This window comes from Microbulbifer variabilis, assembly GCF_056232115.1.
Genome location: NZ_CP174325.1, coordinates 486,201 through 601,543 on the forward strand (window position 1 = coordinate 486,201; position 115,343 = coordinate 601,543).

At 48.9% G+C, this 115,343-nt stretch carries 98 protein-coding genes (1 of these 98 only partly in view); 42 read left to right on the forward strand and 56 right to left on the reverse strand.

Annotation, left to right across the window (positions count from 1 at the left end; all coding sequences use genetic code 11):
- On the reverse strand, positions 1–1,802 hold the 5' portion of the coding sequence (locus ACJJI7_RS02125) for a TonB-dependent receptor (protein WP_444901056.1). Its footprint begins 784 nt before the window's first position; 1,802 of the gene's 2,586 nt are visible here — the first part of the coding sequence; the start codon lies at positions 1,800–1,802; its stop codon lies beyond the left edge, outside the window.
- Between the two features lie 253 nt (positions 1,803–2,055).
- Here ACJJI7_RS02125 and ACJJI7_RS02130 point away from each other — a divergent pair, with 253 nt between their 5' ends.
- The 6 genes from ACJJI7_RS02130 to ACJJI7_RS02155 all read left to right on the forward strand — a co-directional run bounded on the left by ACJJI7_RS02130 (position 2,056) and on the right by ACJJI7_RS02155 (position 8,749).
- Positions 2,056–3,399: a DUF5690 family protein gene (locus tag ACJJI7_RS02130; protein ID WP_020412498.1), complete on the forward strand. Its 1,344-nt coding sequence runs from the start codon at positions 2,056–2,058 to the stop codon at positions 3,397–3,399.
- Between the two features lie 19 nt (positions 3,400–3,418).
- A complete protein-coding gene (locus ACJJI7_RS02135) occupies positions 3,419–4,603 on the forward strand; it encodes a TIGR03364 family FAD-dependent oxidoreductase (protein ID WP_020412497.1) in 1,185 nt (394 codons plus the stop codon).
- On the forward strand, positions 4,593–5,147 hold the full coding sequence (locus ACJJI7_RS02140) for an HD domain-containing protein (protein WP_444901055.1): 555 nt from the start codon (positions 4,593–4,595) through the stop codon (positions 5,145–5,147). Before ACJJI7_RS02135 ends, ACJJI7_RS02140 begins: the two co-directional genes overlap by 11 nt.
- A gap of 49 nt (positions 5,148–5,196) precedes the next feature.
- On the forward strand, positions 5,197–6,006 hold the full coding sequence (phnX, locus tag ACJJI7_RS02145; protein WP_444901054.1) for a phosphonoacetaldehyde hydrolase: 810 nt from the start codon (positions 5,197–5,199) through the stop codon (positions 6,004–6,006).
- Positions 6,007–6,086: 80 nt separating this feature from the next.
- The gene (locus ACJJI7_RS02150) at positions 6,087–6,788 is read left to right on the forward strand and encodes a UTRA domain-containing protein (protein ID WP_444901053.1); all 702 of its coding nucleotides are present in this window, start codon (positions 6,087–6,089) and stop codon (positions 6,786–6,788) included.
- A gap of 200 nt (positions 6,789–6,988) precedes the next feature.
- Positions 6,989–8,749: a hemopexin repeat-containing protein gene (locus tag ACJJI7_RS02155; protein ID WP_444901052.1), complete on the forward strand. Its 1,761-nt coding sequence runs from the start codon at positions 6,989–6,991 to the stop codon at positions 8,747–8,749.
- A 4-nt stretch (positions 8,750–8,753) separates the two neighbouring features.
- On the opposite strand, the gene ACJJI7_RS02160 is transcribed toward ACJJI7_RS02155, so the two are convergent.
- The 5 genes from ACJJI7_RS02160 to ACJJI7_RS02180 form a co-directional block, all read right to left on the reverse strand.
- Positions 8,754–9,494: an SDR family NAD(P)-dependent oxidoreductase gene (locus tag ACJJI7_RS02160; RefSeq protein ID WP_444901051.1), complete on the reverse strand. Its 741-nt coding sequence runs from the start codon at positions 9,492–9,494 to the stop codon at positions 8,754–8,756.
- A gap of 32 nt (positions 9,495–9,526) precedes the next feature.
- Positions 9,527–11,584, reverse strand: coding sequence for an aminotransferase class I/II-fold pyridoxal phosphate-dependent enzyme (locus ACJJI7_RS02165; RefSeq protein WP_353375987.1), 2,058 nt, complete (start codon positions 11,582–11,584; stop codon positions 9,527–9,529).
- A gap of 234 nt (positions 11,585–11,818) precedes the next feature.
- Entirely contained in the window at positions 11,819–12,223 is a 405-nt protein-coding gene (locus ACJJI7_RS02170) for an NUDIX hydrolase (RefSeq protein WP_020412490.1), read from the reverse strand.
- A 28-nt stretch (positions 12,224–12,251) separates the two neighbouring features.
- The gene (locus tag ACJJI7_RS02175) at positions 12,252–13,355 is read right to left on the reverse strand and encodes a phospholipase A (protein ID WP_444901050.1); all 1,104 of its coding nucleotides are present in this window, start codon (positions 13,353–13,355) and stop codon (positions 12,252–12,254) included.
- Between the two features lie 309 nt (positions 13,356–13,664).
- The gene (locus ACJJI7_RS02180; RefSeq protein WP_020412488.1) at positions 13,665–14,390 is read right to left on the reverse strand and encodes a hypothetical protein; all 726 of its coding nucleotides are present in this window, start codon (positions 14,388–14,390) and stop codon (positions 13,665–13,667) included.
- A 619-nt stretch (positions 14,391–15,009) separates the two neighbouring features.
- On the opposite strand from ACJJI7_RS02180, the gene ACJJI7_RS02185 reads away from it, so the two are divergent.
- Positions 15,010–15,948 (forward strand): hypothetical protein, encoded by a 939-nt coding sequence (locus ACJJI7_RS02185; protein WP_444901049.1) that lies wholly within the window; start codon positions 15,010–15,012, stop codon positions 15,946–15,948.
- Between the two features lie 103 nt (positions 15,949–16,051).
- On the opposite strand, the gene ACJJI7_RS02190 is transcribed toward ACJJI7_RS02185, so the two are convergent.
- The 4 genes from ACJJI7_RS02190 to ACJJI7_RS02205 are packed head-to-tail and all read right to left on the reverse strand — an operon-like array spanning position 16,052 to position 22,065.
- Complete coding sequence (locus ACJJI7_RS02190; protein ID WP_282952562.1) at positions 16,052–17,365, reverse strand: lysine N(6)-hydroxylase/L-ornithine N(5)-oxygenase family protein; 1,314 nt, start codon at positions 17,363–17,365, stop codon at positions 16,052–16,054.
- A gap of 2 nt (positions 17,366–17,367) precedes the next feature.
- Complete coding sequence (locus tag ACJJI7_RS02195; RefSeq protein WP_444901048.1) at positions 17,368–19,188, reverse strand: IucA/IucC family protein; 1,821 nt, start codon at positions 19,186–19,188, stop codon at positions 17,368–17,370.
- A complete protein-coding gene (locus tag ACJJI7_RS02200; protein ID WP_020412484.1) occupies positions 19,185–20,165 on the reverse strand; it encodes a GNAT family N-acetyltransferase in 981 nt (326 codons plus the stop codon). Before ACJJI7_RS02200 ends, ACJJI7_RS02195 begins: the two co-directional genes overlap by 4 nt.
- Positions 20,166–20,199: 34 nt before the next feature.
- Positions 20,200–22,065, reverse strand: a complete 1,866-nt coding sequence (locus tag ACJJI7_RS02205; RefSeq protein WP_020412483.1) for an IucA/IucC family protein — start codon at positions 22,063–22,065, stop codon at positions 20,200–20,202.
- Between the two features lie 173 nt (positions 22,066–22,238).
- Between ACJJI7_RS02205 and ACJJI7_RS02210 the strand changes: the two genes are divergently transcribed.
- Positions 22,239–23,438 carry an MFS transporter gene (locus tag ACJJI7_RS02210; protein ID WP_353375980.1) on the forward strand — a complete coding sequence of 400 codons (1,200 nt, stop codon included), beginning with the start codon at positions 22,239–22,241 and terminating at the stop codon, positions 23,436–23,438.
- Between the two features lie 109 nt (positions 23,439–23,547).
- Here the strand turns inward: ACJJI7_RS02210 and ACJJI7_RS02215 are convergent, their stop codons facing one another.
- Entirely contained in the window at positions 23,548–24,057 is a 510-nt protein-coding gene (locus tag ACJJI7_RS02215; protein WP_444901047.1) for a GNAT family N-acetyltransferase, read from the reverse strand.
- A gap of 184 nt (positions 24,058–24,241) precedes the next feature.
- A complete protein-coding gene (locus ACJJI7_RS02220; RefSeq protein WP_353375979.1) occupies positions 24,242–24,457 on the reverse strand; it encodes a hypothetical protein in 216 nt (71 codons plus the stop codon).
- A 158-nt stretch (positions 24,458–24,615) separates the two neighbouring features.
- Between ACJJI7_RS02220 and can the strand changes: the two genes are divergently transcribed.
- The 4 genes from can (at position 24,616) to ACJJI7_RS02240 (ending at position 28,530) form a co-directional block, all read left to right on the forward strand.
- A complete protein-coding gene (gene can, locus ACJJI7_RS02225) occupies positions 24,616–25,272 on the forward strand; it encodes a carbonate dehydratase (RefSeq protein ID WP_020412479.1) in 657 nt (218 codons plus the stop codon).
- Between the two features lie 99 nt (positions 25,273–25,371).
- Positions 25,372–26,994, forward strand: a complete 1,623-nt coding sequence (locus ACJJI7_RS02230; protein WP_444901046.1) for an FAD-dependent oxidoreductase — start codon at positions 25,372–25,374, stop codon at positions 26,992–26,994.
- A gap of 99 nt (positions 26,995–27,093) precedes the next feature.
- A complete protein-coding gene (locus ACJJI7_RS02235; RefSeq protein WP_020412477.1) occupies positions 27,094–27,606 on the forward strand; it encodes a flavin reductase family protein in 513 nt (170 codons plus the stop codon).
- 192 nt (positions 27,607–27,798) lie between these two features.
- A complete protein-coding gene (locus ACJJI7_RS02240; protein ID WP_444901045.1) occupies positions 27,799–28,530 on the forward strand; it encodes a glycerophosphodiester phosphodiesterase in 732 nt (243 codons plus the stop codon).
- Between the two features lie 139 nt (positions 28,531–28,669).
- Here ACJJI7_RS02240 and ACJJI7_RS02245 read toward each other — a convergent pair whose 3' ends face one another.
- Positions 28,670–31,291, reverse strand: a complete 2,622-nt coding sequence (locus tag ACJJI7_RS02245; RefSeq protein WP_282952553.1) for a TonB-dependent receptor plug domain-containing protein — start codon at positions 31,289–31,291, stop codon at positions 28,670–28,672.
- 382 nt (positions 31,292–31,673) lie between these two features.
- Positions 31,674–33,236: a M28 family peptidase gene (locus tag ACJJI7_RS02250; protein WP_444901044.1), complete on the reverse strand. Its 1,563-nt coding sequence runs from the start codon at positions 33,234–33,236 to the stop codon at positions 31,674–31,676.
- Between the two features lie 908 nt (positions 33,237–34,144).
- Here ACJJI7_RS02250 and ACJJI7_RS02255 point away from each other — a divergent pair.
- A complete protein-coding gene (locus ACJJI7_RS02255; RefSeq protein ID WP_020412473.1) occupies positions 34,145–34,768 on the forward strand; it encodes a DUF2799 domain-containing protein in 624 nt (207 codons plus the stop codon).
- Positions 34,769–34,800: 32 nt separating this feature from the next.
- On the opposite strand, the gene ACJJI7_RS02260 is transcribed toward ACJJI7_RS02255, so the two are convergent.
- Together ACJJI7_RS02260 and arfB are read right to left on the reverse strand one after the other, a co-directional pair.
- Positions 34,801–35,409: an HD domain-containing protein gene (locus ACJJI7_RS02260; RefSeq protein WP_282952551.1), complete on the reverse strand. Its 609-nt coding sequence runs from the start codon at positions 35,407–35,409 to the stop codon at positions 34,801–34,803.
- A 114-nt stretch (positions 35,410–35,523) separates the two neighbouring features.
- Positions 35,524–35,937 carry an alternative ribosome rescue aminoacyl-tRNA hydrolase ArfB gene (arfB, locus tag ACJJI7_RS02265; protein ID WP_020412471.1) on the reverse strand — a complete coding sequence of 138 codons (414 nt, stop codon included), beginning with the start codon at positions 35,935–35,937 and terminating at the stop codon, positions 35,524–35,526.
- A 448-nt stretch (positions 35,938–36,385) separates the two neighbouring features.
- On the opposite strand from arfB, the gene ACJJI7_RS02270 reads away from it, so the two are divergent.
- The 3 genes from ACJJI7_RS02270 (at position 36,386) to ACJJI7_RS02280 (ending at position 39,874) form a co-directional block, all read left to right on the forward strand.
- Positions 36,386–38,725 carry an autotransporter outer membrane beta-barrel domain-containing protein gene (locus ACJJI7_RS02270; RefSeq protein WP_444901043.1) on the forward strand — a complete coding sequence of 780 codons (2,340 nt, stop codon included), beginning with the start codon at positions 36,386–36,388 and terminating at the stop codon, positions 38,723–38,725.
- Positions 38,726–38,877: 152 nt separating this feature from the next.
- Complete coding sequence (locus ACJJI7_RS02275) at positions 38,878–39,405, forward strand: GNAT family N-acetyltransferase (RefSeq protein ID WP_444901042.1); 528 nt, start codon at positions 38,878–38,880, stop codon at positions 39,403–39,405.
- Positions 39,406–39,583: 178 nt separating this feature from the next.
- A complete protein-coding gene (locus ACJJI7_RS02280) occupies positions 39,584–39,874 on the forward strand; it encodes a DUF1540 domain-containing protein (protein WP_020412468.1) in 291 nt (96 codons plus the stop codon).
- A gap of 102 nt (positions 39,875–39,976) precedes the next feature.
- On the opposite strand, the gene ACJJI7_RS02285 is transcribed toward ACJJI7_RS02280, so the two are convergent.
- The 14 genes from ACJJI7_RS02285 to ACJJI7_RS02350 all read right to left on the reverse strand — a co-directional run bounded on the left by ACJJI7_RS02285 (position 39,977) and on the right by ACJJI7_RS02350 (position 54,876).
- On the reverse strand, positions 39,977–41,692 hold the full coding sequence (locus tag ACJJI7_RS02285) for an AMP-binding protein (protein ID WP_353375977.1): 1,716 nt from the start codon (positions 41,690–41,692) through the stop codon (positions 39,977–39,979).
- Positions 41,693–42,559: 867 nt separating this feature from the next.
- The gene (gene lipA, locus ACJJI7_RS02290) at positions 42,560–43,543 is read right to left on the reverse strand and encodes a lipoyl synthase (protein WP_020412466.1); all 984 of its coding nucleotides are present in this window, start codon (positions 43,541–43,543) and stop codon (positions 42,560–42,562) included.
- Positions 43,536–44,240, reverse strand: coding sequence for a lipoyl(octanoyl) transferase LipB (gene lipB, locus ACJJI7_RS02295; protein ID WP_353375976.1), 705 nt, complete (start codon positions 44,238–44,240; stop codon positions 43,536–43,538). Before lipB ends, lipA begins: the two co-directional genes overlap by 8 nt.
- Entirely contained in the window at positions 44,240–44,521 is a 282-nt protein-coding gene (locus ACJJI7_RS02300) for an HP0495 family protein (protein WP_282952549.1), read from the reverse strand. Before ACJJI7_RS02300 ends, lipB begins: the two co-directional genes overlap by 1 nt.
- A gap of 178 nt (positions 44,522–44,699) precedes the next feature.
- Complete coding sequence (locus ACJJI7_RS02305; RefSeq protein WP_020412463.1) at positions 44,700–45,845, reverse strand: D-alanyl-D-alanine carboxypeptidase family protein; 1,146 nt, start codon at positions 45,843–45,845, stop codon at positions 44,700–44,702.
- A gap of 248 nt (positions 45,846–46,093) precedes the next feature.
- A complete protein-coding gene (locus tag ACJJI7_RS02310) occupies positions 46,094–46,960 on the reverse strand; it encodes a septal ring lytic transglycosylase RlpA family protein (protein ID WP_020412462.1) in 867 nt (288 codons plus the stop codon).
- A gap of 152 nt (positions 46,961–47,112) precedes the next feature.
- Complete coding sequence (gene mltB, locus ACJJI7_RS02315) at positions 47,113–48,123, reverse strand: lytic murein transglycosylase B (RefSeq protein WP_020412461.1); 1,011 nt, start codon at positions 48,121–48,123, stop codon at positions 47,113–47,115.
- Positions 48,124–48,167: 44 nt separating this feature from the next.
- Positions 48,168–49,313, reverse strand: coding sequence for a rod shape-determining protein RodA (gene rodA, locus ACJJI7_RS02320; protein ID WP_020412460.1), 1,146 nt, complete (start codon positions 49,311–49,313; stop codon positions 48,168–48,170).
- Entirely contained in the window at positions 49,306–51,198 is a 1,893-nt protein-coding gene (gene mrdA, locus ACJJI7_RS02325) for a penicillin-binding protein 2 (protein ID WP_026304987.1), read from the reverse strand. Before mrdA ends, rodA begins: the two co-directional genes overlap by 8 nt.
- Before the next feature lie 121 nt (positions 51,199–51,319).
- Entirely contained in the window at positions 51,320–51,796 is a 477-nt protein-coding gene (gene rlmH, locus ACJJI7_RS02330; protein WP_026304986.1) for a 23S rRNA (pseudouridine(1915)-N(3))-methyltransferase RlmH, read from the reverse strand.
- A 5-nt stretch (positions 51,797–51,801) separates the two neighbouring features.
- Positions 51,802–52,179, reverse strand: a complete 378-nt coding sequence (gene rsfS / locus ACJJI7_RS02335; RefSeq protein ID WP_020412457.1) for a ribosome silencing factor — start codon at positions 52,177–52,179, stop codon at positions 51,802–51,804.
- Positions 52,179–52,865, reverse strand: coding sequence for a nicotinate-nucleotide adenylyltransferase (nadD, locus tag ACJJI7_RS02340; RefSeq protein WP_444901041.1), 687 nt, complete (start codon positions 52,863–52,865; stop codon positions 52,179–52,181). The genes rsfS and nadD overlap by 1 nt, the downstream gene beginning before the upstream one ends.
- Positions 52,866–52,902: 37 nt before the next feature.
- Positions 52,903–54,132, reverse strand: a complete 1,230-nt coding sequence (locus ACJJI7_RS02345; RefSeq protein ID WP_475717128.1) for a glutamate-5-semialdehyde dehydrogenase — start codon at positions 54,130–54,132, stop codon at positions 52,903–52,905.
- Between the two features lie 156 nt (positions 54,133–54,288).
- Complete coding sequence (locus tag ACJJI7_RS02350; protein WP_245556667.1) at positions 54,289–54,876, reverse strand: LON peptidase substrate-binding domain-containing protein; 588 nt, start codon at positions 54,874–54,876, stop codon at positions 54,289–54,291.
- Positions 54,877–55,058: 182 nt separating this feature from the next.
- Here ACJJI7_RS02350 and ACJJI7_RS02355 point away from each other — a divergent pair, with 182 nt between their 5' ends.
- Complete coding sequence (locus ACJJI7_RS02355) at positions 55,059–55,340, forward strand: peptidylprolyl isomerase (RefSeq protein ID WP_020412453.1); 282 nt, start codon at positions 55,059–55,061, stop codon at positions 55,338–55,340.
- 74 nt (positions 55,341–55,414) lie between these two features.
- Here the strand turns inward: ACJJI7_RS02355 and ACJJI7_RS02360 are convergent, their stop codons facing one another.
- The 4 genes from ACJJI7_RS02360 to mpl all read right to left on the reverse strand — a co-directional run bounded on the left by ACJJI7_RS02360 (position 55,415) and on the right by mpl (position 60,476).
- Entirely contained in the window at positions 55,415–57,994 is a 2,580-nt protein-coding gene (locus ACJJI7_RS02360) for an efflux RND transporter permease subunit (RefSeq protein WP_444901039.1), read from the reverse strand.
- 118 nt (positions 57,995–58,112) lie between these two features.
- Positions 58,113–58,388 carry an Rdx family protein gene (locus ACJJI7_RS02365; RefSeq protein ID WP_026304984.1) on the reverse strand — a complete coding sequence of 92 codons (276 nt, stop codon included), beginning with the start codon at positions 58,386–58,388 and terminating at the stop codon, positions 58,113–58,115.
- A 20-nt stretch (positions 58,389–58,408) separates the two neighbouring features.
- Complete coding sequence (locus ACJJI7_RS02370; RefSeq protein WP_051089485.1) at positions 58,409–58,990, reverse strand: flavin prenyltransferase UbiX; 582 nt, start codon at positions 58,988–58,990, stop codon at positions 58,409–58,411.
- A gap of 97 nt (positions 58,991–59,087) precedes the next feature.
- Positions 59,088–60,476: a UDP-N-acetylmuramate:L-alanyl-gamma-D-glutamyl-meso-diaminopimelate ligase gene (gene mpl / locus ACJJI7_RS02375; protein ID WP_026304983.1), complete on the reverse strand. Its 1,389-nt coding sequence runs from the start codon at positions 60,474–60,476 to the stop codon at positions 59,088–59,090.
- A gap of 289 nt (positions 60,477–60,765) precedes the next feature.
- Between mpl and ACJJI7_RS02380 the strand changes: the two genes are divergently transcribed.
- On the forward strand, positions 60,766–62,028 hold the full coding sequence (locus tag ACJJI7_RS02380) for a 6-phosphofructokinase (RefSeq protein ID WP_020412448.1): 1,263 nt from the start codon (positions 60,766–60,768) through the stop codon (positions 62,026–62,028).
- Positions 62,029–62,105: 77 nt separating this feature from the next.
- Here ACJJI7_RS02380 and ACJJI7_RS02385 read toward each other — a convergent pair whose 3' ends face one another.
- The 3 genes from ACJJI7_RS02385 to ACJJI7_RS02395 all read right to left on the reverse strand — a co-directional run bounded on the left by ACJJI7_RS02385 (position 62,106) and on the right by ACJJI7_RS02395 (position 66,000).
- On the reverse strand, positions 62,106–62,471 hold the full coding sequence (locus ACJJI7_RS02385; RefSeq protein ID WP_020412447.1) for a VOC family protein: 366 nt from the start codon (positions 62,469–62,471) through the stop codon (positions 62,106–62,108).
- A gap of 35 nt (positions 62,472–62,506) precedes the next feature.
- Complete coding sequence (locus ACJJI7_RS02390) at positions 62,507–62,881, reverse strand: hypothetical protein (RefSeq protein WP_020412446.1); 375 nt, start codon at positions 62,879–62,881, stop codon at positions 62,507–62,509.
- Between the two features lie 275 nt (positions 62,882–63,156).
- The gene (locus ACJJI7_RS02395; protein ID WP_444901038.1) at positions 63,157–66,000 is read right to left on the reverse strand and encodes an ExeM/NucH family extracellular endonuclease; all 2,844 of its coding nucleotides are present in this window, start codon (positions 65,998–66,000) and stop codon (positions 63,157–63,159) included.
- 258 nt (positions 66,001–66,258) lie between these two features.
- Between ACJJI7_RS02395 and ACJJI7_RS02400 the strand changes: the two genes are divergently transcribed.
- Entirely contained in the window at positions 66,259–66,720 is a 462-nt protein-coding gene (locus tag ACJJI7_RS02400; RefSeq protein WP_444901037.1) for a MarR family winged helix-turn-helix transcriptional regulator, read from the forward strand.
- Positions 66,717–67,682: a S41 family peptidase gene (locus ACJJI7_RS02405; protein ID WP_444901036.1), complete on the forward strand. Its 966-nt coding sequence runs from the start codon at positions 66,717–66,719 to the stop codon at positions 67,680–67,682. The genes ACJJI7_RS02400 and ACJJI7_RS02405 overlap by 4 nt, the downstream gene beginning before the upstream one ends.
- Before the next feature lie 443 nt (positions 67,683–68,125).
- Here ACJJI7_RS02405 and ACJJI7_RS02410 read toward each other — a convergent pair whose 3' ends face one another.
- Positions 68,126–69,118, reverse strand: a complete 993-nt coding sequence (locus ACJJI7_RS02410; protein WP_444901035.1) for a right-handed parallel beta-helix repeat-containing protein — start codon at positions 69,116–69,118, stop codon at positions 68,126–68,128.
- A 402-nt stretch (positions 69,119–69,520) separates the two neighbouring features.
- Complete coding sequence (locus ACJJI7_RS02415) at positions 69,521–70,132, reverse strand: pyridoxamine 5'-phosphate oxidase family protein (protein WP_444901034.1); 612 nt, start codon at positions 70,130–70,132, stop codon at positions 69,521–69,523.
- Positions 70,133–70,236: 104 nt separating this feature from the next.
- On the opposite strand from ACJJI7_RS02415, the gene pdxR (ACJJI7_RS02420) reads away from it, so the two are divergent.
- Entirely contained in the window at positions 70,237–71,688 is a 1,452-nt protein-coding gene (gene pdxR, locus ACJJI7_RS02420) for a MocR-like pyridoxine biosynthesis transcription factor PdxR (RefSeq protein WP_444901033.1), read from the forward strand.
- Positions 71,689–71,931: 243 nt separating this feature from the next.
- Entirely contained in the window at positions 71,932–73,344 is a 1,413-nt protein-coding gene (locus tag ACJJI7_RS02425; RefSeq protein ID WP_444901032.1) for a hypothetical protein, read from the forward strand.
- 837 nt (positions 73,345–74,181) lie between these two features.
- Here the strand turns inward: ACJJI7_RS02425 and ACJJI7_RS02430 are convergent.
- Positions 74,182–76,596 (reverse strand): ricin-type beta-trefoil lectin domain protein, encoded by a 2,415-nt coding sequence (locus ACJJI7_RS02430; protein ID WP_444901031.1) that lies wholly within the window; start codon positions 76,594–76,596, stop codon positions 74,182–74,184.
- 274 nt (positions 76,597–76,870) lie between these two features.
- Between ACJJI7_RS02430 and pdxR (ACJJI7_RS02435) the strand changes: the two genes are divergently transcribed.
- The 4 genes from pdxR (ACJJI7_RS02435) to pdxR (ACJJI7_RS02450) all read left to right on the forward strand — a co-directional run bounded on the left by pdxR (ACJJI7_RS02435) (position 76,871) and on the right by pdxR (ACJJI7_RS02450) (position 83,877).
- Entirely contained in the window at positions 76,871–78,337 is a 1,467-nt protein-coding gene (pdxR, locus tag ACJJI7_RS02435) for a MocR-like pyridoxine biosynthesis transcription factor PdxR (protein WP_444901030.1), read from the forward strand.
- Between the two features lie 161 nt (positions 78,338–78,498).
- The gene (gene pdxR / locus ACJJI7_RS02440; RefSeq protein WP_444901029.1) at positions 78,499–79,977 is read left to right on the forward strand and encodes a MocR-like pyridoxine biosynthesis transcription factor PdxR; all 1,479 of its coding nucleotides are present in this window, start codon (positions 78,499–78,501) and stop codon (positions 79,975–79,977) included.
- 859 nt (positions 79,978–80,836) lie between these two features.
- On the forward strand, positions 80,837–82,285 hold the full coding sequence (gene pdxR / locus ACJJI7_RS02445; RefSeq protein ID WP_444901028.1) for a MocR-like pyridoxine biosynthesis transcription factor PdxR: 1,449 nt from the start codon (positions 80,837–80,839) through the stop codon (positions 82,283–82,285).
- A gap of 116 nt (positions 82,286–82,401) precedes the next feature.
- Positions 82,402–83,877 (forward strand): MocR-like pyridoxine biosynthesis transcription factor PdxR, encoded by a 1,476-nt coding sequence (gene pdxR, locus ACJJI7_RS02450; RefSeq protein WP_444901027.1) that lies wholly within the window; start codon positions 82,402–82,404, stop codon positions 83,875–83,877.
- Between the two features lie 23 nt (positions 83,878–83,900).
- Here the strand turns inward: pdxR (ACJJI7_RS02450) and ACJJI7_RS02455 are convergent, their stop codons facing one another.
- From ACJJI7_RS02455 to ACJJI7_RS02485, 7 genes are all read right to left on the reverse strand, one after another.
- Positions 83,901–84,920 carry an alpha/beta fold hydrolase gene (locus tag ACJJI7_RS02455; RefSeq protein WP_444901026.1) on the reverse strand — a complete coding sequence of 340 codons (1,020 nt, stop codon included), beginning with the start codon at positions 84,918–84,920 and terminating at the stop codon, positions 83,901–83,903.
- Between the two features lie 132 nt (positions 84,921–85,052).
- Positions 85,053–85,649 (reverse strand): peptide-methionine (S)-S-oxide reductase MsrA, encoded by a 597-nt coding sequence (gene msrA, locus ACJJI7_RS02460; protein WP_444887072.1) that lies wholly within the window; start codon positions 85,647–85,649, stop codon positions 85,053–85,055.
- A gap of 63 nt (positions 85,650–85,712) precedes the next feature.
- Positions 85,713–86,897 carry an iron-containing alcohol dehydrogenase gene (locus ACJJI7_RS02465; protein WP_444901025.1) on the reverse strand — a complete coding sequence of 395 codons (1,185 nt, stop codon included), beginning with the start codon at positions 86,895–86,897 and terminating at the stop codon, positions 85,713–85,715.
- Between the two features lie 57 nt (positions 86,898–86,954).
- Complete coding sequence (locus ACJJI7_RS02470; protein WP_020412434.1) at positions 86,955–87,410, reverse strand: hypothetical protein; 456 nt, start codon at positions 87,408–87,410, stop codon at positions 86,955–86,957.
- Positions 87,411–87,460: 50 nt separating this feature from the next.
- Entirely contained in the window at positions 87,461–87,922 is a 462-nt protein-coding gene (locus tag ACJJI7_RS02475) for a hypothetical protein (protein ID WP_353375962.1), read from the reverse strand.
- 30 nt (positions 87,923–87,952) lie between these two features.
- Positions 87,953–89,335, reverse strand: coding sequence for an aldehyde dehydrogenase family protein (locus ACJJI7_RS02480; RefSeq protein ID WP_444901024.1), 1,383 nt, complete (start codon positions 89,333–89,335; stop codon positions 87,953–87,955).
- A 120-nt stretch (positions 89,336–89,455) separates the two neighbouring features.
- Entirely contained in the window at positions 89,456–90,829 is a 1,374-nt protein-coding gene (locus tag ACJJI7_RS02485) for a glutamine synthetase family protein (protein WP_444901023.1), read from the reverse strand.
- A 162-nt stretch (positions 90,830–90,991) separates the two neighbouring features.
- On the opposite strand from ACJJI7_RS02485, the gene ppa reads away from it, so the two are divergent.
- A complete protein-coding gene (gene ppa, locus ACJJI7_RS02490) occupies positions 90,992–91,528 on the forward strand; it encodes an inorganic diphosphatase (RefSeq protein ID WP_020412430.1) in 537 nt (178 codons plus the stop codon).
- Positions 91,529–91,625: 97 nt separating this feature from the next.
- Here the strand turns inward: ppa and ACJJI7_RS02495 are convergent, their stop codons facing one another.
- The 3 genes from ACJJI7_RS02495 to ACJJI7_RS02505 all read right to left on the reverse strand — a co-directional run bounded on the left by ACJJI7_RS02495 (position 91,626) and on the right by ACJJI7_RS02505 (position 93,819).
- Positions 91,626–92,132, reverse strand: coding sequence for a hypothetical protein (locus ACJJI7_RS02495; protein ID WP_444901022.1), 507 nt, complete (start codon positions 92,130–92,132; stop codon positions 91,626–91,628).
- A 15-nt stretch (positions 92,133–92,147) separates the two neighbouring features.
- Positions 92,148–92,972, reverse strand: coding sequence for a serine O-acetyltransferase (cysE, locus tag ACJJI7_RS02500; protein WP_444901021.1), 825 nt, complete (start codon positions 92,970–92,972; stop codon positions 92,148–92,150).
- A 130-nt stretch (positions 92,973–93,102) separates the two neighbouring features.
- Positions 93,103–93,819, reverse strand: a complete 717-nt coding sequence (locus ACJJI7_RS02505; RefSeq protein WP_157533404.1) for a M15 family metallopeptidase — start codon at positions 93,817–93,819, stop codon at positions 93,103–93,105.
- Between the two features lie 245 nt (positions 93,820–94,064).
- Between ACJJI7_RS02505 and ACJJI7_RS02510 the strand changes: the two genes are divergently transcribed.
- From ACJJI7_RS02510 to ACJJI7_RS02525, 4 genes are all read left to right on the forward strand, one after another.
- A complete protein-coding gene (locus ACJJI7_RS02510) occupies positions 94,065–94,349 on the forward strand; it encodes a TfoX/Sxy family protein (RefSeq protein ID WP_020412426.1) in 285 nt (94 codons plus the stop codon).
- A 157-nt stretch (positions 94,350–94,506) separates the two neighbouring features.
- A complete protein-coding gene (gene htpX, locus ACJJI7_RS02515) occupies positions 94,507–95,391 on the forward strand; it encodes a protease HtpX (RefSeq protein WP_020412425.1) in 885 nt (294 codons plus the stop codon).
- A gap of 188 nt (positions 95,392–95,579) precedes the next feature.
- Positions 95,580–96,635, forward strand: a complete 1,056-nt coding sequence (locus tag ACJJI7_RS02520) for a S1C family serine protease (protein WP_020412424.1) — start codon at positions 95,580–95,582, stop codon at positions 96,633–96,635.
- A 28-nt stretch (positions 96,636–96,663) separates the two neighbouring features.
- Positions 96,664–97,008 carry a Rieske (2Fe-2S) protein gene (locus ACJJI7_RS02525; protein WP_020412423.1) on the forward strand — a complete coding sequence of 115 codons (345 nt, stop codon included), beginning with the start codon at positions 96,664–96,666 and terminating at the stop codon, positions 97,006–97,008.
- Between the two features lie 48 nt (positions 97,009–97,056).
- On the opposite strand, the gene sfsA is transcribed toward ACJJI7_RS02525, so the two are convergent.
- Positions 97,057–97,755 carry a DNA/RNA nuclease SfsA gene (sfsA, locus tag ACJJI7_RS02530; protein ID WP_444901020.1) on the reverse strand — a complete coding sequence of 233 codons (699 nt, stop codon included), beginning with the start codon at positions 97,753–97,755 and terminating at the stop codon, positions 97,057–97,059.
- Positions 97,756–98,009: 254 nt separating this feature from the next.
- On the opposite strand from sfsA, the gene dksA reads away from it, so the two are divergent.
- The 5 genes from dksA to ACJJI7_RS02555 all read left to right on the forward strand — a co-directional run bounded on the left by dksA (position 98,010) and on the right by ACJJI7_RS02555 (position 104,191).
- Positions 98,010–98,447, forward strand: coding sequence for an RNA polymerase-binding protein DksA (gene dksA / locus ACJJI7_RS02535; RefSeq protein WP_020412421.1), 438 nt, complete (start codon positions 98,010–98,012; stop codon positions 98,445–98,447).
- Between the two features lie 80 nt (positions 98,448–98,527).
- Complete coding sequence (gluQRS, locus tag ACJJI7_RS02540; protein ID WP_020412420.1) at positions 98,528–99,400, forward strand: tRNA glutamyl-Q(34) synthetase GluQRS; 873 nt, start codon at positions 98,528–98,530, stop codon at positions 99,398–99,400.
- Between the two features lie 145 nt (positions 99,401–99,545).
- Positions 99,546–99,722, forward strand: coding sequence for a hypothetical protein (locus tag ACJJI7_RS02545; protein WP_169337099.1), 177 nt, complete (start codon positions 99,546–99,548; stop codon positions 99,720–99,722).
- Positions 99,712–102,672: an ATP-binding protein gene (locus tag ACJJI7_RS02550; protein ID WP_020412418.1), complete on the forward strand. Its 2,961-nt coding sequence runs from the start codon at positions 99,712–99,714 to the stop codon at positions 102,670–102,672. Before ACJJI7_RS02545 ends, ACJJI7_RS02550 begins: the two co-directional genes overlap by 11 nt.
- 127 nt (positions 102,673–102,799) lie before the next feature.
- Positions 102,800–104,191 carry a sigma-54-dependent transcriptional regulator gene (locus tag ACJJI7_RS02555; RefSeq protein ID WP_444901019.1) on the forward strand — a complete coding sequence of 464 codons (1,392 nt, stop codon included), beginning with the start codon at positions 102,800–102,802 and terminating at the stop codon, positions 104,189–104,191.
- A 16-nt stretch (positions 104,192–104,207) separates the two neighbouring features.
- On the opposite strand, the gene ACJJI7_RS02560 is transcribed toward ACJJI7_RS02555, so the two are convergent.
- Complete coding sequence (locus ACJJI7_RS02560) at positions 104,208–104,396, reverse strand: hypothetical protein (RefSeq protein WP_444901018.1); 189 nt, start codon at positions 104,394–104,396, stop codon at positions 104,208–104,210.
- Between the two features lie 645 nt (positions 104,397–105,041).
- Between ACJJI7_RS02560 and pcnB the strand changes: the two genes are divergently transcribed.
- From pcnB to ACJJI7_RS02590, 6 genes are all read left to right on the forward strand, one after another.
- Positions 105,042–106,421: a polynucleotide adenylyltransferase PcnB gene (gene pcnB, locus ACJJI7_RS02565; protein WP_282952528.1), complete on the forward strand. Its 1,380-nt coding sequence runs from the start codon at positions 105,042–105,044 to the stop codon at positions 106,419–106,421.
- Positions 106,421–106,897, forward strand: coding sequence for a 2-amino-4-hydroxy-6-hydroxymethyldihydropteridine diphosphokinase (gene folK / locus ACJJI7_RS02570; RefSeq protein ID WP_444901017.1), 477 nt, complete (start codon positions 106,421–106,423; stop codon positions 106,895–106,897). The genes pcnB and folK overlap by 1 nt, the downstream gene beginning before the upstream one ends.
- A 108-nt stretch (positions 106,898–107,005) precedes the next feature.
- Positions 107,006–107,692 carry a deoxynucleoside kinase gene (locus ACJJI7_RS02575; RefSeq protein ID WP_444901016.1) on the forward strand — a complete coding sequence of 229 codons (687 nt, stop codon included), beginning with the start codon at positions 107,006–107,008 and terminating at the stop codon, positions 107,690–107,692.
- Positions 107,693–107,697: 5 nt separating this feature from the next.
- Positions 107,698–108,510 (forward strand): 3-methyl-2-oxobutanoate hydroxymethyltransferase, encoded by an 813-nt coding sequence (gene panB / locus ACJJI7_RS02580; RefSeq protein WP_020412412.1) that lies wholly within the window; start codon positions 107,698–107,700, stop codon positions 108,508–108,510.
- Between the two features lie 80 nt (positions 108,511–108,590).
- Positions 108,591–109,382, forward strand: coding sequence for an acyl-CoA thioesterase (locus tag ACJJI7_RS02585; protein ID WP_282952527.1), 792 nt, complete (start codon positions 108,591–108,593; stop codon positions 109,380–109,382).
- A gap of 294 nt (positions 109,383–109,676) precedes the next feature.
- On the forward strand, positions 109,677–110,714 hold the full coding sequence (locus ACJJI7_RS02590; RefSeq protein WP_444901015.1) for an endonuclease/exonuclease/phosphatase family protein: 1,038 nt from the start codon (positions 109,677–109,679) through the stop codon (positions 110,712–110,714).
- 40 nt (positions 110,715–110,754) lie between these two features.
- Here ACJJI7_RS02590 and ACJJI7_RS02595 read toward each other — a convergent pair whose 3' ends face one another.
- From ACJJI7_RS02595 to pnp, 4 genes are all read right to left on the reverse strand, one after another.
- Complete coding sequence (locus ACJJI7_RS02595; protein WP_026304979.1) at positions 110,755–111,723, reverse strand: zinc transporter ZntB; 969 nt, start codon at positions 111,721–111,723, stop codon at positions 110,755–110,757.
- A gap of 120 nt (positions 111,724–111,843) precedes the next feature.
- Positions 111,844–112,254 (reverse strand): GFA family protein, encoded by a 411-nt coding sequence (locus tag ACJJI7_RS02600; RefSeq protein WP_353375955.1) that lies wholly within the window; start codon positions 112,252–112,254, stop codon positions 111,844–111,846.
- Entirely contained in the window at positions 112,247–112,897 is a 651-nt protein-coding gene (locus ACJJI7_RS02605; protein ID WP_353375954.1) for a hypothetical protein, read from the reverse strand. The genes ACJJI7_RS02600 and ACJJI7_RS02605 overlap by 8 nt, the downstream gene beginning before the upstream one ends.
- A 130-nt stretch (positions 112,898–113,027) precedes the next feature.
- Positions 113,028–115,151, reverse strand: coding sequence for a polyribonucleotide nucleotidyltransferase (pnp, locus tag ACJJI7_RS02610; protein ID WP_020412407.1), 2,124 nt, complete (start codon positions 115,149–115,151; stop codon positions 113,028–113,030).
- Positions 115,152–115,343 lie beyond the last annotated feature (192 nt).

A 115,343-nucleotide genomic window follows, 5' to 3' on the forward strand; every position in this document is an offset into this window, starting at 1 on the left:
AGATGTGCCGATGGCAAAATGGATAAATACTCTTTATCACCATTAAACGGCACCAAATAGCCTTTATTAGCTTCATCGTTAACAAATACCTGGCTTTCCACCTTCGTTTGTGTCTGAGTGAGTCGTAATCCCATTACAAGAATGGCTCTATCTGAAAGCTCATAATTACCCATGCCATAAGCCGATAGGTGCCTCTCTGTTAGCTCAAAATTTCGCCCAAGAGCCCCTCCATTTTCAACTAGAGCTGATTCTTCGGGAATCAAATTGAATTTATCCCGGTTTTGGTTCCAAAAATTCTCCAATTGAGACATTGAAGCAACCTGAGAGAATTGGGAGTCATAGTTGATATCCAACTCTGATAGGAAATCATTTCTGCCAGGCTGATCAGACAAGGTAAAGTCAGAGAGAACTGGGGCAGGCCCATAGTTTTCCTCATCCCAAATGTAAAATGCATCGGAGAATTCAGACACCCGTTCCTTGTCCCGATATTTCATACCGAACTTTAACTCCAGCTCACTGGAAAACTGGGAAGAAAAGTCAAAAGTGGCTACCACTTTATCCTTTTCGTTGACATACACTTTATATAGTTCAACCCAAGATAGGCTGGACTGGGTTGGGTCCATTACAAAACCATCCGGGAGGTGAGTGGGTATATTTTCTGCTGGGTCAGTACCACCATCGATTTGGTTGTAAGCCAGCCCATCATCATCCAGACCAACATAACCTACTTCCGTTTGATCAAAACGCATTACAAAATAAGAGCGATCATCTTTATTGGGTGTATTCCCATAGCGGAATTCATTATCATAGCTGGCTAAATTCCAATTCAGCTGCTTATCATCACCAAAAAAGTGCTCTCCACCAACTTCAACACCTTGCATACGTGTTATCAAAGTATTGTGGATATGCTGAAGTTCCATTCTATCTTTATCGAACCGCAACCTGTGCTTGTAATGTGTCTCCTCATCTTCTAATGTCCCATACAAACCACGAGCAAAAATCTTACCTCCTTCTTCCAATCGGTATTCAGTAGCAAGGTTTAACCCCAGGGTATCTCTGGTTCCGGTATAATCCCGCAGTTCCAATCGATATATTCCCTCCCCTTTACGGCGAGGCTCGTAGTTATCTGTTGCCCAATCCCTGCTCCAACCAGTTACATTGGCCAAAAATCCCCATTTACCACCTTCACTTCTATCCCCATAAAGAATGCTCATGGATTTAATATCACCGTCGGCTTTATCCGCATAGCCACCAGATAGGGATATATCCAAAGTGCGTTCTTCAGGGGCTGTACGAGTCACAAAATTAACATTGCCGCCAATAGAGTCACCTTCCTGATCCGCGGTAACAGCCTTAGAGACCTCAATACGTTCAATCAGCTCCGATGGAAAGAAATCAAACGCCGTAGCCCTGCTGGTAGTTTCCTCTTCTGCAGATGGCAAACGATGACCATTAAGGCTAGAAGAACTCCATTGGGACGGGAGGCCACGCACAGCGACAAACCGTCCTTCCCCCTGGTCACGCTCGATAGATACGCCTGCGACTCTTTGAACTGCCTCTGCGGCGTTACGATCCGGTAACTTTCCTATACCATCTGCCGATACCACATTAACAATCCGGTTGGATTCCCTCTGTAACTCCAGGGAACGTAACTCTGTCTCAAACATTCGTCCAAGCACAACAATCTCTTCTATTTCGCTATCATCCTGGACACTCTGCTTACTACTTTCTTGTGCATGAGCGTAATTTACTTGTCCCACCAGCAGAGTAATCGTTGCAGGCAATAATTTGACATAAATCATTTTACTTCCCCTGTATCAATCAAAAAATGATTGGCAAATTTTTATCGACACAAATTAACTTGCTCGATCATCAACATAAATCTGGACTAGACCAGAATCCTAAATTGCCGCTATGACGTTTGTATAACAGGTGTGTGAATATTCCCTGCGAATATATAAATGAAAAATTTTTACCATCTGGAATGGTTATTGAACTTAAAAAAGACTGTCACAAAAACGCAATCATAAGCACCTAAAATCTGGTCTAGACCAAATGGCAGCTATCGATAAAATGGAAAAAACCAGTAAAAAACAGGAATCTGATTCCAGTGAAGATTTCAACAGTGAGCTTTTCTTGCTACTCTTTTCCGGAGTTGCTGCATTCTTCACTTATTTTTGTATGTATGCTTTCCGCAAGCCCTTTGCAGCAGCATCTTACGCCAACATTTCCGGCTGGGATTTCACTCTAGACTTTAAAACCGCACTTATAATTTCCCAAGTACTGGGTTATGCGTTTTCAAAAATTATCGGGATTAAGGTTGTCTCAGAGTTACGGCCATTGCAGCGGGGAAGAATACTGGTAATTCTAATTCTTTTCAGTCATCTGGCCTTGATAGCATTCGCATTGATCCCCGCTCCTTATAATGTTGTCATGCTTTTTTTTAATGGTCTCCCACTTGGAATGGTGTGGGGACTAGTATTCAGCTATTTAGAGGGGCGTCGTCTTACTGAAGCACTAGGCGCCATTTTATGTGTTAGCTTAATCATCTCTTCAGGAGCCGTAAAAGCAGTAGCCGCATATCTAATGCTGGAATGGAAAGTGCCGGAAATCTGGATGCCTGCAACCGTGGGCTTATTATTTCTACCTGCACTGATTCTATCTACATTTACACTCAGTAGAATTCCCCAACCCAATCAAGCAGACATCCGTGCACGAAAACAAAGAGTACCAATGACGAATGAAATGCGTTGGACTTTCGTCAATGAAACGAATCTGGGATTGTTGGCTTTAATCATCGCTTATGTATTCCTAACGGCATTTCGTGACTTCTCTGATAATTTCGCTGCAGAGCTTTGGCAAGCTTTGGGTCATGGTCAAGCACCCCAGATCTTCCTTACCAGCACTCTACCCGTGGCACTGATAGTTTTAGCATCCCTGGCGCTACTTATTTTTGTACGTAACAACTATCGCGCATTGCAGCTAAACCAGCTATTAGTCGCGGCTGGGGGAGCAATCTGCATAACTTCAACTCTCGCATTTGAGTTAGATATTGTATCCGGGGCTGCCTGGATGATTGGGATCAATATCGGGCTCTATATAGGCTATGTTCCATTTAACTGTTTATTATTTGAACGTCTGGTCGCCTGCACCAAGAGCCTAGGTAACGCAGGATTTGTGATTTATCTGGCAGATAGTGCGGGTTATATCGGCAGCATTAGTGTCATGCTCTATAAGACTTTCGCGCAACCAAACCTAAACTGGTTACAGTTTACTCAGCAACTTTCCTATGCTACTGGTATTGCATGTATTTTGTTAATGCTGCTCTCACTTCTTTTCTTTCGCCGCTTGCACCGTAATTCTTCTTCACGGTTGAGGCTTATTACTTCTCCAGTGTAAAAAAGGCTATAGAGCAGTTATGAAATTTGATATTGCCATTGTCGGTGCCGGGATATTAGGCAGTTTTGCTGCTTACCATGCACTAAAATCCGGAAAAAAAGTGCTGTTAATTGAAGCCAGCACTAAGCCTCACGGAGCCACGGTACGCAATTTTGGCCAAGTAGTACCATCTGGTATGAATCTAAAACTATGGCGAAATCTGGGGCGACGATCGCTGGAACTTTATGGCGAGTTGGCGACAATAATGCCGGACGCACTCTGGCAGCATGGCTCTCTCTACGTGGCTTCTTCTTTAGAAGAGGCCAATCTACTAGAGGAAATGCATGAGATTAATCGTGAGACTAACTACGTTTCCAGGCTTCTTACCTCGACGCAGTGTCACAAGCAAATTAATTTACTAAAGCAGAGTTACTGCCATGGTGGCCTCTACTATCCACAGGAAATGAGTGCCGAAAGCTCCCTGCTAATGAAGTATTTTTGGAAACTACTTGAAGACACGAAAAATTTACATTTTAAAAAGGCATCTCCGGTAATAGCCGTAGAGGAAGTCAAAAATGGGGTCCAGCTTCGCTGCTCAACAGGTGAGTCTTTTATTTCAGAACAGGTAATGATTTGTTGTGGCCATCAACTTAGTCATTTATTTCCGCACTTATTACAAACAGAACAACTACGGCTTAGTAAATTGCAGATGTTGCGCACCCAACAAATCAAGGGAGTCAAAATACCAGGGAACCTGCTTACAGGTCTGACAATACGCCGCTATGAAGCATTTAAAAGTTGCCCTAATTATAAAAATCTACCGAAGCCCCATATTGATCCAAGCTATGGAAAATTTGGTATCCACCTTCTGTTTCGACAATCTGCCGATGGCAGCATCATCATTGGCGATTCTCATGAGTACTTCACTGCCCAGGACTCAGGCACTTTGAACTATGAAATATGTCAGGAAATCAACTCACTGATGGTAGCTGAAGCCAAGCGTATTCTTAATCTACCCCATTTAAATGTTGCCAGGATTTGGAATGGCTATTACAGCCAGGAAAGTAGCCAAGGCGTATTCCTAAAATCCGCAACAGAAAATATTCATTTAATAACCGGTATTGGAGGAAAAGGTATGACAACCGGACCAGCATTAATGGAACGGGTAGTGAAGGGTATTTTGGACAAGATCCCTCTAGATGAGTGCTTAATCGATGAGAGCTAATGTTGTCGATAAAATTAAACAGTTATTTTTGCAGTACGGGAATTTAACACTTGGAGAAAAATGCACGCAGCTACAGCATGCTACCCAGTGTGCCACCTTGGCGGAACTCTCTGGTATCTCCGATGAAATGACTGTTGCAGCGTTTCTTCATGATATCGGCCATCTCCACGCTATAAAGGAAAAAATACCCGGTACGGATACTGAAGGCTACAGTGCACATGACCTAATAGGTGCAGATTTACTCGAAAGGTGGGGTTTTTCCAATACAGTCACGAAGCCTATCGCCCTACATGTTCAAGCTAAAAAATTTTTAATGAGTACAGATAACATTTATGAGACACGGCTATCCGCAGCAAGCCACAAAACCCTAAAAAAACAAGGCAAAATAATGACAGATAAAGAAAAAGATAATTTTCTTAATACCCCCTTCGCCGAGGATGCTCTGCGTCTGCGCGAGTGGGATGATTCAGGAAAAGTGCCTGGTTTAGCCGTAGCTCCTTTGGATCACTGGCTAAAGATCTGCTCAAAGGTACTTAGTCGATAGATATTTTGCCGCTCAACTCCCTTATCAATTACCAAAAAGGAGATAATCCATGGAACCACTGCAACTTAAAGCTGCTATCCTCGACTGGGCCGGAACCTTAGTAGATTTTGGCTCCCGCGCCCCTTTACAAGCGTTTATGCAAATTTTTGCTGAGGCTGGAGTTACGGTCAGTGAAGAGCAAACCCGTATTCCAATGGGTACAGAGAAGAAAGAACATATCCGCCAGATGCTACAACAAAATTCCATTCAAACTGCCTGGCACGCGGTTCATGGGCGCCCATCCCAGGAATCTGATATAGACGGACTATATCGCCGTCTGGCCCCGATACAGATTCAGGAGATCGATAAGCACAGCCAAATAATACCCGGAGCCGACAAACTATTTGTCCGCTTACGTGAGCGTAATATACGTATTGGTAGCACCACTGGTTACAGTCGTATAATGATTGAGGGCATGCTGGCAAAAGCTCAACAACAAGGCCTAGCACCCGACTGTGTTATTGCAGCAGATGAAGCTGTGGGCGCAAGACCAGGACCCGCAGCTGCATTAAAGAACGTCATTGAAATGGAAATCCCTTCTGTCAGCCAATGTGTCAAGATCGATGATACCGCCGCAGGCATTCATGAGGGGCGCAATGCCGGCATGTGGACAGTTGCAGTGGTACTTTCAGGCAATGCTTCGGGATTATCTCTGGGAAGTTGGCAAGCACTCTCGGAGGAGGAAAAAAGAAATCACAGTATTGGCGCTTTTCAAAAACTTGAGAATTGCGGCGCTCATTATTTGATAGACGATATCAATAAGCTTGAACCCGTACTGGTCGATATCAATCGCCGACTGGCTCTTGGACAACGCCCCTGATAGGCTATCAAACTTCAGGAATACCAGTTTGGTAGCCCAGGCTTAAGACCGAGTTTTAGATCAAACCCAAGAGAAATACTGTGTCCTCCAGTTACGTAGAAATTAAATCACATATCCAACTGTTGATCGGTAATGGTCGCCTGGCCGCCAATCACAAGCTGCCCGCTGAGCGCGAGCTGGCGGAGCAGCTGCAAGTCACACGTATTACTTTACGAGATGGTTTAAACCGTCTTGAAGGTGAGGGAATGGTGTACCGACAAAATCGCAGGGGTTGGTTTGTTGCACCAGATCGATTTGTGATGAACCCGACACAAAAGGTAAATTTCAACTCCATGGCCCGACAACAGGGTTTTAGAGCAACCACCAAAGTACTTGGGGTCCGTAAGCTGACCGTAAGACACGATATTTATTCCGCCTTTAACGCCACTAAAAGTACCAGGTACTTTGAAATCCGAAGAGTCCGCTACCTGGACCAAAGGCCAGTCATGGTAGAAGAGAGTTATCTCTCTTCAGAGTGTTTTCCTGAATTATCTGACTTCGATTTATCCGGATCCATTACCGAAATATTGCAAGATAATTATAGGGTAAATATCACTCACGAGCGCTGTAATATTCAGGTTGCGAACCTGGAGTTGCAATATGCAGAGCCATTGGGTATACACGCTGGTGCTCCAGGCCTGAGAATCTTAAGACTTCGCTATGATTCTGCTGAATATCTGATTGATTACAATATTGAATACTGGCTACCCCACGCCATAGAAATGGAAGTAGCCACTAGATAGTACTTATTTTTTACCGCACCTAAAAAATTCCTTGCTCTTTAATTTTAATGAGGGAGATTGGTTAGTTGTTAGCTTTTAAATAGCTGTCTTTTCTTTGCAGTATCGCTGTAAAAATCCCTTCATTGGGATTTAATAGCTATCGTCTATTCTATCATTACTGGTCTAGACCAGAAAACCATTGAAAATACGGGATATTCGATATGAAGACACTTATCTCCTGCCTGTTGTTAATTTCGTTTGTTTCCAGTAACCAATTCGTTTTTGCCCAGAATAATAAAAAGGTACTTCTAATTGGCGTTGATGGGCTGCAGTACGAAAAGCTCAAGGATATAGACACCCCCAATTATGATCGATTAATTCTACACAGGGCTTATACCGGTGGTATCAGTGGCTCTCAAAGTCAACAGGACACTAAAAGTGGCCCCGGCTGGTCCACTATCCTTACAGGAGTTTGGGTTGACAAGCACCTAGTCACGTCCAATGACTCAGGCCTGGCAAATGCAGAATTCCCCAGTTTGTTCAAACGGATAAAGGAGGCTGATAATAGCCTTTGGGTGGGCAGCATATCCCATTGGAGCCCTATAAATACCAACTTTTTTACTACCGACCTGGCACAGGCTAACCTGGTTTTAAGTGGCCTCTCCGATGCGGATGTCACCACACGCGGCGTGCAGGAAATATCCTCAGGTCATGTGGATTTCCTTTTCCTGCACCTGGATGACCCCGATGGTGTCGGCCACAGCTCCTGTTTTGGCAATCACTATAACGAAAGCATTCGCACAAGTGACACTCAGCTGGGCGCTCTGTTAGATGCCGTAGATACACGTATTGCAAAAGGTGAAGAATGGTTAGTGCTTGTAACTACAGACCACGGCCGTGATTCTCGCGGCTGCGGGCATGGGGCACAAACTGCCAGCGAGAAAACAATTTTTATTGGCAGTAATTTGCCGTTAAATGCTGAGCACAGCGAGTTTATTGGAGATATCCACAATGGAGATTTCAAGGGAATTTATGGCCATGCTGCCCAAACCTCCATTGCACCAACGGTGTTGCGTTTTATGGATATTGAGCTGCAAACGAATTGGAAGCTGGATGGTAACCCACTGATTGGCAGCCCTGGAATACGTAAAATGATGGCTGCTGACAATAAGACAATTAAATGGTATTCCACAGATGGCGGACCCGTGGAGATTCACCAGAATGACCAGTTCATTGATGTCGTCGACGCTAGCTCACAAAGCTGGACCGACTATACAGAAGCACAGGGAGTCCTGGACTATGTATTCGTACATAAAGATACCCCAGTTGCTTTGCGTAAATCGGCCCTGGAAATTACTGCTGGTCTGGACTGGAGCAGTGCACGTGCTTACTATTTTCGCGGTGACGATCAATATGTACGCTACAATAAAACCCTGGACAAAGCCTCTAGCGGTTATCCGCGCACGACCAATAACAGTACATGGCCTGGCTTGGGCGACTATGCCCACCTGATTGTTGCTGCATTTAAAGCCAACAGTGACAAAGGCTATTTCTTCTTAAATGACGGGCGTTACCTGCGCTATGACCTCAATGAAGATCGGGTCGATTCCGGCTATCCCAAATTGGTGGACAACAATACTTGGCCTGGTTTGGCTACCTACGCGACAAAAATTCGCGCTGTCCTGAAATGGCCTAATAGCAAAGTTTATTTCTTTCTCAAAGACGGGAATTATTTACGCTATGACCTGGAAGAAGACCAACTTGACAGCGGCTACCCCCAACCTATCAATGACAGCAATTGGCCAGGACTCGGTCCTTATGCTACGGAGATTACCGCAGCCCACCAATGGAACACATTTCGTGCATATTTTTTCCTCAAAAACCAGCGCTATATACGCTACTCCATCACATCTGATCAAGCATACAGTGGGTATCCGAGAACAACAGATAATGAAACCTGGCCAGGCTTGATGACCCCCTGATTCACTACCAGGGCAAACGGCTACCATCCCAAAAAAACAGATTACCACTATCGGCGGGCGCCAGTTGTTGTAGTACATCCACAATACGCCCGGCACTCAGTGCCGGGCTGTATAATTTTCCCGGCGCCAGATTACCCTGGAAGGGTTTGGAAAGTGCTGTATCCGTAGTGCCCGGATGAATGGCCACCACACAACTGTTTTCCAATCGGCGCCCCCATTCAATAGACAGGTTTTTTACCAACATATTGAGTGACGCCTTGCTGATACGATAGCTATACCAGCCCCCCAACTCATTATCGCCGATACTACCCACCTTGGCAGACAGGGATACCCACAGCAGCGGCCGCTTGCGTTGTAATTTTCTATCCAGCGCCTGGGCCAGGTGCATATGAGTGAGGAGATTGATACGCATAGACTGTATCAACCAATCATCCTCACATTGCGCTAGAGATTTTTCCGGGCCATGAAATTCATCGTGCAACAATCCACAACAGTTAATTACCCAGTCAGGCGGAGAGGAAAATTCAGAAAGGAAGGTCTCGACAGCCCTGGTAGAGTGCTCGTCCGCGAGAGAGACTGTCAGGTGACGACGCTCGCCGGCGTGTCCAGGTACCCGATCTACTGTACCACGGCTCAAAGTCACCAAAGTAATATCGGGATAGCGCCGAACAATTTCGGCGCCGATCGCGCGAGCCAAACCGCCCGAGGCACCCGCCAGTAATACCATCCTTGGTTGATCAAACATACCGGCCTCCATGCCGGATAGCTCGTGTGGCTTTATTTTGCCTTTTTGCCGCCGGACTTTTTGTCTTTGTTTTCTGATATCTCAGCGACTTCCTTGACTACACGCAGCATAGGTTCATCTGAGCGGAAAATCAGGCCGTGAATCTCCGTAGTATTCTGCCCCTGCAACAACTGCTGCAAGTACTGCACTATCTGCTCAGAAATCTCCTGGCCAGGTACCAGAACAGGGATGCCCGGCGGATAAGGCACTATCTCATCGGCGCTGGTGCGACCGATAAGATTCTGTGTAGCGTCCACCCCATTGTCCATCAACGGCAACTCTTCCGTATCGGCAAAGTAGGCATCCGCCGGCAGACAGGTGAAGCGGGTAAACTCAGGCAGGCGGCGCGGAGTACCGACATGAATACGCTTGTGAGTATTCCCCGCCAGCTGCTTCAGTGCATGAATCAAGCGCAACAATTTACTCTCAGTACTGCCCAGGGTTACCAGTACTGTGATGGTATTGTAGGTGGTCTTTTCCACTTGAATACCGTATTGATCAAACAGCTTGATCTGCATCTCATTGCCCGAATAGCCGCTGCGGGAAATATCGATGGTTACCTTGGTGGGGTCCAGGCCGATATTGTCACCTGCTAGAGGCTCAGCAATCAGGTCATCGCGGGTGAGGGCTCGGAATACTCCGGTTTCATTGACTGCACGGCGAAGGGTTTCCACCATCTGCAGACACTGCTTGAGACGCCCATATCCCTCCATCGCCATCTGCTTACGGGCAACATCGAGGCTGGCAATCATGGCGTATTGCGGGCTGGTAGACGCATGCATGTTCAGGTTTTCGCGGAAGCGGAATTCGTCGAAGTCCGGGTCCTGCACATGAATCATGCTGGCCTGGGAGAAAGCCGACAACATCTTATGGGTACTCTGGGTCACATAGTCGGCGCCACACTCAAGCGCGGTCGGGCGCAGCTCTGGGTGGAAGAAACCGTGGGCAAACCAGGCCTCATCGACCAGCACCTTGACACCGCGCTCATGGGCGTAATCGATAATAGGTTTCAAATCGTAGCGCAGACCATCGTAGGTACAGGAAGTGATAACCAATAAGCGCGCATCGCTATGTTCATCAAGCGCCGCCTCGATATCCGAGCGCTTCACCGGGCCATAAATGCCGAATTCAGGGTGCAGTACCGACTTCAGATAAACCGGCTCACAGCGATTCATCACTATCGCATGGTGAACCGATTTGTGGCAGGCCTGGTCGACAATAATCTTGCCGCCGCCACCGAGTATCTGCTGAATCACGACCTTGTTGGCAGTGGAGGTGCCATTGGTCAGGAAAAAGGTATGGCGCGAACCAAACGCCTGGGCGGCAAGATCCTGTGCTTCCTGAATTACCGAGTGCGGTTCCAGCAGGCTGTCGAGTATCTGTACGGAAACAGACAAATCCGTATTGAATACATGCTCGCCCATAAAGCGGTAAAAGTCCCCAACCCAGGGGCTGTTGCGCAGGCTGTCACCACCGGAGTGACCAGGAGTATGCCAAGCGTCACGTGCGGAGAATACATATTCCTTCAGGGTATCGGCAAAAGGCGTGGAGGCGCGGCGGGCAATAAACGCCTGTACCAGGCGGAACATATGGTTGAAATTGCCCTCTCGGCGATCAAACAGCTCGTCAAAGCGGCGACGCAGGTTGGCGAGGGATTCTGCCCCCGCCTCACCAATTGGCGAGGTAGCACCGGCAACATCACTGTGGGCCACCAGGAAGATATTGAGTTGAGAGCGCAGAGCATGGATGCGGTCGGCCAACTGGTCGGCCTCTTGCAGGCCTTTAGCATCATTGCCACCATCCACTATAACCGCTTGTAAGCGATCTTCATCGCGCCCCAGGCGCTCTACATCTGCGGGGGCTACCGCTTCAAAGTGCAGTCCGAAAGGATTTTCATGGCGAGCGGCGGTGCTGTTCAGGGCACTGATCCAGTCCCCCGCCAATTTGCTGTCTGCACTCACCAGAGCGATATGACATTCCAGCTTCTGCGCGCTGTCATTCAGGTTGCCCAATTCAGGCATTTTCAATTCCAAGCCCATATTCTTATCCATCAGCATAGCCCGCAACTTGTTGCAGGCTGCCGCCTTAATTATTTAACTATTTGATTTTATTAACTTTTCTTAAGTCCTCCAGCTATGGCGGAGGATCTGGAATTTCGCGGCTAAAAAGCCAGGGGGCAAATATTAATGGAGCAGGCGCGGGATTTCCGCGACAGGGAAGCATTTGGCGAAATTCGCCAAATGCATGGTGACCGACCAGATCTATTGCCAAGGAAAAGTGGAAAGTTAGAACTTTGCGCTGCGCACACTGCCATCGAACTCCAGGCAGTCCCTGACTCTCTGCCGCTGTACCTCGGAAAGCTGATCCAGAGGGAAATACGCCATTTCAGAGTGCTCGTTTGACAGGGTGATATGCCTCCTGTCGGTAAAGCGGGCCCGAAAGATAAAAACGTGGGAGTTATAGACCTTGTGGTAATAAATACCACTCAGATAATCAATATCTACATCCCGCCCCAACTCCTCGCGACACTCCCGTCGCAGGGCTTCGTGGACTGTTTCACCTGGGTCCAGAGCCCCACCGGGCAGCCCCCAGCTACGATTGGCGTAGGTTGCCAGCAGCTGCAGGACTTCGCCCACTTCATTGGTAATCACCGCATGCGCACTGAGGCGGTAGCTGTCTTCGAACCCCATCGATCCCGTCCCTGGCCGTTAGAGGCTGTTAGAACCCCTGAGCCAGAGTGAAACCAAAGCCCAGGGTCTGTACAGACTCATCGTAGTCGATCAGGCTCTCACCATAGCCATTGAAATAACGGATATAACCATCCACCCGCTTTCCCAGTGGGAATCCCCAGGTCAGCTCAACAGCGCCACGATTATCTGAGCGCAAATTGTTGCGCACCATAATCGCGATAGAGTGGTCACCATCCCGGTAGCGCCCACCCAATTCAAAATGACCGAGGTAGTGCTCAATATCCGGATTGTCATCATCCTCTCGCGCCTCCGGAATCCTATACCAGGGCTTAAGACCTATAGAAAAGTTATCCCGCTCAAAGATAAAGTTGGCATAAATTCGATTCCAACTGCGTGAGTAGGGCTCACTGCGTCCATTTGATTGATGATTAAAGGCAATCTGATTGGCCACGTTATGCCAGCCGAACAGGCTCCAGTCGTTGAGCCAGGTCAGGATTAACTCTGGCTCATGATTGGTCTCTCGGAATGGCGCCGAATCATCCGAGTTATAAGCCTGCCAAAAGCTGCGATTGGTGTAAGCCACACTCATGAAAGAGGCACTACCGAGAAAGCCACGCCACACCGGTACCTGCACCGAGAGCTGGAACTGTACCTCGATATTATCCAGGTCGCGGTCCTCGTAATCGGTCACCCCCCCTGTCTCCGGGGAGGGATTGTAGGTGAAAGGCAAAATATAATTTGCCTTATGGGAGGCCAGGGTGAAAGGGTTACTGGCTGCATCTCGAATTGCCTGGGCCCGCCCTCCCAGCAGTACCTGATCGGTGGGAAGCTCCTCTGCATATTCCTCAACTACCGGATCTACCTCAAAGTAATCTTCCTCAATGCCCAACTGGGCACGCACTCTCTCGGCACAGAGTAGGCGTATTTCCCGTAGGGTGGTATCGGCAGAAGAGATAAGTAGCTGTTCTTGCAGGCACTGTTCATGCTCATGCTGCTGATCCAGCTCCTTAATCTCTACTTGGCGCTCCTCACCAATACTGGCCATGGCAGTATTCAATGGAAACTGGGCAACCACAAGCAGAGAGGCAAAAAGTCTAACTCTATTGCGAGTGACGAATCTTAAAAAGGACAAAAGGCGCTCCCCCATTGGCACGCAGTAAAAGTGACGCAAGCTTACACTGGAGAACTGAAAAAATCCTGCCGCATTAGTTCCCGGATGCAAGTATAAAATCAGTATATTTTCCGATTTATTAATAACGGAAAGGAAATGTTAGGTCAGAAAATACCGGTAAAATAAGGAGTTGGGAGATGAATCAATATTAAGCACAGAAATAGGGCAAAAAGTTTACTCGGATACTTTATATGGATAGTCGCTATTCAAGCGACTGATAAAGCCATTCCATTCACCGCATGTTTCGGCAAACTCAGTCGGCGAAATTGCTTAACAAACCAGACTGGTCAGACATGGAGACCACTCGAGGTCTCTTAGGCGAACCTGCCATAGGCGACCCGTACTGGATGGCCAGTCGTAACCGACCAATAGACTGCGACTATCAACGTAGCAGTGCGCATCCCGCTCGGCTTCATCGCCCTGATAAATATAACCGCAAATATCTGGCCCCATATCCTGTGCACGCTGGCTGGCCAGATCTCCGGCCATAGTCCTAGCGCTGCGATGGCTGACCCTCGGTGACAGTAATTTCCCCCGCTGGGAAGGATCAACAATATCCGGAGAAACCACTTCCAAACCATCCTTGTGTTGTACAAGTGTCTTTAAGAGGGGCCCCATAAACACGCGCATCAGAGGAAACAACAGCCGAGACTCGCCCAGCAATTGGGCCTGCTGGGGGCCGTTAGGACCCTCCCAGGAAGCTTCAATCTCATCCCCTAAGCGAGGCGCATACCCCTGAGGACTGCTTAGACGATAATGAGCACTTACCTCATCCACCTCGTCGCGCCAGTGGACATGGCACTCACTTACCAGGCCGGCACAAAGTAGCGCTGAAACCTCTATTCCATAGCCCTGTTCACCTACCAGGCGTCGACTCACCAGGGTACGACGCCCCTCTGAATCGTGGCCCAATTGCCAGCTGTCCCGCACAGGCATTTCACGCCCGTCACAGCTGTAGTGATATCGACCTTGCGCAAGAGTAGAGTTCAAACGCATTGCAGATTTCCTCCCTGCTTACTGCAAGCACCAGACTGATAGTTCAGTACCCAAAAAGTATTGCACATGGAAGATTGACCACGAAGATTTTAGCGCCTGCTTGTGAGGGTTTCATCCTCTATAAAATAATAGCCCAGCGACCAAATATAAATTGGGCGACGTAATAACAAATAGTGAAACACCCACCTATAGGCTCCATAAGACAGTAAAACTGTATTCACAAGTGAAAACCGCAATTAATTTTAAGGGTAAAATTCACAACTCATGAATATCTTCAGGTTAACTGTGCATTACTATCACCTCTTTCTAACCCCCTTAAAAAACGGATAAGTATTCTGCATATAATTACAAAGCCTGAATAAGTAACTCCCTCCCTTTTCACTTCTTGTCCAATTCCGATTAATACAGGCCATTACAAACTGATCTCAATCGAATATTTGCAATGTAAATGTATTATTATGCTTTCATCGTTCCAAGAGAGCAGTCAAATAATATTTGGCATATCTAAATGCAACGCCAGAATTAATTGACGAAGTAGAAAGCAAAATAAGTTAGCTTAACGCTCAGCAATGTTATTAGAAATAAGACAAATTGTTTTGATTATAAGTGAGTTACTTCTATGCCAACTTTCGCCTATCAATCCATTAACTCAAACGCGAGTACCAATCATGGGGTCAGTGCCTCCAACAGCCAGCATTTCACCCGTATGACTCACAACCATCAAGCCGCCAACCAGGATCGCTGGCACCTAATTATGCCAACGGCTGACGGTTTGGACCCTCATGTTCCAATTCACGGCCCAGCTCAGCTGGTCGCACAAGCACCACACGGCTATATGGCTAAAGGCCAGCACAACAATGCACAATTTCTCAGTATGATTGAAGGTAAAGCTCGTCAGACTCACCAGCACCTGTATCGCTCACTGGGTCAGACCTGTGATCTTTTAGTGTATGGAGAAATGGACGGAGCCAATAGCGAATGGAGTTCCATGCAGCAACATGCTGGGGGGTTGGTGGGGTCGAGTTCTACAGGAAAGGCCTGTAACAGCTTCAGTGTTCACGCAGCCAATACCACTCAACATCAGATTCTCGGCTCTGGCATGGGCTGGATTGCAATCAGGAGCGGGAATGTGAATGCCGTGTTCGTGCATGTACCTAACAGTATTGCCAAGAAGGAAAGCGAATCAGTCATTTTCTATCGCAATATTAATAACCTTCTAATTCAGCAGGGTTATGGCGCTATTGACCTTGTTATGGGCGACACTAACCAGGGAAATGACAGTTTCACCCCCTGCGCACTTAGTGTGGCAACAGGCACACTATTTCGCGATGCACATACAGAGGACGAAGTAAATCCTTTTGATTCCTACCAGCGCAGTTTTGCTGGTACCAACAGCACGGCCAGTAAAAAATATGACGTTGCCGCATACAATACCAAGACCATTCGAGTAATCAAGGTGGACTATATCTCGCAGAGCACCCCGGTTAGCGTCAACGGTTCCGACATGGCAGCCGCGGTAACCGATCATATGGGAATTTTTATTGACGTTGCCAAGTGATAGTCAGAATAGATACCACAACGGGGAAAGAAAACTAAAACCAGGCTTATGATCGAATCTACCCTGCATTAAAAGATAGATTCGATCAAAAAAACTCTATAAATTAAGCAACCGCAATCTGCTGGGCTTCAGGGGTAATCCACTTCATCAAATTGCCTGCTTGCTGATTGTCATACACCGCTTTGCCATGTAAGTCATTAACTACTTGTGCAGCTCGCCAGGCGGAAAGACTTAATTGCGGTTCCGCAATACCATGACTGGTACGGCCAGTGCCGAGGAAGTATAGGCGACGCTCACTATCATCCCCATTAAGCTTTGTTGCAAATGCATCATCAAGCAACAGGCGCCCTTCTGCATCCCTAGGAATGCGCTCCTGTAGAGGAGCTAAACAGGCCGGAAGAGCCTCTCGTAAACCTGTGCACAAAATAACGATATCCGCATTTATCCACTCATTACCATCTGCATCACCCAGTAAGTGATTCTGTAATTGTAACTGGTAATCACCGCGACAGGACATATTCACTAATTCACGATTGGGCATCAATGTCACTCGTTCGGAATCCTTCTCCAGATGCACGAGACGATAAAACAGCTGATATAGCTCTTTGAGCGTGTCTGGAGAAATCCCATCGGATGCCAGTTTCTGTTCGGCAACAACCTCTTCACGGCGATGAGGGCTCAGCTGGCGGAATACCTCAACATATTCTGGGGTAAACCAATCATTTGTAAACGGTGTTTCATCCAGGGGCAGATAATTGCTGCGACGGGATACCCAAGTTACCTGCTGCGGGCGCCCCCAGTGTTTGCCAAGAAGATTTATTACCACTTCAGCACCAGTCTGACCACCACCAATCACGGCAACACGCTTGCCACTTACATCGGGGTTGCGCAAAGCTATTTCCAACGCATGGAAACAATTTTCAGAAAGGAATGGTCGGCTACACTCCGGGATATTTGGCTTTTTACCAGCCGCAACGCACAGATTCTTAGCAAGTATCTGTTCACGACCATTGGGCCCATGTACGTCCAGCTCAAAATAATCACCATTATCCACCACACTCTGAACACGGCTACTCATTTGGATACAATCCAGACGACGTGCAGCCCAAGCCAGGTAATCGGCAAATTCCCGGCGCATCACGGTACGTTGTTCTGCATGGAGAAAATCATAAAAGCGCTTGTTTTCCACTAAATATGCCAAAAAACTATAGGGGTTTGTAGGGTCAACCGGTGTTACCAGATCTTTTAAATAGGAAGTCTGCATCATGGCGCCCGGTAACATCAAACCCGGGTGCCAGGAAAATTCCGCTTTAGCGTCGAAGAAACGATGGCTCAGGAATTTATCCTGCATTAAAGCGGCAACAGCCAGGTTAAAAGGACCGGCCCCGATACCGGCAAGATCTAGGAAATTACTCATGATTAGGCCTCTAAAGCGGAAGCGGTTTCTGGTTGTGATTTGGGTTGTTGGGACTCTTGCTCAGCGAGCCAAAGAGGGTTGTGCAGGTCACCACCGACGATGGGGACCGGGCGCTCAGCGCTGTCATCATAGCCCTGCCGCAAGCGCACACGATTAATACAAACACGCTCGATGTGAGGGCGGAATAAATTAAACAGCTGGAAACGTTTCGCCATGTGAGCACTGTGCTGTTGCGCAGATTCCTGATAACGGCGCAGTACCCGAGCCAAAATTGCGTAGAATTCCAGCTCTTCCAATCCGATCTCTATCATTAATTGAGCGGACAGGTATCGCAATACTGTTACGAAGTGACCAGTGAACAGATCGTGAATAATGTAATTGGGTGGTAGCTGGTCGAGTGCTTGCACCGCTGCTTCCGGTAAATCTGCACGCTCAGGAAACTCCCCTTCGGCGAGACGCAGATCCCCTTGAAAATCCTTCAAGAGGACACGCACCACTTTATTATTACGCAACACCAACGTCAGGTTTTGCGAATGAGCCACCAAGCCTATGCCATAGCAACTCAGTAAATGATAAAGAGGCACTACCGTCGCCTCGAACAAATGCTCAAGCCATGCATGAGCAGAGAGACCGGAAGCTTTTATCAGAGCCACAGCTACAGATTTACCGCTGGCATCTCTCTGCAGCAAGGCAGCCATTAAAAGATGGCGCTCTCCCTCTGCACATAGTCCAGCTGGACTCTGCCGCCAGGTGGCCCCGAGCAACTCCTTGTAGCGATAAGGAGTTCCATCAATTAACTCATGATGAAAGTGCGGTACGTGCAACCCCGCCACTTCCTGTAAAACTCCTGTGCCACGAGATTGTAATTCGCCATCGCGTTCACAAAGCTGCTGCATCCATTCGGATAGCCCTGGACCGCAGCGCATAAATTTACCCGGAATTCCGCGGTAACAAGAAGTATTTAAAACCGTCAGTGGTAACTTTACATGCAGGGCTCGAGGGCGATCCAGATTCGACAGGGTACGCAGTGATACTTGTGGCAAGTACTGGTCACCAAATTCTCCAAGTAATACTAAATCGCCACGAAAAATCTGTTGTGCATAGTGTTGGCGAATATGATGTTGCCACTGCCAAGGGTGCACTGGTAGTGGCAAAAATGCTTGCCAATCGATACCCTGTTTGCGGCACACTTCAGACAGCTGCTTCAGTTGTATTTCATTAAGGCTCTCTGCCAATAAATCTGGCCAGTCCCAGGAATCATTATTTCCACTAACAACCAGCTCCCGCCGGACCGCAAGCCATAATAATCGAACACCCTGGGAAGCCTCTGTACCATAAGCATTAAACTCTTGTGCCCCCCAACCGATACGCCCTTTATTCACCATCGCTTTAGGATGACCATCCAGCAGGCATTGCAACTGTTCATCAGGCAATTTTGCCAGAGCTTGGGCATTTAATTTTTCGCGTTTTTGTAATAGAGCAACATCGGCAACCAGAGTGTTGGCAAGTTCTTGTAATAGATTACCCAGAGTACTGGACGAGGCCTCCAAATCCTGAGCGGCATCAATAAAAAATTGTGCCGCATCATCGGCTGGCTTCACTTCTGTATCCCGTATACGTTCAATGTCACATGGATCTATTAATAGCCAATCCCAGATGGTCAACTTGCCCTTGAAGCGATAAACAACCCCTGAGGAGAGGTGTACAGAATATCGACCATCTGTTTCTACTACAGCACTGAGCGCCTGCTCATAGCAAAGCTCAGCCAGTGACTTTACCAATAGAACTGTATTTGCCAGCTTCCAGTGTTTGTCCCCGCTCATACTCCCCCCATGCTCCGAAAAAAATCTTTCCGCTTACACATCACCAACGCGGCGCGTTTGTGCGGAAAATCAAACTCTTTAATTTTTTTCCAGCTAAAAGTTCCGTTGATATATTTAAGCAACGCACGGTTATCCGCCCGTGGTTCTCCAACCAAATTTTCAGTCCGTGTATCATCAAGGAACATAAAATGGGAAATACCATTAAACCAGGCATAGGCAAAACGCTTGCCTAAATAACGCAGGTCACCAACCAGCATATGTGCACCACGATCGAATGGCTGGCAATCGTAGTAGGGCGCAATACGATCTTCGAGGGCCCAATAAACTTCAAAATAGGCGAAGGGTTCATCGTCAAAACAAGCGATCAAAGGGTATTTATGAGGATCCTCAATAACAGTATCGATAAACTGCCGCTGCTTGTCTGCATCACCCTCCTCTTCCCAAAATTGGGCTACACGTCTCTGGTTCATCCAGCCGGTAAAGCGCTCCAAATCTTTCTGAGGGTCTAAGTGGCGCAAGCTAAAATCCATTCCCAGGGAGTGGAAATAACGTCGATAGACTTCCCCTTTTGGTGGTACCGCACGGAGTGGATGGCGAACTCCCTGCTCATTCTTCACCCACTGCAGAGGAAATTTTCCAGCGTTATTTCCACAATACCAAAGCTCCGCACGCTGATAAAAACCACTGCGGGAAACCCGGCTTGCCACTGTATCTGTTTCAACGATATCTATGTTTTGTAATGCCGGGTTCAGTGCAAAGAGCCAATCAAACCATAGGTCTAATTCCACGAGCTGCGCATTACCGTGTGTTAAAATAATTCGTGCGCAATCCCGCCCTGGAATGTATTCAATTTGGAAGTAATCTTTCCCATTAAATTGACAACAATATCCACCAGGAGCAATTTGCCAAGAGCGTCCATCAGGAAGCTGACCATGCTCCTCCAGGGACTGTTCAGGCACAGCTGTTAAACTGGTCATAAATCTATCCTTGCAGTTTTTTTACACATATTAATCAGGCTTCTTCAGCTGTAAGCTCTACTGCCGATATCAGGGGATTCGCCATCTTGTGATAGATAGAAAGCGGGTCTTCGGTCGTGGTCTCATTCATCCCGATAACCGCACATTGGAAATTGCCCTTGGCCCAGATCTCAGGTGAATTGAGCAGGTACTCCAGGCAACTACTATCTCTTCGCTGACCTTCATGTAGCAATAGAAGGCGTTGACGCAACTGACGCAATAATTCCCGCTCAGTGATTAAGCCCGCAGCGGAAAGGGCGCAAATCAAACCGAAACAACTATTGACGATGAGATAGTAAACAAACAGTCGATTCGCCATTTGCTCATCAATTACATTTTCACTACCCTGCGCCAAATTGGGCAGATAAGGTTTAAGAAGTTGCTCCCCCAAACGGCTATAACCACTGCCCTGGCAATCTCTGAAATAACCAGCAACAGGCAGGGGACCTTCAAACGACAGGATCAAGTTTTGCTGGTGGGCACCAAACAAAATTCCGAAATCGGCCTGGGCAATCAATAAAGGTTCTATTACTGCATCGAGGAAGGCGTTAAACCAGCGTTTAGTGGCTGCCTCAATAGAAATACTCTCCTCATCGGCAAGACACTGAACTAATTGCGCGGCTCTGCAAGGAGATCCGTCTGGGTGATCCTGTGTCAAAGTAGCCAACAAGCAAGTATTTTCTGCTGATTCACCAAGGAAAGGATTTTCCCGGAACATAACCAGGCTTTCTATAATTTGCTTACCATCAATGTCGGCAAGCATCAGGTAGGCTGGCTCTGCCAATACCTGAAATCTCGGATAGCGGTTGGCAAATTCCTGTCCTACCGGTGTACCCCTTACCTTCAGCACTTCAAGTCCGCGAACCATTTCTTTCGGCTGCAGGGTGCGCACGGAGTTGGTTAACCGCAAACTGAGAGAGAATTTAAGCATATATGGGCTATTGCCACTGTAAATTGCGCGCAGAGAGGAAGTTGCTCGCCAGGATTCACTACCCTCACCCAGCTCTACAATTTTTCCAGCCTCAAGTAATTCCACAACACTCTGGACTTCACACAATTTTCGCCACTGCCAAGGATGTGCGGGAAAAGCGACAAACCCTTCGGGCGCTACGGGGCCACCATCTACTCCACGCACCAAGTCGGCGAACTGTACTTCACTAATTTCAGCGCCACTGGCCCCCTGCAAAAATTGAGGATCAACCCCCAGCCATACCAGGGCAAAGCGATTATTAAATTCCGGTGCGTAGCACTCGGCATCTTTATCGGTAAATGGGTCTCGGCTTTTCGGGGTTGGATGTATGGAGTGGCCACATAAAAGCGCCTGTTCCGCCTCGGCAAAACTGAGGGGTAAGGAAAATAACTTTTCTGTATCGGCACTACGTGCAACCAGTGCCTGGGTCATATTTTTTACACTGGACGCAACTCGGCGAGTAAATTGCGTTCGGGATTCCACAGTGGCGCCAGGAAAAAATGAGAAGTCCTGGGCGACCAACTCTGCAGCCTCGGCCATCTCAATCACCTTGCTGCTCCCATCATTCGCTCGCCATACCATGGGCAGAGCGAACTGGTGCCTACCACACTCACTGTGATAGGAAATGTTCAACCAAAGTTCGGCGCTAGATGCCGGCAGGGGAATACTTACTGCTGGAAGACCGATTCCATCCGGAAGTTGTTCACCCTCCTGCATGTGCCATGTGCCGCAACCCGTTTCTCTCAACAGCGCATTAAAGAAACAATTGGCTGACATTCGTTCAGCAAATGCATTGACCGGGCTGTATTGATCAGTCATAAATATCTCTTGAGTACCAACCATGCCAACAGTGCGGTCATACTGAACCGAACCGGGTTGGGGATCGTTCATAAATGGGGTTCTTAACTGAGAAAATACTAAATGCGAATGATTTGTATTTAGAAAATCATGCAGGTAAAATTTCCGTTATTCAAGCTTTTTCTTGAAAAAATGATTCGGATGAGAATTTCTGCACAGAAGCGGGCGTCCGTTTAGCTGTTTTCATTTAATCCGCGGAGTACCCAATGCGGCGATCCCCTCACCAGAAAAAAATCCACTGGATAGTAGCCAGCCAGGGAGCAGCTCAGGTCGTGCTGCTTACCCAAATCCCACTGATCGTTGAGCGTTGCGGCTTAAGTTTGGCCAGTATCGGTGGCCTTGTGGCACTGGGTACTCTATGCCTGATGGTGGCCGGGCCACTATGGGGGGAACTCGGGGATAGGATTGGTCGCAAGCCTGTATTGCTCGCGGGACTGACTGGCGCCCTATTCGCTCAGTGCCTCTTTGTGGCACTGCTAATTGCACTGGCACAGGGGCTTATCAGCGAAGGTAGCGCATTGTTTGCTCTGGCGATTAGCCGGATCATTTACGGGTTAAATGCCGCCGCTATTTACCCATGCTGCCAAGCCTGGGCCGTTGAATTGGGGGAACCAGAAAAACGTTTGTCGATACTCTCAGGTTTAAGTGCGGCAGCGAACCTGGGGCGAGGGCTTGGGCCGCTACTGGCCTTACCCGCGCTGCTGGCAGGCGACTTGTGGCCCATGGCTTGGCTTGTTCTGCTACCTCTCACAGCTCTGTATTTGACCCTGAGCCTACCCCCCACCACAAATAAATCCCAACCTAGTTCCGGTGAGAAAGCAGCCTTGCCGCCGGGATCGCTGGCTTTATTTGCCACAGCATTACTCGGCACAGTCAGCGTCGGCCAGCTTCAGGTAATAATGGGGCCCGCGCTTAAAGATTTATACGGCCTGAGCGCCTTGGGAGCCTCCTCTGCTACCGCTGTGTTGTTGGCTACTGTGGCAATCTGCGGTTTTCTGGTTCAAGTGGGGTTAGTGCGCAGGCTCAAAGCACCACAGTTGAGCTTTATGCTGGGGGTCACATCGCTGTGCACTGGTAGTATTTTTCTCTCCTCCACCCTGGGGAGCCTTCTCGCAGTTTTTGGGTTACTTGCCTTTGTTGTCGGTATTGCTTTCCTGGTGCCGGGTTACAGCGCACTATTAAGTCAATCCCGGCAACGTGGAGGCAGGCTCTTTGGACTTTTAGCTCTAATGCACACCGGTGGATATACCATTGGGTTCGCGCTGGGAGGCTGGCTATATGAGGAGCACCCCCAACAACCTCTTTTAGGGATGCTCCTCAGTGTGGGGCTGATTGCTGTGTGCGCGTTATTCGCACTTTTTCGTGCTAAAAAAGGAAAAGAAAAGCAAGCGAGTTTGGAGGTCTAGCCCATGATTTATCTTCAATAACACAACCAGCGCAAAATCAGTTCGGGCCTTATTGCCGCAGAGGCCTGAAAAGGAGGTAGGGGTTGATAGTAATACCAGCCCCAAAATGCTAAAGGTATCTTTGCCAGAACTCTGCCTGACCGAACTCCTCATCTAACGTATAAGGTTTAAACCCCAACTTACGGTAGGCATTCTTGGCCGCGAGGTTTTTCTCTAGAACTTCCATTGTTAGCTTGCAGCATCCTCTTTTTTTTGCCTCTCTCACTACAAACTCCATCATAGCGGCACACACTCCGTAGCCTCGAGCCTGCTCGCTGACAATAACATCGTGAATATTGATTAGGGGCTGGCAAGAAAAAGTGGAAAAACCAGTAAAGCAATTAATCAGGCCTAACGCTTTTTCATTGCTGTAGGCCAATACTGTAAAAGCTCCTGGAAACTCCGCCAGCTTGGGCAGCAGTTGATTGCGGCACTGTTCAGGCAGGGGTTCTCCTCCCCCAAAGGGGTGGCGGGAATACTCATCCATCAAAGCGAGAATATCTGCACCGTTGCGACTGTCTCTATAATCCGCCATCGCAACTCGCACGGATGCCTTTTCCTCAGATTTTACAAACTCCATTAATACTACTCTTTCAGCTCTCTGCGCAAAATTACACTTTACGCCATACCTTTAATATTCCCATAATAAAAACAGATTTTTAATAGTTTGGCGACTTGGTAAGTTTTCCACGGCTATTGACCAGCTCAAGTTCTGATGGCACTTGATAACACCTATAGCTTAAAAATGCGTTATCAAACTTCTTCTAGCAAGACTCCTCCTCAATCTCCTTAATACTGAAGCCCTCAGGAACAGGTTCCCGCTCGATCTCACCTCCATCAGTATGGCGGGATAAGGCGTTGCGTAGGCGGGCACGTCTAGCCTGTAACTGGCGCATTCTCAATCGGTGGCGATCCATAAATCCGGAACGCAGCGAGGAACCTCTCCGCCTGCCGGGTCCAGAACTTTTTTTTCTTGCCATTATTTATTCTCCCTTTTTCGACCTGGATCTAGAACACTTAGACCAAGCTCAAGATATTGGTCATAATCTAGGTTAGACCAACACCCCTTGGCCCGCGCGAACAAAGCCGCTATCCTGCAACCATAATGTCCACCTGGTCACATTAGGATACAACTGCATTGCACCCGCTTAATCATCTACTGAAAAATAACCAGCAATGGTCCGAGGCTACCCGTGAGGAAAATCCGGACTTCTTTCTCAAGCTATCGAAACAACAAACCCCAGAATATTTATGGATAGGCTGTGCTGACAGCCGCGTACCCGCAAATGAAATTGTGGGTTTATTACCTGGGGAGTTGTTTGTACATCGTAATGTCGCCAACGTGGTGGTGCATACAGACCTCAACTGCCTGTCAGTGTTGCAGTACGCGGTAGAAATCTTAAAGGTGAAGCATATTATTGTGTGCGGTCACTATGGCTGCGGTGGAGTCCAAGCCGCACTGCACAATGAGCAACTCGGCCTGATCGACAATTGGCTGCGCCATATCCAGGATGTACGCGACAAGCATCACACCCTGATTGACCTTTTCCAGCAACAACAGCGCACAGACCTATTGTGTGAGCTCAATGTACTGGAGCAGGTAATCCATATCTGCCAGACCACCATAGTGAGAGATGCTTGGCGCGTAGGGCAGCAACTCTCCGTTAACGGGTGGGTTTATGGCCTGGAAGATGGCCTGGTACACGATCTCGGCGTCTCTATCAGCCACCCGGGGGAAATTGCCGACACCTACCAAAACGCTCTAGCCAAAATAGCCAAACGCAATAACGAATAGCAGCACTCCCTGCCGAACTCCCTTATATTTGCTCCTATAAAAAATTTCAGCCCCGGTGTCCTTCCATAGCCGGGGCCCAGGCTCGAGCAGGGAAGCGTTATGTCTGAATATCGCGTATGGGAATGCCAAAACTGTGGCTGGATCTATGATGAAGCTAAGGGCTGGCCCGAGGACAACATAGCGCCAGGCACACGCTGGGAGGAGATACCTGAAGACTGGTGCTGCCCGGAATGCGGTGCCAGCAAAAGCCAGTTTGCAATGCGCGAAGTCTCTACAGGTATCACCCGCCCTAGTAACATTTCACCATCAACATCTACAGCCACCTACCGTATCTGGGAGTGCATGGTATGTGGCTGGGTATACGATGAATCCAGGGGTTGTCCTGAAGAGGGAATCACCGCCGGTACCCGCTGGGAGGATATTCCTGAAGACTGGAGCTGCCCCCAATGCGGGGTCAGTAAAGAAGAATTTGACATGGTGTTGGTCTCCTCTGTATCAGTGGAGACCAGCTCAGCAAAACCAATCACGAATACGGGAGAGCCTCTGGTAATCCTCGGCACAGGGCTTGCCGGATATAATTTGGCGCGGGAATTTCGCAAGCTGGACAACCACACTCCCATGCTGATGATTACTGCAGATGATGGCGCCTTCTACTCCAAGCCCCTTCTATCTGCCTCCCTATCTCACGGCAAAACCGCCCAGCAACTGAGCCAAATAAGCGCTGAGGAGATGGCCAGAGAACTAGATGCGGAAATTCTTGTGCACACCCGGGTTTCCGAAATCAACCCAAAAGACAAAACACTTACTCTCCACCAGGAGACTGGCGAGCATATATCAGAAATACACTATGACCGGCTGGTATTAGCCACCGGTGCCTGCTGCCCTCCTATTCCCCACATCGAAGGTGACGCCCAATCACACTTGTTCCGTATCAATAACCTGGGAGATTATCATCGTTTCCGCACAGCCCTGGTGGGCCATAGGCGGGTGATTCTTATCGGTGCTGGGCTAATCGGATGCGAATTTGCTAACGACTTGGTGCAGGCTGGCTTTGCCGTAGAGGTAGTAGAACCACTTAACTGGCCTCTTGGGAGACTGCTGCCGGAACAAGCTGGACGTGACCTGCAGAGGGCATTGGAAAAGCACGGGGTACGCTTCCACTTTGGCTCATCTGTTCAAGCCCTCAAGCGTACTTCCGGGGGGCTGGAAGCCCAACTCGTTAACGGCGAAACAATTCAGGGGGATATCGCCCTGGCGGCACTGGGCTTGAAGGCAAATATAAGATTGGCAGAAACCGCTGGACTCGCGGTCGAACGCGGTATTAGCGTCAGTCGACACCTTCAGACCAGTAATAAATATATCTTTGCACTCGGTGATTGTGCCGAGGTGGACGGCCACCAACTTTTTTTTGTGGCACCTCTCATAGCCTGTGCCCGCGCCTTGGCAAAAACCTTGAGCGGCGAAGCGACTCCCGTGAACTACGGCGCCATTCCGGTTGCAGTAAAAACCACCTTGCACCCCACCACTGTGTGCCCTCCCCAACCCAATACTGAAGGCCGCTGGCAAGTTTTCGAAGACTCTGAAGGTGTGCGTGCCGAGTATCGTGATCCGTCAGGCAAGCTACGTGGTTTTGCTCTGACCGGCTCCTCAATCTCAGCGCGTGACCGCCTCTGTGAAGAATGCGTGCCAATCATGGACGGCCCTCCACACACAAACCATTAACCGAGCTTCTTTCGCTAGTATTGGGGGCAAAGCGCGCAATAAGTACGCTTTTGCCGTAAAATGGTCGGCTAGCACAGATTTTGTACAAGCAAGCTCCGTATGACGACAGAAAGAAGCCCCATCATCACCCCATCTACCCAACAAAGCCGCCTTTTGCGCGATACCTTGGGTCAATTCGCCACAGGTGTCACCGTCATCACTACCCAGGATATTAACGGCCAACCTGCTGGAATGACCGCAAACAGCTTTAATTCTGTCTCCCTGGATCCAGCGTTGGTACTCTGGAGCATTGACAAGCAATCTCTTGGCTATGAAGCATTTACCACTCGCGAACACTTTGCAGTGCATGTTTTACGTGCAGACCAGCAGCATGTCTCCAACCTGTTTGCTGGCCGCGGGGCCGACAAGTTCGGCCAGGTACACTGGTATGAAGGACCAAATGGCATTCCCCGTCTGGACGAGTGCGCAGCTTACTTCCACTGCCGCCGTGTGCAGTGTATCGAAGGTGGCGATCACACCATCCTTTTGGGCGAAGTTTTGGAGTTTTCCGCCCCCGGCGGCGAACCATTGGTTTTTCATCGCGGCCGCTATCGCGCCTTGGCTGGCGATTAATTATCTGTTTGCTTTTAGTTATCAAGGCACTTTCTGGAGGGCTACTTTGGCCTCTTTTCATACCTTGGCGCTATAAAAAAAATTTTTTTATACTTACAGGTCAATAGACTCGATAAACTTTGGTGGCGGCATAACCCCCTCGTAATAATTTAGTGGCAGGCTCTCAAAATTTACTGATTGGACTCAAAGGTAATGACTCCAGGCACTCTCTTCTGCTTTGCACACCGCGGTTACCAGCGGCGAGCCAGCGAGAATACCTTGCAGGCTATTGGCCACGCACTGGAAATGGCAGTCGGGGGTATTGAAATTGATATCTGGAATGTGGGTGGCCAACTTCTAGTAAAGCACGATCGGCGCCTGGGACGCCTAATCCCGGGCAGTGAGCTAATTACTGAGATGCGCCCAGAGGATTTGAGAGAAAGACCCCTCCCTTGTGGCAATACTATTCCATCACTTCAGGAAGTACTGGAACTGGTCGGCGGCAGCGCACAATTAAATATTGAAATTAAAGGCCCCAATTGCGCTTACTTACTGGCAAAGGAAATACGGCGTTTTGTCACTGAAAAAGGCACTACATTCGATCAATATATTATTTCCTCATTTGATCACAGACAGCTGTATGAATGCCTGCGCCTATTACCCGAAGTACGCCGTGGGGTGTTAATTAGTGGAGTGCCCCTTGATTTAGCTGCCTGTACCGCGCCATTACAAGCATATTCGCTACACACCAACCTGGATTTTATTAGTGCCGATTTACTGGCTGATGCCGGACAGCGGGGACTCAAAAACTATGTCTTTACTGTTAATAACCCTAATGACCTGGCAATGCTGGCCGCACTAGGCGTAGACGGGGTTTTCACCGATGAACCGCAGATAGTACTGGATTTCAACACACGAGTTCTCGCCAGCAGCGCACTTTGCTAACAGAATATTTGGTATGTCGTTCATGTAATACCATACAAATAAACCCGGCAAAAGTGCCGGGTTTATTTCTTTCAATGGCCTCTTACGACGTATAGCTCTTAACAAAATAAAGTAGCCAAAGACTATTTACTTCCACTGTTTAGAACTCTGCACTAGCACGTAAATACCAGAAGCCGCCGTTGAAACCAAAAGGCGAGGTCAATGCCTGGTCTACGCCCAGAAACTGCAGGGTTCCATCCTGTTCGTCATCAGGCTGTACATCAAAGATATTCTCACCACCGATGGCAATTTTGTAATTCTCATAGAGCGTGAAGGTTGCCTCCAGGTCCACCAGTATCTCGCTGCCATAGCTATAGGTATCCGAAGCATCACCCGGCCCAAACAGCCCCCCTGTTGACTCCCAGCTGCTATAACGATTCAGACGTAAATAACCGCTGAATATATCTCCGGTATCAAAATCCAACGTTAGTGTGGTGCGATCACTGGGCACCTGGTTTTCCAGGTCAAAAACCCTGGAGGCATTGATGGTGTTTTCTGCAACATTACTCACTTCCTGCTGGTTATGATTATGGCGTAAATCTACCACTAACAAATTGCCAGCCACCTCAAAATCACTGGTAACTGCCAAGTCGATACCCGAAATTTCAGAGTCATAAGCGTTGACAAAATAGTTCGCATTACTACCACTCAGAAGTGCCGCATTTTCAACTCCCGCACTCTGAAGGAGTTCAACTTCCGCATCACCAATCGCATTGTTGCGCAAGGCCAGCCGATCCTCGATATCGATGTTGTAGTAATCGACAGTAACGCTGGTGTTATCGAACGGTGAAAAAACCGCCCCCAAGGTAAAGCTGGTGGATTCCTCTGGACTTAACTCTGCAGCGCCCAATGCCATAGCAACCGGGTGACTCACCGGGTATGTTCCATTCGGAATCAGATTACCGCTGGAATCAGCAGTTGTCGTGACATTCAGGGTGTTTACCTGTCCGGGAGTAGGCGCGCGGAAACCAGTATTTACAGTACCCCTTAGGGCGAAACGCTCATTGATGTCATAGCGGGCTGAGATCTTCCAGTCAGAGGTAGACCCAAACTCATCATATTCTTCAAGGCGTAGTGCCGTACCTAGCGTCAGTGCATCAGTTACGTCCGCTTCAAGGTCAATATAGGCGGCAATACTCTCACTACTGTAACTGCCGACAGCCTCAGTGGGGAAACCCTGAAATCCATCCGAGCCGACGCCAAAATGGGCCGCAGTCGGGCCCACTTCAGTGGAAGCAGAATCACCTGCGCCAATTGAATAGGTTTCCTCTCTCCACTCAGCACCAAAGGCTACGTTAAGCGGCGAATCTAAAAAAGCCAAATCCACAGGTTTCACAAAATCCGCATTAAGGCTGGACTCTTCCTGGGTAAGAGTGCCCGGCTTGAAACTGGTGGGCGACAATAAACCGAGGCTAGGGTTTATAGAATCTTTCAGTACATATTCCACCTCATTCTCCGCAACCCGCGCGCGCAGGTCCCAGGTCAGTCCATTTTGCATTTCGCCTCGAGCACCTACCACGGCGGAAATATCATGAATTTCTGCACCGAACTGGGGGTTATAGCCGCCAGGGAACTGGGTGTAGATGGGGTTGCGCAACACATATCCACTGGGGCTGGAATTATCGGCTACCAAATAATCGGATGGGTTTAACCCCTGGCCGATAATGTAATCAATCAACGACTGTGGTGCCGGATCTGGCAAATAGTCGACACTTCCAGGGTCATTAGGATCACTGGGCATATCCACCTGTAAAGTACCGCGAGCGGTAAATTGATGTTCCGGGTCAAGTACTGGGCCACGATAGAAGAAGTCTGAAATAGTTTCGTTGGTTGAGTAACCAAAATTTCCGTACAGCTCGACATCATCATTAATATCCAGGCCGCTGTTTACAAAAAATTTCAATGTCTCCACATCTGGATCACCCCAGCGCTGGCCAAGCCCGTCGAGCGGCACCAGGTCCTCTCCAACCACAGATCCGACAAACTCGGCATCAGGACGAGCGACGCCGCGCCAGGTTTTATCGGCCTTGGAATATTCCACAGTGCCATTGACAAAGCCCTTATCCCAGAGATTAAAGCCTGCATTGGCCGCCAAGCTGTTACGAGCCCCATCTCCTTCAAAATACTCACCAGTTTGTGCAGAAAAGCCGAAACCTTCTGCATCATCCTTTAAGATAATATTCACTACTCCGGCAATAGCGTCAGAGCCATATTGGGCCGAGGCGCCATCACGCAGTACTTCTATCCTTTCTATGGCCATAGATGGCAGCGTAGAAAAATCCACAGCCTGAGCACCTTGGTTAACCGTTCCCAGCGGAGCAAGTTGTAAGTTTACAAGGGCTGAACGGTGTCTACGTGTACCGTTAACCAGCACCAGTGTCTGGTCCGGAGATAAGTTGCGCAGGGTCACCGGACGAATAAATGCTGTTCCATCCGCAATTGGGAAACGCTGGGTATTAAAGGAAGGGGCAATTTTTGCCAGAGACTCTGTCAGATCGAAACTGGCCTGATCAGCCAGTTTATCACCACCGACCACATCGACTGGGGACAGAGTTTCTGTGGGAGAGACACCCTCCTTGCGTGTACCGGTAGTAATCACCTCTTCCATCGCCCGGTCATCGACAGCCGGGGGCTGCTCGCTTTGCTCCTGGGCTAAGACGCCTGGAGCCGTAAGTGCGACAGCGATTGCCAGCGACAAAGGTCTTAGCAAATAGGTTTGCATGTTGCCCGTCCTCTCTTTTCATTATTAATTTGGACAGCACACCACTGGATAACCTTGAATAGTGATGAGCAGTATTATTCTTGCGCGCACTGAGACCTACAGAGCACTTTTTTGCTATGGGAATATATCAGCCTACCCTTATCTCTGAAAATTTTCGCGTCAGTGCTAAAAGTCTCTCAATTTTTGACATTTTCCCTCGCCTGATTAGACAACAGTTACTCTGGAAACCAAAACTCATGGCGTTTAAATTTATTTATGTTAATAGTTGACACACCTGACTAATGGTCATTGCTGCCAGGTGTGTCAAATTTTCAATTTTCCAGTAAATATTATTGATAGGATTCACATACCCAGAGAAGAAACACTCCCAGGCCACTCGCCATTATTGCGGGGTATGGGTTACATTCAATTCAAAACTGGACGTTTGACGACTATAGCCTCGAACCATGATGTAAGCTTCGCTATCACCATTTGGCACCTGTAAAGTACAGTTCTCATCAGAGCCATTTTCGTAGGGCCTGCAATCGTAATAACGCCAGGTGGGTGCAGCCCCAAAACGCACATATAAATCGGCATCATTTGTTCCCGTCATATCCGCAACAAAATTTGTGCCAGGCGTCACACTGAATGCCCCGTAGTGCTCCTCACCACCTCGCGACACGTTGCCCGAGAAGCTTTGGGTCTGCTCTTGGCCTGGATCGGGGTCGGGGTCAGGATCTGGATCGGGGTCAGGGCCAGGATCATTGCCAATGTACCCCTTGGCCAGTTCCGCCACATAGGCTGCCGCCAGTTTGCCAAATTTCACGGCATGATTGGCATCTCCACCACTATTAGCAAGAGTGTCATTTACAGTGTGGATATATGGGTTAGAACCATTAAAAGTCGCCTCAAAAGGGAAGGAAACCGCATACCCTTGATCGTGCCAGGAAGCGTGATCAGAACAAGCATAACCACAGTTAGTAGTGCCGACACTGAGGCCACCCTGATAGGTTTGCACCAGATCTTTAAGGAATGTGTTCTGGGCACCATTGGTGTAATCACCGATAATATAAATATCGCTATTCGAACCATAGTAATTGGTCATATCCAGCTGTAGCACACCAATCACGTTCTTATTCTGGTTCTTGTAATCTGTAGCTATATCATCGGAACCACGCAGCCCAACTTCTTCAGCCGCATACCCCATAAATGCCAGAGTTTTTGCCGGCTTATAGTCCGAAACTACTATTGCATTAATCACATCGGTCAAAGTTGCAATACCCGAGGCATCATCATCGGCACCCGGTGCTCGTGTACCCTCCCCGGTGCCAAACCCTACTGTTGAATCCAGGTGGGCCCCCAAAACCACTATCTCATCGGGATCTGTCTGTCCCTGAATAGTGAGAATAACTGAGGGCTGGGCCCAGCTGTGATTGTAAAGTTGCGCTGAAGCATCACTTCTTGAGCTGGTTAGATCCTGCCACTTATCCCGAATCCATTCGGCAGCATCCACCCCGGTTGTCGTTGTGTAATAGCGGTTGGTAAAGCTCGACAGGGTTTCAATAGTCGAGCGAATATTTGCCTCTGAGATTTTTCCTTGTAATGCACTGACCACATCCGCATTATCAATCGTATAACTGGCAACACTCTCTACCGTACTCACTAGCGGTGAAAGCTGCGCAGCCTGCGCCTCCTCCAGTGATTCATGTACCATAAAGCCACCACAGCGATTGTGGCTATTATGCATAATGGTAGAAATATCGGATAAATTACCCTCATCTACCTTTAATATCGTTATATCATTGTGCTCTCCTTGTGCAACCAGCGGCTGTTTTGACATTAATGCACTATTTTTTTTCAGGGTTTGATAGCCATCACTACCAATGGTTATCCACAACTCCTGCGCCAAGGCTATACCAGGCACTGCCAGGAACCCTATTAGCGATGTACGAATCATTTTTTTCATTATCTTCTCCACATTGATTTAGCCCCCTGCGCAAATCGGCAAAACCCAAGAAAACACAGACGGGCACCGTACACCCATGCAAAAATCTTGCACAAACAGCAATGCCGAAAACCAACAACATTCAAATAACATACAAATTATTGAATTTGGAGACGCAACCTGACTTAAAAGGAAATACTACAGGTCATCCAGATTTATTTTTATTATTCAAATTTTGAAAACGCGGAGGAGCCAAGTAAAACCAACTCGAATAGCTGGCAACTAAAACCGTAACACATACAAACAAATACTGAAATAATTTAGCAGTAATCACCAAAAAATAAATCATAAATTTTAAGAAAGATAAAAGACAAAAAAAATAAGAATATAAAAAATCCACTAATAGCAATTTGAACTAGGCATATCTCATAAAAAAATATCATGAAATCTTTGCTGTAAAAAAAGATACTCAATAAGCGAAAAGTAAAACTTCTTCGAATATAACGAGATTGGCAAATTAAATGGGGACTTATTGTGACCTACTACTTTGAGACGAGGCATTCAATAGAGAGAAGTAAATTTAACGACTATTGAAATTGCATAAGCAACTCTTCTGCTACATTCCATTACCTGACAGTGAAGATGCACTCAAAGCATATTGACACTTATTAATTCCAGGACAATCGGCAACACCAATACGGACAATGGACTAACTCCGTAACAACCAACTTGAATAAACCCCTGACGCTACATCTCCGCTTGAAACCTGGAAGAACGATATAGGCGAGCTACCGCTCTACCCCACTCTTCTACTGAGACCACCAAGCCCACCATCAAAATAATCTGCCAGAGGTTTTCTTCATATCTTCAGCCTACAGTCAGGTTCCAGTCAGTAAGCTCTATTAACAACCAGACAACAGGAAGCAACTGTGCAGTTAAGATATGGAATCCTTCTCGCCTCCCTCTCACTTCTGATTACGGGCTGCGCCACAATGAGTAAAGATGAGTGCCAAATGGCGGATTGGCAAGCAGTAGGCTTTGAGGACGGTGCAGCGGGCAAGGATTTAGGGTATATGGGCCGGCGTCGTGAAGCCTGCGCGAAACATGGTGTACAGCTTAATACCGGTGCCTATCGCAGTGGTCGCGATGAGGGGTTAGGGCTATTTTGCACAGAGCTGCGTGGCTTTGCCGAGGGGCGCTCTGGAGAAAACTACAATGGGGTATGCCCAGCTGACTTGGAAGGCTTGTTCCTGCGCGGTTACGAGGCCGGCCAGGATATATTCGTAGCGCACAACGCAGTAAAAGAGCTCGAAGCAACAATTCACGACCTGGAATTGGAGCGTGAGCACATCCTTGATGACATTACGGAGATGAGCGCTCTTATTGTGCTTGATGAAACCAGTCGGGATGAAAGGGTTATCTTGTTAGCAGATATTGCCCGACTAAAAATACGCCACACTGAGCTGGGGATTGAAATTAATGACCTGCTTTTTGCCTTAGGCCAGCGTCAAGCAGAGTACCAGGATGTTCTTGCAAGCTCACCTTACCACTAATAACTTGGTAATTTTCATTAGTGAAAGGCGTCTTATTTTAGGAAGCCTTTCTCTACTGCACTGTCGAGTTTCCCCTTTATTACTCCCCATAGCTCTTTACTACCCGCACCAATTCGGCTATTTAGGGAAAATACTTGGCTTTTACTTATTTCATATTCCTTCCACGTGTGCCCCTCATTATGGCAGTTTTGTAATAGTGGTGGCACCCTATCAATCGCCCGAGCAAACCGGGACTCTGCTGTTTCACCAGCCTCAAATTCTTGCCACAAATGCAGACACTCTGCCTTTAGGCCATCTGGCAACTTAGCCAATAAGCGTTCGATCCCCTGTTTCTCATTGGCTTTTTGCTTATCAGTCTCAGCAAAATAAATAATCTTATCGTCAGCATCTATTTCGCCCAGGTCATGGATCAGTAACATTTTGATAACTCGATCTATATCAACCTCCTCATTGGCATAGTCTTTTAACGCCAGCGCAGCTAGACAAACATGCCAGCTATGTTCAGCTGAATTTTCACGACGATTGATTCCGACCGGCCGAGTTTGACGCAAAACACTTTTCAATTTTTCCACCTCTATCAAGAAATCAAGAATCTGCTCAATCTCTCTCATAAAATTCCTTTGTTTATATTTCTTATTCAAATGGCTATTTAGCGAAAAAACAGGTATTAAATTCAATTCAAAATAATCAATTCTATAGCCATGCAGTATTAATTTTGCACACAATCAACGATGAATAAACTTTGACAAGTGAACTTATTCTTTGATCTTTCCTCGCATCGCCTTTACCTGAGAGCGTCGATTTTTGCTTTGCAGCCTTCTCTCTTTTGCTCCGCGACTGGGCTTGGTAGGAATACGCCGCTTTGGAACTTCAGCAGCCTGCTCAATTAGCTGTTGCAACCGAGAGAGGGCATCCTCTCGGTTTTTTTCCTGGGTACGGAAAGTCTGGGCCTTGATTACTACAATGCCATCAGAGGAGATCCGCCTATCTCTTATTTGCAGAAGCCGCTGTTTAATATTCTCTGGCAGCGAGGATTCATAGATATTAAAGCGCAAATGAATAGCACTGGATACCTTGTTAACATTTTGACCTCCCGCGCCCTGTGAACGCACAGCACTCAATTGAATTTCATCCTGAGGTATCTGGATTCGTCGCCGGGTGCCCAACATTTCACCTTTAAGTTCAATTCAAACACATCAGCAAGTGATAAGTCCTTGCATACCTGTGCATTTTAAGCTAACTCCTGGCGATAGAAAAAATACAAGTACAATACAAGTGTACCTATTTACCTCCTTAGGACTCTTCACGCAAATAAAGTGCAATGTGGAGAACGAGGTGAGTAATTTTAAAGTTAGGATGTATTTACCAAAAAAAAATCATCCAGTACTATTGCGCCACTTTTGTAGAGTGTCTCTCAAGGCCACTTCATCCCTAAAGTGACCAAGCAGCCAGCCTCTTTGCCCGTGACTTATTTTATTGTCTGGGTCAAATCCGCTAGTATTGCCACGCTTCCTTGAGGTACAGGAACAAAAAAAATAAAGACGCACACCGTTGTTTCCTCTGGATTCCTCCCGATGTTTCCTCTGGGTGTGCGATTACCGCGACTAGGAGAAAACCATGCCCAACGTCAAGCGCAGCCTCGCGGCCGCTATTGCACTTGCGACCATGACCAGCGCCTCTGCTTTTGCAGAGGAATCAGCTTTCAGCCAGGTTATTGCCTTTGGTGACAGTCTGACCGACGTAGGCAACTACGACGTATTTACCAATGGTGGTGATGCTAACGATATTGCCATCAACATCCTCTCTCAAAATCTGGGGCTGGGGCCTGTGACTGCTTCCTGCTCTGGAATGCAATCTCCTTTCTGCCTACCAGCTGTTGATCCAACATTGAGCCCTGCGGAACTTGAAGACTCAGTTTCAATGCAAGTTACCAGCGGTGCGCTTAATGCCGGTAGTGTTTGGGCTGTAGGTGGCCACAAAGCTGCTGATGTATTAATGAATGTGATTGGCACCGAGAACTATTTAGCTTTCCTTGAAGCCAATGGATTGCAAGATAGCCCAGCCCGACACAACGTCCTCAGTGCGCTGATGCCTCATGTCGGAGCTGATGGCCGTCCAGCCTACCCAGATTCTGAGCTTTTGGGCCTACTGCTTCTAAAGCAGGAAGAAGCTAAGCAACTGGCAATTAAAGCGAAAACTGCACAATTACAAGGTGACTTGGCCGCTGCAGTTGATCTTGGAAAGCAAGCGGAAGCAGCCAAAAATGAAGCCGGGCAAGCATTACAAGCGATTGTTGCCTCCACCGGTACCTCTGGAAACCCACACCCATTAGGCCGTGGTTACCTGGAAACCACCTCTGGAACAGCTGATGCCAATGCCCTCTACTGGGTCAATGGCGGCGGCAATGATCTGCTTAGTGGTTTTAGTAGTTTCGCTGCCGGTGAGATGAGCATTGAAGAAGCTACCGCTGAAATCGGTATAGCTTCCGCCATGCTGGCAACTGCAGCCGGGGCCCTGTCTGGTGCAGGCGCCAACTATATTCTGGTATCCAATGTACCCGATATCAGTAAGACACCTGCTGTTTATGCAAAGATTACCGCTGATTTAAATACTGCTGTAGAAGCAGGCCTCATGACTCAGGAACAGGCTGATGCAAAGCTGGAATCTTCTTTACAGCAAGCCAGCGCAGCCTCCGAAGCCTTTAACGCCAGCCTGCTAGCACAAGCCAAAGATATTGATGGCGTGCTGATGGTCGATCAGGCCGGCTTGCTCAAGGTGGCACTGGAAAACGCCGGCCAGCTGGGCCTTTCCGCTGAGTTCGACCAAAGCCAGTACTGTTACGACGGTAGCGGTGGTGAATGTATTGAGCACCCGGTTTACGGAATCAGCCAGGATACTGCTGACGCCTCCAAACTGATATTCAACGATACAGTACACCCGACGCAAGTTGGTCAGCAGGTACTCGCCGACTACTACACCGCTATCGTTAACGCGGCCCAGGTTGCCGGTCAGTTGCCTGATATCGGTGCCCAGGCGGCCCGCACTCACACCAACAGCCTGGATGAAAACCTGGCCGGTGTTCGTTATAGCCAAGCCCAAACTGGCGTGTTTGTGGGCAGCGTCTTCGGTGACATTGATTACGATAACGGTTTTGCCGCAGATATGAGCGGAAATAGCAATGCTAACCTGATCGGAATGACCTACGCCCTGCGCGACAATCTCGAACTAGGTTTGGCAGTGAGCCGCTCCGATATTGATGTGGACAACGCCCGCTCCGATATCGAGTCCTCTTCCACTAACTACAGCCTGTTCGGCCGCTTCCACCACGATATCTTCTTCGTAGAAGGTAGCGCCACCCTGACGGACGTGGACTTCGACCAGGTGAACCGCGCCCTGGCTCTTGGCAATAGCTTCTCCTCAGAACTGGAAGGAGATACTTCCGGAGAAAACACCACCCTGAGTTTAACTGCAGGTGCCAATCTGTTCAGTTACTCTAGCTTCCAGTTCGGCCCCTTTGTTGGTTTAACTCGTGCAACTATGGAAGTGGATGGCTATACCGAAGACGCGATTGAGGGCTTCACCTATAGCGACTTGAATGGCAACGAGTTTGACCCGCTGGGTATGAACTATGGAGACCAGGAACGTCGTTACACCACCATGCGTTTTGGCGCCTTTGCCAATAAGAGCTGGAATACCGTTAACGCCTACGCCCAGCTCTGGTATGAAGATACTCGTGGTACCGACGAAGACACTCTGGAAGTTGGTGTTAAGTCCATGGCGGGCAATATGAATGCCATGCCCAGCTACTCTAGCGTAGATCAGGGCCTGTTCGACGACGGTATGGGCCTGATCGCCGGTATTCGCTGGCAAGCCGCTGAGTCTATTGCACTGAGCGCGAATGTGACTTCTCGCCCAACGGCAGAGTCGGCTTCCGTCAACGTAACCTACCGCTTCTAGTCCTGCGATAGCCTTTATGTTTATGTGCCTCCCAACTGGGAGGCACACTCTTCTCTCCACGCCCTTCTTCGAAACAGCCAGACTCAACTCTCGCCAACTGCTGACTGCCAAGGCAAAATAAGCGTTCAACTCAATATAACTGTGCGCCCTGAATGTTCCAAATTAAAACGCCCAATCTGGTTTTACTCGAGCTAGGAAATGATGATGCAGAGCTGATGCTCAACCTGCTCAACGACTCCGACTTTTTACAGAATATTGGTGATCGAGGTGTGCGTAACCTTGAGCAGGCTCGCCAATATATCGAGAACGGCCCCGTGCCTATGTACCGACAGCATGGTTTTGGCCTTTATAAAGTGGAGCTCAAAGATGGAACTGCAATTGGCATCTGTGGCCTGATCAGGCGTAATGGTCTAGATGATGTGGATATCGGCTTCGCTTTCCTGCCGCAGTACCGGGGCAAAGGCTATGCCCTGGAGGCCTCACAGGCCATAATGCTCCACGGCCAAAAAGCCTTAGGCCTGTTGCGTATTGTCGCAATCACTCGACCAGATAATACGCCCTCAATAAAGCTTCTGGAAAAAATCGGACTCAAAACTGAAAAGAGGGTCACATTGCCCGGAGAGACAGAGGAACTAATGCTAATGGCCTGGGAGGCTGAGAATAACTGCTCTAAGGCATAGCAACAGATTGTTTCATATAAGAAAGTTATTGACTGTTATTGTCAGGCCCGCTTCCTGGAAGAGTTTCTCTCTTACACAAAAGAGTGCCCCTCTCTATTACCTTACAATATCTAAGGTTTCTCGTTGACATACCCGAAAGCTGGGCTAGTCTCCTTTTACCAACCAGGAGAAGACAGCCATGATTATCGCGACAGATATGCCTGAAGTCAGCAGGTGTGCCGCCACTCAATGTGCCTACAATGCTGACGATGGCTGCCATGCCAGAGCTATCACTATTGGCCACGGGACAGATCCCGATTGCGATACATTCTTTACCAACTCGAAACATACTAGCAGCTCTCGCACTGCCGGCGTTGGCGCATGCAAAATGGAAGACTGTAAGTTCAATGACGATTTCGAATGCTCCGCTGAAAGTATTGAAGTTGGCCACACTGGCAACACAAACAACTGCCTGAGTTACACTCATTAAATTGATCATCGAAAGTCATTCGTAAAAAAAGCCCGACAATAATAGATTGCCGGGCTTTTTTGCATATATATGTTGGCTTCTAAGTTTATGTCTTAGCCAAATTCAATTCACCGCCTGCAAATCAGCCTTTGTTTTCTGAGTGCTATCACTATCTCGTGTCTCCCACACAATACCTTCCACATCTGCAAACTGCTTAAATAGATACTGGTAGTGGGCATCCAATACTTTACGTTTAATCTTCAAGGTGGGAGTTAAGAACTCATTTAGTGGAGTCCACTCCTCTTTGCAGATAAATATAGTCTTGATGCGTTCGTGATGAGGCAAGCGTTCATTTACTGTCTCCAATATTCTTTGGAGCTGTTCATTGACTTCGGTACGAGGCATTTTTTCTGCAGTTTCAGATAGTGTTGCCAACATTACCGGCTGATCCATTCCATGACCAAGCACACAAAGTTGCGCCAGAAGTGTCTCATTCCCAAAGTGCCCCTCTAGGCGACTGGGCTGAATAAATTTTCCTTTACTGGTTTTAAAAGTCTCAGAAATTCGGCCGGTAATATGTAACAGCCCATCCCCATCAATATAGCCCGAGTCTCCGGTATGGTAATAGCCGTCACGGATAACTTCCGCTGTTTTCTCAGGCTCCAGGTAGTAGCCTTTCATGAGGGAGCCACTCTTGAATAATATTTCTCCCTCATCAGAAATCTTCAACTCACAGCCATGGTATGTTTTGCCTACCGTACCCGGTACTGGCTCCTCCCCCGGCAACACAAAGCAACCATAGATAAAGTTTTCTGTCATGCCATAGCCATCGGCAATCTGCATTCCCATACGCTCATACCAGCGCAACAACTCAATAGAAATAGGCGAGGCTCCTGTTACCAGCATTCTCGCCTGGTCCAGACCAAGACCTGTACGCACCTTATTTTTTAGCCAGCTGCTCAATCCTGGTATGCGCAGTAAAACATTTTGTAATGCTGGTGGAATTTTTTCATCTATACCCTCTTTAAACTTGGTCCATAGTCTGGGGACTGAAAAGAACATCGTGGGTCGAGTACGCTGCAAATCCTCAAGGAACGTATCCAGGGACTCGGGAAAATGCACCGGGGTACCCGAGTAGAGGCAGTGAAATTCTACCAGGATACGCTCTGCAGCATGGGCCAGTGGTAAATAAGAGAGAACACGATCAGCCTCATTAAACCCGTAACCCCGAATCATATTTGGTACAACAAAAATTACTGAAGACCAGGTGTGCATAACCCCCTTCGGATTACCGGTGGTTCCAGAGGTATACATAATGGTAAAGAGATCGTCTTCATCGAATACCGGGCTTTCCTCGTAACGTGCACTGGCGTTTATAACCGCTTCGAGTTCCTGATCACAATGAATCTCACAACGCTGAATCGCTACACTCGGCAGAGAGTCTGCAACTTCCTGCAATGCAGCATTGTTATCCGTGGCACCACAGAAAAGTAGTTTTGACTCAGAGTGCTGCAAGACGTAGGACATGGAAGACGCAGACTGCCCAGGGTATAGGGGCACGCTCACCATCCCCGCCAGCATGATACCTACATCCACGATAATCCAGTCTGCACAGTTTTTGGCATGGATCGCGATACGATCCCCAGGCTCAAATTGGCTAAGCAGGTAACCCGCAATCCTTCGGGCTTTGTCCATCACCTCATACCATGTGTATTCTCTCCATTGACGCCGCTGCATCTGGCGGAGAAATACTGTTTCTGGCTCTTCGGCCTCTCTCTTATAGAGGAGCTCCAGAGGCTGGAGGCCTTTCACCTTTTCGTATCGTTCTTCCGGGGTCATCGCTTTCCTCACTCATTATTGTGTTTATTGTGATCTGATGTGTTATTACTGCACCTAAGTACCATATCAGTGCAGTATGTTGCGCCCAGAGTATTTACCCTAGTTACCGTTTAGAACTAAATTACCACTATCGTCAGCCCTGGCTAAGACCAGAACTAAGGTATGGCAGTCGCAACACATAAGAAAGGCAGAATCTTCTTATCCTTATTATTCATCCAAAGTTACTGAAGATATGCGGTTAGTGCAATTCCTTGTGCCACCCTAAAAACAGTTATTTTTTATTAGATAAAATTAGACTGATCAGTCTGTGAGGTAGGTAGGAAAGTTCGCCAAATTGAAGTCTCAATAACTTTGTTGAAATAATCTGTGACTTGTCGACTTAGGCAACTGTACGATTAGCAACGGCAGCACTGAAGTTAAGGAAACCGAGCCACTAGTTAATAAGGCAATCAACATGTTTTTAAACATTAAACTTCAGATTTTAGAGCACCCCTAATTGGTGTAAATATTTGCAGCCTGCCGCCATACAAATGTTAAATTTTTTCCCAGGATAGAAACCTGTACAAATTGATAAACAATTTAAAACAGAGAGACAAACCTACACACAACTTTAAAAGACATTAATATCAAATTTCTTACTATTGTTACCCCAAATAAAACTCCCATTGATATAGCTTATAAAACCTTAGAAAACGAAGAGGCGAAAAAACAGAAGAAAGCATGTGAAGGAGTGAACTACAAACTCTAACAGTTTACAGATGCTGTCCGGAATTTTAAGTAAGAAAAGAAGAGAAACAGCTTTAGAGGTATTCAGTCAAAAGATTTACCAAGGGCAAATGAAAAATTTTCACTTGCCCCTGGTCTGCACTAGCCTACCTTCTCCCCGTGTGCCTGCTTATCCGCATGGTAAGAAGAGCGCACCAACGGGCCACAAGCTGCGTGCTTGAAACCGATTTGTTCTGCATAGCGGCGATATTCTTCAAACTCATCCGGGTGGACATAGCGCTGTACAGGCAAGTGCTCCTTGCTCGGCTGTAAATACTGGCCGATGGTGAGCATATCGATATCGTGCTCACGCATATCATCCATTACCTGGAAGATTTCTTCCTTTTCCTCACCCAGACCCACCATCAAACCAGACTTGGTTAGTACATCCGGGCGGCGTTTTTTATATTCCTGTAGCAACTTCAGGGACCATTTGTAATTAGCTCCAGGACGGGATTCCCGATATAAACGGGGCACAGTCTCCAGGTTGTGGTTAAATACGTCCGGTGCCTCCTTCTCTAGAATATCCAGCGCAACATCCATGCGGCCACGAAAATCCGGAGTCAGGATTTCCACCTGCAGATCTGGTGACAGCTGGCGAGATTCACGGATGCATTCCGCAAAATGCTCAGCACCGCCATCGCGCAAATCATCACGATCCACCGAGGTGATCACTACATAGCGCAGGCTCATGGCGGCAATGGCTTCAGCCAGATTTTTGGGTTCTTCCGGATCGAGGGGATTGGGTTTACCGTGGCCCACATCGCAGAATGGGCAGCGGCGCGTACAAATCTCCCCCATGATCATAAAGGTCGCTGTACCACCACTGAAGCACTCCCCAAGATTTGGGCAGCTTGCCTCTTCACACACTGTGGAGAGCTTTTGCGAGCGCAATATGTTCTTGATACGGTCCACCTCTTTGGAGGCTGGGACTTTTACACGAATCCAATCCGGCTTACGCAAAACGGTATCACTGGCAATTACCTTGACTGGGATACGCTCGACCTTATCACCGTCGCGTAATTTTTCCCCCTGCTGGAGGCGGCGGGTGCGCTTTACCGGCACCAGATCGGGTTTTTCAGCCATTACTTAATTCCTGCTGTTCCGCGCTCAGTTGCGCCAAAGTGTGTTCGTCTAGTGGCTGCCACTCTGCTGAAGGCAGCTCGAGCGTGCGCAACAATTCGCACACAAAAATTTCTGCCACTTGCTTCCAAGTAGGTGTCTCTTGCAGTAACTCGGCCATTTGCACCATTTCCATACCTGCGTATCCACAAGGATTAATCCGGTGGAAGGGGGCCAAGTCCATATCGATGTTGATGGCAATACCGTGGAAGCTGCAACCACGGCGTACTCGCAGCCCAATGGAAGCAATCTTGCTACCACTGCGGGGGCCGCCCTCAGTCAAATACACTCCGGGAGCATCAGCGCGGGGGGCGGCAGCAATGCCAAAGGCCTTAAGCATCGCGACAGTGGCGCTCTCCAGTGCCGTCACAAGGTCACGCACGCCAATTTTGGCCCGACGCAAATCCAGAAGTGGATAAACTACCAATTGCCCAGGGCCGTGATAGGTAACCTGCCCACCACGATCCACCTGAACTACCGGGATATCCCCAGTATTCAGCAGGTGTTCGGCTTTGCCGGCCTGTCCTTGGGTGAATACAGGCTCGTGCTCCACACACCATATCTCATCAGAGCTATTTTCATCGCGGAGGTCAGTGTAGCGAGACATCGCGCGCCAGACGGTCTCGTAATCTCGCTTGGCGAGGTTGCGCACAACGGTCATCAAAGCACCATATGCACCGCTGGGTGCTCTTTCAACTCTTCAAACAGAGCTTTGAGCTGATCTTCACCGGTAGCGAGGATAAAGAATGTCATTGAGGTGAATTTACCGGTGCTACTGTCGCGCAGGGTAATTCGATCTTCATCCAGCCCGGGGGCATGGCGACGCATCACTTCCAGTACAAACTCGTGCGCTTGGTCATTGGCATCCCGCACCACTTTGACCATATAGTCTTCGCAGGGAAACTCAATTTTCGGGGGTTGCTGATTGGGGTCTTGGCTCATACCACTCTCCGAGGTCCGGCTGTCAGGTATTAAGAAAAAGCTTAGGCACAGCCGGGCGGCGATTATACAGCGAGCAGTGTGCAGTGGACAGGGAGTGGCAGGGGGGAAGTAGGCAGAGAGTTCGGGGAGCTGGCCAGGGGTGGCTAACAGCCACCCCTATCTCATAAGCTTGGTGAAGTTAGTTAAAGAAGCTGATCACGAAGCGCTTGATGGAATCCCACATCCGCTTAAAGAAACCGGCGCGCTCCACATCCTCCGCCGCTACGGCTTTCACATCGGCAACTGTCTGGCCATCCAGAGTCACAACAACTTTGCCCACTGGTTGGCCTTTCTTAATCGGAGCCTCCAGCTCACCATCAACAATCAGATCAGCTTTAATACCCTCTTCACCACCGCGGGGGATAGTGACAAAGATATCCTTCTCCACTGCGATACCAACGTTGGGCTCCTTGCCACCCCACACTCGCTCGGTTTGCAGGACTTCACCCTGGCCGTACACCTTGTGGGTCTGGTAATAACGAAAACCGTAAGCTAACAGCTTCTGAGTCTCCGAAGCCCGCTTCTCGTCACTGTCAGTACCCACCACGATTGCAATCAAGCGCATACCACGCTTCATCGCAGAGGCCACCAGGCAGTAACCGGCCTCTTCAGTGTGACCGGTCTTGATGCCATCTACCGCAGAGTCACGCCACAACAGGCGATTGCGGTTGGGCTGGTTGATACCGGAATAGCTGAAATACTTTTCAGAGTAGATATCGTAGTGCTCAGGGTGATTGGCGATCAGCGCGCGGGCCAGGATGCCCAGATCACGGGCAGTAGTCATATGCCCTTCAGCCGGCCAGCCAGTGGCATTAACAAAATTGGTATTTTCCATACCCAGAAGTTCTGCCTGCTGGTTCATTACCTCAGCAAACACTTCTTCACTACCAGAGACATGCTCCGCCAGGGCAATACTGGCGTCGTTTCCGGATTGAATAATAACACCGCGCATCAGGTCCATAACTGGAACCTGGTCGCCAACCTTGACGAACATCTTCGAGCCGCCCTTCCGCCAGGCTTTCTCGGAGATACGCACTTTGTCATCTTCTTTGATACTGCCTTTGAGCATCTCTTCCGAGACAATGTAGGCCGTCATCATTTTGGTAAGACTAGCGGGGGGCACCTCTTTATCCGCTTCGTGCTCTACCAACACCTGGCCGGTATTGGCATCCACAAGTAGGTATGAGGTGGCCGCCAGCTGAGGCGGAGCCGGAATGAGTGATTGCGCCTGGGCCAGGCCCGCACAAAGCAACAGGAAAGAGCAGGCGATAATCCGTGTGATCATAGGTGAGAGTCTCGTTAATCCTCGTGTTCGTAGGCTGGCTGTTAACCCAATATTCATTTTAAAAGATTAATACACGACCATGGTCTGTCACCAAATGCCGTCAGCCAGGAATGTTGACAAAATACAAGAAAATTCGCGCCATTGCGCAGTATTTTGTAAACGGCTATTCAACTGACCGTCACCTATAGTAGCGGTCGCTGACTGCCAGAGCCTAATGCAGGGCTCGTTGAAACATCAGACTTGGCTATTTATTCATATACCACCTGGGGATCACCCAACTGGTTCTTCTGCACGGTTTCCCGAGCGGTAGCCAGAGCCCTCTGCTGAGAAATTGGCCCAATACGCACCCGATAAAATGTCTTGCCACTACGCGTTACAGGACTGACAGAAACAGGATAGTCAATTGAAGCCGTCAGCTGTGCACGGATCTTCTCCGCCTGGCTGGCATTACGGTATGCACCAACCTGAAGAAAGGTATTTTCCGGTAACTGAATCGTCGTATCCTGCGGCAGGCTACGTGTAACGTCACCGGCCAGTATAGTTTCAGTCACAGGAGGCAGAGAGGCCGGGTCCAGCGCTTCTACCTCAACCCGTGCAATCCCCTTATCCACATACCCCAACTTCTGAGCGGCAGTATAACTTAGGTCGATAATACGCCCATGCACAAAGGGGCCACGATCATTTACGCGCACAATAATACTGCGGCCATTATCCAGGTTGGTTACCTTGGCATAACTGGGTAGTGGCAAAGTTTTGTGCGCCGCGGACATGGCGTACATGTTGTAGATTTCCCCATTGGCAGTACGGCGGCCATGGAACTTGGTGCCATACCAGGAGGCTTGGCCCCTCTCCTTATAACCTTTGACCGCACTGCGCACATGGTAAGTAACGCCCCTTACTTTGTAGGGAGATTTGTTTCCGGCTGGGCCAATGGGCTCGCGTACAGGAGTTGGCTCAGGTGTAGCCAGCATATCCACCGGGGCTGCTGGACCGCTATCCTCAACGCTGTCGAAATCTGAATCGGCTTGCTTACCCGGCTGGGTTTGCGGCCCCCCACAGGCCATCAAGAATAAAGCGGCGAGGAGGGCCCCACGCCGCAAACTGCACTGAAACATAATCCCCCCGGCGCGCGGCAACCACTAGTTGCCGTCTCCAAGCCGCTATTATCTGAAACTACTTAATAAAATAGAAAGTTTTTGATTACAGGTGGCGCCATTGGTTCCACGATACTGGCAGTTTTTGCCGGTATGCGGCTATTAAGCTCTGCCTAGGATTTCCCTCCACGCGCTTTGACGATTTCCTGAGCCAACTCATTTACCGCCATAGCGTAGAGGCGGCTGCGGTTATAAGTGGTAATGGTGGAAAAATTATTGAGCCCCAACCAGTACTGCTTGCCCTGCTCTGTCTGCAGGGAGAAGACAATTGCCGGCATTTCCGGAGCAACCTGACTCGTCGCGTTGAAGCCTTTTTCTGCCAGCTCTCCCACAGTCCACTCTGGCAACAGGGTGTCATTGACGATTGTCATATCCGCATTGGGGCGCGGGCTCGCCAGCACGGTAACCGGCTCACCGGGTTTCCAGCCATGTTTGGCTAGATAGTTAGCCACACTACCAATAGCGTCAGTAGTGTTATTCCAGATATCCACCTTGCCGTCATTGCTGAAGTCCACGGCATAGGCACGGTAGCTCGAAGGCATAAATTGCCCGTACCCCATTGCACCAGCATAGGAGCCCCTAAGTGCAAGGGGGTCCATTTCCTGATCCCGGGTCAGAAGCAGGTAATTTTCCAGCTCTTTGGTAAAAAACTGTGAGCGGCGTGGGTAATTGAAAGCCAGTGTAGAAAGCGCATCCAGCACCCGGTAGCCTCCCATATTGCCACCGTAGCGGGTTTCGATACCGATGATGGCAACGATCATTTCAGCCGGCACACCGTATTTGTTCTCGGCTTCAGCCAGGGCTTCCTTGTTCTTATCCCAGAAATCAACACCACCGGCGATGCTCTGTGGGGTCAGAAATAGCTTGCGGTATTCATACCAGGGCTTGGCTTTTTCAGCCGGGCGCCTGATTGCCTTGAGTATCGAGTCTTTGCGCTTGGCCTCACGCATTAATTCCTGCAGCTCTTTGCGGTCAAATTGGTGCTCTTCCACCATGTACTCTACGAATTTCTGTGCATCCGCATTGTCACCATGACCGGGCTCCTGTGCGCAGGCGGCCAGGGCCAGCCCCATCCCAACCAATAGTCCCGAGGTCCACTTCAAAACGACCGCTCCTGTCTTCATCTCGCGTCTCTACACATCCAGTTATTAATGGTCAGCGCAAACTTTCAAAAATGCACTCTGCGCCGTTCTGTCCCTACAGCCATGAGGATACCGAATCCTGCCATCAAGGTAATCAGTGAGGTTCCCCCGTAGCTGATAATTGGCAAGGGTACCCCCACCACTGGCAGTAATCCTGTAACCATACCAATGTTTACAAACACATAGACAAAAAAAGTGAGCGTTATACTCCCCGCCAATAGGCGACCAAATAGGTGTTGCGCCATAAAGCTGATATAAATGCCACGCGCTATAACCAGGACGTAGAGTAATAGCAGCAACAATACACCGCGCATACCCCACTCCTCCGCCAGTACCGCAATAATAAAGTCGGTGTGGCTTTCCGGCAGGAAGTCCAACTGAGATTGAGTTCCCTGTAAATAACCTTTGCCATAGACGCCACCCGAACCAATAGCAGCTTTGGAATTAAAAATATTCCACCCTGCGCCAAAGCGGTCATCATGGGGGTTGAGCAGAGTTAGGATTCGCTGGCGCTGATAGTCACGGAGGCCCCACTGCCAGATCGGCCAAGCCGAAACCAGAACACCCAAGCCCGCAGCACCAATCATTTTCCAGCTCAAACCAGCGAGATAAAGTGCAAACAGGCCTGAGGCCGCAATCAAAATTGAAGTGCCCAAATCAGGCTGGCGCACAATCAGCGCAGCCGGCACTGCCACAATGGCCAAGGCTCCAAAAACAGTCATCAAAGATGGTGGTTGCGCACGCTGGTGCAAGAATGCAGCCACCATCATCGGCACCCCCAACTTCATAATTTCTGATGGCTGGAAGCGGAAGCCGGCAATTTCCAGCCAGCGCTGCGCACCCTTCGCACCAGTGCCAAATAGCAGCACCCCGACTAGCAAGGCGCAGCCCCCTAAATAAGCCCATGGCGACCAACGCCGGTAAAAATCCAAGGGTATCTGGGCAACAATAAACATGCCCACAAATGCCAGACACATAAAAATAGACTGGCGCCGCACATAGTTTATATCTCCACCGGAAGCACTAAAAAGCACTCCCAGGCCAACCGAAGCCAACACCAATAGCAGCACTAACAAGGGCACATCAATATGCAGGCGACGAGCCAGGCTTACCGGCTTCCTGAGGCTGCCATGTGCATCGGACAGCCGGTGGGAAAAATCACGGCTAGCCATTATCCGCCCCCTCAGAAAAACTTACATCTGCGGTCGTATTGACTGCTGATTCGGTTCGCGGCACCCACTCAGCAAATAATTCCCTAGCCACCGGCGCAGCCACCCCACCACCGGCTTCACCGTTCTCTACCAATACCGCAACAGCGATACGTGGCTTTTCCACCGGCGCAAAGGCCACAAACAGCGCGTGGTCGCGATGACGCTCCTGTAGCGCCTCAGAGTCATAGCGAGCTCCCTGGGCGATACCCACCACCTGGGCAGTACCTGATTTACCAGCGACACGAAAATCCAGATCTTTGCCAGCTCGCTTACCTGTGCCATAGCTTCGATTAACTACAGCATCCATCCCCTCAAATACCAGATCCCAATTATCCGGATGAGCTTCCAGGTTGTGCAGTATTTCCGGAGGCTGTTCGGCCCCATTAATAGTTTTCACTATCTGGGGACGATAGTGAGTGCCGCGATTCGCTAAAGTAGCGGTCATAACTGCCAACTGTAGCGGAGTGGCCAGTACAAATCCCTGTCCCAGCACCGCGTTGAGACTATCCCCCGGGAACCAGGGCATGCCTCGCGCACCGCGCTTCCAGTCCCGAGAGGGAAAAAGGCCGGAACGCTCCATCGGCAGGTCAATACCGGTTTTGGAGCCCAGGCCAAAGTGGGTTGCAATGTCGTGCATGCCGTCGATATCCCAGCGGTGTGCCATATCCCAGAAGTAAACGTCACAGCTCTGTGCCATCGCCTGGATCAGGTCCACCTTTTCACCATGCCCCCAGCGGACATGATCCCGATATATACGAGGATCATTCGGCAGTTTATAGAAACCCGGGTCCTTGATTTTGGTCTCGCGAGTGATAAGTCCCGCCTCAAGCCCTCCAAGTCCCATTAATGGCTTCAGGGTTGAGCCGGGCGGATATTGTCCTTGCACTGCGCGATTAAAGAGCGGCACATCAAGTGAGTCGCTGAGGGCCCGATAATCGGCAAAGCTAATTCCGGTTACAAACAGATTTGGATCGAAGGAGGGCTTGCTGACAAATGCCAAAACACCACCGGTGTTAACATCGATCGCCACTACAGCCCCACGGCGATCTCCCAGTGCATCGGAAGCCACCTGTTGCAGGTGCGCATCCAGGTGCAGGGTCAAGTCGGCGCCGGGCTTGGGATCCTGGCGTTCCAATACGCGCAATACCCTTCCCCGCGCATTGATCTCCACATTTTCATAACCCACCTCACCGAGCAGGGTTTTCTCGTAAGAGCGCTCCAGTCCCACTTTGCCGATACTATTGGTACCGCGATAGAGACGCACGTCTTCTTCAGTGAAGTTACTCAGGTCGCGATCGCTAATGCGACCTACATAGCCAACACTATGGGCAAACAAATCCCCCAGCGCGTAATAGCGCACCAATTCGGCCTGCACTGAAACGCCGGGCATACGAAACTGATTGACGCTTATCCGTGCGATTTCCTCTTCGCTCAAACGAAAGCGGAGAGGCACCGGCTCAAACGGCCGACGGCGCTTCATGCGCTTGCGGAATTTAGACACATCGCTATCTTCGAGGCGAATTAAATGACCGATTAATTCAAGGGTTGCGTCCAGATCCTGCACTCGTTCACGGACAATAGAAAGGTTGAAACTGGCCCTGTTGTCAGCCAGTAATATTCCATTGCGGTCGTAAACCAGCCCCCGTGTGGGAGCCACCGGGCGCACCTGAATACGGTTCTCATCGGACTGGGTGCGGTAATCGTCGTAATTAACAACTTGCAGGTTATAGAAACGAGCTACCAAAACAGCCAGTAAGGCGATCACACCGACAATAGCCACCAACATACGGTTGCGAAATAACCGCTGCTCCGTGTGTGGGTCCTTAAGGTGATGGTCGTGAGGCATTAGAATTTATTTGAATGAATTTGACTGGCGCGCGAAAAGTCTAATCGCCTACATTACCACAGGGAATGTACGGAGAGAGAACTCGAATTGGCAAATCTCTCCGCCATTCATCGCAAACACTTTACTTGTGGTAAGGGTGCCCCGCCAAAAGTGTCCAGGCCCTATAAACCTGCTCTGCCAAAACCACTCTAACCAGAGGGTGTGGCAATGTCAGTGGTGACAGGGACCAGCGCTGATGTGCATTTGCCAAGCACTCTTGGGAGAGGCCATCGGGACCACCGATCAGCAGGCTGACATTTTCTCCCAGCAGTTGCCAGTCGCGCAGCTGACCAGAAAGCTGCTCGGTACTCCAGGGTTTGCCCTTCACATCCAGTGCCACTACATGATCGCGCGGACCGAGGGCTGCAAGCATTGCCTCCCCCTCTTTTTTCCGCGCCTTTTCGATCAACGCTGCAGAACTTTTCTGGCCGCGTTGCCCAAGAGGAATTTCCACCATTTCCAAGGATATTTCGCGGGGCAAACGCTTGGCGTATTCGGCATATCCCTCCTGAACCCAGCCGGGCATTTTCCCCCCGGCGGCGAAAATTCGGATTTTCACCCCACTTAGTCCTTGTGAGGGTCACTGCCATCGGCATCATCACGGGTATTCGGTGTCATCGACCAGAGCTTTTCCAGGTCGTAGAAATTACGCACATCAGCCAACATGACATGTACGACTAGATCGCCATAGTCCACCAAAACCCACTCGCCCTGCTCTTTGCCCTCAACACCAATCGGGCGCACACCTTCCAGCTTAAGTTCATCCACCACGTTCTCTGCCAGGGACTTCACCTGACGGCTGGAGGTACCTGTACAAATCACGAGGTTGTCCATTACATCGGAGAGTTCAGATACGTCCAGCGCAACAATGTCTTTGCCTTTCAGATCTTCCAGAGCCTTGAGCGCGATATCTTTAATATTTGTCATAACACCTTGATTCATTACTGGTCACCAATGGCAACCGCTTTTGTATAGAGTTGATGGTCTTCAATGTATTGCAATACGGTGGCCGGCAACAAAAATCGCGGCGACCGACCACTATTCAATAACTGGCGAATTTCAGTCGCCGAGATAGGCAACATGGTCTGCTCGCGCAATACCAAGCTTCCATATGCCTGCTCGCGCAAATCTTTTGCTGCCCCTTGATGGCTCTGTAGCAAGTCCATCAGTTCTGGGTTGCCCCCCGCATCACCGCTTTCTGGAAGATGCCAGCCGGGGCGGGTCACTACCACCAGGTGTGCAAGCTCCAATAGCCTCTGCCAGCGGTTCCACCTATGCAGGGTCAACAGGGAATCAGAGCCCATACAAAAACTGATGGATACGCCCGAACCCAGTTCTTTGCGCAACTCCTCCAGGGTATCCACCGTATAGGTATCACCGCCACGATTTAGCTCCCTCTCGTCCAGCTGCAGCTCATCACAGCCCTGCAGGGCCAAAGCCAACATGTCGCTGCGCTGGCGCGAGGAAACCCCGGGACTTTGGCGATGGCGTGGCTGGTGGCTGGGAAGCAGGCGCATTTCATCGAAATCCAGGGCCTGGCGCAGTTCCAGCGCCATGCGCAGGTGGCCAAAGTGCACCGGATCAAAAGTGCCGCCGAACAGGGCTATCGTATGCCGCTTAGTCGCCAAAATTACCTCGTTACTGGCTCATGAATGAGGGCCGGAATTAACGGCGAATGTGCCCATCCCCAAACACAATCCACTTCTGAGAAGTGAGCCCCTCCAGCCCCACCGGGCCTCGGGCATGGATTTTATCAGTACTGATGCCGATTTCCGCCCCCAGTCCATATTCAAATCCATCGGCAAAGCGTGTTGATGCATTGATGATCACCGAGCTGGCATCCACTTCCGCCAGAAAGCGACGACTGCGCGTGTAACTTTCAGTAACAATCGCCTCAGTGTGTCCTGAGCCGTAGCGGGCGATATGGTCCATCGCAGCATCCATATCTGCCACCACCCGAATGGACAGTACCGGGGCCAGGTATTCTTCACTCCAATCACTTTCTTTGGCCTCTGCGCACTGGGGCAGTATCTCGCAGGTACGGGCACAGCCACGCAATTCCACACCTTTCAGCTCATAGGCTTCTGCCAAACGCGGCAGCATTCGCTCTGCAATCCCCTCCGCCACCAGTAGGGTTTCCATGGCGTTGCACACGCCATAGCGATGGGTTTTGGCATTCAGGGCAATCTCAAACGCCTTCTGTTCATCGGCCAAGTCGTCGATATAAACGTGACAAACACCGTGCAGGTGTTTGATCACCGGTACTCTGGCCTCACGGCTGACCCGCTCAATCAGGCCAGTGCCACCTCGAGGAACGATCACATCCACATAATCTGGCATGGAGATCAGGGCACCAACTGCCTCGCGGTCACTGGTGCCCACCACTTGCACCGCCGTTTCCGGCAATCCCACTTCCCGGAGCCCCTGGGTAATACAGGCCGCGATCGCCTGATTCGAGTGCAATGCCTCACTGCCACCACGCAAAATAGTGGCGTTACCGGATTTCAGGCATAAACTCGCCGCATCAATCGTCACATTAGGGCGGGATTCATAAATAATCCCCACCACTCCCAGGGGTACACGCATCTTGCCCACCTGGATACCACTGGGGCGATAACATAAGTCCTCAACTTCTCCCACTGGGTCAGGCAGGTCCGCAACCTGCAACAACCCCTCGATCATTGCGTCGATGCGCTCATCATTGAGTTCCAGCCGATCGAGCAGCGCCGCATCCAGACCGCGTTCACGACCCGCCTGCATATCCTGAGCATTGGCCTCAGCCAGTTGAATCCGTTGAGCTTCCAATTCTGCGGCAATTGCCCGTAGAGCGCGGTTCTTACTACTGGTATCGGCTCTCGCCATTAGTCTTGAGGCAGAGCGAGCGGCGCGGCCCATCTGTTCGAGTTTGACGCGGGTGGATTGCTGATCAGTGGTATTGGTGGCGGTCACTTGGCGCTCCGTGCGAAATCCGGTCGGCCGCGCAGTATACCCCAGTGGCTATGGGTTGAAACGGCATAAATATAGGATGCCAACGGAAAACAGGTCGCATTCTTACTCCCTCGCCCAGCGGTCCAGGTTCTCGGCGATACTAGCGAGACGCATCAAGGGGTCCTCAACGGCCAACAACTCTACTCGCGCCTTATCCTCTAGGGGAAGCAACTGGGCGAGCTGCCAGGAGAGGGCATCTGCAGAGTCGACACTATCGAACTTGAGTGACAACATCTCGGCACGATCCTTCAGCTCATCAAGCACCGATAGCAAGCCATCGCAGTCTGCGGGAATGGGTTTGGGCTCTTCGTTTGGCAACCATTCAACCTCCCCGAACAATAAACCGTTATCAGCGCGCTCGGTGCTGGCAATGCGGAAGCGACGCCGACCAACCACCTGTACATTTAATAATCCCCCCTCTCCCTGGCTCCAGTCGACAATGTGTACATAGACACCGAGCGGCCATACGGAGGCGTGTCCTACCTCCCCTCCGGAGCGGATCAATACAACGCCGAAGCCGCTATCACTTTTCAGTGACTCGCTGACAAGATGTAGGTAACGCTGTTCAAAGATACGCAATGGCAGGGTGACCCCCGGATACAGGGCCATACTCAGGGGAAAAAGGGGAATCTTTTGCAATGCTGTTCTCACCAGTTAGCTCATTTTGTAAAGATACCACCCACAGTACTACTCCTAGATAAATAGGAAGGGCGTTTTAGCGCCAATCCGCAGAACTGCGACAGAGTTTCCGCTTTATCCAAGTAATTGCCGGTGGCATGCTCGCCCTACACCCATTAAGCTGCTGCGGTTTATCAACCGAATGGAGACTATTGATGCCCAAAGCAACAGCCCGCCATATTCTGGTAGAGAGCGAAGGCAAGTGCCTGGAACTGAAGCAACAAATCGAGAATGGTGCAGATTTCGGCAAAATCGCCGAACAGCACTCCCAGTGCCCATCAGGCCGTTCCGGTGGGGACCTGGGCGAATTCAGCAAAGGCATGATGGTGCCCGAATTTGACAAGGTCGTATTCTCCGAGGAGCTCCACAAGGTGCACGGCCCGGTGAAAACCCAGTTCGGTTACCACCTGCTGGAAATTACCAGCCGCCAGGATTAATTGCTTGCGAATTAATCTACAAATAAAAAGCCGGGCAACAGCCCGGCTTTTTATTTGTAGAGAGGGGAATTCCCTCAGGCCTTGGCTGCGCCCTCAGGAATGTCCACTTCTCCCTTGTCCACTGAAGAGCCAGCACCCAGCGGCTTAAATATCACCAGCAACAACGGCAGCAGAGTGAGTGATCCAAGCAATGCTGCAGACATCGCCAGTGCGGTCAGTAAGCCAAAGTAAATTGAAGGCACAAACTTGGACAGCGCAAGAATTGAGAAGCCGGCAATAATCGTAATTGCCGTATAGAACATCGCGCGGCCAATAGTCGCATGGCTGCGATGCATGGTCTCCAGGTAATTGCCGTCTTTGGCGAATTCCGCACGGAATCGGTACAGGTAGTGAATCGCATGATCCACACCGATACCCACAGTAATCGCGGCGATGGTGATAGTCATCATATCCAGTGGAATACCGGCGAGACCCATACCACCTAATACCACACAAGCAGCGAGCATATTAGGCACCAGCGCAATAATAGCGATCGACAGGGAGCGGAATAACACCAGGAACATCAGCAGGATGCCCACAAATACCGCACCCAGCGTCAGGATCTGGGACTTAAACAGGCTCTGCAGCATATTGTTATACAGCACCAGCAAGCCGGTCTGGTGGATATTTTCCGGCGCTATGCCCATTTCATTGTGGGCGTAGTTGTAGATACGCTCGATCAATTCGCTACGGCGCAAATTCGGATCGGTTTCCATCACCCGCAAAGTGATACGCGCCTGGTTGTTCTCAACAGAGAGATAGGGATTAACCAGCACGCTACTGATTTCAGGCGGCAGGCTGGTGTTGGCTACTGCCAACTCAAAGTCATTGAGCTGACCGCCTTTTAAATCGCGAGCCACCTTAAACAGGGTCGCCAGGGACTGGACCTTGCCAATTTCCGGCTGCTGCTCCAGGTAATCGTGTAACTGTTCCAATTTGGTGAGGCCTGCCACAGTAAACCAGTAACTCTGCTCCCGGGACTCCTCTTCTCCACCGAAAGGATCATCAGAGGCGAAGGGATCTTCTTCAACCGCGAACGGGTCCTCCTCCGCCTCCATGGCAAAAGGATCCTCCTCACCTTCGAAGGCCGGTTCCGCTTCCTCCGGCTTGTCGAGGATAATATCCAGGGTCACTGTGCCACCCAGGCGGCGGTCAATCACCAACATGCCCTGGTAGATTTCAGTGGAGTCATCAAAGTAATCGATAAAGCGGTTTTCCACTTTCAGCTGGGAAATACCCACCACACTGACCACAGCTGCCAACAGGGAAACGCCCAGTACGATGAATTTATGGCGCTCAGCAAAGCTGGAGAAACGCAGGGTAAACGCGTGCGAATTATCCTGGCTCATCTTGCCCTGGCGCTTGGGCAGGATCATCAGGAAGCTGGGGATAATCAGGAATGACAACACCAGGGCCAGAGTTACACCCATGGTCATCATCCAGCCGAAATCAATCACCGGACGGATACCGCTCACCACCAACGACACAAAAGCAACGATCGTGGTCAGGGCAGTGTACAGACAGGGCTTGGCCATAAAGCGCACCGTCTGCAGCACCAATTCCTCGCGCCCCCATTGCGGATTCTGCGCAATATATTCGCGATAGCGCACTGCCAGGTGGATGGTGATCGCCAGGGTAATAATCAGCAGTAGCGCAACAAAATTGGCGGAGATCACCGTCATGCGCCAGTCGAGCCAGCTGAGCAGTCCCAAAATCATCACTGCTGTAGTGACACAGGTAAGTAGCGGCAACAGTACCCAGCGCGGCTGGCGGAAAATCAGTAATAAGGTAAGGATAATAAAGGCGAGGATACCCACACCAAAAACCACCAGATCACTCTTAATAAAGGTAATCATGTCTGAGGTGATCATGGTTACACCACCGAGGAACAGTTCCGCCTCGCCTTTATAACTGGCGAGAATCCCACGCACCTCATCAACCCGTGCCCGCGCTTCCAGCTCCTGGGCCGTTCGGTGTTCCAGATAAACTGCGCTTACCTCTTCCAGACGCTTAGCCTCTTCCGGGCTCAAACCCTCGCTATTGCGCTTGCGGCGCAGGGCGTCGCGCTCGCGCACCAATTCGATACCACGGCTATCCAGTTTCAGGTTGGCAAGCAGCGCGGTCGTCTGGCCATCTGGACTTAGAATAAGCTCGCGGTAAATAGGACTGGAGAGGAACTCCTGCCGAGCCAGGTCCCTGTCAGTATCCGGATTGGACAGGGTGCGAATCTCGTCAGTGATATCGGTTAAAGACAGCTTGGGGCTGTACAACAAGGGCACATCGAGAATGGTTTGTACACTGGAAACGCCATCTACCCCGGCCAGCTCATCGCGCAGCTTGGCGAGAGTCTGCAGAGACTCGTCGCTGAACAGATCACCATCGTTGTAGCGGTACGTCACTACCAGGAAGTCGCCACTGGCGTAGCGCTCGGCAATCTCACGGAAATAGTCCAGGGATTTGTCCGCTTCCAGAGTTAGGGAGTCAGCGGAGGCATCGATCTTAAAGCGGGGCAGGCCCATAGCTGCCACAAGGGTGAGTAAGCCAACAACCATTAACACAGCCACAGGCCGTTTGGTCACCAGGTATTCGTAGCAGGTCTTGAAAGCTGACAGCATAAATTTCCGCTTATATCCAATAAATCAGTGGGCCGCGATGCGGCGCATATTTTGATCGCCCTGGCGGTGAATACGCAAATATAAAATTTGCAATATCACGGCGCTATTGGAAATATTTTCAGGGAGTATCGATATGTCCCAGATCGCGCTCGGGAAACAGCAAGTCCCGAACGCGCCGTTTGAGTTCTTTTGCTCCGGGAAAGCCGCCATCACGCTTGCGCTCCCAGATCAAATTTTCACCAATACGGATTTCAAATACTCCTCCAGTTCCGGGTTGTAATGCAACCTGTTGGAGGTCATCGGCAAAGGTATACAGTAGTTCCTGGGCCATCCAGGTGGCTCGCAGCATCCAGTTGCACTGCACACAGTAATGAATCGTGATGCTCGGTTTCACGGTTCTAGCCTCCCTCCAGTCTACTCACCCCAATGCGGAAGCAGCTTTTGTTCTACCCCCAGCTGGTCTAGTAGTCGTGCCACCACAAAGTCGACAATATCCTCAACTGTGCTCGGCTTTTGATAAAAACCGGGGCTGGCGGGCAGAATCATCGCGCCCATACGAGTGAGTTTGAGCATATTTTCGAGATGAATCTCCGAGTAAGGTGCTTCGCGTGGAACCAATATCAGCTGGCGGCGCTCCTTCAGGGCTACATCAGCAGCTCGCTCAATCAGATTGTTGGAGGCTCCGCAGGCCACTGCTGACAGAGTGCCGCCGCTGGCTGGACAAACCACCATACTTGCCGGCGCTCCTGTGCCTGAGGCCACAGGAGAGAACCAGTCCCGTTTACCGAACAGGGTCAGCTGCCCCTCCTTTGCCGCAAAGCGATCGGCAAGAAAGCCCTGCAGGATATCATCATCACCCTCGGGCAGCTGCAGGTCTGTTTCCGTATTGATTACCACCTGAGCCGCATCAGACAATAACAACCAGACACGCACGTTAGCGGCGAGCAGGCACTGTAACAAGCGCAGGCCGTACTGGGCTCCAGAGGCCCCGGTCATGGCCAGGGTAACGGTTTTATCAAAAGTAGGTTGCTGCAAGGTCAATCCCTCGGGTTTCTTGATGGGAAACCCAGGGGTTGCCCACCGGTATTCTTTTCTAGACTGGGCGATGGTATTTCTGTTCCAGAGCGCCGATCAGGCGCTGGTGGATACCACCAAAACCTCCGTTGCTCATCACTACAATATGGCTGCCCTCACCCGCAAGCTGGAGCGCAGATTCCACTCCCCCCTCAATGGTGTCAAAAACTTTGGCTGGAACCGGGGAGTGGTGGGTGACTTCATCCAGAGACCAGTTCATTCCCTGTGGCTGATACCACAACACCATATCCGCACCGCTACAGGAGTTTGCCAGCTGGCCCTGGTGCACGCCCATTCGCATAGTATTGGAGCGCGGCTCAATCAGGGCGATGATCTTATCTTCCCCCACCTTGGCCCTGAGCCCATTTAAGGTGGATTCAATTGCTGTGGGGTGGTGGGCAAAATCATCGTAAACACGGATGCCTGCCACTTCACCCAAGCACTCCATACGGCGCTTCACCCCCTCAAAACGCCCCAATGCGACGGCACTCAATTCCGGTACAACACCCACGTGTCGAGCTGCAGCCATGGCGGCGAGGCCATTGCGCACATTGTGCATACCAGTGAGTTCCCACTCCACTCGCGCCACCTCAGCCCCTTCAAGCTGCACAGAGAAGCTGCTGCCATCCGCCGCAATATCGTGAGCCAACCAGTCTCCCGTGCGAATGCCCGGCGGGCCTTCAACACCGAAACGCTGTACCTCAGTCCAACAGCCCTGCTCGAGAACCTGTTCAACATTTTCCTCAGCTGCAGCAACAATCAGACCATTGGCCGGTACGGTACGTACCAGGTGGTGAAACTGCCGTTGTATCGCCGCCAGATCATCAAAGATATCCGCGTGATCAAATTCCAGATTATTGATGATCACTGTGCGTGGGCGGTAATGCACAAACTTGGAGCGCTTGTCGAAGAAGGCAGTATCGTATTCATCCGCTTCCACAATAAAGAACGGAGACTCCCCCATACGTGCCGACACACCGAAATTGCCAGGCACACCGCCGATCAGGAATCCAGGCTGCATATCTGCCGCTTCCAGAATCCAGGCCAGCATACTGGCAGTGGTGGTTTTGCCATGGGTACCGGATACTGCCAGCACCCAGCGTCCACCGAGGAAGTGGTCACATAACCACTGGGCGCCAGAGGTATAAGGCAAACCTTTTTCCAACACCGTCTCTACTGCGGGATTACCCCGGGACATGGCATTACCAATAATGACCAGATCCGGGGCTGGCTCCAATTGTGCCGGGTCATAACCCTCGGTGATCTGGATACCCGCCTGCTGCAACTGGGTGCTCATTGGTGGATAGACGTTCGCATCGCTGCCGGTGACCCGGTGTCCTTCGGCCACGGCCAACTGGGCCAGACTGCCCATAAATGTGCCGCAAATACCTAATATGTGGATATGCATGGCGGAAATGTGTACTCCTGCTGGTTGCGGCGCAAGCTTAACACGGCAAATCAAGCCAGTAATTGCCAAATCCCGCACTTGCAATGCAATTTACTCGCTATTCCATTAGACTCCGCCCCCGCACTGGTCGGCCTCATCCCCTGTACGGTGGTAGGAATTTTCCAACAATGGCCGACACCCGATACGAGCTCCCGGAATTCCCTACTAGTACCGCTAATTGAATAGTGAGTACTGGGAAGAATTACCGGATCGGGACACTTCCCTAGATTTCTACGAATACAGGATAACCATGTCGAAGAAGAACGCCTTTTACGCACAGTCCGGTGGTGTGACTGCCGTGATCAACGCATCCGCCTGCGGCGTAATAGAAGCTGCCCGTGAAAACCAGGACAAGATTGGCAAAGTCTACGCGGGGCTGAACGGCATCCTCGGCGCACTGCGCGAGGAACTGATCGACGTGAGCCAGGAAAGTGTGGAAGACATCGCCGCGTTGCGCCACACCCCATCCGGCGCCTTCGGCTCCTGTCGTTACAAGCTGAAAAGCCTGGAAGAAAACCGCGCGGAATACGAGCGCCTGATCGAAGTGTTCAAAGCCCACGATATCGGCTACTTCTTCTATAACGGCGGCGGAGATTCTGCGGATACCTGCCTGAAAGTATCCCAACTATCTGAAACCATGGGCTACCCAATCCAGGCCGTACACATTCCCAAAACTGTGGATAACGACCTGCCGCTGACCGACAATTGTCCCGGCTTTGGCTCAGTGGCCAAATATGTAGCGGTATCCACCAAGGAAGCCGCAATGGATGTCGCCTCCATGTGCGCCACCTCCACCAAAGTCTTTATTCTGGAGGTGATGGGCCGCCACGCAGGCTGGATTGCCGCAGCGGGTGCCCTGGCCCAGGAAGAAGAAGGCGATGCACCGCATATTATCCTGTTCCCGGAAGTGGCCTTCGATAAAGAAAAGTTTCTCGCCAAAGTACAGAAGACCGTGGATGAAAAAGGCTACTGCGTTATTGTCGCCTCAGAAGGCGCCCAGTACGCAGATGGCACCTTCCTCGCCGATGCCGGCACCACCGATGCTTTTGGCCACAAGCAATTGGGCGGTGTAGCCCCGACTCTTGCCAATATGATCAAGAGCGAACTGGGCCTGAAATATCACTGGGCACTGGCCGACTACCTGCAGCGCGCTGCCCGCCATATCGCCTCCGCCACCGATGTGGAACAGGCCTACGCCGTTGGTCGCGCCGCTGTAGAAATGGCGGTAGCCGGCAAGAACGCGATTATGCCGGCAATTATCCGTGCAGAAGGTGAAGAGTACAGCTGGTCTATCGCGGAAGCGCCGCTGTCTGAAGTGGCCAACGTGGAAAAATTCATGCCTGAAGAATATATCAGCGAAGACGGCTTCGGTATCACTGAAGCGGGACGCAAGTACCTGCTGCCGCTGATCCAGGGTGAGGATTACCCCCCCTACAAAAACGGCATCCCCCAGTACACAAAACTGAAAAAGCAGCTGGTGGAAAAGAAGCTGGACACTGAGTTTAAAGCGTAATCTAAAAACTCTTTAGCCCTGGTTCAAAAAAGCCCCCGAATAAAACCGGGGGTTTTTTATTGGCGCAGCTGGAAAAATTACTTTTGTAATCCTGTATCTGACCAAACTGCAAATTCATTACCGCAGGGCTCGGCAAAGTGAAAGCGCCGACCTCCAGGAAAGGAAAAAATAGGTTTTATTACTTTGGCACCGCAGCTCTCGACTTTTTGTAAGGTATCCTCTAGGTCAGAACTATATAACACTACCAGCGCTGCACCGTTGACTGTTGAACTGTGCAGATTCGCCTGAAAAAAACCACCATCCAACCCTGCACCGGAAAAAGCAGAATACTCGGGGCCGTAATCCGTAAATTCCCAGCCAAAAGCTTCAGAAAAGAAAGCCTTGGTCTTTTCCAGATCCTTCGATGGGAACTCTACATAATTAATCTTTTCGTGATTATCCATATAACCTTCTCCCGGTATTCTAATTAAATGACATCCTAATCCGTGATGGGCTTATCTGGCGTGTCCACAACTCGGAAACTGCCATTGGCCACCGCCAGGGGTTGGTCATTATGCATAATAACTGCGCGATCCATCATCAGATCAAAATCCAACATGGCGTAAAGAACAACTCCACTTCGTCCCTGGTAGATATCCGGACGATAAACCAGTGCTGCCATGCGTACTCCCATTGGTGCATACGAATAACTGGCTTTGCCGACCAGTTTGCCCCCCGCAGTAACATAACAACTGGACTCGGTTTCATAACTGACAATATGAGTGGATAAATCGGGAAAATCTCCCCCTTCGGAGTAATGGGTGCCAGTCCACTCCAGACTTAATCCCACAAGACTTTCAAATGTACGTGACATAGAAGGGACTCCCCCCTGCAATCCAATTGGTATGAACAGACTCAAGTATGGCCGTTCTTTCGGGGCGCAGAAATCCAGGAGCTTAAAAATTTATTAAGAGTGATTAATTTTTTGAGGGGAGCGAAATAAAAAGGACCGCACCACCAGGGTGCGGCCATTCGCTTCTAGGGAAAAGCTATCAACTTCAAGAATCCTGGAGAAGCGACGACAGGGAGCTGATAACCCCATCGCCAGGACAACCAGAATATTTATTATTAATCAAAAATTGATATATATCAGCGTGGCCAGGAAATTTTGACTTCACGAGAGGCGCTATCTTCAGCACCATCGCCATCACTCACTGTGAGGGTAATTTCGTAATTTCCAGTTTGAGAGTAACGGTGTAACGCCCAGCGTCCACTACGTTGTACGCCATCACCAAAATTCCACTGATATTGAAGTTTGTTATCGCCATTATATTGACTGCGATCTTCTACCCATACCCAGCGAAAAAAGCGATGTAATTTAAAATTCGCTTGCAGAGAGGCAACGTCATCTTTCACTTCAATAATTTTCTCAATAGTGGATATCGCACCACGATCATCTTTTACCTGCAAACGTACCAAGTAACTACCTGGGATATCGAAACTGTGGCTGGGGTTTTGCTCTGTGCTTCTCGCACCATCACCAAAGTCCCAAGACCAGCTCACCAGGTTCCCATCTTCATCGCTACTGTTGTCGATAAAGTGGAATATAAGACCCTCAGACGCCCAGCTAAATTCAGCCGTGGGGACCAGGTTGTCTGCACCCAGGTCCAGCTCAACGATTAAAGGGTCGTGATCCGATGCTCGGTAAGGCCCCGCGGAGTACAGATTTTCCTGCTGCTCTACGCTTTTATATTCGGTGTTGTAATCCAGCGCACGCGGCTCATCGGCATTGATATGCCAATCCACTGTGGCAGTTACCAGTGGAGCCAGGGAAGCGCTGGCAAGAGCATGATCCAGGTAACCGGACTGGCCGTCATACACATAGGAATAAGCTTCGCCTGCTCCGTACCATTCCAGCAGATCGGTATAACCTGCATCCTTAAGCACGGTAATGGGGTTTTCCATGGCGTAGCTGTTGAGATCACCCAATACCAGCACGCGATCGATGCCAGTTCCTGCAGGGTCGCTATCGATCCAGCCAGCCAAGGCATCCGCAGCCAGAGTGCGTAGGGAGTTCCAGCAGCCCTGTCCATCCCCCTGATCGCTGTTTAGGCTGCCATCACTGGGGCAACTGCCCTTGGATTTAAAGTGGTTCACAACCACGACGAGACGCTCACCGGAGGAAATCTCAGCAAATGCCTGTAACAGCGGTTGGCGATTACCATCGTCGAAGGGATAATCCTGCAGCGTGGCAGCACTGCCGATCGGCATAACACGGTCGCTGCGGTAGATCATACCTACGGCAATTTCATCGTCGCCGAGCTGTGGGAGATCCGGATTTACAAACTGGTAGCTCTGTCCTGAGCCTGCGCTGTTCAATCCATTGACCAAGTCCTGGACTGCACTGTCACTACCGTAGCCATCATTCTCAATTTCCATCAGGCCAATGACATCGGCATCCATACGCAGGATTGCAGAAATAATTTTATCTCTCTGGCGCTCGAACTCTTCCGGGGTGTCAGCACCACGAGCTGTGGGGAAGCCGCCTCCGCTGCCATCGCCATTGAAGTAATTCAGCACATTAAAACTGGCAATACGCAAACTGCCTTCATCAGACAGGACAGGAGCTTCCTCACGCAGGTTTATGGGAGAGAACTGCGGTATCTCAACCGGGTGTACTCGATAGGCACCAAACCCATAAGCCATCACGCCGGTAAGTTCTTCCAGAGTATCGCCACTGCGCAGCGTGTTGTATGCGCTCAAACCCGGTGCCGGATAAGGCATTTCTTCAGGGTTTTGTACGGTGGAGCCATCATCCAGAATAATTTGATTGAGCTCGTTGGCCGCTGCCTGGGCAATAGCCGCTGAGCCGGGAGCATTATTGTGGGTAGGGATGTAAAGTCTGCCGCTGGAAAGAATAATTTCACCATAACGGCCCAGGTTGTAGTGACCATTGACTGTCAGGCTTTGCGGGAATTTTACCAGCATACCCTCGAGCTGCTCCTGCTCTTGGGCTGAGTTAAATGGCATCTGCACATTGGCAGCCGTTACCTCGTAACCGCTACCACAAACGCTAACGCCGTCCACCTGATTCAGCTCGGTAAAATCGTAAAACTCATCAACAATACCGCCAACCCGCACCAGATCTCCAACCTGAACATCCACCCCGAAAGCATTATCGTGGATAAACAGACCTTCAGAGGTCGAGTCCTGGCCATCCTGATCACTGTCCTCTTCCTGCAGGAAGAAGCCGGCAAGGCCGGTATTGGAATCTTGGAAATTGCCAACCACTACGGCTTCAATTTCGTGGCGTTCACCTTCCAGCGAACTTGCGAACCCCTCACCCTGTATCTGGCTGATGAGTGTCGCTGCATCACCACAAGCACCTAACTCGATTCCACCGTTGCCATCGCCACCGCCTGTATCACCCTCAATATGCCAACCCAGGTGGTCGAAGTTGTTCTGGCCAACACTGGACCACTCCTGGGCGGGATTGAACGCACTATTGCCATCGGTACGACCACTGACCACACCCAGGTTACGTATCAGAGTCTGATTCTGGGTACCGACACTGCTATTGCCCCACTGGCTACCGGGATCAGTACCAATTTGACCAATTACATCGACGAAACCGATAGGGCCAGCAAGTGCTACCGCATCGTCACCATTGAACAGGCCACCGCTATAAATCTGGTCGGCCACATCCAGCATGGCTGCATCAGAGCTGCCGTGGGCGAGAACAAACACTTCATCATCACCCAGGGTTCCAGAGAGTGTGATATTTACAGAGGCAGAATCGGAACCATTGAAAAAAAGCTGTATCGAGTAATTACCCAGATCTACAGCCGCTCCGGTACCGTTATAGATTTCCAGTGCCTTATTATTGCCGCTGCCCTCGATATATTCCGAGATTATGAGGTCGTTGGCCTGGACCTCTTCAGCCATCAGTGGAAGACCCAGGGCTGCCAGAGCAGCCAAGCCAAATTCTTTCATCGCCATTTTTCCCAATTGCCGGATTCGCATTTAGCGGCGCAAAGAGTGGCGGGGAATTCCTAAATTTCGATGAAACAAATGTTAAGGTTAAGTTTCAGTGACTCGACTTCGCGACTCATCCTCAATTTGCACTCAACTTGAGTAGCAAGCTCTCTCCCTTTAACAAAAAGACAAGCTGATAGTTGCATTTGTCACCAGACAATATATAGTCACTTATATAATCACTTATATAAATATTAAATTATGGAATACAGCCAATTGGGAACTCGCCTCAGACATTTGCTTGAGCTACTGGATGGCGATGTCAGTAAGAGCTATAGCGCCTGCGGTATAGAAAATTACAAACCGCGGTATACCCCAGTAATGCGCACTCTAATGCAAAAAGGCGACGTTACCATCGGCGAGATAGTAGCCAGCGCTCAACTGTCCCAACCTGCCGTCAGCCAAACCGTTAAGGATATGGTGAAACAGGAGCTGGTAGAAATAGTGAAAGGAGTAGACGCGAGAGAGCGCAAAGTTCGACTGACCCACAAAGGCGCATTACTTCTACCGCGCTTGAAAGCTCACTGGCAAGCCACTGTATCTGCAGAAAAGTCCTTAAATGCAGAGCTACCTCTGCCATTGTCAGATTTGCTGGATACTGCCATCAACGCCCTGGAAAGAAGCCGTTTTCAAGATCGTATACAGAGGCAATTACCCGAGGAGATCAAGAAACAATGAAGCCAGTCATAGCGCTTTTCCTGCCCTTGCTATTCTCTGCCCATTCAGGCCAAGCTGAAGAAAAATGCCAGTTCAATACCAATTCAGTCATCAAAGCGGTATCTGCCGCTGTCGGAGATAAATACGTACTGGCAGATAAAGCTGATATCCTGTCGAAACAAATAGCTGAATTAGCAGACTCCGCCGAATTAGAGCAGTATTGCAACAATACCCAGATATTCTCCAAAAAAATCACTGATAAAATCCGCGAGTTATCCGGCGACAAGCACTTCTACTTGGAACATGTTGGAGACCAGGATGAGTCAAATAACTGGATAGAACAATGGCGAATAGAAGCCCCAAAAAATAATTATGGAGTGAAGAAAATCGAGATACTATCTGGCAATATCGCCTATATATCCCTTTCCTCTTTCCATACTTTTGAAAATGCCAAGTCCACCCTAGGGGCAGCTTTTACACTGATCCAACATAGTGATGGCCTAATTTTGGACCTGCGTAACAATGGCGGAGGCGATGAAAATACTGCAGGCGCTATTCTGGAATCCCTTATCGATACCACTAAGCCGCTCCCCTTTGTAATAGAAAGCAGGGAAAAGAAAATAAAACCAAGTCGTATCACCACTCTACCCTGGCCAGCCTATGGTACGGAGAGACCACTGGTGATCTTGATTAATGACCGCTCCTTCTCCGCCGCTGAAAGTGTTGCATTCTCGTTGCAGCAATTAGGTAGAGCCAAAATTATCGGCACTGCCAGCGCCGGTGGGGCGCACATGATGGATACACCCCAATCCCTACCCTTCGGATTTGAGATCGGCATTCCCAGTAGCCGCCCGGTTTCTACATTGACTGAAGGCCCGGTTAATTGGGAAAAATATGGCGTAAAACCAGACATTGAAGCCAGCGACCTGAAGAGCCTGAAAGTCGCCTTAAGTATTGTTAAAAAGCAATTAAATTCCCAATAAACTTATAAATCAGTACAGTGAAGCTTAACAAATAAAAGTTACCGTCTTTTGTAGAGCACCGCATTTGAAGAACTGATGGCCTCCATGCGACAAAATAAACTTGCTCAACTACAGATGGTCCGCTAACCCCTGACCATAGAAATAGATCACAAGAACTCACAGCCCCAAAAAAGACCTAACTTTTGAGAAATTGGAAATTTTCATTTTTAAGAGATACCAATATCCAGATACAGCACCAACAAAAAATTCAAACTCTAACCCTACAATATATCGAGACTGATGTAAGAGCGTTAAAGATTTCAGCAAATATACCAACTCTATGCAAAACCATGAAAATATCCTTACCCGGACAACTCATAAAAATTATCATTTTAATATAGAACAATTTAGACTCACACCGACAGATTCTTATAAAAAATATCCAGCAGGTGAGTCTAAATGGCTTATAGATCTTTTAAGCATGCAGGATTAGAGGTACCATCAACGCCCACATCATTATTACTCCAGGTGTTTAATTGATTGGTGCAAAACGCATTTTCATTGTTATCCTGCAAATCATCCTCTCCATTCCCTATGGCTGTATTATTTTTAACGGTATTACCTATACTTCCACCAAAAATGGCTATACCATCATCAAAATTCTCATTTACTTTATTATTCTCGATTACATTATTCGTACTACTGCCAGCTATAAGTATTCCGACAAGCCCATTATCAAATACAACATTTCCAGAAATAAAATTTTGATCACTCGTCATTTGAATCCCTTCATTGCGATTAAGGCTAACAAAATTACCCGTTACTGTTGCCCTACCAGAATCTACCCCTAGGCTGATCCCATCATCATCAGTACCCACAATATGGTTGACTGTTATGGTTGTAAACTTCCCATCAACAAGTATCCCATCGCTACCAGTGGCACTAACGTAGTTATTGTTGATATTGTTAAAATCTGCTAGAGGGTTAACTAGTACTCCAGCTCCACCGGCAGAAACACCAAGTCCAACTATTTCATTCCCTGTAATAAAATTATAACTGCTCGAAATTATAATTCCGTTATCGATGAAATCTGTTATTTCAGAATTGATAATGGTATGAGTGCCCTTGCCTGCCACGCTGACACCATTTGGGCAAGATTCAATTTTCCCATTAATCATACTTGCTGATACCCCTTTAATAAGTATTCCGCTTTCCCCTTCGCCACTTAATGGTGTACAAGTAACTTTCCCGGCGCCAAGCATACGCAGACTACCAAATGGGCCAACTATAGTAAGTGCATAAGGATTGGCGGCTGAGAGAGGGCAATTAAGCTCCTCCACAAGCAAGGTAGGGGTATTGATAGTATCGTAACATTCAACAGAAAAAGCATATGAAGATGCGAAAAATCCACAGGTCAATATAGAAGATGTTAACAACGACCTTGATTTAGAGCTCATAATAAAGTCCTTTTACAATTTAGAGAGATAAGTACGCGCCATAAAATAAAAAACTTAGCGTAGCGGCTGACAAAGATTATCAATCTATCAAAATTTATTCTCTCAATTTAAATACCGAGTAGAAATTTACTAAGTCGCGTTAATTACATTTCGCAATTAAACCTATTATTTAAATATCAAAAAAATGAAAATATAAATTTAATGGAATTAACCAACAGAATAGATATATAAAATTTTCTCACCAACTGGTGTATCTAACAGCCAAAAACCTAAATTCGAGCTTTTAACTTACATATTTAGGGATAATTAAGATATTTTCGTAATCACAATTACCTTGTAAACTAAAGAGAAAGTCGCCGCCTGAGTAACTCCTCATGAGTCTAGTGACTGACGCTACCAACCTTAAATAGACATCGGGCGAAATGGACAAACAGGCTTAACTCCGCTCCAAACGGTTAAGCTCTGATCTTCCTTGTTGTCGGTAGGCGCTCCACTCCGGCTCTTAAAAGAGCCCTCCTCTATAGTCAATCGCATTAGCGCTGTGCCCTTGCGTTCCTGGATGTTGGGAGGGCGGACCCGCTCCCATCGGTCAGGCTCAATATCGTTCATTATGACTTTAAAAGCCTCATCGAACTCCCGGGAGTCATGCACACGTTCCCCACGGCAAAACAACACTGCCGAGCGATAGTTGGCACTGTGGTGAAAAGCAGATTTTGCCAGCACCCATTCATCGTATTGTGCAAATGAAATACAGATTGTTTCCCCCGCATCTACCAGCTTCTGCAAACGGCTTTTATTTGCCACATGGAAATACAGGAAGTCTCTCTTCCGCCATACAGTCAATGGAATAATGACCACCTCCCCATTCTGTATAAATCCAACATGGCCGAGCTTTAGCTCATCTACCAGCTGATACACAACTTCCCCTTGATAGCTGGCTCTCTTTGCCGCCCGACGTATCTTGCTCTTTGCAGTGGCAGGCAACTCAGGGCCAAAATGATTGGTAGTGTCCATAGAAACCTCCTTACTAACCGCTGCTCATTTAATCTATGTCGCCAATCTAAGAAGTTACTGGTACTCTGAAAAGGTCCAGTTTTTGCTCTTTCATGGTGCCAGTTTTGAGCGTTCCAGACTTCACTGACCTAACCCTGGATCGGGCCCAACCACTACAGGCCCAGCTGTATCGAATGCTTGTACAGCGCATTTGCAGTGGTCGGTTGAGCACCGGCAGTAAATTGCCATCTTCCCGCAGAATGTCGGCGTCTCTGGGAGTGAGTCGCAATACCATTACGCAGGTATTGGAACAGTTAAAGGCCGAAGGCTTCCTCACCAGTAGATCTGGTCAAGGCGTGTTTGTCTGTGCATCACTGCCGCCACATGTGGAAGCCCCCCAGCGAATGAGCTGGCAATCGGATACTGATCATCCGCCACAGCTGTCAACTTTCGGGGAATCGTTAAGAAATGCACCGCTTGCCAGGGAGAAGCTATTGCCCTTTACACCGGGATTACCGGATCTCGACAGCTTTCCTTTTCATCTATGGAATCGCCTCTATCGGCGGCATCAAGACAGAACAGCACTCATCGGCTATGGCCCCAGTCAGGGCTATCAGCCATTAAGACAGGCATTGGCAGAATACTTACGTAACTCCCGGGGAGTCCGCTGTAGCGCCGAGCAAATCATTATTACTAACGGTGCCCAGGAGTCCTTGAGTCTCTGTGCACAAGTCATACTAAATCCGGGGGATACCGTAACCATGGAAAACCCCGGCTACAGACGGGCACGCATCGCTTTTCAATCTGCCGGTGCAGACCTCCATTTGGCAGGACTAAAAAATGGCTCTCTGGATGTAGAATCACTGACAAAGCACAATCACACCGCCAAGCTTCTCTATACCACCCCTACACACCAATATCCGATGGGTGGAGTAATGCCTGCCAGTGACCGCTTAAGGCTGCTGGACTGGGCAGCAAGCTCTGAAGCCTGGATATTGGAGGATGACTACGACAGCGAATTCTCATTTGTACACAAACCCGTGGCAGCGCTGCAAGGAATGGCGGAGGACACACCTGTACTTTATATGGGCAGCTTTAGCAAAACTCTTCAGCCCGGTATTCGTCTGGGCTATATGGTGGTTCCCAAATCAGTGATACAGGTATTTAACCACGCCAAAGAGATGCTATCTGGTCACTCACCCCTTCTTTCCCAAGCCATAGTTGCCGACTTTATTGAAGAGGGACATTTCGTACGACACCTGCGTAAAATGCGCATCAACTATCGGGAAAAATGGCTGCATTTTTGCGATTTGGCACGACATAAACTTGAACCCCAGGCGCAACTCATCGCAAGTAGTGCCGGAATGCACGTGGTACTCGCCACGCCCGGCAGGAATGACCTAGAACTGTCAAAGAAATTAGCCGAACACCGCATCGGTAGCACTCCACTTTCTTTTTTCTATCCCGACAAATCCTTGAACCATGGCCTGGTATTAGGGTTCGCCAATACCAGTAAACAGCAGCGAGAGGACTGTATAGATCTTCTGCAGCGTTTTTTGACAAACTCATCCAGCTAGCAAACTTTCAATATCACTATTATTGGCAACAGCATTTCTATGCTATGACCAATAGAAAATACTGTTAGTGCACCTCCTATGCACACTCACCCTGCATATGCCTGATCAACCCTAGCCTGAAGTTATCCACACTTTCCTATTGCCGATAAAGACAACAACTGGGATGAATACACGCTGAAATAGCGAACTTTTTTTGGCACAAGTATTGATCTATGGGAATCGAATTCAACTAGGCTAGGGTTTATGCACAATTCCAGCCAAACTTTAGATACTAGCCAAACAAAAACGGCAACCTCGTCAACTGCATGGCTAGCCATGATAAGCCTTTTTTTAGGCGCCGCCTGTATCCAACTGGTCATTACGCGCTACCTTAATGGCGAGGTGGCACCGCAGGCCTTTGCAGCCGCATTAGAGCAGCTTATTCAAGCGGAAGAAGCCCCCACAGCCATTCAATCTTTAGCCATATTTTTTACGCCGCACATCACCAGCCTGACCTACTCACTGCATTTTGCCATTCTACTTGCCGGGGCACTCTTAATATTGCGGATATTAATGCCCCTAGGCGCCCTACTCATGTTTGTGAGCTTCATAGTATTATGGGGCTTTACTTATATGGGCGAAAATAGCTGGTTCTTTGAATTTTTATCACCGGCGTTGTATGCATTAGTCTTAGCGGTAAGCAGCTATGGCCTCACCCCAAATATTCAGAAACCATCCGATCACCCCTCATCTCATCCAACGCCCTATTACCAGCGTCTATTGGGCGGTATTCTGGCACCCGATATAAGCTTTTTGTCCTGGTGCCTCTGGGTGATTGTGGTATCTAGCGTGCTGTTTGCGATATTTTTGATGTCGCGCAATGGTGGCAATCACATACTTCTAGCCAGCCTATTATCCAGTATCACCATTGCCGTCCTAGCAATACTTTCGAAATTTTTAGACCGATATCGCGTAGTCGCACAGACACAACAATCCAATCTGCTGGTAGGGCGTTGGATTAACCTGTTCACCATCACCATTGGTGTTATGTTGATTTTCCAGGTTTATGAAGACAGCTTACTGAACTGGTTTACCGTAGAGGGCTATAGGGGACTGGTGAACTCCTATGTAGAATACGGAAACACCCCGTTATGGTTTCGCAACGCATTAGCCTGGGTTGCAGAGCATGCCAATATTTTTATGCCCATTCAAAGGGTTTTCGAAGTCTCTGCTGCAATCTGCATGGTCATATTAGTTTTTCGTTTTCCTATTGTTCTATTGACCACTGGGCTATTCGCCATTCTCTCCTTTACCGAATTCGGAGTAACCAATGTTTGGCCCCCAGCCCCTGGCAAGCCCCCGGCCTGGGTGTTTGAGCTACTACTCACAACGTTGGTGAGCTTAACTTGTGGCCTCTACTATCTTTTTGATGCTTTGAAATGCAAATCCTGGCGTTACTGGCTATTGGGTTCCAAGGTGTTTGAATCCATATCCAGTCTGGATAAACGTTTATTATTTATTCTATTTTTCATCCTGGAGATAATTGTATTTTCAGTGAGCCCATCCAGCAAAGAAAACGATATAATAGCATTGCACTTGGCAGCACTCGCACTGATTCCTTTATTTTATACATTGACATTATTAGATGTGCATAGAAAAGATAGCAAATATCATTAATTTTTAAGCAGCCCGACTCTACCCCACTTATCATCTCGAAAACAATGCTCAATAAAAATCATAAATCCCCCAGCATCTAACAAATTATTTTGCGCCGCTTTTAAATCAAAATTTTTTCTTTATAAAAAACCGACAGACACATAAGATACCATTTCGCATTTTTAGATTTATTTCTCACAGAAAAAATTGCTAATGGCATGTAAGCCTGAAATCTATTTATTTAAGCACGCTTACACATAAAATTCTCAACTTTAAGTGTAGATAGGATAGAATCTGATTTACCAGCAAGAAATCTTTTTTTTTGGGGGGGGGATTTTTCTTCAGAAAAAAGACGAGCTGAACTCGAAAAAATTCAGGTTAGGCAAGGGTATAAAGTGGATGGTATTAGTTGATGGCGAAGGAACTCCATTGAGTGGTGTCATTACTTCGGCCACACTAGCAGAAGTAAATTTATAACAACCACTACCGGGTGTTATCTAAAAAAATAACGTCTGAAGCATGACAAAGCCGCAAATTCAGACCAGTTAAGCGACAGTTTACCCCGTTGTGGGATTTACCTGACTTTTCCTTATCTTAGGAATAAAAAGGAACCTTCGAAACAAGATGGCAGAAAGCTTAGAAGGTATGTGTGACATTGAAAGCGTTGAGCAAGCTTTTACATGGCTAGGAAATTGCCGTCGTTTAGCCGTCAGGTGGGATCGCTATTTATCTTCTTAAAGGGCTTTCACCATATTACCTATATGTTAGTTACATTAAAGAAATTCTGAAATATATTTTCATAATTATGAAATAAAAATGCGCCCACAATGTGGGCGCATTAAGTTTCTACACTAAATTTTAATTTGTAGTATAACTCCAAACTTTGGATGCATCATCTCCACATTCTACCTTACCGAGAAGCATCGTATCTGTTCTGGATGGATTAGTCTGTGGAATCAAGCAAGTGCCTGTCGATCTATTTTTTATCTGAAAATAGCTACCACCATCAGACAAGGTATATGGACCAATGAAATCCCAGGTAGTGGAGCTCTCTATATTATTACTTAGTCCCAAACTGTTATACCCAAAGCCTTGATTCAAATCTTGTATATAAGAATCCGCAATGCGATCCCAAATTAAGTATCCACCCTCATATTTCGTTACAGCTATGGATCCATAAGCGCAACTACCCAGCCTAAATGCATCAACTTCACCACTTAGATTATCTCTATAATGAGTTAAACATAAATTCTCTCCTCCCGTTATTCCTGAAGGACTAATATCGATAAGCTCACCATCGGCTTTGCTAGGTAAATCGACAGTCTCTAAAGCGAAGAACTCTGTCTCAGATGGAACCAATCCGCAGTTAACAGCAACTAAGCTAGAACTATCGCTATTATAGTCAAGACACTTTCCAGTATATTTATTTTGCAAACGGAAAATACCATTGGTATCCAAATCCATCATATACCATGTGGCTACATCACCAAGCCCGCTTACAAATCTTATTCCATCTTCTTTATCCTTTAAATTTCTACCATTACGTGTTATCCGGTACCCGTCGTTGTATTTTGCCAGCTCATAGAGAAAAGCATTGTCATCACAACCTACTACACCTGATGTTCCAAAGCATACATCTGCTTCTGCATGTCGGATACGAACGAAGGCCTCTTCATCGGGAATATTTACACCATCAACCTCCCAGATGGAGCCATCTTCGCAATTGCCTGCAGCAAGAGATCCAGCTTCATTTACAATCAGGCACCTTCCCGTATTCGCATTTTTAAATTCAAAGTATGGATTAAACCAGGTTGGAGGCTCTGAAAAAAGTTCCCATACTGAATCTGCTCCCAAACCACTGCGTATAACAAAACCTTCTGCATCCTCGCCTTTATCTTTAAAATTGCGATTATCACTGAGCCTGGTTATTTTATATCCATCACCATAAGGCAATAGAATAAAATGATTAGCCTCTATATCACAATATTTATCAACTTTTCCATCTAAATTGACACATGCATCAGTTGGCATATGTCTAAGCCTTACGCCAGCGAAACTCTTTACTGCATACGCATTAAAAAATTCAAATGAATCCTCAGCAATTTGGAATTTTGCTTCCGGCATATCGAAATTGTAACGATCCCATTGATCTGCAACATGCACAAGATCTCTGAAAATCATGTTACGCTCAGCTTCGCTGGAAAATAAACTGATATTATTAAGACTATCTAGATAAATATCACGATTTTCATTACATATAGAATCATTTGAATAATTACGGAAATCATTTAACCATTCATCTCTAAATAAACCATTGCTACAAGCAGTTACAAGAGACCGTCTATAGTCATTCAATTTCGTATTTGTAAAATCAAGAGTAGCTGATGCCATGCCAGGTACAGCACCTTCAGAAATTTTAATACCGACCTTACTCAACAAAGCATTGTGATCAGTACTTTCATTAGCCGTGATAATTTTATCATAAACTTGATAGGTATCAAATCCTGCCCTACAGTCACTCTCGTCACCGTCTGGTATGTTTAAATAATCTTCTACATCTTCTTGCAGCATCTCAATCGAGTACAATATATCCTGAGAGATCATCTCCGTCGGTTCAATATTATTCCAGGTTGGATACTCTTCTCGATTGTAACAATAACGATTGTATTCTTGCCTATGAAGCAATTCTAACTGGATAAGAGAAACATATGTAGGGACGAGCTCATTAATCAGTTCACGATAAGATTCAGGAGTTGTGGCACCGATGTCCACTTTATTAAGCTCGTTTTCCAGATATCCAGACCAAGTGATTGAAAGGGCTTTTAATTTTTCAGCTAACTCTACATGCTTTTCGTATCTTTTGAAAATTGCTATTTCAGTTTTCGCATCTTCGAAAATAGATTCTAATGTTTGTTGTGCGTCAGTGGTAACATTAAGTTCTAATGATTGGAGACGTGAATTTAACTGTTCTAAACAGCCCACAATTTCCGGATCAGCTCCAGGTCTTTCTTGAAATGTCCGCCCTTCCGCAGCCTTAAAAGCAAAAGGAAATACCGCAGATAATGCTGATAAAGGAGAAGCATCCAAAACTTCCTCCATTAGCATACCTGCCATAACGAGCCCTACACCCGCCCCATCGTATCCCACAGTTGATGTAGCCTCTCTGGTGGCATAATCGTAACATGCGCCAGATAATTCGGTCGCATTTACCGACTGGTTTGAAATTGCTAAGGCTATAGCCGCAATCAGCCCGGCTCCCTTTAAAGGTTTCATAACTCGTTGACCCTATATTTTTCTAAAGGAGAAATCAGGATAATCTGATATTTTTAGAAACGTAAGTTCCAGTTTTGAAAAAAATATAGGTCCAGTATCAAATAAAAATCTATCAAGATTACTGTTAATAAATTAGTTACAGATGATACTTTTTGGCAAGAAAAAGATGGTGAGCACTCACTCAAGCCTTTAAGTGACAAACATGGCAGATTAACAATCTGCTTGAGGATAAATGATATCCTATAAAATTAATTTTATTCTTTGAAATTTATCAATGATGAGCATACCTGATTTTAATGATTTATTAATAGACAAGAGAAAACCGATCAAAGAACAACTTTATTATGCTTTGCTCGAGCGAATTGTAAATGGCCGCCTGGAGACAGGTTCAAAACTACCATCTTCAAGAAAAATGTCTGAATATTTATGTATCAGCCGTAGCACTGTTATTCGAGTAATTGATCTATTAAAAAAAGAAGGTTTTTTAACTAGCAAACCATGTAGCGGAGTATTTATTACCGATAAGCTGCCTACTTATGCTTTTGATATTCCATATAAATTTCGAGTTGAAAAATTCAAAAAAAACACCAACTACTTGCCAAGCCTGTCAAACTATGGTGAGTCACAAAATGTATTAGCAATAAATAATTCGCCTTGGCCAGAAACATTGCCTTTTTCACCAGGGTTGCCAGATCTAAAAGCATTCCCAAACCGGGCATGGAATGAGTTATACCGAAAGAATATAGGAAAAATCTCAATTGATCATTTCAGTTGCTCAAGTGGCTACTTACCATTAAGGGAGCAAATATCCAAATATTTATGTAGTTATCGAGATTTAAATTGCATACCAAGTCAAGTCATCATTACCAGTGGTGCTCTTGAGTCATTGAATTTGTGCAGCAGGGTCTTATTAGATCCTGGTGATACTGTACTAATGGAAAATCCAGGCTATAAAAGAGCAAGACATTTATTTGATGCAATGAATGCAAACATAGAGTTAGTAGCATTAAAGAAAAAGTATATAGATATCGAAGATCTATCAAAGAAAAATATGAATGTAAAGCTCCTCTATATTTCTCCGAATCATCAATATCCATTAGGAGGAGTTATCCCCATTAAAGAAAGATATACTTTATTAAATTGGATAACAAAGTCTAATTGCTGGGTGATAGAAAATGATTATCAATCTGAATTTCTGTTCAACAGAAAGAGTAGGGATACCTTGCAAGGCTTAAAAGAAAATACCCCTATAATCTATGCTGGTGGATTTAGTAGAACTCTAATGCCTGCCTTACGCTTAAGTTATATTGTTGTCCCCAAGGAGGTAGCATCAACCTTTGTAAACGCAAAAGCACACATATCTGGTCCGTCTCCTTCCATATATCAAGCAGTATTATCTGATTTCATAAAAGAAGGGCACTATATAAAACATTTACGAGAGATGCGTAATTCTTACTTTGAAAAATGTAATCACTTTTGCAACATTATTAGTAGAGAACTAATAACCTCGGTAAATATTATTTCCAGCAACTCACCAATGGATATTGTAATTCAATTTAAACACCATGATGATGTTGAGATCTCAGAAAAATTATCTAAATACGGATTTGGAAGCACGCCTATTTCCCCGTATTATTATTCAGGAAATAAAAAATCTGGCTTAATAATCAATTGCGCTAACTCGACAAAATCCGAGAGAGAACGCTTTATATCTTGCATAAAGAATATTTTTAAAAATTAATTTTACGCGAAACCACTCGGTATAAATTTTTTTCACAAATAGATGCATTTAATTATTAGCACTTACTCACTGTTCATTTCTCTATGCTACATTCTTTGTTATAAATACACTTTAAATTCACTTGTGATGCTGTATTAAATGTTTAATTGGTTTAAACCTTAATGAAATTAAAAAAATTCACTAATCTTATATTGTCTCAAAAATACCCTTTGCAAAAACAAATTTATAATTTCATTGTAAAGCTTATAGAAGATGGTGAACTGCTGCCAGGAAACAGGTTACCTTCCTCAAGAGTCTTGGCCAAATATCTGGACGTTAGTCGAAATACTATTATTCAAGTAGTAGAGAAATTGAAAAAGGAAGGGTTTTTAGTAAGCGAAGCTCAAAAAGGAATTTTTATAAATTCAAATATCACAATCTATAAGAAATCAAGGGAAGACATTCAAAAAGTCAATGTAACTAATTGTAATGTTAAATCTCTTCCCGGTTTATCAAGTTTTGGTGAGTCAATGAAGAGATTGCCTTTGGTTAAATCACATTGGAGTAGTACGCTTCCTTTTTCACCAGGTTTGCCCGATCAAAATACTTTTCCTTACGATAAATGGCAGAAATTATATCAGATGCATCAAGGCAGGATCTCCGTAGGTGGATTTGGTGATCCAAGAGGTTATGCTCCTCTAAGAGAGAAAATTGCGGAATACTTGCGTATTTCTCGTGGTGTTCACTGTACAAAGGATCAAGTAATAATCACAAACGGGTGTATGGAAGCTGTAAATCTGTGTTCAAAGGTCATATTGAATCATGGAGATTCGGTGCTTATTGAAAATCCTGGGTATCCTCGTGCACATCAAGTATTCAGTGCGCTTGGCGCCAATATAAATTTGGTCGAACTAAAAAATGGATGTACAAATACTGATGATATAAAAAATTACAAATTATCGGGAAAAATTCTATACCTTTCTCCTACTCGCCAATATCCTACAGGATGTATAATGGAATATGAGAATAGGGTTAAGTTACTTGAATGGGCTACAAAGAACAACTGCTGGATTTTAGAGGATGATTATAACATTGAATTTTCAAAAAGAAATAATTTAGTAACCCCTCTACAAGGATTGATTAAAAATTCTCCAACACTTTATATGGGTAGTTTTGATAGAATTTTAATACCCAGTATACGATTAGCTTATCTGGTAGTTCCCGAGCCTGTGGTACCAGCTTTTATAAACATAAAAAATAATCTCCAAGGACCTTGCCCATTATTATATCAAGCAATCTTAGCTGATTTCATGAGTGAAGGGCATTTTATACGTTACATACGGAAAATGCGCTCTCTGTATACTGATAAGTTAAACCATTTATGTTGCCTCATTCACGAACATCTTACTCCTCAGGTTAAAATAATTTCAAAAGATTCAGTAATGTTTATTGTTTTGCTCACACCAGGTATGAATGATATAAAAATTGTAGAGGAACTTTCAAAGTATGGATTTGGCAGCACAGCACTTTCATTATGTTACTTTGGAAAAATAGAAAAGTCTGGTTTAATAATTGGTTGTGCAAACACAACAAAATTACAGCGTGTAGCCTTTACAAGGCGCCTAGAAAGAATAATCAACTCTAAAGACTTTAACTATTGAAGAATTTTTTATATGAACTTTTAATTTTTACCGAATAAGTAAACCTTCTTAAAAACGATTTAAACTTCTCATTCTTTGATGATGCTCGCGGAATTCAATTTGAGCTAGGTATATGTTGCATAAACTACTTCTGCTTGTAGTTTATGCAAAATTATCCTTATCAATATTCTTAATTTAAAACCATGACTTATTACTGAATGCGTAAGAATTATCTATAACGTTTTGACCTATTTAATCTTACTTAATTTTATATATAAAACTTATTTGCTTTCAAATAAATTATAACTAAGAAAATAATACCAGTTTTAAAAAAAGTTTAGGGCCAGTTAAAATAATCATGATACCAGTTGCAAAAAAAACATGGTACCAGTTATAGAAATTTATCCTTTCAAATGTAGAATTCTTATAACACTAAAGGCCAATTGGCATGTGGCGGACTAACCACAATCAAACTGTATGAAAAGTGATCTACCACAAGGCCTATAAAGTGATAATGAATCATCTACTACCGAAATATTTATCCACAATGAGAAAAGCATCTCAATTAACAAGCTCTATGAGTTTTATAAAAAATTAGAGAAATACTCTTATGGTTATTGGCTAGATTAGAGATCTCTAAAGTTTATTAATTAATGGTAGTGCATATTTTTAATACTGCTATAAATTAGCATTCGATTGGAGAGCTCCATAAATACTTATAACAGCAATATATATTATGAAAAAACAAAACGCTATATAAGGTTATGCATGAAATCTAAAATGGTAAATATCATAATTCATAGATAGCAATATAAATGAATCTATTCAAGGTTCCAAGTATATATAAGACTAATGATATTAAAAGAAATTGGTGCTAGTAGTGAGTGCTCCAGATTTTATTGATTTAAATATATCTCGCGATAAGCCACTTCAAGAGCAGTTATATAAAGCTCTTGTTGAACGAATAAAAAGCGGAAGATATCCAGCTGGTTCACAGCTACCCTCTTCACGTGCAATGTCTAAATCTATAGGTGTTAGTCGTAATACTATAATTCATGTTATAGAGCAGCTAAAAAAGGATGGCTTTCTGGTTAGTAAAGCATCTAAAGGGGTATTCGTATCTCCAATCTTTTCAGCTTGTATCGATAAAATAACTAATATCAGTAAGAACGCTAGCAAAACTGAATTATCACTTCCTAGCCTGTCGAACCAAGATAAATTAAGCGCGATAGAAAACACTTACTGGCCAGATTCTCACCCGTTTTCACCAGGGATGCCAGATGTAAAATCTTTTCCATATAAAAAATGGGGAAAGCTTTTTCATAGACATCAAGAAAATATAAAATTCAATGGGTATGGTGATATTAATGGATACCAACCATTAAGAGAATTGTTATCTGACTATTTAAATTCCACTAGAGGAACCTTTTGTACTCCTGACCAAATTATTATAACAAGCGGACGCCTAGAGTCTTTGGATTTGTGTGCAAGGTTAACTTTAGATGCGGGAGATACAGTACTCATGGAAAATCCAGGATGTACTAGAGCCAGATTTTTATTTAACACAATGCATGTAAATTTGAAACCTCTTGAGGTTAACCAGGGGGTTTTAAATGTAGATTATTTAATGAAAAATAAAATAAATGGAAAACTTCTTTGCTTAACACCAAACCAACAGTCCCCGTTAGGTGGAATTATTCCTTTTCAAGAAAGATTAGAAATACTCAATTGGGCTGAAAAAAATAAGTGTTGGATATTAGAGGGTGATTCTGACAATGAACTTTTCAACGAAGGTATACCCGTTGATTCAATTCAAGGCTTACATAGCAGCACTCCTGTAATTTATATAGGAGGGTTCAGTAGAGTTTTACTACCAAATCTGCGCTTGGGTTATTTAATATCTCCTAAGCCTCTAGTGCCTGCTTTCAAGAATGCAAAAATGCAGCTCTCAGGCCCTTGCCCTCTCACACATCAAGTTATATTGGCAGATTTTATACGCGAAGGTTACTTCACTCAACATGCACGTCAAATGAGGAAGAGTTATCAAGAAAAGTTGGATCATTTTTTTGGTCTAATGAGATGTGACCTATCTTCCAGTGTAAATATCATTTCCAAACGTTCTGCTTTAAATTTTACATTAAATATTCCTGGACATAATGATGTAAAGATTTCTGAAAATTTATTTAAAAAAGGCTTTGGTAGCGCTCCAATTTCTCCTTATTATTATTGTGATAACTCAAAAGAAAATGGTCTAGTTTTAGGATGCGCCAATACAAGTTCATGTGACCGTATAAGATTTATTAGCACCCTTAAAGATCTACTAACTTAACTTCCTTTTCACTTATTGAGCCCAATTTATTACAAGGAAAATATCGTCACTATAAATGGCATTACTAACATTTATCAATGTACAAAATATAATCCAGAAAATTCTTAGGTTCTATGGTGAAAATTTTAGATCTTACAGATATATTTATAGATCGAAATCAACCTCTTCAAAAGCAGCTATATAAAGCTCTGCTGAATAAGATTGAATGTCAAGTATTTACGAGCGGGTCAAAACTGCCATCATCTAGGATAATGTCCGAGTCTTTAGGTGTAAGTCGCAATACTATTATTCAAGTTATTGAACAATTAAAAAGTGAAGGTTTTTTAGTTGCCCAGGCAGGTAAAGGGATATTTATATCTTCAAAAACGCCAAACAATATATCTGATAGATCATTCAGTTGTTCGAATAAGGGGCAGTTTTTTTTCTCAGAAAGCACTCACTCTTTACCTGACTTATCAAACTATGGTGAGTCTATAAGATCATCATCATATTCTTTGTCTCGATGGCCTGAATCGCTTCCATTTTCACCTGGTCTGCCTGATCTTGAGGCCTTCCCCCATAATAAATGGTACAAATTATACCGTCAAAATTTAGATAGAATCACTATAAGTGGATATGGAGACTCACGAGGATATTTACCGCTTAGAAAAAGACTTTCAGAATATCTAAGAATATCTCGTGGCGTTCATTGTTCCGAGGAACATATCATTATCACGAATGGTGAATTGGAAGCTCTAGATATTTGCATCAGAGTCATATTGAATAAAGGTGATTTAGTATTGATTGAAAATCCTGGCTATAAGCGAGCTAGATTCTTATTTAAGTCTATGGACGTGAACTTACAAGAAATACAAATTGAAAACGGCACTTTTAATGTAGACAATTTAATTAAAAAAAATTTTGTAGCTAAACTTCTTTTTTGTTCACCAACTCATCAATATCCCTTGGGTGGTATTATGGAGCTTAAGGATCGAGTAAAATTGCTGAACTGGGCTGCAAAATCTAAGTGTTGGATTTTTGAAGACGATTATGAGAGTGAATTTTATTCTCAAAAAAAGCCAGTCGCTGCCTTACAGGGGTTAAGGAAGGATGCTCCAGTCCTCTATTGTGGAAGTTTTAGCAAAACTCTTATGCCGAGTCTAAATTTAGGTTATCTCGTAGTGCCTGAGCCTGTAGCACCAGCTTTTATAGAAGCAAAAGGCCAAATTTCTGGGCCATCTACATTGCTTTACCAAGCGATATTGGCCGATTTTATTGGCGAAGGACATTTTGTACGCCATATAAGAAGAATGCGTAATATTTATCAGGAAAAATGGGTTCATTTTTGCACACTTATTCAGAGTCGATTAAAATCACAGGCACAACTAATTTCTCCCGGTACACCAATGAATCTTGTAATTGCAACCCCTGGGCACGACGATATAAAACTGTCAAAAGATTTAGCTAACCATGGCTTTGGTAGCACCCCACTATCAACTTGCTACTTTGGAAAAATAAAAAGAAGCGGACTAATTTTAGGTTGCGCTAATACAACAACGTCACAACGTGAAGAATTCATATCCTATCTAGAAAGATACTTAATTAAAAAATGAAATATCTTAAGATTTAATTTCAATTATAAGTTTATCAAATCAGGAATGCTCCTGACATTTTTTGTAAGAAGTATTATTTTTTTCAAAATTAATTTTGCCCCAATTCCCCCCCAAAAAAAGAAGTGCCCCCCGGGAAGGGATTGCGAAAAGTGACTACCAGAGCATTCAACCAGTTCTTGAAGACGCTCCCACTGAGCAGGAGAGAGACCCTTTAATGCATTAGTCCCAAGTACCCTCTTAATAAGCACTCTATTTCTAATAAACGCCCAGTTAGAGGTATTCAGTAATACGTTTTCCGCATCAGATATCGAATCACCATGAATAACTACAGGAAAAGGATAATCGTCGTAATTGAAAGTGTTCGCGGACTTAAGGCTCCATTCTAAGTCTTCTACAAATTGGCCATTCTTATACATCAGGCCCGTGCCAATCAATCCCACAGGGGTGGCCCCCAGGATCCTCTGCCGATAAATATCTTTTGGGAGAATAGTATGGCCGTTATAGGTACTTTGATCTTCCAGTGCCTGAAAAAACCAGGGGTATAAGCTCTCCCGGTTTGCCAGCCCTTCTGGTGTCATAGCGATATTTTCAGCATTTGCTTTTGGCAAGAAGCCTGGAACAGCGGGATCTCCCGACATGGCAACAAACATCACTATTGAGAAGCTCTTACCAATCGCCTCCTTCCCAAGAGCTCCTGCAATCTTGCATCCCATACTCCAGCCACAAACGATTACCTCACGTTGTAAGTTATTCTCAGTGACAATCTTGTCAATTACTTCCGCGACCTGCTTACCCCAGTCTGCGATGGTGAAATTGGGATAATATCCATCAAAGGCCTTATTGGCGATGGGGAAGGATATAGCGAGGAAGGGGTGGCCTGAACGATGTACCCAATAACTGATAAAGTCTTCTTCCCTGGCCTCGGGGCAGCCATAAAAGATACGGGCCAAGTGAGAGTTACCCGGCACAAATACCATTAGAGGTTTGGATTTATCTGCAGCCATATAGCGATAAAGAACGGGGAATCCTGCTACAGTGCTCATTACCTCCCCTTCTTGCAACCTGCCAGATTCGGTGTTCCCCATGCCGTTTACCACATCTGAATTATCCTAGTCAGCAGACTTATTCGCTTAAGGGCACCTCTATTTAAGAGATCAAAAAACACCCCAAACTCTTCAGCTCTTGCTCTTACCTTTTCCCCAAACTTCCTCAAGCCGCTGATCCCGCCCGCAGCGAAAGCGGTAGTATTTATAGCGTAGGGGATTGCGCTGATAATAATCCTGGTGGTAAGCCTCTGCCGGATAAAAAGTAGCGGCAGGCTTTATCTGGGTGACAACTTTCTTACCCAGCTCGGCCTCTACTTTCTTCTTACTCTCTTCGGCCAGCTTTTTCTCTTCTTCATTACCGTAAAAGATCTCAGCACGGTACTGATCGCCCCGGTCACAAAACTGGCCACCGGCATCAAAGGGGTCCACGTTGTGCCAAAAAATATTGAGTAACTCGGAATAACTCACTTTGTTTGCATCATATTTAACTTGCACCACCTCGGCATGGCCGGTGCCACCGGCAGAGACCTGATCATAGGAGGGGTTCTTTACATGACCACCGCTGTAACCTGAGGTGGTTTCCAGCACGCCATTCACTTTGTCATACGGCGGTTCCATACACCAGAAACAGCCTCCAGCAAAAATAGCGGTTCGTATATCAGGAGAATCCTGGGCATATCCGAGGGTGGCTGCCAGAAGAATAAACAGAGTAAAAATACCGCGCATAACGAATTCCTATGGAATGTTCTATTGATGGTTACTCTTCTGTCGACTCATAGAGGTAAACTCTTACAGTGTGACACTACCCTGGCAGGCACGCAGGAAAATTTCGCGATATTCCACTGCGTTAAAAGACATGGGATTACTGGCTGCAGACGGGTCTTCTGCAGCCATACGTCCAATCTTATCGGCATCATCGCTACCAATACCAATTTCTTCCAAAGTATGAGGAATACCCAGCTGCTTACGCAGGCCAATAACCCAGTTAAGCACTGCATCAAAGCCGCTCTCAAACATATCTTTCCCGGTCAATTGCAATGAGAGTGCCAATTGTCCCATGGGAACCTCTATGGCTGGCCTGTTCGCTACAAGGACATAGGGCATCAATATGGCATTGAGTAAGCCGTGATGTTTATCGTAAAGGCCACCAAGTGGATGGGCGAGTGCATGGATCGCACCCAAACCACGCTGGAAGGCTGTGGCCCCCATACAGGAGGCAACCAGCATCTGCTGACGTGCTTTTAATTCAGTGCCTATCATATAGGCCCGTGGAAGGTAACTTTTAATCAGGCGCATACCCTGTAGGGCAATTCCCTCAGCCATAGGGTGATACATAGGTGAGTAATAGGATTCCAAGTTGTGAGAGAGGGCGTCCATCCCAGTCGCCGCGGTAATTTCTGGTGGCAATCCCAAGGTAAGTTCGGCATCGAGAATCACAATGTCCGGCAAGATATTAGGGTGGAAAATCAAGCGTTTAATTTGCGCAGCTTCATCGGTAATCACCGCTACACGCCCTACCTCCGAGCCTGTTCCAGCAGTGGTAGGTACTGCAATCACTGGCACCATACCGTTAGGATCGACACGCTTGTAATTATCACCAATATCCTCGAATTCCCAAATGGGCCGGCTCTGCCTGGCCATTAACGCGATTGCCTTGCCGGCATCAATCGCTGAGCCACCACCAAAGGCAATGACTCCATCGCAATTTTTACTCCTTAAAATTTCGACGCCTTGATCAATATTCTCACTATTAGGGTTGCCTTTTATCGCTGAGAAAACTTCTAGTTCTAGGCTATTTTCCCGACAGGGAGTATAGGCACGCTCAATCAGTGGCATAGTGGCAAGACCGGGATCTGTCACCACTAAGGGGCGCTGTATATTCAATTCAACGCAGGCCTTGGCAAGATCCGCTATTCGCCCGGGTCCAACCCAAATATTGGTAGGGAAATTCCAGTTTACCCGGTATTTATCCACGCTTGCCTCTTTATTTATCCAGTCCAGCCAATGCCCTCAATGACTTTCTGAAAACAGCTAATCTGCAACCTGTAAACGGGGCTTTATTGAGTTAACCAGATTAAAAATCAATGTACGGTTTATCGAGTTACAATCTTCCCAGTACCCTATTCCAAAATGATCCTCACCATTTGCCATAGACCAAATCTCTCCACACATCCCTTCATCTTCATAGCTCAGAAAATAGCCGGAAAATTGTCCCAGTTGAATTGCGGTAAGGGCTGCCTCACCCTCGTCGTAGTCATTCAGGAAAGTTTCAGTTTGTTGCTGTGCAGTTATCCCTTGAGAAAACCCTATTTTCAGTTGCGCATTGCTACACCGTTTCCTTAGCTCCATGCCCATTTCTCCATCAACCGTCTGTATGTACCACTTTTCCGGCAGGTCTATTGAATAATTTTCTAGCTCGTATTCCGCGGCACTAATCAATAACGGAGAAAAAAATGACAATACTATGCAACAATGTATGTACTTCACCTCAACACCTCCACCCAAATACCCACTCTATGTAACTTATAACTCACTAACTATTCAACGGTGTGAACTTTCATTGTGATAGATTTAACCACTTCGATTACCGGCGAGAAATCCACCGAATTACAGTCACTTTGAAAGTGTGCAACCAGTAAATCGATTCCATCGCCCAAAAACCATTTTGCCATACACTTTCCTTTCGATTTAAAAGTGACGAAATAACCGGAATAATTACCAATCTGCACTGAAGAAACCGGATGTTCCAATGGATGTTGTTCTAAAAATACGTCAGGATCGCCACCATCTTTTAATAATCCCTCTCTCAGAATGTAGGCCATCAAGTTACCGGTGCCTTTCTGTCGAAATTGAATTCCTATCTTGTTGTAAGGGTCTTCGTACCTTGACCACTCACCGGGAACATCTAAAGTAATATTTTTATAAAGATAAGGTTCCGCTTTTAGCACCAATGAATTGAGTAAAAGTAACCCTGCAACACAACTTTTAATCAACCTCACAGAAATTCCCTCTTTAACGGTTCCCTAGCCTTAAATTTTAAAATGGAAGGACTTGGGTCTAGTTAACTGCTCAAATCCAATCCGGGACAAAGTACACCCCCTTCCGGACCGCTTTACCCCAGTCCAGGCCAACTCTGGGTCCAGGTAATCACACCGATTAAGGAAAACTGTGCCTACCTGTAAATGATCCCCAATTGCCAGGGCGACCTCTTCATCCTGTGAAAAAATTGCTGCGGTGAGGCCAAACTGGCTGTTATTCATAAATTCTAGAGCCTCGCCATCATCATGCACTTTTTGCACCCCCAATACCGGTCCAAAAGACTCCTCACGCATCAGGCGCATTTTTTGGCGTACTCCAGTCAATAACTGTGGTGCCAAATACTGGGTACCGCGTTTATCCAGCGGGAAGTCACTGGTGCTCAGGTGCGTCTTGGCGCCCTCGGCCACAGCTTCGTCTATTTGTACACGTACTAGATCAGCGGCTTCTGCACGAACGAGGGGGCCTAGTGTGGTGTCCGGATCATCCGGGCGGCCAAGCTGATATTTACCAACCAGAGCGACGGCACGCTCTACAAATTCGTCGAATAGTTTTTCTTGAACATAAACACGCTCAATGCCGCAGCAGGATTGACCTGAATTAAAAAATGCGCCATCTACAATTGTCTCCACCGCCAGCTGAAGATCCGCATCTTCCCGTACATAGGCAGGATCTTTACCTCCCAGCTCCAAACCCACCTGAATAAAGCGGCCTGCTACGGTGCGCTCCAAGTTTGCCCCGGCTTCTACCGAACCCGTAAAAGCGATGTGCTGGATTTCCTCCGCGCATGCCAACCTTTGGGTGTAAGCGTGATTCAGGTGTAGAAACTGAAATACTCCGTAGGGTAGTCCTGCCTCTCTAAACGCCTCAACCATTCGCTCTGCACAGAGAGGAGTTTGCGCAGAGTGCTTCAAAATTACAGCATTGCCCGCCAATATTGACGGCACCACTGTATTTACAGCCGTCAGGTAAGGGTAATTCCAAGGGGCAATTACAAGGGAAATACCCAGCGGTTCGCGACGAATAAACCGGGAAAACCCCGGCGTGGCTGACAGTTGGATATCTGCGAGGGCCTCTTCCGCAATATCTGCCATGGCTGAAGCGCGCTCGGCAAAACCATCAATTTCCCCGGGGGCGAAACGTATTGGCCTTCCCATCATCCAACAAATTTCCTCAGCCAGACGATCTTTGCGCTCCGCAAAAAATTCCACTGCGCGGTGTACAATAGCGATACGCTCGATGAGAGGGGTTAGGCGCCAGGCCCGCTGGGCCGAAGCCGCTCGATCCAAAGCCACACGAATTTCAGCTTCGCCAGCCAGCGCTCTTTCCAGGTACACGCTGTTATCTACAGGGGAAATACATCGCAGGTGGTGCATGTTGGAAATCCCTTTAATTAATTTTCACCGGTTTCCTACCAGTGAAGGAAAGACAACTGGGTTACGCTTTCAAAAAGACGGGCAACTGCCCAATTAAAGTACAGATGTGAATGGCTTAAATCAGATTATTTCGAAATACCTATCCAGCTCCCAGTCAGTCACATGACGGCGATATTCACGCTCTTCCCATTCGCGACTGGCCGCGAAGTGCTCAACAAATTCACTGCCAAACAACTCCTTAGCAGCTTCAGAGCTTTTGAAACGCTGGGCTGAATCCCACAGGGTAGCGGGCAACGTTTGCTGGATCTCGGGCGTCAGTGCATAGGCATTGCCCTCAATAGGATCGCTTGGCTGCCATTGCTGCATCACGCCATACAGCCCAGAGCCGAGCGCTGCAGCCAGAGCTAAATAGGGATTGGCATCGGCGGCACCAAGGCGATATTCCACTCGCTGCGATTTACCGTTGCCAGGAATAGCGCGCAGCGCTGTAGTCCGATTCTCAACTCCCCAATTAGCGCCGGTAGGTGCCCAAAAGCCGGGTACCAGGCGACGGTAACTATTTACAGTGGGCGCCAACATGGCCAGAAACTCAGGCATCAGGCGCTGTTGGCCAGCAATAAACTGGCGCATAATTTCGCTGACCCCTGTGGGTTGGCTTCTATCAAAAAATGCCGATTCACCATTGTCCGCACTGCGCAATGAGAGGTGGATATGGCCACTTTGTCCGGGGTAATCACTGGACCAACGCGACATAAATGTCGCCATTAATCCCATGCGTTGAGCCAGGATTTTCATAAATGTTTTAAACAGGGCGGCCTTGTCCCCTGCAGCCTCTGCTTTATCCACTGCAATTGCGGCTTCAAGAACTCCTGGACCCGTTTCCGTATGCAGTCCTTCCAGCGGGAAATCCATGCGCTCCCCCATATCCAGGATTTCCCCGTACAGTTCGGAATGCACAGAGTTGCGCAATATTGAGTAGCCAAACCAGTCCGGGGTGAAAGGCTTCAGATCGCGAAAGCCCTTTTCGCGCACGGAATGCGGCGTTTCATCGAATAGGAAATATTCATACTCAAGGGCAGCAAAGGGCTCAAAGCCCGCTGCCCGGCAGCGCTCCACCACCCGGCGCAAAGCCGCGCGGGGGCATACTGCCTGGGCCCGCTGATCAAACTCAGCCAGAAACAGCAACATATTCTCTTCAAAGGGAATATCTCGACAGCTATCTGGAAGTATCCGCACAGGAACATCCGGATACCCTGTATGCCAACCGGTATAGCGGGCGTTGTCATAGAGCTGGTCTTTTACATCCCAGCCCAGCACCACATCACAAAAAGAGAAGCCCTTATCCAAGGAAGAGAAAAACTTTTCGCGGCTCATATATTTGCCGCGCATGACACCATCGATATCGAAAAGGCCCACTTTGACATGACTGAGGCCGCGCCCTTCGACAATCGCACGGGCCTCCTGAACGGTTTTAACCTCCCTGGCTTTTAGCATTTCCGTCCCTGCCCCGTTGTTGTTATCAATGACTTACAGGATAGACCCGCCAGCCAAATCCTGACGCCCGATATTTCCCCAGGGGCGTGACTTTCAGCTGTGCCGAACTGCATATATAATCCGCGCTCCAAATTTTTCGTTTTACCCAGTTCAGGACCAGCAATGAGCTTCGACAAGATCCCCGCAGGTAAGGACCTGCCCAGCGATATCAACGTTATCATCGAGATCCCTGCCAACTCCGACCCCATCAAATACGAGGTGGACAAGGACTCTGACGCCGTATTTGTGGATCGCTTCGTTGCCACTCCGATGTTCTACCCGGCTAACTACGGCTACGTGCCTCAAACCCTGTCCGAAGACGGCGACCCCCTCGACGTGCTGGTTGTCGCGCCTTACCCGGTAATGGTTGGCTCTGTTATCCGCTCCCGTGTAATCGGCGTTCTGAAAATGACCGACGAATCCGGTGTAGACGCCAAACTGCTGGCGGTACCTCACACCAAGCTAACCAAGCTGTATGATCACGTACAGGAAATTGGCGACCTGCCGGAATTGCTGCTCAAGCAAATCGAGCACTACTTCGAGAATTACAAAGCCCTCGAAGCCGGCAAGTGGGTAAAAGTAGAAGGCTGGGCCGACGCTGAAGAAGCCCGCAAAGAAGTGCTTTCCTCTCGTGAGCGTTACCTGAAGGAAGAAGGCTGAGAGCCACTTCCTTTAGCTAGGCTCTTGGGCACAAAAAAACTGGCTTTATGCCGGTTTTTTTGTGCGTGGAGACTCCCTCAGAGGGAATGATTTATGTTTAGTCCAGATCCCACTTGGGAATATTGACTGGGGCAGCCTCCGCCTCAGCGCGCTCACTCTTATCAAGCAAAAGTCCTTCCGCCGCACGCAGGCTGATATGGTCAGTGGAAACCTCGACCGCAGCCACTTGCTTGCGCTCATGATCTTTGACCAAATTTCCCTCCATGGGCGCAAGCGTCCAATTGGGTATCGGGGAACTGTCGGATTCAGGTGTTTCCTCAGGCTGAACAGCCTGTGTCTGTATGGTTTTGGGCTTGGCGGTTGCTATCCCACTCTCATCCTTCAAGGTTACCTGGGCACCGATTTTGGCCAAAGTGGCTTGAAACTGCTCTGCCTGGGCTTGGCTGAGGCCTTTTCGCAAGATCAGTGGACGACCACTGAAAAGTTTCTCCACTGCCTGCGGGGTGCTCTTAAACAGGCGCGCCATATTGGATTTCACATCGTTCGCAGTAAATCCGTCGATCAGGTCACCGCGGAAAACCAAGCTATAGGTGGCTTGCGACATTACTTAATCCCTGTGTTATTCATCCGGGTCCAGAGTCTGGTCCATGGTAAAGGCAGGAGCTCCCTCAATTCGGCCACCAACTTGGCGCGCTGGCACACCAGCTACCGTGGTGTGATCGGGCACATCGTGTAATACCAGGCTGCCAGCAGCAATCTTGACATCATCTCCCACCCGCACAGGCCCTAATACCTTGGCACCGGCACCAATCATCACTCCGTGACCGATTTTTGGGTGGCGATCGCCGGAGCCCCGGCCACTGCCACCAAGGGTCACAGAGTGGAGGATGGATACATTGTCCCCCACTACACAAGTCTCCCCCACAACCAGACCAGTCGCATGATCAATCATAATGCCGCCGCCAAACTTCGCCGCCGGGTGAATATCCACAGAAAACTGCTCCGACACCCGGCTTTGGAAATACAAAGCCAGGGTGAAACGCCCCTGCTTCCAAAGCCAATGGGCAATTCGGTGGGATTGCAGCGCGTGGAAACCTTTGAAATAAAGAAACGGAGTCAGGTATTGATCGCAGGCCGGATCACGATCGTACCAAGCGCAAATATCAGCATGCATCCGACTGGAGATTGAGGGATCACTCTCCAGAGCGGAAGCAATAACTTCCTGCAGTGAAGTGGCAGTCAGCGCATCATGATCCAACACAGCAGCCAACTGGTCGGCAATTGCATGCTCCAGCGATTTGTGGCGCAGGATAGTATTGTGGAAATAACTCGCCAGGATCGGTTCGCCACTGGCAGCGGCAGCGGCCTCCGCACGCATGGATTTCCAGACATCACGGGGCTCGATCGAGCTGTCGATAATGATTTCCTCGCCGGTCTTTTCCACTTTCCTGTTACTTCCCAATTGTATATGCCAAGGGCTGAAGCCCCGCGAAGCTTGGCAGGAATGTCAGGACCTTTCAAGCGCCGCCCACTGGGGAATCCAGGGGCATAACAAGGCGGCGCCCGCTTCGTTCTCAGAGCGGCATAATCTCCGGATAACAGTGATCCGGGATCCACACAAAGCGCGTATAGATTTCCTCAAGATGCTCACACACGGTGTCACACAGGGCTAGGTCACCGCGGCGCAGCTGTTCCTGCAGGCGCTCAATCGTCAATAGATCCTGCAATTCCTTCGCACGCGGTGCATAACTCAGGTGCCAGCGCTCAGGGGCCACCCCCCCCTGATCTGTGGCGAAGGGGCGAAACAAGCCATAGCTCTGCGCGGAGGCAATACGCTCATCCAGCCAGAGATGAAATGGGCCAAAAATGCCATTGTCCGCCACTTCCTGGGGGGTTAGCTGAACATCGTAGCCCTCCGGGAGGGCAGCCGCATCGATCATATCGAAGTCGGTGCCCCAGTGGTGGCGGGAAGCACCTGGCAATGCCGACCAACGCAATATGGCCATGACCAGCTCTCGCGGTGGCAATCCGGAAATTTCCAATGCCACTCCCTCGCTGTCGAGCACCGGCCTGAGTCCCTGTGCCTTGCCGTTCCAGATCGTGCGCTGGCGCTCAAAGCTACGAAAGCCTGAGGCGATCTGGGGATCAAAGCCTGCCTCGCGGGCATCACGTCTCAGGCGCTGGAAGGCCACCAGGGCCTCGGGGTGCAGCAACTGGCCCGAAGTTGGATCGAGGATGACATGCTCATCGGTGAGTCCAAAGAGCATACGTTGTAGCGGAACAGATAACATTTGACTCCTATAAGCGGGCGATTTTTGTAATGCGGTCTAAAGTGAACAAACCCAAGGTGCCTACTCTATCAAAGAGCAATACGGAATAAGCAGGTCAGCCCGGAATTGTAGGAAAAGCAATTGGCGCTGTCACAAAGGTACCGATGGTTAGGTTTACTGATCGACAATTAAATTATGTTAAGTTCAGCCCGCGATCGATGGAGAGATCGTATTAACTGAACGTTAAACCTTGTAGGGAAAACTGAATGCACCCGAGTCAATCAGAGTTACTGAAACTGAAAAACCTGGGCCTGGCCTCTGTAAATATCCTGCACTCTATCGGCATCCGCTCCCATGAAGACCTGCGCCGCATAGGCCCGGTGGAGGCATTTATCAGTATTCGCAATCGCGGCATCAATGCCTCCAGAGTCATGCTCTACGCTCTACAAGGCGCTTTATTGGACGTCCACTGGAACGACCTGGACCCAGACCTGAAGCAAAAGCTGGCCAGCGAGGCTGACCGACTGCTGGCCACTCAAAACTTAGACTAACGCGAACAGCCCAGATTTCTCCCAACGATTTAACGCCCGGATAGCCCCTGCGGGGATGGAAAGGGTGCTCGGCATGGTATTGCATATCGCCCGACTGTCACACAAAACGCCCCGCCCTATCTAAACTTACTCAAAGACGATTAGATGGAGAGAGCCGATGTTACGCATTGGGCTATTCCTGCTGACTAACTTGGCTGTCCTGGTTCTGGTCGGCATTATTTTCAACCTTTTTGGCATAGGAGGTATCCTCCAGGCCAATGGCGTTGACCTGAACCTCGGCGCCTTACTACTTCTCTGTGCACTATTTGGTTTTGGCGGCTCTTTCATCTCGCTACTGCTTTCCAAAACCATTGCACGGATGACCACCCGCACCCAGATTATTACCGAACCCCGCAGTGCCGATGAACAATGGCTGGTAGAGACAGTGCGGGAACTTTCACGCAAAGCCAACATTGGCATGCCAGACGTGGGGATATTCCCCATGCCCCAAGCCAACGCCTTTGCCACAGGCTGGAATCGCAACAACGCCCTGGTTTCTGTCAGTGCCGGACTGTTACAGCGTTTTAGCCGCGAGGAGGCGCGTGCAGTTATCGGACATGAGATTGGACACGTGGCCAATGGGGACATGGTAACCCTGGCTCTGATCCAAGGAGTCGTGAACACTTTTGTCATGTTCTTCGCGCGCCTGGTCGGTTTTTTTGTCGACCGGGTAATCCTGCGCAACGAGCAGGGACTGGGAATCGGCTACTACATCACCTCTATCGTCATGGATATCGTCTTTGGTTTCTTTGCCATGATTATCGTCGCCTGGTTCAGCCGCAGGAGGGAGTACAGGGCAGACCACGCAGGTGCAACACTGGCTAGCCCCAATTCCATGATCGCAGCTCTGCAGAGACTCAAGGTGGAATCCGAGCGGGGCCACGAAGAGCCACTGCCTGGCAATATGAAAGCCTTCGGAATCTTTGGCAACATGGGCGCACTGCTGGCCACACACCCACCTCTGGATGATCGCATCCAGGTTCTGCAGAATTTCCGTAAATGATTTTCACGCAACTGCACAAGCGCTGTTGTTTCGAATTATCCACAGGTGCAGATTTTATTCTGGTAAAAAAAAGCCTGTGAATACATTGATCCTGCAGGTACAGGTTTGCATAAACGTCGCTGTCTTTTCGCCCCCGGCTCAGGCGAGGTAAACTTTCCAGCAAATTGACAAAGGAAAGACTGCTATCCATGACAGCGCTAAAAACTCTGCCAATTATTTTTTCCTTAATGCTCCTCTGCCTCACATCTCCCCTGTATGCACAAGTCCAGGACTTCGCTACCGATGATGAGCGCAACACCATGCAGGTGTTCAATTTTGCCAGCCCGTCGGTGGTTTACGTTACCAACGAAGCCCTGGTGCGCGATCGCAGGACCCTGCGACTGCATGCTGTACCCAAAGGTGCCGGTAGTGGTTTTATTTGGGACGAACTGGGGCACGTGGTTACCAATTTCCACGTAATTGAGGGTGCGCGCAAAGTTACCATTACACTACAAGACCGCAGTGAATGGCCTGCCCAGCTAGTGGGCTCAGCTCCAGAGAAAGACCTTGCCGTACTGAAAATTGAAGCGCCTAAAGAGCGATTAAAACCTCTTGTAGCCGGTACTTCCAGCAACCTCTCGGTGGGGCGCAAGGTACTCGCCATCGGCAATCCGTTCGGCTTGGACACCACGCTCACCACTGGGGTGGTGAGCGCTCTGGGGCGTGAAATTGAAGCTGCCAATAATCGCACCATCCGTAATGTAATCCAGACCGATGCTGCCATTAACCCCGGCAATTCCGGCGGCCCACTGCTGGATTCCCTCGGGCGCTTGATCGGCGTCAACACGGCCATTTACAGCCCCAGCGGTACCAGCGTGGGAATTGGGTTTGCCATTCCGGTGGATACAGTCAAGAAAATCGTCCCGGAACTGATTGCCCACGGCCGCCTGGTTCGCCCCATACTCGGCATTGAATCCGCACCGGATCAATGGAGCAGTCGTTACGGTTTCGAAGGCGTAGCCGTATTGCGCATAGCCCCGGGGCTTCCCGCAGAGAAAGCGGGCTTACAAGGCATTTATCGCACACGCCAGGGAGGGTGGCAGCTGGGGGATGTGATTGTTGAAGTGGAGCAGCAACCCATCCGCAGCTACGACGATCTGCTCAACGCTCTGGAAAAACATCAGGTAGGTGACGAAATTACTTTGGGTATCATGCGCGACGGGACAATACGCTACACCTCGATTACACTCGCGGCGCCGCAATAGAGCAATAATAGATCCCAGAGCCGACTTTATGCAGAAATACTTCCTGTGCCGCTACGATGAATTGAGCGAGGGACAGTCGAAAGGCTTTTCCCTCGGCGATACCGCCGCCGGAACTGACAATGTCTTTGCCGTGATGAAAGAGGGGGAGGTTTATGCCTATAAGAACACCTGTCCACACCGCGGTATCAACCTCGACTGGCAGGAAGACCAGTTTCTCGACCCGGATGGGGCCCTGATCCAATGTGCCTCTCACGGGGCTCTGTTCCTGATTGAATCCGGTGAGTGTATCGCTGGCCCCTGTACCGGCGATGCACTGACACCTGTGCCTGTGGAATACGCCCAGGACGGCCTCTACGCCCTGCTGCCGGAGTAGGGTTTATCTTGCCGGGCCGTTCCTGCCCGGCCATTCATATCAACCCCCTCAGCGAAATGGCAGTTCCTGCGCGAGGACAATTTCACTGGCGCCTAGTTGCGCCTTGTAAGCGAGCACCTGCACACCGGCTGAAACCGCACTGTCGAGGGCGTCAGCATAGGCGGGGTCAATCTCATGCGCGGCCTCAACACTTTCGATACCACTGTGCTGAACACAATAAAAGAGTACTGCACGCACTCCGTCTTCAGCCAATTTCTGCAATTCCCGCAAATGTTTAGCGCCGCGGGCACTCACTGCATCGGGAAAGTAACCGCGCTCCCCTTCTGCCAAGGTGACATTCTTAACCTCCACATAGCAGTCCCCCTGATCACCGGACAACAGAAAATCAATACGGCTATTCTCATCCCCGTAACGCACTTCCCGGCGCAGGGACTCGTAGCCTTGGAGTTCGCCAATTACCCCGGAGCGTATTGCCTCCTCCACTAGAGCATTAGAGCGCCCCGTATTTACACCGGCCAGGGCGCCATCGGGGGTGGTGGTGATCTCTAAAGTATGGCGGTACTTGCGTTTGGGATTACCCGAGTCCGAATACCAACAAGCGCCACCCTCAACCCAACAGTTCTTCATGGAGCCGGTATTAGGGCAGTGAATAGTGAAAACCTCCCCTTCTGAGGACTCCACATCTGCGAGAAAACGTTTGTAACGACGCAACAGGGTTGCCTTTTGCAACGAGGGGGTAAACTTCACGGGCTGGCACTCTTGTACATTTCAGCGCCACAAAATAGCAGACAACTATTTGTGGCGCGAATCGCGTAGATTTGATAGCTTCCTCGCTCTCGGTCGCCGGGGTATCGGCGGCGGAAACAAGGATTAGCCTGCCACCGCAAGCTTTTTGACAGGTGAAAAAAGCATCAAACAAAAAGATTCCGGTCTAGGCTAGATTGAATTTGGTGGTATCGCCCCCATTATCGGGGGCCCGTATAGAAAGAGAGGCAACGACTATGCCCAAAACTGCTGCGAGCACCGATTCTCTGCACGGCTTTGAGCCCTACAAGGAGACTAAGGGCGAAGAGTACATGAATGAGAAGCAGCAGGAGCATTTCCGCAACTTGCTGTTAGCCTGGAAGGCCGAACTGATGGCGGAAGTGGACCGCACCGTTTCCCACATGAAAGACGAGGCCGCAAACTTTCCCGATCCCGCCGATCGCGCCAGTCAGGAAGAGGAGTTCAGCCTTGAACTTCGCACCCGCGATCGCGAGCGCAAACTGATCAAGAAGATCGACGCCACCCTGGAGCTGATTGACCAGGATGACTACGGTTTCTGTGAAGCTTGCGGGGTTGATATTGGAATCCGCCGCCTTGAGGCTCGCCCCACCGCAACCCTGTGTGTGGACTGCAAGACTCTGGCTGAAATCAAAGAAAGACAGATTTCAGGCTGATCCATAACTAATAGAAATCCGGTGATCCCTAAGGGGCACCCGGCGCGAAGGGGCGGTCGACGGGACCGCCCCCTGTCATTTTGAAAAGTACTCACCCCTATATTGGTCGATTCGCTCCCTCCCCAAGCGGCCCCCTGCACTTTGGCTCTTTGGTGTGCGCACTTGGCAGCTACCTGGATGCCCAGTCCCATGGAGGCCACTGGTTGCTCCGAATGGAGGATCTCGACCCACCGCGCGAAGAGCCCGGCGCGGCCACCCGCATCCTGAATTCCCTGGAGACCCACGGCCTGCATTGGCACGGTGCCGTGGAATGGCAGAGCAAGCGGCACAGATTGTACGAAGAGACCCTGGCGCAACTGCGTGAACAAGGCCTCCTGTATCCCTGTTACTGCTCACGCAGCCAAATCCGCCAAAATGGCGGGCACGACAACCTTGGTTGCAGAGTCAAACACAGTGGCAGTGGTCCCTCTGCCCTACGCCTGCAATGTGCTGGTGACGAGGAGGTATTCGAGGATATCTGGCGCGGGGAACAACACCAACCGGTACGTGAAGACACGATCCTGAAGCGTCGCGATGGCCTGTACGCCTATCAGCTGGCAGTAGTGGTGGATGATATTGCCCAGGGGGTTACCCAAGTAGTGCGTGGCGCCGACCTTTTAGATACCACTGGCGCACAGATCCGTCTGTTCCACATACTCGGCACAACCCCTCCGGTCTTCGGGCACCTGCCTCTGGTAATGGGCCCAGGGGGAAAACAGAAACTCAGCAAGCAAAACCACGCGCCAGCTATCGATGACAATAAAGCGGCAGATAACCTGTGCGCCGCATTAATTTTTCTCGGTTTCCATGTGCCCGAAACACTGAGACAGGAGAAACCAGAACATATTCTGAAGTGGGCCACAGCCCGTTGGCAACGACACCAAATTGATAAGCGCGACCGGCAATTGCACTGAACTGCTGAGACATTTAACATTTTTGCGCCAGCCGCACCCACCTTTTGGGTAATATACGCATATCCCAATAGCGCCTTGCCCCTAAATCCAAGGTGATCCCGGCCACCATTAATGCCTTTTCCCAAACGGGTTTCCAAGACTGTCTATGAGCAATCGCACCCTGTTAATACTGCTCGTGCTAGTGGGCTATGTGTTTTCACCCACCATTTTTACCTGGATGATCAATCCCGTTGGCGCCTGGTATCGCCCTTTTATTCTCTGGTTCGTTTTGATCCTGTTGGCGATTTTTATCCAATGGAGACGCAAATCGAATGAGCTTTGAAATAGCCCATATCGCCCTGATTGGCGTCGTTTATATTGCCACTCTGTTCTTTGTGGCCTTCGCCACCTCAAAGGGCTGGCTGCCCGCACGCTGGGTACGCCACCCACTCGTTTATGTCCTCTCCCTGGGGGTTTCGCTGTCTGCCTGGACTTTCTACGGTATTGTCGACCTGGCCTGGCAGTATGGTTATGGCGTATTGGCCTACTACCTGGGCACCGGCGCTATGTTCTTATTTGCGCCAGTAGCTCTAGAGCCGCTAGCGCGGCTTGCCCAGCGCTACCAACTCTACTCCCCAGCGGATCTACTGGTTTTTCGCTACCACAGTCGCCAGGTAGGCATTCTCGCCACCCTGTTCATGTTACTGGCACTGTTACCACTGGTAGCTCTGCAGATACAGGCGGTATCTGAAACCCTGGCTCTTTTATCCCGGGATAGTGTTGCCGCGCTCGGTTTGCCAGACAGTGGGGTTTCCAGCAAGAACCTCATTGCTTTCTTCTACTGTGTGCTTTTGGCGGTGTTTACCAGCATGTACGGCGCGACCCGCGAACGGGGCGAGGGCTTGGCCAGTGCTATGGCGCTGGAATCCCTGGTTAAGCTGGTTGCTCTCACTGCGGTAGGTGGCTATGCCGTTTATGGTGTATTCGGCGGTTTCTCGGGGCTCGACCAGTGGCTACTTGAAAACAGCGATATGCAACAGCTGCTTTACACCCCCATTGAACAGGGCTCCTCCCACACCTTACTGTTGGTATTTATCGCCACCGCTGTGGCCATGCCGCACATCTTTTATCTCAGTATCGCTGAACGCCCCACAGGCCAGGCCTTGCGTACCGCCAGCTGGGGCTTCCCCCTATTTCTGTTACTGATGGCTCTGCCAATCTTTCCGATTATGTGGGCGGGCTTCGCCCTGGATGTGGCAGAACCGGTGCAGTACTTCTCGCTGGCGGTGCCGAGAGCCAGTGGTTCAGCGCTGCTCACCACGCTGGCCTTTATCGGCGGTCTCTCCGCTGCCACCGGCGCGCTCATTATGATTACCCTGGCACTGTCCACCATGGTAATGAATCATTGGCTGCTGCCCGGTACACGCTGGCACTCAGAGGACAATATGTATCGCCAGCTGGTGTGGCTGCGCCGTGCGCTGATTGCCGCGCTGTTTATTGCCGGCTTTGCCTTCTACCTTCTGTTGAACAACCGCCTCTCCCTTTCGGACCTGGCATTACTGGCGTTTATCGGGTCATTGCAATTCCTGCCGGGAATATTCGCGGTAATTCACTGGCCACGCGGCAACCGGCGCGGCTTTATCGGGGGACTGCTGGGCGGTATGCTGATTTGGGGCTGCGGCCTGATGTTGCCGTCTATTTTCGACTTAACCGGCATCACTCTGCCCGGTACATCGATTCAGATACCTCTAGGAATGTCGATCTGGACACAGATCACCACTCTATCCCTCAGCATCAACATTCTGCTATTTGTCGGGCTGTCACTCTTTACGCGCACCAGTAACCTGGAGCAATACGCTGCTGATCTTTGTAGTGATGACACTATTGCTCAAGCGTTACGATTAGGTCTCGATGTGGAATCCGCAGCAGATTTCCGTTTGCGTCTTGCGGAGAGTCTCGGTGCCGCCACCGCCAATAAAGAGGTCAAGCGCGCCCTCAACCAGCTCGACCTGCCGGATGATGAGCGTCGACCTTACGCCCTGCGCCAGCTGCGCAACAAGCTTGAGGCCAACCTCTCCGGGCTGCTTGGGCGGGTGCTGGCAGGGCAGATTATCGACCGCCACTTCCCATTCCAGAACAGCGATCAACCGGCTAACAAGGATATCCACTTAATAGAAACGCGCCTGGGACGCTATAAACACCAGCTCACCGGGCTTGCAGGGGAGCTAAACAACCTGCGCCTCTACCATCGCCAGATGCTGGAAGAGCTGCCCATGGCTGCCTGCTCCCTGGGCCGGGACGGTGAGGTACTGCTTTGGAATTACGCCATGCAGGACCTAACCGGTATTGCAGCCGGCGAGGTAATCGGCTCCAAGCTGGAGTACCTCGCCGAGCCCTGGCGCGGGCTGCTGGCGGAATTTGCCGAATCCTCTGATGCCAGCCGTTTTAAGCAGCAGGTGAGTCTGGATGGCAACAGCCACTGGCTCAATTTACACAAGACGCGCCAGAAGCGCAGTCGCAACGATCGTGTACGCAACGAGCGCGGCGACGGCCAGATGTTATTGCTCGAAGACATTACCGAAACCCAGGTACTGGAACAGGAGCTGATTCACAGCGAGCGTCTGGCTTCGGTAGGGCGCCTCGCTGCCGGAGTCGCCCACGAGGTTGGCAACCCTGTGACCGGCATTGCCTGCCTGGCACAGAACCTCCAGTTTGACTGTGACAACCCAGAAGTACTGGACACCGCCGACCAGATACTTAGTCAAACCCAGCGTATCAGCCGGATAGTGCATTCATTGGTCAACTTCTCCCACAGTGGCAGTCAGGAGAGCGAGCATGCCCCAGTAGACCTCTATGCCTGTGTGCAGGAAGCAGTAAACCTTCTGTCCCTGCAGCGCGATAAAACTGAAGTGCGTTTCGACAATACCGTACCTGAGGACCTGATCGCTCCGGGAGATAACCAGCGCCTGATCCAGGTATTTATCAACCTGCTCAGTAACGCCCGCGATGCCAGCCCCGATGGCGGTCATATTCTGATCGAGGGCTACATCGACAACGGCAGCGCCTGTGTCTCTGTAACTGACAACGGGCCCGGTATCTCAGCCAAGCACCGAGACCGTATACTCGAGCCATTTTTCACTACAAAAGAACCCGGCGAGGGCACCGGCCTCGGCCTGGCGATGGTATACAGCATCGTTGAAGAGCATGGAGGCCAACTGGAGTTAGTGAGTCCCGCCAACCGGGAGACGGGACGTGGCGCCAAGTTTATTGTGCAGCTGCCACTGGCGGGTTGAGGCGTAGATTGCCAAATTGAATATTTTTTAATCAAAAAGCAATCAATTCTCAGTATTTGAGTTGCATAGAAACGGCGCGCAGGTAAAACTAGGCGCTTATTGAGCATTTTGTAACCAGGCGTAACACATGAGCCACATCCTGATCGTCGAAGATGAAGCCATTATTCGAACGGCGCTGCGCAAACTGCTGGAGCGGCATCGCTACAAGGTCAGTGAGGCGGGGTCAGTACGCGAGGCCCTGAGCAAATACCGCGTAAATGAAGTGGACTTGGTGATCTCCGATCTACGCCTGCCCGGTGCCCCAGGCACCGACCTGCTCAAGCATGCTGGCGAAGTTCCGGTGTTGATTATGACCAGCTACGCCAGCCTCAGATCTGCGGTGGATTCCATGCGTATGGGCGCGGCAGACTATATTGCTAAGCCCTTTGATCACGATGAGATGATTGCCACTGTGCGGCGAGTTATCGGCAAGGCTGAGCAGAGCCGCGCACAGGCACCCTCAGAGAAAGATAATACCGGCACGATTGCCGGCATGATCGGTAGCAGCCAGGTGATGCGAGAGCTTTACAGCCGTATCCACAAGGTCGCGCCAACAGACGCCACTGTGCTGGTACATGGTGAAACCGGTACCGGTAAGGAACTGGTGGCCCGCGCCATTCATGAGGAGAGCCGCCGGGCAGGCAAGCCGCTGATATCTGTTAACTGTGCAGCCATTCCCGAAACGTTGATCGAGTCAGAGCTATTTGGTTACGAAAAAGGCGCTTTTACCGGCGCCCAAAGTGCCCGTGAGGGGCTTGTTGCTGCCGCTGATGGAGGCACTCTGTTTCTCGATGAAATTGGCGAGCTTCCCCTGGAAGCCCAGGCTCGCCTTCTTCGGGTGATCCAGGAAGGGGAAGTACGCCCTATCGGCTCTATCGAGTCACGTAAGGTCAATGTGCGACTGGTAACAGCAACCCACCGCAACCTCCGTCAACTAGCGGCAGAGCGCAAGTTCCGTGAAGACCTTTACTACCGTATCAATGTCGTACAAATGACCCTGGCACCTCTGAGAGAGCGTGGACGAGACGTGCTTGCACTGGCAGAGCACCTACTGGAAAGGTTTTGCACCAAAATAGAGCGCTCCCTGCTCCGCTTATCTCCAGAGGCCATCCAGGCTGTTACGACCTACACATGGCCCGGTAACGTACGCGAGTTGGAAAACGCTATTCAGCGCGCTGTGATCCTCACCGATCGCGACAGTCGGGAGATTAACCACAAGACACTGGATATCGACCTGGACCTGGTGCCTGTGGAAGAGACTGGTGAGATTTCTCGCCCCAGAAGCCTGCACACAGACCCCCGTGAGGACTTGTCACTGGAAGATTACTTCGCCCGCTTCGTGATCGAGCATCAAGACACTATGAGTGAAACTGAGCTGGCCAAAAAGCTGGGGGTCAGCCGCAAATGCCTGTGGGAGCGCCGTCAAAAACTGGGCATCCCCCGCAAGAAAACCCGCCGTAGCGCAGTTGCAGAGGCCTGATGCCCTCTTTCGGGGCTTAGGCCCTCACCGCGGCCCCCAGGTAACCCCCCTCTAAATACTCCCCCTCTACTGTGGGTATACCGCACGCTGTCCCTTTGTGCTCCTCAACTACCACATCGGTAACAAAAGAAGTGTTACCCAAGACGCCCTGCAAGTAACAATTGCCGCACTTTACGTAACGCAATGGACTTAAAAAAAGTTCCATCAAATTTCGTAAAGATTGTAACTTATTGATTTATATCAATTTTTAAAAGTTGGCACACTAAGTGCTTTACCCTTAGTACAAAATTTGAAAACGGCCAACAATAAAAATAAATGACCGTTAAAAGCCCTATAACTACTCACAATAAGCGGGCGAAACACAATAAGAATAATGGGGAGGCCGACAATAAAAGCAATGAGTGGCCAAAACCGTAAGAACAACAATAAATAATAACAATAAACCTTAAGAAAGAATAAAAATAACAACAAGCGCGTTGCAAACTGACTGAATTGTACCTGGGAGAGGGTGTTTGCTTGATAGCAAATTGAGAGCGCAAGGAAGCCGCTGCCTTCATACTGGTAATAATAATTCCCAAATCTTTTCTCCAAACTTCCCGGCACCCGCAGATTGCGGGCGCATTCCTTTGCGTGTGTTAGAATCGCGCCCGCGAATCCAACTCACCGGCAATCGATGCCATTGGCACCCCTGGTTACGGACTTCGCCCCCTGGGCCCGCCCAGGTATATGAGGCCCCAGCAGTGCCGCAGAGAACGCCCTGGTCAAAAGGGGTAGAGACGCGCGGGTACCAAACCTGCTGCCACCGGAAGTGTGGCCTGAGCACCAGCGGGGCTTTTCCGGTCATTTACGAATGGCAGCAGTCAAAATAGACAGCCGTATGCTCAACAATCTGATTAGTAGTATTAAGCGCTGGCGCAAGCCGGCCAACAAAGGCCCCCGGGTCATCGCCCGCAATGACCACAATATCTCCCGCCGAGAGATCAGCCGCGCGGCCCTGACAGTTATGAAGCGTCTACAGGATGCTGGTTACCAGGCTTATATTGTCGGTGGCGGTGTTCGCGACCTGATGCTAGGCGGCCACCCTAAAGACTTCGATGTTGCTACCGATGCGACGCCAGAACAGGCCAAGGAATTATTCCGCGGCGCTCGTATTGTGGGAAGGCGTTTCCGTATCCTGCACGCTCGTATCGGCCGCGAGGTCATTGAGGTAACCACTTTCCGCGGACACCACAGTGATGGCGAAGAGCATGAAGCAAGGCAGTCCGAGCACGGTATGCTGCTGCGGGACAACGTCTACGGTGATCTCGAAAGTGACGCCATGCGCAGGGACTTCACCGTCAATGCGCTCTACTACACCACTAATGGTTTTGCCATCCACGATTACACTGGTGGGGTCGAGGATATTGAAAAGCGCTTGATCCGTATGATCGGCAAGCCCACCACCCGCTATAAAGAGGACCCTGTACGGATGCTGCGCGCGGTACGTTTCGCCGCTAAGCTGGACTTCGCGATCGAGAGCAAAACTGCAGCGCCTTTACAGGAGCTTGCGCCATTGCTGCGCAATATCGCTCCAGCCCGCCTGTTCGATGAGATACTCAAATTACTAATGAGTGGACAGGGCGAGCGTACTTTTGAGCATTTGCACCGCTACCATTTGTGGCAGCACCTGTTCCCGGACAATGCCCGCCAAATTGAGAAGAGCCCCGCTGCCCTGGAGCTGACCAGGCGAGCACTGCGCAACACAGACAAACGTATCCAGGCGGATATGCGCGTCACCCCCGCCTTCCTTTATGCCGCCCTGCTGTGGCCAGCAGTAAACGAAGAGCAACAAAAACTGGTGGAAAAAGGTATTCCACCGGCGCCAGCCCTCGCCCAGGCAGCCCAAAAGATTACCAGTAACCAGCTGGCCCATACCGCTATACCCAAACGCTTCTCTATCCCCATGCGTGAGATCTGGGACCTGCAGCACCGCCTGCCCCAACGTGGTGGCAGCCGCGCTCAGCGCCAAACGGAGCATCCCCGGTTCCGTGCAGCTTATGACTTCCTGCTGCTGCGCGAGGAAAGTGGCGAAATTGAGGCCGGCCTTGGTAAGTGGTGGACGGACTTCCAGCAAGCCGATGACGAGCTGCGTCAGCAAATGGTGCGCAAACTACAGCGCAGTGGCGGAGGTAATCGCCGCGGACGTAACTCTCGCAGTGGACGCCGGCGCAAACCCAGGGCAGCTGAGTGATGGAAAGAGTTTATATCGGGCTCGGCAGTAATCTGTCTGAGCCACAGAGGCAGCTGCGCAGTGCCCTCACAGCAATGGACAAAATCCCCAGCAGCTGCCTACTGCGCTGTTCCAGTTTTTATAGCAGCGCCCCCATAGGCCCAAGCGGGCAACCGGATTATGTCAATGCAGTGGCTGAGTTGAACACATCACTCTCACCGATTGAGCTACTCGACCAGTTACAGTCTATTGAGGCCGCTCACGGTCGCGAGCGCTCAGTGCGCTGGGGAGCGCGCACCCTCGACCTGGATATATTGCTATTTGGAGAAAAGCAAATTGATAACGTGCGCTTGCAAGTACCACACCCACGTATGGCAGAGCGCAACTTCGTACTCCTGCCACTGGCTGAACTGGAGCCCCAGTTACAGCTGCCTAACGGCGATCCATTACAGCAATTGCTGCAGAACTGTCCGCAAAACCGCCTGAATAAAATCTGAGCAACCTCCGATAGCGCGATAAAAGTACTCGACTGAGCGCCCCGCTTAATAGTACTTTGGCGCCTGCAGCCCATCAGGGAAGACGCCCCAACAAGAGGAGTCGAACACGTGGTTATCGACAACAGCGAAACCAATCCGTGTGAATTCGGCCTGTCGGACAGGACTTTGCCGAAATTTATTGCCGTGGAAGGCAATATCGGTGTAGGTAAAACCACATTGGCCAAGAAGCTTGCCACTACCTTCAACTATGACACCCTACTGGAGCTGCCAGAGGAAAACCCCTTCCTCGAACGCTTCTACCGCGACCCCAATAACGCCGCGCTACCGACTCAACTGCATTTCCTTCTGCAGCGGTCCCAACAGATTCAGGCCCTGCGTCAAGACGACCTGTTCGAGCCGGTACGGGTGGCAGATTTTCTGATCGAAAAGGACCAGCTGTTCGCCCAGGTAACCCTGGATAAGGACGAGTTGGCGCTCTACCAGCAAGTTTTCCAACACTTAACCTTAGAGGCTCCCAAGCCAGACCTGGTAATTTACCTGCAGGCACCGCTGGAAGTACTACAGGCACGCATTCGCAACCGCGGTATTCCCGCAGAGCGCGCCATTAGCGATGAGTATCTGGCAACGCTCAACGACGCCTACACCCAGTTTTTCCACTTCTACGAAAGCTCACCATTGCTGATCGTCAACAGTGAGGAAATCGATATTGTCGATAGCCCTAAGGATTACCGTCAGCTGGTCGAGTACATGCTTACAGTGACCAAAGGCCGACACTACTACAACCCGGGAAGTTAATCGTTATGTATGCACCTTCTGAATTAGAGAAGCTCGTCACCGTTCAGACCCTGCGCAAAATGAAGGCAAATGGTGAAAAGTTTATTACCGTGGCCCTTTACGACGCGCCTATGGCAGCCATGGCACAAAAAACCGGAGTAGAAACATTGTTGGTGGGCGATTCCCTGGGTATGACAGTACTCGGGTATGACAGCACGGTACCGGTAACCATGGAGCAAATGATTTACCATGTGGAAGCAGTAGCGCGCGGCAACAAGAAATCCCTGATCATGGGCGATATGCCGTTTATGACCTATGCCACTCCGGAACAGGCTTTGACCAATGCCACCCGCATCATGCAGGCAGGCGCCCATATGGTGAAAATTGAAGGCGGCGCCTGGTTGGTCGATACCGTTAAGATGCTCACTGACCGGGGCATCCCCGTCTGCTCCCACTTGGGACTCACTCCTCAATCGGTTCACAAACTCGGAGGCTACCGTGTTCAGGGCCGCGATGAAAAGCATGCAGAACAGATGCTTGAGGATGCCATCCTGCTAGACCAGGCGGGCGCTGACCTGTTGGTACTCGAGTGTGTCCCAACCGCCCTGGCAAAACGCATCACCGAAACAGTTTCAATGCCTACCATAGGCATCGGCGCCGGTCGTGACACGGATGCCCAGGTATTGGTTATCAACGATATTCTCGGTCTCACCGAACAACCGCCAAAATTTTCCAAGAACTTCCTGGTAGAGGCAGAGGACATCCCCGGGGCCCTGCGCAAGTACGCTGAAGACGTCAAGCTCGGCATCTTCCCTGGCGACTCCCACACTTTCAGTTAATATCATTTGCCCGGACATTAAACAGCCTCGGCACTCTCGCAGGCAGCTCCATCGGAGGCTGCCTGCCCAGCGGTAACACTATGAACTTCGATCAACTACTCCTTGAGTGGAATCCAGGCCAGGACAACATCGCTGTCCCCGAAGGCTGGAGCCAGGGGCGTGCCACCTTTGGCGGCCTGGTAGCAACAATGCTCCAGGAAAAAATGACAGCGGAAGTAGCTGAGGACAGCAGCCTGCGCTCTGCAACCTTCTCATTTGTCGCCCCAGTAGGCGCAGAAGCGGTACAACGCTCCGCAGAAGTTTTACGTGCCGGGCGCTCCGTCACTCAAGTGCAGGGTCATCTGTGCCAAGGCGGCACTGTCGTACTTGCGGGGCTGGCCAGCTATGGTCGAGGCAGGGATTCCTCAGTGAAGGTGGGCGTGGCAACAGCACCAGAATTTAGCAAGCCTGAACAATGCATGGCGCTCCCCTACATTGAAGGTGTAGTGCCGGAGTTTACGCAGAAATTTGATTACCGTATTGCCCTGGGTCAATTGCCTTTTAGTGGAACTCAAGAGAGGCAGTTGGGCGGTTGGGTACGCTTTAAGGATGGCAGTGAGAATACAGTATCCATTAGCCATCTCCTCGCCCTGATTGATGCCTGGCCCCCTGCCACTTTGCCAATGCTTAAAACACCAGCTCCAGCCAGCTCATTAACATGGACAGTGGAGTTTATGGAGCCCCTCCCCAATCACAAGGCATCTGACTGGTGGCAGTATCTTGCCGAAGTTGAACAGGCAGGGGATGGCTACGCTGTGATCCAAGCCCGCCTATGGGATGTCAGCGGCAAACTTGTCGCCCTGTCCCGGCAAATGGTCACAATTTTTGGCTAAAAAAACGAATTAGCCATGCCTATGGAAGAAGTGCCTTAGATCTTTCAATCCTTACCTGCCCCACGAGTTTGGCGCAATTCCATCTTTTCTTTTATTGATTTCATTATTTTTTTCCCAAAAAGTACATTTTGGCGCCGCCATTACATAAAAATAAAATAAAGAAAATATTTTTTACTCCAATTTGTAATCTACGCTTTCCATCATCCCCACCCGCGGAGGGACAAAGCCTCAACTCAAGAGCTTTACAAATCCCTCCACAATTAACTCGCGGTAACAAATGTGGAGAAATCAATAATGATAAAAAAAATATTTATTTGTCTCGCCTTGCTCACCAGTTTTCCAGCCAGCGCAGCAGATTTTGAAGACGTTTGGGATGCTATTACCTCGTGCAACTGGTTCGAATTTATTGGCGATGTCGATGACACCGGCTCGAAAGACCTGGACGGCTACGAGTATGGTGACACCAGCTTTAAAGATGCCAACTCAGGCACCTTTAACATGATTGTGTACAATATGGACGGTTTTTTACAATGTATAGGTGGTAATAGTAAGTCAGATTTCAAACAAATTATTCGCACGTTCAATGACAATCCCAAAGATCTGTGGTTAATGCAGGAGGTTTGGAACAAAACCAAAGCCAACTATCTAGATGACGACGATAAGCTAAGCAACGACACCGTTCCCTATCGTTCAAAACACTGGAAAGGTAGTGGCACCTCTTTTGGCAACGGTCTACTGACTTTTTCTAAGTTCCCCTTTGATCGGGACAATCGTGATGATAACGATTATTCCTTCGCGACCTATGAGGAGGAAACCTTCAATAAGTGCTCAGGCAACGATTGTGATACCGAAAAAGGCTTCACCGTAGCCAAGGTCGAAGTGACTGAAAATTATCATGTGCATATTTACAACACCCATATGGATGCAGGCCATCAGGATGAAGACCTCAGCGCCAAGGCAAAGCAACTCGATCAAATCGCCGATATGATCGTTGCACACTCGAGTAATGCCACCGTTATTTTGGCCGGCGATTTCAATATGGCATTTGATGAAAATGATAATGACTGGCGCGGTGTCAATTATCAGACATGGAAGGCCTTCTTTGAGAAGACCGGAGGCAAGCACGCCTGCCAATACATGCTCTCCGGCAGCGATACCAGCCTGGAGGCCTGTGCCGATGAGCTTCAAAACGACACTGACCATGTAGTGGTTATCAACAATAATCCCAACTACACACTGGAAGTCACCAACTATTTTATCGGGTCCCCAGCTTATTCTGGATTAAGTGATCACGATCCAGTTTTTGTAGATTTTTCCTGGGCAAAAAACTAGCCAGATAAAGAGCTTCCTTCACAGGGGATTGGAGGGAGCCTCAGAGCCACTTTTTCCAGTAAAAAAAAGCGACTTGTCCGGCAAGTGCTATTGCCAGCAGAATACAAAATGCCAGGAAGCCCTCTCGAGCTTGCGCCCATGGAATCCCACCGACATTAATTCCAAACAACCCGGTTAAAAAGCTTAAAGGCAGGAAAATTGCTGCAACCATCGACAAAACATACATACGACTGTTGAGTTGGTCGGAATTACGACTCAGCAGCTCCTCCTGGGCAATCGCCGCCCGCTCACGCACTGTATCTATATCATCGATGTGCCGCTGCAAGCGTTCGTTGATATCCGCCAGTAAGACATGGCTCCCTTCATCAAACCAGGGTACCGACTCCTGCTGCATACGAGTTAAAACCTCCCTCTGCAGACAGAGGTATCGTCGCAGGGCAATTGTCCGCTTGCGAAACTGGACTAAATTCGCACCCAGGCCCTTCACCGACCACTCGAGTAACTGATCCTCAAGCGCGTCAACCTTTTCTTCAAAGTCATCAACCCGGTCTCCCATGCGCAGCACAAGCAGATCAGCCAGGGACACTACCAGTGCTGCAGTACCACGCGGTCCACAACCACTGCGCAGACGGGAAATCAAATCCTCCTCTGCCAACAGGCGTCTTTTACCGGTGCTGATAATACGGTTCTCTTCCACCCAAATTCGAATAGAGACCCGGTTTTCCCTCCGGGACTTGTGCTTTGGGTCCACTCCACACATTGCAAGGAAAAGTCCATCATCGACAGCCAGGGTGCGCGGTCGAATCTCTTTAGCCAACAACGCCTCTACAACCACAGGCTGCAGCCCACTATTATCGCGTATCCAAGCTGAAACCTCTTCATCAGCGCTATCGAAGTGAAGCCACAGCAAGCCCTGGCGGGGATGCCAGGACTCCACTTCAGGCCAGGTCATTTCCCGACCTGAGCCATTCCTATCAAGCAGGGTTGCGTGAATATGCCCAGATTCCATGGACTTAAAATTCCATTCGCTAAACATTCGGTGGAGAAGTCACCCTCCACCGAGGGTTTTAAATAGCGTCAAGTTAGCCCCGTTTCACTGCAGCGATACAAAAGAGGTGGGGCTCGATAATTACTCATTCTGGCTCAGGTGCGCCAGCTCTGCTGCATGCTGTTCCCAGTTCTGCCCATCGAAAGGCTGCACTTTAAGTCCCCGCGGCCGCTCATCCAGACATCGAGCATTGAGACTGTAGCCATCAGGGTTTGAGCGTGGGATATAAAAAGACTTCACCCCACAGCGGCTACAAAAATAGTGCTTGGCAACACCTGTATTGAAGGTGTAGCAGCTGAGCACATCCTCTCCGCTCACCAGCTCAAAATTCTGCGCAGGCACTATCAAGTGCAAATAGCCTAGCTTTTCACACATAGAGCAATTACAAGCGTGAGCTACCAAGGGGTCATCATTGTTACGCTTATGCAGAGCAGTAAAACGCACGGCTCCACAGTGGCAGCCCCCTTGCAGTTTGGTAGTTATTTCATTCATCAGCAGATTTATCTCGGATAAACAACGGCCGCGCGCATAGCAGGGAAAAAACAGAAACGGCTAAAAGGAGGTGGAACCAATTCGTGCGCGCCAGGCCCAGCAGCTTCGAAGAACCAGTACCGATCAAAAGCCCGCTTATTACCGCCAGCAAGGCACCACCACCCAGTAATAGAGCATGGTTTCGTGGAAGTCTGCCAGATCCAACTAGTTCCAATAGGGCCACCAATAACCAGAGCAGCAAACCCAGGGCTGAGTAGAGATCCACTACCGTCGAAGGCATCAAGATCCCACTCTCGCTGAAGCCAATTGCGCTGGCGAGGACCAGCACCATTACCACATAGGCTGGAGCCCGGTTATCCGAACCCCATGTTAGCTCTAGCCGAGCCCAAAGGAGGCCGATGCCAATTAGTAGAAAAGAAGTAAAGCCGGAAAGTCGTGAGAGTGCCCGATGTAGCTCGGTTATACCGGGGTCTATTCCGTAGCGGTAAGCACCGACCAAAGCTGCGAGGGCCATGCACAACAATGCAGCGACAATAATCAAAGCTGCAGATTGGAAACGCTCTCGTGTGAGGTACCAGTATTGATTGGCCATCAACAGGCAGGTGAGCCCCAGTATTAGGTCGAGAAGCCAGAAATTAAGCAAGGTTTTCCCCTTTTTTCTTTGGATTCTAACCTAAAAATATCTTTACTAAATGCCATAAAGGCTCTGCCCCCCTTAAAAAATCCATAAAAAAACCCGGCTCAAGGCCGGGTTTTTTCAGGTCTTTTAAGGCTTACGCCTCTTCGGAACCCTGCTTCTCCTCTGCAGAAGCAGCCTGATCGGCTTTGGCTTCTTTGATAGAGAGCTTGATACGTCCACGCTGGTCCACGTCCAGTACCTTTACGAATACCTTCTGGCCTTCACTCAGGTAATCAGTTACAGCGTTAACACGCTCCTCAGCAATCTGGGAGATGTGTACCAGGCCGTCTTTACCCGGCAGGAAGTTAACGAATGCACCGAAGTCCACGATACGCACCACAGTGCCCTCGTAGATAGCGCCGATCTCAGCTTCCGCAGTGATTTCCTCGATGCGGGTTACCGCCGCTTCCAGGCTCTCACCGTCTTCACCGAAGACCTTGATAGTGCCGTCATCTTCGATATCGATGGAGGCGCCGGTCTCTTCAGTGATGGAGCGGATAGTCGCACCGCCCTTACCAATCACGTCGCGGATCTTGTCCGGATGAATCTTCAGGGTCGCGTAGCGCGGTGCGTTCTCATTCACGGTGGTACGGGAAGAGTCGATCACCTTGTTCATTTCCGCGAGGATGTGCAGACGCGCTTGCAGGGCCTGCTCCAGAGCGGTTTCCATAATCTCTTCGGTAATACCTTCGATCTTAATGTCCATCTGCAGCGCGGTCACACCAGAGGCGGTACCCGCTACTTTGAAGTCCATATCGCCGAGGTGGTCTTCGTCACCGAGGATATCGGTCAGAACCGCATAGCCTTCGTCTTCCTTCACTAGGCCCATAGCGATACCGGCTACCGGTGCCTTCAGCGGAACACCCGCATCCATCAGCGCCAGGCTGGAACCACAAACGGAAGCCATGGAACTGGAACCGTTGGATTCAGTGATTTCGGAAACCACACGCACGGTGTAGGGGAAGCTGTCCGGGCTCGGCAGAACTGCAGCGATACCGCGACGAGCGAGGCGGCCGTGACCGATTTCGCGACGACCGGTAGCACCGACACGACCCGCTTCACCTACAGAGTAGGGAGGGAAGTTGTAGTGCAGCATAAAGTAGTCTTTGCGCTCACCTTCCAGGGCGTCGATGATCTGTGCATCACCAGTGGAACCGAGGGTAGCCACTACCAGAGCCTGGGTCTCACCACGGGTGAACAGCGCAGAGCCGTGGGACTTGGGCAGAGCGCCAACTTCCACAGCGATCGAACGTACAGTCTTGCTGTCGCGACCGTCGATACGGGGCTCGCCACGCACTACAGCGCCGCGCACCAGCTTCTTCTCCAGCTTGCCGAAGTAGCTTTTTACCAGATCGGCGCTAATTTCTTCGGTAGCCAGGGCTTCAGCGGCTTCGCCGCGCAGTTCCGCCAGGCGGGTGCTGCGCTCTTGCTTGTTGGTGATGCGGTAGGCTTCGGCAACCTTCTCGCCAAACTGAGCGTCCAGGGCAGCTTTCAGCTCGGTGTTTTCCGCCGGAGCCTGCCAGTCCCATTGGGGCTTGCCCGCTTCCGCTTTCAGCTCTTCACAAACCTTGATAATGGCCTGCATTTCCTGGTGTGCGTAGAGTACGGCACCCAGCATGATGTCTTCCGGCAGCTCCTGGGCTTCGGACTCCACCATCAGTACGGCGTCTTTGGTACCGGCAACGACCATGTCCAGCTCGGAGGTCTTCAGAGCTTCGTAGCCCGGGTTCAGCAGGTAGCCGTCTTGCTGGGTGTAACCCACACGCGCAGCACCGATGGGGCCAGCGAAGGGAATACCGGAAACAGACAGCGCTGCGGAAGTGCCGATCATGGCAGCGATATCCGGATCCATGTCCTTCTCCGCGGAGAGAACAGTACACATCACCTGAACTTCATTCATAAAGCCGTTCGGGAACAGCGGGCGGATCGGGCGATCGATCAGACGGGAAGTCAGGGTTTCTTTTTCAGACGGGCGGCCTTCACGCTTGAAGAAACCACCGGGAATTTTGCCAGCCGCGTAGGCTTTTTCTTGATAGTGCACGGACAACGGGAAGAAGCCCTGATCTGGCTTGGCTTCTTTAGCGCCGACAACAGTACACAGGACGACAGTCTCTCCCATGCTAACCAGGGCAGCACCGGTAGCCTGGCGCGCAATACGGCCGGTCTCGATGGTGACTTGGTGTTGTCCGTATTGGAAAGTTTTGCTTACTGGATTCACTAGTTTTTCCTATTTCCTTACGGTTACTGGCCCATTCCAGTAACCCCTACATATTTGCCGGGGCCGGGGCTCCAAACCTCCTGCCCAGGGCGGTACGGGGATGTACCGCCACCGACCAGGGTGGCCGGTGCAAGCGCAGCACTTTCATTTGGGTTTATCCCTTAAGGCCATGCTGCGTGTCTGCCAAAAGTG

What these genes read in the sequence shown, in the direction of transcription:
- ACJJI7_RS02130 (WP_020412498.1), top strand. Translation starts at nt 2,056, where the DNA reads ATGGCAGCTATCGATAAAATGGAAAAAACCAGTAAAAAACAGGAATCT.
- ACJJI7_RS02135 (WP_020412497.1), top strand. Translation starts at nt 3,419, where the DNA reads ATGAAATTTGATATTGCCATTGTCGGTGCCGGGATATTAGGCAGTTTT.
- ACJJI7_RS02140 (WP_444901055.1), top strand. Translation starts at nt 4,593, where the DNA reads ATGAGAGCTAATGTTGTCGATAAAATTAAACAGTTATTTTTGCAGTAC.
- phnX (WP_444901054.1), top strand. Translation starts at nt 5,197, where the DNA reads ATGGAACCACTGCAACTTAAAGCTGCTATCCTCGACTGGGCCGGAACC.
- ACJJI7_RS02155 (WP_444901052.1), top strand. Translation starts at nt 6,989, where the DNA reads ATGAAGACACTTATCTCCTGCCTGTTGTTAATTTCGTTTGTTTCCAGT.
- ACJJI7_RS02160 (WP_444901051.1), bottom strand. Translation starts at nt 9,494, where the DNA reads ATGTTTGATCAACCAAGGATGGTATTACTGGCGGGTGCCTCGGGCGGT.
- ACJJI7_RS02165 (WP_353375987.1), bottom strand. Translation starts at nt 11,584, where the DNA reads ATGGATAAGAATATGGGCTTGGAATTGAAAATGCCTGAATTGGGCAAC.
- ACJJI7_RS02170 (WP_020412490.1), bottom strand. Translation starts at nt 12,223, where the DNA reads ATGGGGTTCGAAGACAGCTACCGCCTCAGTGCGCATGCGGTGATTACC.
- ACJJI7_RS02180 (WP_020412488.1), bottom strand. Translation starts at nt 14,390, where the DNA reads ATGCGTTTGAACTCTACTCTTGCGCAAGGTCGATATCACTACAGCTGT.
- ACJJI7_RS02185 (WP_444901049.1), top strand. Translation starts at nt 15,010, where the DNA reads ATGCCAACTTTCGCCTATCAATCCATTAACTCAAACGCGAGTACCAAT.
- ACJJI7_RS02190 (WP_282952562.1), bottom strand. Translation starts at nt 17,365, where the DNA reads ATGAGTAATTTCCTAGATCTTGCCGGTATCGGGGCCGGTCCTTTTAAC.
- ACJJI7_RS02195 (WP_444901048.1), bottom strand. Translation starts at nt 19,188, where the DNA reads ATGAGCGGGGACAAACACTGGAAGCTGGCAAATACAGTTCTATTGGTA.
- ACJJI7_RS02200 (WP_020412484.1), bottom strand. Translation starts at nt 20,165, where the DNA reads ATGACCAGTTTAACAGCTGTGCCTGAACAGTCCCTGGAGGAGCATGGT.
- ACJJI7_RS02205 (WP_020412483.1), bottom strand. Translation starts at nt 22,065, where the DNA reads ATGAACGATCCCCAACCCGGTTCGGTTCAGTATGACCGCACTGTTGGC.
- ACJJI7_RS02210 (WP_353375980.1), top strand. Translation starts at nt 22,239, where the DNA reads ATGCGGCGATCCCCTCACCAGAAAAAAATCCACTGGATAGTAGCCAGC.
- ACJJI7_RS02215 (WP_444901047.1), bottom strand. Translation starts at nt 24,057, where the DNA reads ATGGAGTTTGTAAAATCTGAGGAAAAGGCATCCGTGCGAGTTGCGATG.
- ACJJI7_RS02220 (WP_353375979.1), bottom strand. Translation starts at nt 24,457, where the DNA reads ATGGCAAGAAAAAAAAGTTCTGGACCCGGCAGGCGGAGAGGTTCCTCG.
- ACJJI7_RS02230 (WP_444901046.1), top strand. Translation starts at nt 25,372, where the DNA reads ATGTCTGAATATCGCGTATGGGAATGCCAAAACTGTGGCTGGATCTAT.
- ACJJI7_RS02235 (WP_020412477.1), top strand. Translation starts at nt 27,094, where the DNA reads ATGACGACAGAAAGAAGCCCCATCATCACCCCATCTACCCAACAAAGC.
- ACJJI7_RS02240 (WP_444901045.1), top strand. Translation starts at nt 27,799, where the DNA reads ATGACTCCAGGCACTCTCTTCTGCTTTGCACACCGCGGTTACCAGCGG.
- ACJJI7_RS02245 (WP_282952553.1), bottom strand. Translation starts at nt 31,291, where the DNA reads ATGCAAACCTATTTGCTAAGACCTTTGTCGCTGGCAATCGCTGTCGCA.
- ACJJI7_RS02250 (WP_444901044.1), bottom strand. Translation starts at nt 33,236, where the DNA reads ATGAAAAAAATGATTCGTACATCGCTAATAGGGTTCCTGGCAGTGCCT.
- arfB (WP_020412471.1), bottom strand. Translation starts at nt 35,937, where the DNA reads ATGTTGGGCACCCGGCGACGAATCCAGATACCTCAGGATGAAATTCAA.
- ACJJI7_RS02270 (WP_444901043.1), top strand. Translation starts at nt 36,386, where the DNA reads ATGCCCAACGTCAAGCGCAGCCTCGCGGCCGCTATTGCACTTGCGACC.
- ACJJI7_RS02275 (WP_444901042.1), top strand. Translation starts at nt 38,878, where the DNA reads ATGTTCCAAATTAAAACGCCCAATCTGGTTTTACTCGAGCTAGGAAAT.
- ACJJI7_RS02280 (WP_020412468.1), top strand. Translation starts at nt 39,584, where the DNA reads ATGATTATCGCGACAGATATGCCTGAAGTCAGCAGGTGTGCCGCCACT.
- ACJJI7_RS02285 (WP_353375977.1), bottom strand. Translation starts at nt 41,692, where the DNA reads ATGACCCCGGAAGAACGATACGAAAAGGTGAAAGGCCTCCAGCCTCTG.
- lipA (WP_020412466.1), bottom strand. Translation starts at nt 43,543, where the DNA reads ATGGCTGAAAAACCCGATCTGGTGCCGGTAAAGCGCACCCGCCGCCTC.
- lipB (WP_353375976.1), bottom strand. Translation starts at nt 44,240, where the DNA reads ATGACCGTTGTGCGCAACCTCGCCAAGCGAGATTACGAGACCGTCTGG.
- ACJJI7_RS02300 (WP_282952549.1), bottom strand. Translation starts at nt 44,521, where the DNA reads ATGAGCCAAGACCCCAATCAGCAACCCCCGAAAATTGAGTTTCCCTGC.
- ACJJI7_RS02305 (WP_020412463.1), bottom strand. Translation starts at nt 45,845, where the DNA reads ATGATCACACGGATTATCGCCTGCTCTTTCCTGTTGCTTTGTGCGGGC.
- ACJJI7_RS02310 (WP_020412462.1), bottom strand. Translation starts at nt 46,960, where the DNA reads ATGTTTCAGTGCAGTTTGCGGCGTGGGGCCCTCCTCGCCGCTTTATTC.
- mltB (WP_020412461.1), bottom strand. Translation starts at nt 48,123, where the DNA reads ATGAAGACAGGAGCGGTCGTTTTGAAGTGGACCTCGGGACTATTGGTT.
- rodA (WP_020412460.1), bottom strand. Translation starts at nt 49,313, where the DNA reads ATGGCTAGCCGTGATTTTTCCCACCGGCTGTCCGATGCACATGGCAGC.
- mrdA (WP_026304987.1), bottom strand. Translation starts at nt 51,198, where the DNA reads ATGCCTCACGACCATCACCTTAAGGACCCACACACGGAGCAGCGGTTA.
- rsfS (WP_020412457.1), bottom strand. Translation starts at nt 52,179, where the DNA reads ATGAATCAAGGTGTTATGACAAATATTAAAGATATCGCGCTCAAGGCT.
- ACJJI7_RS02345 (WP_475717128.1), bottom strand. Translation starts at nt 54,132, where the DNA reads ATGGGCCGCGCCGCTCGCTCTGCCTCAAGACTAATGGCGAGAGCCGAT.
- ACJJI7_RS02355 (WP_020412453.1), top strand. Translation starts at nt 55,059, where the DNA reads ATGCCCAAAGCAACAGCCCGCCATATTCTGGTAGAGAGCGAAGGCAAG.
- ACJJI7_RS02360 (WP_444901039.1), bottom strand. Translation starts at nt 57,994, where the DNA reads ATGCTGTCAGCTTTCAAGACCTGCTACGAATACCTGGTGACCAAACGG.
- ACJJI7_RS02370 (WP_051089485.1), bottom strand. Translation starts at nt 58,990, where the DNA reads ATGACCGGGGCCTCTGGAGCCCAGTACGGCCTGCGCTTGTTACAGTGC.
- mpl (WP_026304983.1), bottom strand. Translation starts at nt 60,476, where the DNA reads ATGCATATCCACATATTAGGTATTTGCGGCACATTTATGGGCAGTCTG.
- ACJJI7_RS02380 (WP_020412448.1), top strand. Translation starts at nt 60,766, where the DNA reads ATGTCGAAGAAGAACGCCTTTTACGCACAGTCCGGTGGTGTGACTGCC.
- ACJJI7_RS02385 (WP_020412447.1), bottom strand. Translation starts at nt 62,471, where the DNA reads ATGGATAATCACGAAAAGATTAATTATGTAGAGTTCCCATCGAAGGAT.
- ACJJI7_RS02390 (WP_020412446.1), bottom strand. Translation starts at nt 62,881, where the DNA reads ATGTCACGTACATTTGAAAGTCTTGTGGGATTAAGTCTGGAGTGGACT.
- ACJJI7_RS02395 (WP_444901038.1), bottom strand. Translation starts at nt 66,000, where the DNA reads ATGAAAGAATTTGGCTTGGCTGCTCTGGCAGCCCTGGGTCTTCCACTG.
- ACJJI7_RS02405 (WP_444901036.1), top strand. Translation starts at nt 66,717, where the DNA reads ATGAAGCCAGTCATAGCGCTTTTCCTGCCCTTGCTATTCTCTGCCCAT.
- ACJJI7_RS02410 (WP_444901035.1), bottom strand. Translation starts at nt 69,118, where the DNA reads ATGAGCTCTAAATCAAGGTCGTTGTTAACATCTTCTATATTGACCTGT.
- ACJJI7_RS02415 (WP_444901034.1), bottom strand. Translation starts at nt 70,132, where the DNA reads ATGGACACTACCAATCATTTTGGCCCTGAGTTGCCTGCCACTGCAAAG.
- ACJJI7_RS02425 (WP_444901032.1), top strand. Translation starts at nt 71,932, where the DNA reads ATGCACAATTCCAGCCAAACTTTAGATACTAGCCAAACAAAAACGGCA.
- ACJJI7_RS02430 (WP_444901031.1), bottom strand. Translation starts at nt 76,596, where the DNA reads ATGAAACCTTTAAAGGGAGCCGGGCTGATTGCGGCTATAGCCTTAGCA.
- pdxR (WP_444901030.1), top strand. Translation starts at nt 76,871, where the DNA reads ATGATGAGCATACCTGATTTTAATGATTTATTAATAGACAAGAGAAAA.
- pdxR (WP_444901029.1), top strand. Translation starts at nt 78,499, where the DNA reads ATGAAATTAAAAAAATTCACTAATCTTATATTGTCTCAAAAATACCCT.
- ACJJI7_RS02455 (WP_444901026.1), bottom strand. Translation starts at nt 84,920, where the DNA reads ATGAGCACTGTAGCAGGATTCCCCGTTCTTTATCGCTATATGGCTGCA.
- msrA (WP_444887072.1), bottom strand. Translation starts at nt 85,649, where the DNA reads ATGCGCGGTATTTTTACTCTGTTTATTCTTCTGGCAGCCACCCTCGGA.
- ACJJI7_RS02480 (WP_444901024.1), bottom strand. Translation starts at nt 89,335, where the DNA reads ATGCACCACCTGCGATGTATTTCCCCTGTAGATAACAGCGTGTACCTG.
- ACJJI7_RS02485 (WP_444901023.1), bottom strand. Translation starts at nt 90,829, where the DNA reads ATGCTAAAAGCCAGGGAGGTTAAAACCGTTCAGGAGGCCCGTGCGATT.
- ppa (WP_020412430.1), top strand. Translation starts at nt 90,992, where the DNA reads ATGAGCTTCGACAAGATCCCCGCAGGTAAGGACCTGCCCAGCGATATC.
- ACJJI7_RS02495 (WP_444901022.1), bottom strand. Translation starts at nt 92,132, where the DNA reads ATGTCGCAAGCCACCTATAGCTTGGTTTTCCGCGGTGACCTGATCGAC.
- ACJJI7_RS02505 (WP_157533404.1), bottom strand. Translation starts at nt 93,819, where the DNA reads ATGTTATCTGTTCCGCTACAACGTATGCTCTTTGGACTCACCGATGAG.
- ACJJI7_RS02510 (WP_020412426.1), top strand. Translation starts at nt 94,065, where the DNA reads ATGCACCCGAGTCAATCAGAGTTACTGAAACTGAAAAACCTGGGCCTG.
- htpX (WP_020412425.1), top strand. Translation starts at nt 94,507, where the DNA reads ATGTTACGCATTGGGCTATTCCTGCTGACTAACTTGGCTGTCCTGGTT.
- ACJJI7_RS02520 (WP_020412424.1), top strand. Translation starts at nt 95,580, where the DNA reads ATGACAGCGCTAAAAACTCTGCCAATTATTTTTTCCTTAATGCTCCTC.
- ACJJI7_RS02525 (WP_020412423.1), top strand. Translation starts at nt 96,664, where the DNA reads ATGCAGAAATACTTCCTGTGCCGCTACGATGAATTGAGCGAGGGACAG.
- dksA (WP_020412421.1), top strand. Translation starts at nt 98,010, where the DNA reads ATGCCCAAAACTGCTGCGAGCACCGATTCTCTGCACGGCTTTGAGCCC.
- ACJJI7_RS02545 (WP_169337099.1), top strand. Translation starts at nt 99,546, where the DNA reads ATGAGCAATCGCACCCTGTTAATACTGCTCGTGCTAGTGGGCTATGTG.
- ACJJI7_RS02550 (WP_020412418.1), top strand. Translation starts at nt 99,712, where the DNA reads ATGAGCTTTGAAATAGCCCATATCGCCCTGATTGGCGTCGTTTATATT.
- ACJJI7_RS02555 (WP_444901019.1), top strand. Translation starts at nt 102,800, where the DNA reads ATGAGCCACATCCTGATCGTCGAAGATGAAGCCATTATTCGAACGGCG.
- ACJJI7_RS02560 (WP_444901018.1), bottom strand. Translation starts at nt 104,396, where the DNA reads ATGGAACTTTTTTTAAGTCCATTGCGTTACGTAAAGTGCGGCAATTGT.
- pcnB (WP_282952528.1), top strand. Translation starts at nt 105,042, where the DNA reads ATGGCAGCAGTCAAAATAGACAGCCGTATGCTCAACAATCTGATTAGT.
- folK (WP_444901017.1), top strand. Translation starts at nt 106,421, where the DNA reads ATGGAAAGAGTTTATATCGGGCTCGGCAGTAATCTGTCTGAGCCACAG.
- panB (WP_020412412.1), top strand. Translation starts at nt 107,698, where the DNA reads ATGTATGCACCTTCTGAATTAGAGAAGCTCGTCACCGTTCAGACCCTG.
- ACJJI7_RS02585 (WP_282952527.1), top strand. Translation starts at nt 108,591, where the DNA reads ATGAACTTCGATCAACTACTCCTTGAGTGGAATCCAGGCCAGGACAAC.
- ACJJI7_RS02590 (WP_444901015.1), top strand. Translation starts at nt 109,677, where the DNA reads ATGATAAAAAAAATATTTATTTGTCTCGCCTTGCTCACCAGTTTTCCA.
- ACJJI7_RS02595 (WP_026304979.1), bottom strand. Translation starts at nt 111,723, where the DNA reads ATGGAATCTGGGCATATTCACGCAACCCTGCTTGATAGGAATGGCTCA.
- ACJJI7_RS02600 (WP_353375955.1), bottom strand. Translation starts at nt 112,254, where the DNA reads ATGAATGAAATAACTACCAAACTGCAAGGGGGCTGCCACTGTGGAGCC.